At 30.9% G+C, this 82,903-nt stretch carries 82 protein-coding genes and 2 tRNA genes (1 of these 84 running past the window's edge); 25 read left to right on the plus strand and 59 right to left on the minus strand.

Annotation, left to right across the window (positions count from 1 at the left end; translation table 11 throughout):
* On the plus strand, positions 1-173 hold the end of the coding sequence (locus EAH69_RS06715; RefSeq protein ID WP_121934423.1) for a DUF6646 family protein. It extends 259 nt beyond the left edge of the window; 173 of the gene's 432 nt are visible here — the last part of the coding sequence; the start codon falls outside the window, past its left edge; the stop codon is at positions 171-173.
* Positions 174-237: 64 nt separating this feature from the next.
* On the opposite strand, the gene EAH69_RS06720 is transcribed toward EAH69_RS06715, so the two are convergent.
* A complete protein-coding gene (locus tag EAH69_RS06720; protein ID WP_121934424.1) occupies positions 238-1,068 on the minus strand; it encodes a universal stress protein in 831 nt (276 codons plus the stop codon).
* A gap of 249 nt (positions 1,069-1,317) precedes the next feature.
* On the opposite strand from EAH69_RS06720, the gene thiL reads away from it, so the two are divergent.
* A complete protein-coding gene (gene thiL / locus EAH69_RS06725; RefSeq protein ID WP_121934425.1) occupies positions 1,318-2,382 on the plus strand; it encodes a thiamine-phosphate kinase in 1,065 nt (354 codons plus the stop codon).
* A gap of 190 nt (positions 2,383-2,572) precedes the next feature.
* Here the strand turns inward: thiL and rpmA are convergent, their stop codons facing one another.
* Positions 2,573-2,830 (minus strand): 50S ribosomal protein L27, encoded by a 258-nt coding sequence (gene rpmA / locus EAH69_RS06730; protein WP_121934426.1) that lies wholly within the window; start codon positions 2,828-2,830, stop codon positions 2,573-2,575.
* A gap of 48 nt (positions 2,831-2,878) precedes the next feature.
* Positions 2,879-3,184, minus strand: a complete 306-nt coding sequence (gene rplU / locus EAH69_RS06735) for a 50S ribosomal protein L21 (RefSeq protein WP_121934427.1) — start codon at positions 3,182-3,184, stop codon at positions 2,879-2,881.
* A gap of 177 nt (positions 3,185-3,361) precedes the next feature.
* Here rplU and EAH69_RS06740 point away from each other — a divergent pair, with 177 nt between their 5' ends.
* From EAH69_RS06740 to meaB, 5 genes are all read left to right on the plus strand, one after another.
* Complete coding sequence (locus EAH69_RS06740) at positions 3,362-3,595, plus strand: FeoA family protein (RefSeq protein WP_121934428.1); 234 nt, start codon at positions 3,362-3,364, stop codon at positions 3,593-3,595.
* Positions 3,595-5,694, plus strand: a complete 2,100-nt coding sequence (gene feoB, locus EAH69_RS06745; protein WP_121934429.1) for a ferrous iron transport protein B — start codon at positions 3,595-3,597, stop codon at positions 5,692-5,694. Before EAH69_RS06740 ends, feoB begins: the two co-directional genes overlap by 1 nt.
* A 6-nt stretch (positions 5,695-5,700) precedes the next feature.
* Entirely contained in the window at positions 5,701-5,865 is a 165-nt protein-coding gene (locus EAH69_RS06750; RefSeq protein ID WP_121934430.1) for a FeoB-associated Cys-rich membrane protein, read from the plus strand.
* Positions 5,866-6,015: 150 nt separating this feature from the next.
* Entirely contained in the window at positions 6,016-6,744 is a 729-nt protein-coding gene (locus EAH69_RS06755) for a helix-turn-helix domain-containing protein (protein WP_147439104.1), read from the plus strand.
* Between the two features lie 67 nt (positions 6,745-6,811).
* Positions 6,812-7,762 (plus strand): methylmalonyl Co-A mutase-associated GTPase MeaB, encoded by a 951-nt coding sequence (gene meaB, locus EAH69_RS06760; protein WP_121934432.1) that lies wholly within the window; start codon positions 6,812-6,814, stop codon positions 7,760-7,762.
* A 51-nt stretch (positions 7,763-7,813) separates the two neighbouring features.
* On the opposite strand, the gene EAH69_RS06765 is transcribed toward meaB, so the two are convergent.
* The 6 genes from EAH69_RS06765 to mutY form a co-directional block, all read right to left on the minus strand.
* Positions 7,814-7,887 (minus strand) — tRNA-Asn (locus EAH69_RS06765).
* A 55-nt stretch (positions 7,888-7,942) separates the two neighbouring features.
* Positions 7,943-8,016 (minus strand) — tRNA-Asn (locus EAH69_RS06770).
* Positions 8,017-8,083: 67 nt separating this feature from the next.
* Complete coding sequence (gene rseP, locus EAH69_RS06775) at positions 8,084-9,394, minus strand: RIP metalloprotease RseP (protein ID WP_121934433.1); 1,311 nt, start codon at positions 9,392-9,394, stop codon at positions 8,084-8,086.
* A 71-nt stretch (positions 9,395-9,465) separates the two neighbouring features.
* A complete protein-coding gene (gene gldD / locus EAH69_RS06780) occupies positions 9,466-10,071 on the minus strand; it encodes a gliding motility lipoprotein GldD (protein WP_121934434.1) in 606 nt (201 codons plus the stop codon).
* Between the two features lie 25 nt (positions 10,072-10,096).
* On the minus strand, positions 10,097-10,534 hold the full coding sequence (locus EAH69_RS06785; RefSeq protein ID WP_121934435.1) for a single-stranded DNA-binding protein: 438 nt from the start codon (positions 10,532-10,534) through the stop codon (positions 10,097-10,099).
* A 41-nt stretch (positions 10,535-10,575) separates the two neighbouring features.
* Positions 10,576-11,616 carry an A/G-specific adenine glycosylase gene (mutY, locus tag EAH69_RS06790; RefSeq protein WP_121934436.1) on the minus strand — a complete coding sequence of 347 codons (1,041 nt, stop codon included), beginning with the start codon at positions 11,614-11,616 and terminating at the stop codon, positions 10,576-10,578.
* An 84-nt stretch (positions 11,617-11,700) separates the two neighbouring features.
* On the opposite strand from mutY, the gene EAH69_RS06795 reads away from it, so the two are divergent.
* Complete coding sequence (locus EAH69_RS06795) at positions 11,701-11,997, plus strand: HU family DNA-binding protein (protein WP_121934437.1); 297 nt, start codon at positions 11,701-11,703, stop codon at positions 11,995-11,997.
* A 221-nt stretch (positions 11,998-12,218) separates the two neighbouring features.
* Positions 12,219-13,790, plus strand: coding sequence for an Rne/Rng family ribonuclease (locus EAH69_RS06800; RefSeq protein ID WP_121934438.1), 1,572 nt, complete (start codon positions 12,219-12,221; stop codon positions 13,788-13,790).
* A 47-nt stretch (positions 13,791-13,837) separates the two neighbouring features.
* Here EAH69_RS06800 and EAH69_RS06805 read toward each other — a convergent pair whose 3' ends face one another.
* The gene (locus EAH69_RS06805; RefSeq protein WP_121934439.1) at positions 13,838-14,548 is read right to left on the minus strand and encodes a GLPGLI family protein; all 711 of its coding nucleotides are present in this window, start codon (positions 14,546-14,548) and stop codon (positions 13,838-13,840) included.
* 139 nt (positions 14,549-14,687) lie between these two features.
* Positions 14,688-15,530, minus strand: coding sequence for a siderophore-interacting protein (locus tag EAH69_RS06810; RefSeq protein WP_121934440.1), 843 nt, complete (start codon positions 15,528-15,530; stop codon positions 14,688-14,690).
* Positions 15,531-15,683: 153 nt separating this feature from the next.
* Here EAH69_RS06810 and EAH69_RS06815 point away from each other — a divergent pair, with 153 nt between their 5' ends.
* The gene (locus tag EAH69_RS06815; protein WP_147439105.1) at positions 15,684-16,421 is read left to right on the plus strand and encodes a tyrosine-protein phosphatase; all 738 of its coding nucleotides are present in this window, start codon (positions 15,684-15,686) and stop codon (positions 16,419-16,421) included.
* Positions 16,422-16,450: 29 nt separating this feature from the next.
* Here EAH69_RS06815 and EAH69_RS06820 read toward each other — a convergent pair whose 3' ends face one another.
* The 3 genes from EAH69_RS06820 to EAH69_RS06830 all read right to left on the minus strand — a co-directional run bounded on the left by EAH69_RS06820 (position 16,451) and on the right by EAH69_RS06830 (position 19,450).
* A complete protein-coding gene (locus EAH69_RS06820) occupies positions 16,451-18,412 on the minus strand; it encodes a heavy metal translocating P-type ATPase (RefSeq protein ID WP_121934442.1) in 1,962 nt (653 codons plus the stop codon).
* Positions 18,413-18,473: 61 nt separating this feature from the next.
* Positions 18,474-18,893 (minus strand): Fur family transcriptional regulator, encoded by a 420-nt coding sequence (locus tag EAH69_RS06825; RefSeq protein WP_121934443.1) that lies wholly within the window; start codon positions 18,891-18,893, stop codon positions 18,474-18,476.
* Positions 18,893-19,450 (minus strand): transposase, encoded by a 558-nt coding sequence (locus EAH69_RS06830; protein WP_121934444.1) that lies wholly within the window; start codon positions 19,448-19,450, stop codon positions 18,893-18,895. The genes EAH69_RS06825 and EAH69_RS06830 overlap by 1 nt, the downstream gene beginning before the upstream one ends.
* 101 nt (positions 19,451-19,551) lie before the next feature.
* On the opposite strand from EAH69_RS06830, the gene EAH69_RS06835 reads away from it, so the two are divergent.
* Positions 19,552-20,217: a copper homeostasis protein CutC gene (locus EAH69_RS06835; protein ID WP_317124733.1), complete on the plus strand. Its 666-nt coding sequence runs from the start codon at positions 19,552-19,554 to the stop codon at positions 20,215-20,217.
* A 27-nt stretch (positions 20,218-20,244) separates the two neighbouring features.
* Positions 20,245-21,372, plus strand: a complete 1,128-nt coding sequence (locus tag EAH69_RS06840; protein WP_121934446.1) for a DNA polymerase III subunit — start codon at positions 20,245-20,247, stop codon at positions 21,370-21,372.
* A 44-nt stretch (positions 21,373-21,416) separates the two neighbouring features.
* On the opposite strand, the gene EAH69_RS06845 is transcribed toward EAH69_RS06840, so the two are convergent.
* Entirely contained in the window at positions 21,417-21,629 is a 213-nt protein-coding gene (locus EAH69_RS06845) for a hypothetical protein (RefSeq protein ID WP_121934447.1), read from the minus strand.
* A gap of 365 nt (positions 21,630-21,994) precedes the next feature.
* On the opposite strand from EAH69_RS06845, the gene serS reads away from it, so the two are divergent.
* A complete protein-coding gene (serS, locus tag EAH69_RS06850) occupies positions 21,995-23,263 on the plus strand; it encodes a serine--tRNA ligase (protein WP_121934448.1) in 1,269 nt (422 codons plus the stop codon).
* A gap of 71 nt (positions 23,264-23,334) precedes the next feature.
* Here serS and rfbD read toward each other — a convergent pair whose 3' ends face one another.
* The 9 genes from rfbD to EAH69_RS06895 all read right to left on the minus strand — a co-directional run bounded on the left by rfbD (position 23,335) and on the right by EAH69_RS06895 (position 31,789).
* Positions 23,335-24,189 (minus strand): dTDP-4-dehydrorhamnose reductase, encoded by an 855-nt coding sequence (gene rfbD / locus EAH69_RS06855; RefSeq protein WP_121934449.1) that lies wholly within the window; start codon positions 24,187-24,189, stop codon positions 23,335-23,337.
* Positions 24,190-24,194: 5 nt separating this feature from the next.
* The gene (gene rfbC, locus EAH69_RS06860; RefSeq protein WP_121934450.1) at positions 24,195-24,752 is read right to left on the minus strand and encodes a dTDP-4-dehydrorhamnose 3,5-epimerase; all 558 of its coding nucleotides are present in this window, start codon (positions 24,750-24,752) and stop codon (positions 24,195-24,197) included.
* Positions 24,753-24,809: 57 nt separating this feature from the next.
* Positions 24,810-25,325, minus strand: coding sequence for an OmpH family outer membrane protein (locus EAH69_RS06865; protein WP_121934451.1), 516 nt, complete (start codon positions 25,323-25,325; stop codon positions 24,810-24,812).
* A gap of 31 nt (positions 25,326-25,356) precedes the next feature.
* The gene (locus EAH69_RS06870; protein WP_121934452.1) at positions 25,357-25,989 is read right to left on the minus strand and encodes an OmpH family outer membrane protein; all 633 of its coding nucleotides are present in this window, start codon (positions 25,987-25,989) and stop codon (positions 25,357-25,359) included.
* Positions 25,990-26,050: 61 nt separating this feature from the next.
* Complete coding sequence (gene bamA / locus EAH69_RS06875) at positions 26,051-28,570, minus strand: outer membrane protein assembly factor BamA (RefSeq protein ID WP_230466733.1); 2,520 nt, start codon at positions 28,568-28,570, stop codon at positions 26,051-26,053.
* A gap of 23 nt (positions 28,571-28,593) precedes the next feature.
* Positions 28,594-29,337 carry an isoprenyl transferase gene (locus EAH69_RS06880; protein WP_121934502.1) on the minus strand — a complete coding sequence of 248 codons (744 nt, stop codon included), beginning with the start codon at positions 29,335-29,337 and terminating at the stop codon, positions 28,594-28,596.
* 13 nt (positions 29,338-29,350) lie between these two features.
* The gene (gene porG, locus EAH69_RS06885; RefSeq protein ID WP_121934454.1) at positions 29,351-30,124 is read right to left on the minus strand and encodes a type IX secretion system protein PorG; all 774 of its coding nucleotides are present in this window, start codon (positions 30,122-30,124) and stop codon (positions 29,351-29,353) included.
* Positions 30,125-30,245: 121 nt separating this feature from the next.
* A complete protein-coding gene (locus EAH69_RS06890; RefSeq protein ID WP_121934455.1) occupies positions 30,246-31,130 on the minus strand; it encodes an NAD kinase in 885 nt (294 codons plus the stop codon).
* Positions 31,130-31,789 carry a CBS domain-containing protein gene (locus EAH69_RS06895; RefSeq protein ID WP_121934456.1) on the minus strand — a complete coding sequence of 220 codons (660 nt, stop codon included), beginning with the start codon at positions 31,787-31,789 and terminating at the stop codon, positions 31,130-31,132. Before EAH69_RS06895 ends, EAH69_RS06890 begins: the two co-directional genes overlap by 1 nt.
* A 249-nt stretch (positions 31,790-32,038) precedes the next feature.
* On the opposite strand from EAH69_RS06895, the gene EAH69_RS06900 reads away from it, so the two are divergent.
* Genes EAH69_RS06900 through EAH69_RS06910 form a run of 3 tightly spaced genes read left to right on the plus strand, consistent with a single transcriptional unit; the run spans position 32,039 to position 34,945 of the window.
* Positions 32,039-32,956 (plus strand): mevalonate kinase family protein, encoded by a 918-nt coding sequence (locus tag EAH69_RS06900; protein ID WP_121934457.1) that lies wholly within the window; start codon positions 32,039-32,041, stop codon positions 32,954-32,956.
* Positions 32,957-32,977: 21 nt separating this feature from the next.
* Positions 32,978-33,889, plus strand: a complete 912-nt coding sequence (locus EAH69_RS06905) for a geranylgeranylglycerol-phosphate geranylgeranyltransferase (RefSeq protein ID WP_121934458.1) — start codon at positions 32,978-32,980, stop codon at positions 33,887-33,889.
* Positions 33,890-33,907: 18 nt separating this feature from the next.
* Entirely contained in the window at positions 33,908-34,945 is a 1,038-nt protein-coding gene (locus EAH69_RS06910; protein WP_121934459.1) for a pseudouridine synthase, read from the plus strand.
* Positions 34,946-34,995: 50 nt separating this feature from the next.
* Here the strand turns inward: EAH69_RS06910 and EAH69_RS06915 are convergent, their stop codons facing one another.
* The 3 genes from EAH69_RS06915 to rluF all read right to left on the minus strand — a co-directional run bounded on the left by EAH69_RS06915 (position 34,996) and on the right by rluF (position 39,316).
* Complete coding sequence (locus EAH69_RS06915; protein WP_121934460.1) at positions 34,996-35,652, minus strand: GLPGLI family protein; 657 nt, start codon at positions 35,650-35,652, stop codon at positions 34,996-34,998.
* Positions 35,653-35,797: 145 nt separating this feature from the next.
* Entirely contained in the window at positions 35,798-38,266 is a 2,469-nt protein-coding gene (locus EAH69_RS06920; RefSeq protein WP_121934461.1) for an alpha/beta hydrolase family protein, read from the minus strand.
* A gap of 126 nt (positions 38,267-38,392) precedes the next feature.
* Positions 38,393-39,316 carry a 23S rRNA pseudouridine(2604) synthase RluF gene (rluF, locus tag EAH69_RS06925; RefSeq protein WP_121934462.1) on the minus strand — a complete coding sequence of 308 codons (924 nt, stop codon included), beginning with the start codon at positions 39,314-39,316 and terminating at the stop codon, positions 38,393-38,395.
* 99 nt (positions 39,317-39,415) lie between these two features.
* Between rluF and EAH69_RS06930 the strand changes: the two genes are divergently transcribed.
* Together EAH69_RS06930 and EAH69_RS06935 are read left to right on the plus strand one after the other, a co-directional pair.
* Positions 39,416-39,766, plus strand: coding sequence for an arsenate reductase family protein (locus EAH69_RS06930; RefSeq protein ID WP_121934463.1), 351 nt, complete (start codon positions 39,416-39,418; stop codon positions 39,764-39,766).
* Between the two features lies 1 nt (position 39,767).
* Complete coding sequence (locus EAH69_RS06935) at positions 39,768-41,900, plus strand: S9 family peptidase (protein WP_121934464.1); 2,133 nt, start codon at positions 39,768-39,770, stop codon at positions 41,898-41,900.
* A 135-nt stretch (positions 41,901-42,035) separates the two neighbouring features.
* Here EAH69_RS06935 and EAH69_RS06940 read toward each other — a convergent pair whose 3' ends face one another.
* The 9 genes from EAH69_RS06940 to EAH69_RS06980 form a co-directional block, all read right to left on the minus strand.
* Positions 42,036-44,243 carry a M1 family metallopeptidase gene (locus tag EAH69_RS06940; protein ID WP_121934465.1) on the minus strand — a complete coding sequence of 736 codons (2,208 nt, stop codon included), beginning with the start codon at positions 44,241-44,243 and terminating at the stop codon, positions 42,036-42,038.
* A gap of 87 nt (positions 44,244-44,330) precedes the next feature.
* Positions 44,331-45,563, minus strand: a complete 1,233-nt coding sequence (locus EAH69_RS06945) for a DUF6051 family protein (protein ID WP_121934466.1) — start codon at positions 45,561-45,563, stop codon at positions 44,331-44,333.
* Between the two features lie 149 nt (positions 45,564-45,712).
* The gene (locus EAH69_RS06950; protein ID WP_121934467.1) at positions 45,713-46,324 is read right to left on the minus strand and encodes a DUF4254 domain-containing protein; all 612 of its coding nucleotides are present in this window, start codon (positions 46,322-46,324) and stop codon (positions 45,713-45,715) included.
* A gap of 93 nt (positions 46,325-46,417) precedes the next feature.
* Positions 46,418-46,588, minus strand: a complete 171-nt coding sequence (locus EAH69_RS06955; protein WP_121934468.1) for a twin-arginine translocase TatA/TatE family subunit — start codon at positions 46,586-46,588, stop codon at positions 46,418-46,420.
* 37 nt (positions 46,589-46,625) lie between these two features.
* Positions 46,626-48,293 (minus strand): murein hydrolase activator EnvC family protein, encoded by a 1,668-nt coding sequence (locus tag EAH69_RS06960; protein ID WP_121934469.1) that lies wholly within the window; start codon positions 48,291-48,293, stop codon positions 46,626-46,628.
* The gene (locus EAH69_RS06965; RefSeq protein ID WP_121934470.1) at positions 48,293-49,084 is read right to left on the minus strand and encodes a DUF4292 domain-containing protein; all 792 of its coding nucleotides are present in this window, start codon (positions 49,082-49,084) and stop codon (positions 48,293-48,295) included. The genes EAH69_RS06960 and EAH69_RS06965 overlap by 1 nt, the downstream gene beginning before the upstream one ends.
* A gap of 11 nt (positions 49,085-49,095) precedes the next feature.
* Positions 49,096-50,118 carry a sugar phosphate nucleotidyltransferase gene (locus tag EAH69_RS06970; protein WP_121934471.1) on the minus strand — a complete coding sequence of 341 codons (1,023 nt, stop codon included), beginning with the start codon at positions 50,116-50,118 and terminating at the stop codon, positions 49,096-49,098.
* A gap of 30 nt (positions 50,119-50,148) precedes the next feature.
* Positions 50,149-50,580: a dUTP diphosphatase gene (dut, locus tag EAH69_RS06975; protein WP_121934472.1), complete on the minus strand. Its 432-nt coding sequence runs from the start codon at positions 50,578-50,580 to the stop codon at positions 50,149-50,151.
* A 5-nt stretch (positions 50,581-50,585) separates the two neighbouring features.
* On the minus strand, positions 50,586-52,007 hold the full coding sequence (locus EAH69_RS06980; protein ID WP_121934473.1) for a lipopolysaccharide biosynthesis protein: 1,422 nt from the start codon (positions 52,005-52,007) through the stop codon (positions 50,586-50,588).
* Positions 52,008-52,101: 94 nt separating this feature from the next.
* Here EAH69_RS06980 and EAH69_RS06985 point away from each other — a divergent pair, with 94 nt between their 5' ends.
* From EAH69_RS06985 to EAH69_RS07005, 5 genes are all read left to right on the plus strand, one after another.
* Positions 52,102-53,103: an NAD(P)H-dependent glycerol-3-phosphate dehydrogenase gene (locus EAH69_RS06985; RefSeq protein ID WP_121934474.1), complete on the plus strand. Its 1,002-nt coding sequence runs from the start codon at positions 52,102-52,104 to the stop codon at positions 53,101-53,103.
* A 1-nt stretch (position 53,104) separates the two neighbouring features.
* Positions 53,105-53,512 carry a hypothetical protein gene (locus EAH69_RS06990; protein WP_121934475.1) on the plus strand — a complete coding sequence of 136 codons (408 nt, stop codon included), beginning with the start codon at positions 53,105-53,107 and terminating at the stop codon, positions 53,510-53,512.
* A gap of 145 nt (positions 53,513-53,657) precedes the next feature.
* Positions 53,658-54,536 carry a bifunctional 5,10-methylenetetrahydrofolate dehydrogenase/5,10-methenyltetrahydrofolate cyclohydrolase gene (locus tag EAH69_RS06995; protein WP_121934476.1) on the plus strand — a complete coding sequence of 293 codons (879 nt, stop codon included), beginning with the start codon at positions 53,658-53,660 and terminating at the stop codon, positions 54,534-54,536.
* 2 nt (positions 54,537-54,538) lie between these two features.
* Positions 54,539-55,186: a 7-carboxy-7-deazaguanine synthase QueE gene (locus EAH69_RS07000; RefSeq protein ID WP_121934477.1), complete on the plus strand. Its 648-nt coding sequence runs from the start codon at positions 54,539-54,541 to the stop codon at positions 55,184-55,186.
* A gap of 126 nt (positions 55,187-55,312) precedes the next feature.
* On the plus strand, positions 55,313-55,834 hold the full coding sequence (locus tag EAH69_RS07005) for a plastocyanin/azurin family copper-binding protein (RefSeq protein WP_121934478.1): 522 nt from the start codon (positions 55,313-55,315) through the stop codon (positions 55,832-55,834).
* 356 nt (positions 55,835-56,190) lie between these two features.
* Here the strand turns inward: EAH69_RS07005 and aspA are convergent, their stop codons facing one another.
* The 6 genes from aspA to EAH69_RS07035 form a co-directional block, all read right to left on the minus strand.
* Positions 56,191-57,591, minus strand: coding sequence for an aspartate ammonia-lyase (gene aspA, locus EAH69_RS07010; RefSeq protein ID WP_121934479.1), 1,401 nt, complete (start codon positions 57,589-57,591; stop codon positions 56,191-56,193).
* Between the two features lie 213 nt (positions 57,592-57,804).
* Positions 57,805-59,457, minus strand: coding sequence for a glucose-6-phosphate isomerase (gene pgi / locus EAH69_RS07015; protein ID WP_121934480.1), 1,653 nt, complete (start codon positions 59,455-59,457; stop codon positions 57,805-57,807).
* A gap of 126 nt (positions 59,458-59,583) precedes the next feature.
* Positions 59,584-60,483, minus strand: coding sequence for a hypothetical protein (locus tag EAH69_RS07020; RefSeq protein WP_147439106.1), 900 nt, complete (start codon positions 60,481-60,483; stop codon positions 59,584-59,586).
* A gap of 35 nt (positions 60,484-60,518) precedes the next feature.
* The gene (locus tag EAH69_RS07025; RefSeq protein ID WP_121934482.1) at positions 60,519-60,989 is read right to left on the minus strand and encodes a ribonuclease H family protein; all 471 of its coding nucleotides are present in this window, start codon (positions 60,987-60,989) and stop codon (positions 60,519-60,521) included.
* Entirely contained in the window at positions 60,989-62,842 is a 1,854-nt protein-coding gene (locus tag EAH69_RS07030; RefSeq protein ID WP_121934483.1) for a M1 family metallopeptidase, read from the minus strand. The genes EAH69_RS07025 and EAH69_RS07030 overlap by 1 nt, the downstream gene beginning before the upstream one ends.
* Positions 62,842-63,579 (minus strand): lysophospholipid acyltransferase family protein, encoded by a 738-nt coding sequence (locus tag EAH69_RS07035; RefSeq protein ID WP_230466734.1) that lies wholly within the window; start codon positions 63,577-63,579, stop codon positions 62,842-62,844. Before EAH69_RS07035 ends, EAH69_RS07030 begins: the two co-directional genes overlap by 1 nt.
* 94 nt (positions 63,580-63,673) lie before the next feature.
* Between EAH69_RS07035 and EAH69_RS07040 the strand changes: the two genes are divergently transcribed.
* Positions 63,674-64,765, plus strand: coding sequence for an acyltransferase family protein (locus EAH69_RS07040; RefSeq protein WP_121934484.1), 1,092 nt, complete (start codon positions 63,674-63,676; stop codon positions 64,763-64,765).
* Between the two features lie 81 nt (positions 64,766-64,846).
* Positions 64,847-65,722: a DUF4886 domain-containing protein gene (locus tag EAH69_RS07045; RefSeq protein ID WP_121934485.1), complete on the plus strand. Its 876-nt coding sequence runs from the start codon at positions 64,847-64,849 to the stop codon at positions 65,720-65,722.
* A 67-nt stretch (positions 65,723-65,789) separates the two neighbouring features.
* Here EAH69_RS07045 and EAH69_RS07050 read toward each other — a convergent pair whose 3' ends face one another.
* The 17 genes from EAH69_RS07050 to EAH69_RS07130 form a co-directional block, all read right to left on the minus strand.
* Positions 65,790-66,926, minus strand: coding sequence for a DegT/DnrJ/EryC1/StrS family aminotransferase (locus EAH69_RS07050; RefSeq protein ID WP_121934486.1), 1,137 nt, complete (start codon positions 66,924-66,926; stop codon positions 65,790-65,792).
* Between the two features lie 62 nt (positions 66,927-66,988).
* On the minus strand, positions 66,989-67,681 hold the full coding sequence (locus EAH69_RS07055) for a NeuD/PglB/VioB family sugar acetyltransferase (RefSeq protein ID WP_121934487.1): 693 nt from the start codon (positions 67,679-67,681) through the stop codon (positions 66,989-66,991).
* On the minus strand, positions 67,668-68,273 hold the full coding sequence (locus EAH69_RS07060) for a sugar transferase (protein ID WP_121934488.1): 606 nt from the start codon (positions 68,271-68,273) through the stop codon (positions 67,668-67,670). Before EAH69_RS07060 ends, EAH69_RS07055 begins: the two co-directional genes overlap by 14 nt.
* Positions 68,274-68,283: 10 nt before the next feature.
* Positions 68,284-69,165, minus strand: coding sequence for a sugar-transfer associated ATP-grasp domain-containing protein (locus EAH69_RS07065; RefSeq protein ID WP_230466735.1), 882 nt, complete (start codon positions 69,163-69,165; stop codon positions 68,284-68,286).
* A gap of 133 nt (positions 69,166-69,298) precedes the next feature.
* Entirely contained in the window at positions 69,299-70,369 is a 1,071-nt protein-coding gene (locus EAH69_RS07070; RefSeq protein ID WP_121934490.1) for a glycosyltransferase, read from the minus strand.
* Positions 70,366-71,490: a glycosyltransferase family 4 protein gene (locus EAH69_RS07075; RefSeq protein ID WP_121934491.1), complete on the minus strand. Its 1,125-nt coding sequence runs from the start codon at positions 71,488-71,490 to the stop codon at positions 70,366-70,368. Before EAH69_RS07075 ends, EAH69_RS07070 begins: the two co-directional genes overlap by 4 nt.
* A gap of 24 nt (positions 71,491-71,514) precedes the next feature.
* A complete protein-coding gene (locus EAH69_RS07080) occupies positions 71,515-72,369 on the minus strand; it encodes a glycosyltransferase family 2 protein (RefSeq protein WP_121934492.1) in 855 nt (284 codons plus the stop codon).
* The gene (locus EAH69_RS07085) at positions 72,359-73,483 is read right to left on the minus strand and encodes a hypothetical protein (protein WP_121934493.1); all 1,125 of its coding nucleotides are present in this window, start codon (positions 73,481-73,483) and stop codon (positions 72,359-72,361) included. Before EAH69_RS07085 ends, EAH69_RS07080 begins: the two co-directional genes overlap by 11 nt.
* A 10-nt stretch (positions 73,484-73,493) precedes the next feature.
* On the minus strand, positions 73,494-74,579 hold the full coding sequence (locus EAH69_RS07090) for a hypothetical protein (protein ID WP_121934494.1): 1,086 nt from the start codon (positions 74,577-74,579) through the stop codon (positions 73,494-73,496).
* 3 nt (positions 74,580-74,582) lie between these two features.
* A complete protein-coding gene (locus EAH69_RS07095; protein ID WP_121934495.1) occupies positions 74,583-75,674 on the minus strand; it encodes a glycosyltransferase family protein in 1,092 nt (363 codons plus the stop codon).
* 1 nt (position 75,675) lies between these two features.
* On the minus strand, positions 75,676-76,875 hold the full coding sequence (locus EAH69_RS07100) for an EpsG family protein (protein ID WP_121934496.1): 1,200 nt from the start codon (positions 76,873-76,875) through the stop codon (positions 75,676-75,678).
* 9 nt (positions 76,876-76,884) lie between these two features.
* Positions 76,885-78,033: a glycosyltransferase gene (locus EAH69_RS07105; RefSeq protein WP_121934497.1), complete on the minus strand. Its 1,149-nt coding sequence runs from the start codon at positions 78,031-78,033 to the stop codon at positions 76,885-76,887.
* An 11-nt stretch (positions 78,034-78,044) separates the two neighbouring features.
* Positions 78,045-78,650: an acyltransferase gene (locus tag EAH69_RS14090; RefSeq protein WP_121934498.1), complete on the minus strand. Its 606-nt coding sequence runs from the start codon at positions 78,648-78,650 to the stop codon at positions 78,045-78,047.
* Positions 78,647-80,128, minus strand: a complete 1,482-nt coding sequence (locus EAH69_RS07115; protein ID WP_121934499.1) for an oligosaccharide flippase family protein — start codon at positions 80,126-80,128, stop codon at positions 78,647-78,649. The genes EAH69_RS14090 and EAH69_RS07115 overlap by 4 nt, the downstream gene beginning before the upstream one ends.
* 1 nt (position 80,129) lies before the next feature.
* Positions 80,130-81,338 carry a UDP-N-acetyl-D-mannosamine dehydrogenase gene (gene wecC, locus EAH69_RS07120; protein WP_121934500.1) on the minus strand — a complete coding sequence of 403 codons (1,209 nt, stop codon included), beginning with the start codon at positions 81,336-81,338 and terminating at the stop codon, positions 80,130-80,132.
* Positions 81,339-81,369: 31 nt separating this feature from the next.
* Entirely contained in the window at positions 81,370-82,491 is a 1,122-nt protein-coding gene (gene wecB / locus EAH69_RS07125; protein WP_121934501.1) for a non-hydrolyzing UDP-N-acetylglucosamine 2-epimerase, read from the minus strand.
* 9 nt (positions 82,492-82,500) lie between these two features.
* Positions 82,501-82,903 (minus strand): UDP binding domain-containing protein (locus tag EAH69_RS07130; protein WP_317124734.1); only part of this gene is annotated, 403 nt, incomplete at its 5' end.

Consider the following 82,903-nt stretch of genomic DNA (forward strand, 5'->3'; position numbering starts at 1 on the left):
AGATGTTAAACATGCCATCAAACATGGATTTATACCCAGGTTTAGATATCGGATTTAATAGTGGTATTGGATTAGGTGCTCACTTAGGTTTCAGATACTTATTCAGTGATAATATCGGTGCTTATATAGAAGCAGGATCAAGAGGATCTTTAGGTGTTTTCATTAATCTATAATAGAAACAATATTCAATAAAAAAGGAGACAAAAAATTTGTCTCCTTTTTTATTGAATATATTTTTTACTTCTCATGAAAAACAAACAATGGAACTTTATTCTTTGAAGCTATTTTCTTTGTAAATCCTGGTGAAAATAATTTATCAAAGAACCCTTTGTTTCTGCTTACCACTGTTAATACATCAATATCTTTTTCTTCGATAAATTTCAACACTTGTTCAGCTGGTTCAGAATTTGTTTCAACAACAAAACTAACTGGTTCATCTTTAAACTCTTCTTTCCAATCAGCTAATGCTTTTTCATTGTATTTACCATCTTTTGTAACATGTAAACATTGAATTTGAGCATTATGCCTCATCGCAACTTCACACAAATAATACAATGCATCTTTATCCTTTTCTTCAAAAATAGTGGTAAAACCTAAGGTTTTAATTCCTTTAAATTGGATATGATTTGGTATGCTTAAAATCGGAACCTTTAAAGAAGTAATTGCATTGATGGTATTAGATCCGAAAATCAACTTCTCTAAACCTGTATTACCTGTTGTCCCCATTACCACGAAATCTATATTTTCTTCCGTAATCGTTTCGCGCATTATATATAAGAAATTCCCTTCTTCTAAGATAAATTTCATGTTAATATGCCCTAAACCATTATCCTCTGCAATTTTACGTAATTGTGGAATGTTATCTTTAAAATTATCAAACTGACCTAATTTTACAGAATCATATACACTCTGAATTAATCCGGCACTTAATCCACCATTAATCACTGGTAATTCGTAAACGTGCAACACATATACGATTGCATCTTGACTTTCAGCCAAACTTAAAGCATATAATAAAGCATTGTTTGCTGTTTCTGAAAAATCTGTTGGAAATAATATCTTTCTCATAACATAGTCATTTTGTATTGTATTAAATTTACGTAAATATTGTAGAACTTCATCAAGGTTCAAAATTTATTTTCCTTTAATACATTATTTTTAATGACAAAAAACTATCAAAAATGATTCGTTTGAAAACCTTAACTTTGCACTAAATATTTATAATAAATTTTTTGAAGGAAAAAAGTTATTTTTTTAGACACATATTTCATAATACACTAAAATATAACCACTTCATTATTTAATACATAATAAAGAATGTTAGAAGATAAAAAAGTTTCAAAAACAAGTTTAAGCGAAATCGGAGAGTTTGGTTTAATTGAACAAATTAAAGAAGGATTCCCAATTCGTTTAGAAACTTCTATAAAAGGTATCGGTGACGATGCCGCTGTATTAGATTACGGTAACGAAAAAACTGTTGTTTCTACAGATATGCTAGTAGAAGGTGTAAATTTCAGCTGGTCTTACATGCCTTTACGCCACTTAGGTTACAAAGCTGTTGTAACTGCGATTAGCGATATTTTAGCAATGAATGCAATCCCGAAACAAATCTTAGTTTCTTTAGCTTTATCTAATCGTTTCACTTTAGAAGCTGTTGATGAGATTTACAATGGTATGAAATACGCGTGTGATAAATACGAAATTGATATCGTTGGTGGAGATACCACTTCTTCTGTAAATGGATTAGTAATAAACATGACCGCTTTAGGATCTGCTAAAGCAGAGAAAATTTCGTATCGTAAAGGTGATGTTAAAGAAAATGATTTATTAGTATTATCTGGAGATTTAGGAGCAGCTTTCTTAGGTTTACAAGTTTTAGAACGTGAAGCTCAAGTTACTAAAGTAAATCCTGATAATCAACCAGATTTAGAACAATATTCTTACTTAGTAGAACGTCAGTTAAAACCAGAAGCACGTTTAGATATCGTTAAGTTATTAGCTGAAATGGAAATTGTTCCAACTGCAATGATTGATGTTTCTGATGGATTATCTTCAGAAGTTATTCACTTATCTAAAGAAAATAATATCGGATTTAATATATATGAAGAAAAAATACCTTTAGATCCAGCTGTAATTCGTACTGCTGAAGAATTTCAGATCAATCCTATTACTTGTGCTTTAAGTGGTGGTGAAGATTTTGAATTATTATTCACTATCAAACAAGAAGATTTCGAAAAGATAAAAGCAAATCCTTACTTAACTGTAATTGGACACGCTACTGCAACTGGAGCTGAGAATTATTTAATTACAAAAGGAAGCGAACAAATGATTCCTTTAACAGCCCAAGGTTGGGGAACTGGAGAAGAAGAATCTGAAGATTAATTCGATAATGTGCAAATTAGTTAATTAGCCAATTTTCAAATTAACGAATTAAGATCACCTATATAAAGCATTTAATTTTAATTGGATGCTTTTTTATTTCAAGTAAAATAGAAGGTACAAAAAAAGCTCATCTACATGTAGATGAGCTTTTAATATTGTTAGTCTTACACCAATTGATATTAGCTAATAATTAAGCTAATGGTTCAACTGAAACGTAAGATCTGTTGTTACGTTTTTTAGTGAAAACAACTTTACCGTCTACTAAAGCGAATAATGTGTGATCTTTACCGATTCCTACATTATCACCTGGATGGTGTTGAGTACCTCTTTGACGAACAATAATGTTACCAGCGATAGCTGCTTGTCCACCAAAAATTTTAACTCCTAAACGTTTCGATTCTGATTCACGACCATTCTTCGAACTTCCGACCCCTTTCTTATGTGCCATTTCGTTTTACTTTTAAAGTTAATAATTAAATTAAAAAGTTACTCAATCTTATCCGATTGAAACAACTTCAATTTTAGTGAATTGTTGACGGTGCCCGTTTGATTTTTGGTATCCTTTTCTTCTTTTCTTTTTGAAAACGATTACTTTGTCACCTTTAACGTGCTCAACGATTTTAGCTACTACTGTAACTCCATCTATAACTGGGGCGCCGATTGTGATTGTTCCATTGTCAGTTAATAAAACACGGTCGAATTTTACTTCGTCACCTGCTTCACCAGCTAAACGGTTAACAAACAATTGTTGGTCTTGTTCAATTTTGTATTGAAGCCCTGCTATTTCTACAATTGCGTACATAAATTAAAATTTATTTGATATAAAATTGAGTGCAAAGATATAATCTTTTTTTCAATATCCAACCCGAACTTATTGATTTTTATGCTAAAAGATTGTGAATTATGATATTTATTGTATTTAGATTAAATAAAAATTAAATAACTTTGTCAAATCAGTGTTTTTAACGAAAAAGAAATAATGAGTAAAACATTAAAAGACTTAAAGGTAGGAGATTTAGCAACCATCAGCGGATTCACTTCTGAAGATGTTCCTGCTAAGTTATATGAAATGGGGTTTACCCCAGGAACTGAGTTACAAGTTAAGAATAAAGCTCCATTTGGAGGTCCAATTTGTATCAGTATAATGAGTAATAAGTCGCTTTTAGCTATTCGTAAAGCTGAAGCAAGTCAAATTTTGATTGAAAAGAAATAATGAGTTCAACTATCATTACACTTGTCGGGAATCCGAATGTAGGAAAAACATCTCTATTTAATAAATTAACCGGTCTTCGTCAAAAAGTTGGTAACTACGCTGGTGTTACTGTCGAGAAAAGAGAAGGTAACGTAGAAAAAAATGGTAAAAAATATCACATTATCGATTTACCAGGAACATATTCTATTTTCCCTAATTCGTTAGACGAAGAAATTGTTTTCCAAACACTTGGGAATAAACAAAATAAAGAATACCCAAACTTAGCAGTTGTTGTTGCTGAACCAAGTAACCTAAAACGTTCTATTTTACTTTACTTTCAAGTTAAAGATTTAGGCGTTCCTGCAATTTTTGTTATTAACATGAAAGACGAAATTGAAGCTAAAGGTCTTTCTATCGATATCAAAAAATTAGAACAATTATTAGAAACTAAGGTCATCTTAACTAACGCTCGTAATGGTGAAGGTTTAGATGAATTAATTTCAAACTTCGAATATCAACCAGTTCAAAATCATACAAAATTTAACGCTGGTTCTTTGTATGAAGGTGCCGTTGCTGATGTAAAAGCAGCATTTAACCTTTCTTCAGATTATTTAGCTTGGTTATATTTAGGTCAAAAGAATATTAATTTCTTAACAGCCGAACAAAGCGAAAATTTAAATACACTTAAAAAGAAACATAAAACTGTTGAAAGACGTGTTCAGGTTAAAGAAACTGTAGATCGTAATAAACATTTAGATCAAATATTAAGTGAAGTTGTTCAATACAATCATAAACAAGAAAGAACCTTTACTGAAAAATTAGATAGCATTTTAATGCATCCAATTTTAGGATACGTTATTTTCTTAGCGATTTTACTTTTAATGTTCCAAGCTGTTTACACTTGGTCAGGACCATTAATGGATTGGATTGACGGATTATTTGGAAGCTTACAAGAATTTACAACAAGTACTATTCCTGCCGGTCCACTTGCAGATATCATCACAGAAGCAATCATTCCTGGTATTGGAGGTATCGTAATTTTCGTACCACAAATTGCAATTTTATTCCTTTTCATTTCTTTAATGGAAGAAACGGGATACATGAGTCGTGTGGTTTATTTAATGGACAGATGGTTAAAACCATTCGGATTAAGTGGAAAATCAGTAGTTCCATTAATCTCAGGTGTAGCTTGTGCCGTACCAGCTGTTATGTCAGCTCGTAATATCGAAAATGCAAAAGAACGTATGTTAACTATTTTAGTTACTCCGTTTATGACATGTGCTGCGCGTTTACCAATTTACATCGTTATTATTGCTTTAGTTATACCAGACGAAGAATGGTACGGATTAAACTTACAAGGTTTAGCCTTATTCTTAATGTATGTATTAGGAGTTGCAGGAGCTTTATTAAGTGCAGTAATCCTTAACATCGTTATTAAAGCAAAGCACAAAAGTTTATTAATTTTAGAATTACCAACATATAAATTACCTGATTGGAAAAACGTTGCGATTAACGTTTGGGAAAAAACATTAGGATTCTTAGTTGGTGCCGGAAAAATCATCTTCTCAATTTCTATTATTTTATGGGTTTTAGGTTCTTTCGGACCTGGAGAACAATTTAATAATGCAGAAGAAATTGTAACTGCTCACAATCCAAGGATGTCTGACGAAGATTTACAAAACGAAATTGCTTCATATAAATTAGAACATTCATATTTAGGAACAATTGGTTCTGTTATCGAACCCGTATTTACACCATTAGGATATGATTGGAAGATGGGAATCGGATTAATTTCTTCTTTTGCAGCACGTGAAGTTTTTGTAGGAACAATGTCTACAGTTTACAGCTTAGGAGAAGTTGATATCGAAGAAGACGAACAAAAAGGAAAGTTATTAGATCGTATGCGTGCAGAAATTAACCGTAACACTGGTGTTGCTGCTTACACATTTGCATCTGGTATTTCATTATTATTGTTCTACGCATTTGCAATGCAATGTATGAGTACAATTGCCATCGTAAAACGTGAAACGGATTCTTGGAAATGGACTTTAATCCAAACAGGTTTTATGACTGGTTTAGCTTACGCAGTTGCATTTATAGCTTATCAAATATTAAAATAATACAAAATGGATAATATCTATATTCAATATGCTTTTATAGCTTTCTTAGTAGGATTTGCTGTTTGGTATATTTTCGGAATGATTAAAAATACATTCAAGAAAAAAGACGACGGAAGCTGCGGATCAAGCTGTGGATGCTCTTCCAACTCTATAAAGAATAAGATAAAATAATAGAAAGCTAAAGGTTTTAACATCTTTAGCTTTTATTTTTTATAAATAATCCCTATTTTTAATTTCTGATATTTCACAGTCTAATTCATTCATTATCATTGTTATGGATTTTACAAATACTTGAAAATTAAAATTTTATTACAATTACTTATGGAAAACTCTATACTTATTATTGCCATCATAATTCTTGTTCTTGTTTTAGCGATAAGCGTCTACTTTCTAACTATCAAAAAGAAAGACAATGAGATAAGTAATCACACACAACCTTTTATCGAGGACAAGCAAACAACTATTATTCCTGAGAAAGATACTGAAACTTCTACAAAAGAAGATTTAGAAATCATTATTGATAAAAAAGTTGAGAAAATTCAACTTGAAGAAATTAAGGAAATCATCAAACCAACTGAACTTCCTAAAAAAGAACCTAAGAAAGCAAAGAAAACCAACGAAGAAATTCCTACTGATACAGAAGAAGTTCAGCCTAAATTAACTATCAATATTTCATCTAAAACAGAAAAGGTTTTATTAAAAAAATTAGAAGCTTTTGAGAAATCAAAAGACTTTTTAAAGAAAGATGTTAATCTAAATAATTTAGCAAATAAATTTGATACAAATACCAAATATTTAAGCGAGATTATCAAGAGCTATAAAAATAAAAACTTCAATCAGTATTTAAACGAGTTAAGAATTCATCATTTAATCGAGCAATTAAATACGAACGATAAAGTATTAAACACCAAAGTAAGTTATTTAGCAAGCGATTTTGGTTTTAATTCGCACAGTTCATTCTCAACGCTTTTCACACAATATGTTGGCCAATCGCCTTCCGAATATATAAAAGCTTTGAAAAAATCAAAAAAAGAAAAAATAACAGAATAATTATAAAAGCTACTTTCGATTTCGGAAGTAGTTTTTTCTTTATATTTAGATATTCGAATACCACAAAATGGCAAAACAAATAAACACCAAACAACTTATTCAAGATATAAAAGACGGAAACCGATTCGCTTTAAGTCGTGCTATTACTTTAGCTGAAAGTACAAGATTAGAACATCTTGAAGCTGCACAAGAAATCATAAAAGCATTCCCGCCGTCTACAAACTCTAAACGTATTGCAATTACTGGAATCCCAGGAGTCGGTAAAAGTACATTTATCGAATCACTAGGTACCTACTTAACCAATCAAGGTTTGAAGGTTGCAATTCTTGCCATCGATCCAAGTAGCAGCTTATCTAAAGGAAGTATTTTGGGTGATAAAACAAGAATGGAAGAATTAGCCAAAAACGAATTAGCATATATCCGACCAAGTGCATCTAACGGAAGTTTAGGCGGAATAACTTCTCGTACTTATGAGGCTATGTTATTGTGCGAAGCTGCAGGTTATGATCACGTTTTAATTGAAACTGTAGGTGTTGGTCAATCTGAAACTTTGGTTAACCAAATTTCAGATTTATTTCTATTTCTACAGTTACCTGGATCTGGCGATGATTTACAAGGTATAAAACGTGGTATTATGGAAATGGCTGATATTATATTTGTTAATAAGGTAGATTCGTTTCAGGAAAAATTAGTGAAAGATGCTAAAGTTGATTTAGCTCGTTCTTTACAATTTTTACCTACAAAAGATTCTAATTGGAAACGTAAAACAATTCTTGGCTCTGGATTAAAAGAAAAAGGTATTACAGAGCTTTGGGAAAACGTTCTCGCTTATTTCGATCAAATACATACAAATGATTATTATCTTCAAAATAGACGTAAACAACAGCTTCTACAAGCCGAAACTTATGTTTTGGAAATGATAGAACGACAAACAAAAGAAGAATTAAAGCAAAAACCGTTTAATGATTCGATTCCAAATGCATTTCAGATGGCAAAAGAATGGTTAGAAAATAAATAAAAGACAAACAAAAAAGGCTATCATTACTGATAGCCTTTTGCTTTATGATTGCTCCTCCTCTTGGGCTCGAACCAAGGACCCTCTGATTAACAGTCAGATGCTCTAACCAACTGAGCTAAGGAGGAAAATCCAAAATTATTTTAAAGTCTTGGTTTGACTTGGTTTGTTTCACTAAAAAAGCTCCTCCTCTTGGGCTCGAACCAAGGACCCTCTGATTAACAGTCAGATGCTCTAACCAACTGAGCTAAGGAGGAATGTTGCTTAATTGTGGGTGCAAATATAAAAGGATTTTTTACACCCACAAAAAATATTTTAAAAAATTTATCCGAAAATTAAATTTATTATGTCGTTTCCGAAGATAAATACCATTAAACCAAGGATTATGAAGATTCCGACCATCTGTGCTTTTTCTAAAACTTTTTCACTCGGAGCCTTTCCAGTTACCATTTCATAGATAGCAAAAACAGCATGTCCACCATCTAAACCTGGAATTGGTAGTAAATTAATGAATGCTAACCAAGCAGAAATCATAGCTGTGAAAGACCAAAAGAATAACCAGTTCCATTCTGTTGGCATTTGTTTTACCATACCAATAGGTCCTGCAACTTGTTTACGACCATCTTTTACTTGGAATAAAGTTCCAATACCACGTACTTGTGTAACAATAGCGTCAAATGGTTTTACGATTCCTTGTGCGATACCTTCACCAATTGAATATTCTTTACGACCTTCTAATGAATCGATGTAAGCAGATTTATTTCCAATCCCGATTTTACCATCTTTACCTATAGCTACCATTAATTCAACTGGCTGACCATTTCTTTCAACACTAAAAGGAACAATTTTTCCTTTGTATTCCTCTACTTTCTTAGAAAAATCGTTGAAGTATGGGGTTGTAAATCCATCAATTGCGATAATTTTATCATCTTTTAATATTCCTGCTTTATGAGCTGGCGTATCTAATAAAACTGTATCAACTTCAAAAGTAAATTGAGGAGCAAAGAAACCTTGTTTATAGTTTAAGATTTGAGTTCTAAAATCTTCTGTAATAGGTAAAGAAACCTCTTTTCCTGCACGTGTTATTTGTAAAGTTTCTCCACCTAATAAAGCTTCTTTATTAATTTGCTCTAACGAATTATATTTAATCCCGTTAACACCTACAGGAATATCTCCATTATGTAAACCTAAAGCTAATTGAGTCGAATCTACAGCTAAACCGTATTTCATTCCATCTACTTTAGTATAACGTTCTCCATTAGCAATTAACAAAGCAGAGTAAATAATCATTGCTAAAACGATATTAACGATAATACCACCTAACATAATAATTAATCGTTGCCAAGCTGGTTTTGTTCTAAATTCCCATGGTTGTGGTTCACTCTTCATTTGTTCAGTATCCATGCTTTCGTCAATCATACCTGATAACTTTACATATCCACCTAAAGGTAACCAACCGATACCGTATACAGTATCACCAATTTTCTTTTTCCAGATTGCAAATTTTACATCAAAGAAAACGAAGAAACGTTCTACACGAACTCCAAAATATCTTGCTGTTACGAAATGTCCTAATTCGTGTAACATTACTAACAACATTAAACTGAGCATTAACTGCCCGATTTGTACTAACATATTATTTTAAAAATTAGTTGCTTTTTATTTTAATGATTACAAAAATAATCGTTTTTAGTAATCAAATACTTTTATTTTCGCCAAGCTAAAGTTTCAATCAAATGTTGAACATCTTTCTTGATGTACTCAACAGCTGGAGCTAAAGAATCTGCTTTTGGTTCAGTTGAAAAATAAACTGATCCAGAAATAAAATTACTTACACTATCTGTGGCATGAAATTGAAGGTTAATAGCTGACTCACCTCCCAATTCATATAATGTACCAAAAACGCGTTTTTCTGGAAATTCAAACATTTGAGGAGAGATAAAACTAGCTTTTACAGTTTGTTTCTGAACAAAAGCTTCACTTTCTTTAATCTTCACTATTAAATCTTGTTTAGAACTTACAGGAAAATAAGTCAAGAAAATATTCGCTTTCATTTTTGGATAATAAACTATAAACCAATTTGGTTGTTTTCCTTGTTTTACTTCTCCAAAATTAGAATAATCAAAAGTGTAAGGTGCATTTTGATTAAATTTCTCGTATTTTGCTGTTGGGTATTCTAATCTTACCTGTCCAAGCGGTTTTACTACTTCGGATTGATCCGAACAAGACATAAAAAAAATAGCACTAATATATAATGCTACTATACATAAGGTTTTGTTTACGAGCTTTCGCTTCAGTAAATTATAATTCATTCTACTTTATTTCTGCTTCATTCTTTTAGAATGGTAAATCATCTTCACCCTCATCCATTGGAGTCGGAGCTACATTTGTTTCTTTATTTACCTGTTCTGGCTGATTGGTTGTTGGTCTTTGATCAGAATCTGTTTTTGGTGTTAAAAATTCAATAGAATTCGCAACAATTTCAGTTGTATAACGTGTTTGTCCGTTATCGTCCCATTTACGTGTTTTAATACGTCCTTCAACAAAAACTTTATCTCCTTTTTTTAAGTAACGCTCACACAACTCCGCTAATTTATTACGTGTTGTAATATTGTGCCATTCTGTTTCTGTAATACGCTCTCCTGTACGAGAAATATAAGATTCTGTTGTTGCAATAGGGAAACGTCCTATACAATTTTGTTCATCAAAATGATGTAATTTAACGTCATCTCCTAAATTTCCAATTAAGATAACTTTGTTAGTAGTACCGTTCATAGCTTTTCGTGGTTTTGATTTCGTGGCTTTAATATACAAAATTAATCTAAAAAATGATAATTTATAAATTTTTCAATAGGTTTTGGAAGTGGACAATTTTCTATATCATTTAAATTTATCCATTCAAAATCAGATACATTACGCAATTGCTCTATTTTAGACACATCAGCTGTATAACGGTAATACTTTATGAATAAATTTTGGTGTGATAAAATGTGTTTTTCTTCCGAAATAAAACCTAAATCCAAATGAATATTTTCCTTAATCAATAGCTCATTATCCAATAAATCTGTAGTAGTTTCTATCATCGGCAGCGTAAAAAGGTTTCTCCACACATCATTTCCTTCACGTTTTACTAAACCAATTTTACCTTCATTTTCAACTAAAATAAAATGCAAAAAACGGTTTGTTACTTTTGTTTTCTTCGTTTTAATAGGTAAATCAAGCACTTTATTTAGTCGTAAAGCCTCGCAAGATTCGTTTATAGGACATATTTCACATTTTGGTGCCTTCGGCAAACAAATTGTAGCTCCTAAATCCATTACAGCTTGATTGAAGTCGCCAGGACGTTTTTCATCGATTACTTCTAAACCTAAATCCCAAAAAACTTTTTTTGTTTTTGCTAATGAAATATCATCTTCAACATTAAAATATCTTGAAAACACACGAAACATATTTCCATCCACTGCAGGCACAGGCTCCTTATACACAATTGAAGCGATTGCAGCCGCTGTGTAATCGCCAATACCCTTCAATTTTTTTAATTCTTTAAAAGAATCTGGAAACACTCCATTTAACTCATTTGAAACAAATTGAGCCGTAAAATGCAAATTTCTTGCACGAGAATAATAACCTAACCCTTGCCATAACTTCAAAACCTTTTGTTCATCAGCATTTGCAAGGTCTTTAACTGTATCAAATTCTGTTATGAAATTAAGATAAAAATTCTTACCTTGCTCAACCCTTGTTTGTTGTAAGATAATTTCTGATAACCAAATATGGAACGGATTTAGAGTATTGCGCCAAGGTAATTCTCTCTTATTTTTGTCAAACCATGACAAAATCAGGTAGTTGAATTTCATAAAATCTGCTAAAATGCTTTTTTTGTTAAGATGTAATAGTTATATTTGCACCCGCTTTCAAATTTAAGAATAAGAAAAGGAATTATGACAAAGGCAGAAATAGTAAATAACATTTCAGGTAAGTTAGGACTTGAAAAGAGCGACACTCAAAGAGTAGTAGAATCGTTTATGGATGAGGTGATCAAATCATTAGTTAATGGTGAAAATGTTTACTTAAGAGGTTTTGGATCTTTTACTATTAAAACGAGAGCTGAAAAAACAGGTAGAAATATCACTAAAGGAACTTCTATCATCATCCCTGCTCATAACGTACCTACTTTCAAACCAGCAAAAACTTTCATCGAAGATGTAAAGTCTAGCGAAGCAAACGTAGTAAAATAACAAGTAAAATAATTGTATCATGCCAAGCGGAAAAAAACGTAAAAGACATAAGGTAGCGACGCACAAAAGAAAGAAACGTCGTCGTCTTAACAGACACAAAAAGAAAAAATAATAGACAGGTAACTGTTTAATATTTTAATCTTTTTTAAGATAGCACTTTTCAACTCAGGTTTTGGAAAGTGCTTTTATCATTTTTTAAAGATAAATTTTGTTAATTTTTGATGAGCAAAGAACTAGTTATTTCAGCACAAGCCGAACAAGTACGCATAGCAGTACTTGACGAAGGTCGTTTAATGGAATTTCATCAAGATTCCACAAACGATGGATTTGCTGTTGGTGACATTTACTTGGGAAAAATCAAAAAATTAGCGCCTAGCCTAAATGCAACATTTGTAGATATTGGGTATTCAAAAGATGCCTTTTTACATTATCATGATTTAGGTCCACAAATACGTTCTTCAAACACATTTGCTAAAACTGTTGTAAACGGAACGTATAAAACAGATAAACTGAAAAACTTCCGTATGGAGGAACCAATTGAAAAAGACGGATTAATTTCTGAAATTTTTGCTTCTGGTGACTCTGTTTTGGTTCAGATTACGAAAGAACCAATCCATACGAAAGGACCAAGAATTACATCTGAAATATCTATCGCTGGTAGATATTTGGTACTTGTACCATTTTCTAACAGAGTATCAATCTCTCAAAAAATTAAATCTAAGCCAGAAAGAGAACGTCTTACTAATATTTTAGAAGGATTAGCTCCAGAAGGATTCGGAATCATTATCCGTACAGTTGCAGAAAGTAAAAATGTAGATGAGTTACAAGCTGATTTAAATTATTTAATCAACAAATGGACTCAGATCTTTAAGAATCTACAGAAAAAACAAGCTCCTAGTAAGATTTTAAGTGAGATGGATCGTGCTTCTTCTATCTTAAGAGATAATTTTAATGACGAGTTTATTAAAATCTCTGTAGATGATGAACAATTAGCTGAGGAAATGCGCGAGTATTTAGAGGTTATTGCTCCTGAAAAAATCAGTTTAGTAAAGGAATATGACGACCCTTATGTTCCAATTTTTGAGAAGTTTAATGTAGAACGTCAAATTAAACAAGCTTTCGGAAAAACGGTTACAATCCCGCAATCGAAAGGTGCTTATTTGGTGATTGAACACACAGAAGCATTACACGTAATTGATGTAAACTCTGGAAATATCTCAAGAAATTCTAAAAATCAAGAAGAATCTGCCTTCGCAGTAAATAAAATTGCTGCTTCTGAAATTGCACGTCAATTAAAATTGCGTGATATGGGTGGAATTGTTGTTGTGGATTTTATTGATATGACAGATGCTGAACACAAGAAAGAGTTGTTCGAACATTTGAGAGCTGAAATGGCTAAAGACAAAGCAAAACATAAGATTTTGCCTCCAAGTAAATTTGGATTAATTCAAATCACAAGACAAAGAGTAAGACCAGAAATTAACTTTGTTACAACAGAAGAAAATCCAAACCAGGAATCGAATGAAGTTGAGGCACCGATCGTTACAATTGACAAGATTGAACAAGTGCTCTTGAATATCCTTGAACGTAAGGACAAAGATTTAAGTAAGATGTCTTTACATGTACACCCATTTGTTGCGGCGTACTTAAAACATGGATTACCAAGCATTCAGATGAAATGGTTATTGAAACACAAAAAGTGGATTAAGATTGTACCAAGAGATGCGTATAAATATTTACAATTCAACTTCTTGGATAAGAATCATAACACACTTTACAACGAATCAAATTAATAAAAGCCACTCTAAGAGTGGCTTTTAATTTTTATATAGTTCTTGTTTTATTCTCTATCAATTCCTTGTTGAATAGACTCACTTAATCTTTTGTCAAATTCAGCTCTGTAATCTTTGTATTCTTGTTCTGTAAAGACTTTTCCTTTTGTTGGTTTATTATATTTCAACGAATTATCAAGTACTAAATTCGTTAATTTATACGTTGAATAATTATCTGGTTTTTCAATATGTGTTCGGGTATATTCTAATACTAAACCAGGTAATCCAATCGCTTCGTCTGGTCCACATTTTGATTTAATTTGTGTAGAATACCAAACTTCATGTTTAATTACATTTTTTTCTAAAATAGCTTTCTTTACATCAAAACCATTAATCTTTTTCGTTTCTCTTGTTAATTTCCAATCGTTTTTAGGAATTGTTGATGAGATTAAAAATAATTTCCCATCCAATTCTTTAGATACTAAACTTTCGTTTTTTGTAAAATCTAAGTAGGTTTCTAAATCCTTTTCCATTCCCATAACCTGCATTGTTACAGCTGGACCTTGAGAATTTTTAACCTTTTCATACTCTTTTAACGAACATTGATTTTCATCACCCAACAATTCAATATAAACCGGTTTAGAAAATTGCTCTTCCATCATTCGATGTTGTTCTGTATTTCCATCAATTTTTATGAAATATCTTCTTTCGTATTCAGCCTTAAATTTATCTTGAGCGAATACTGAAAATGGTACAAGAAATAATAATAACGTCTTCATATCAAGTATTTAATTTATTTAAAATTAATCAATTAAATATTTTATATTCTTAATTATTTCCTAAATAACCATATAGAAAATAAAAAAATGCCTCTCGTTACTGAAAGGCATTTTTTATAAAATGAATAAAATATTGAAATTAAAAAACTTTTGCTATTTCTTTCTGCTCAATTTTATCGTGACATTCTTCTAATCCGTTTCTTTCAGCCTTACCAGCTTTCCAGTGAGAAGTACAGTAGAATTCATCTTTCTTCCACTCTAAATCATCTTTAAAGAATGTTTTTATTTTTTTAATTGACTGTGATTCACCCGCAACATAAGTAAAACGACTTCCGTCTTTACGTTTTGGGAATTTTTGACTTGTAACTAATTTTGCTAAAGCTGTTCCTTTTCCTCTTTGTGGATTAATAATCCATTTGAACTCTAAATTTGCTTTCGTTTCAATTTTATGTACATCATCCTTTGATGGAACCTCAACGCAAACTATTCCTTTCGTATTCGCAGGTAAAGATTCTATAATAACCGAAATTACAGGTAAACCTGTTAAATCAGCAGCTAAACAAACAAAATCAGCTTTAGGAGCTAATTCTTTCTTTTTCGCTTTCATAGAAACTCCGATACGATCACCGATTTGAGCATTTCTTGCCCAACGAGATCCAGGACCATTATCTCCATGATCGGCAACATCTACTATTAATTCGTTTTCAGAAGCATTAATTCCTCTTAAAGTATAAGTACGAGTAACAGGTTTAAATTTATCTGAAGGCGTATACCATTTATTTTTATCAGTATCATATTCAGCAAAATGAATATCTCTGATTCCTAATGGTGGAAACGATAATTTACACGTTCCTCCTAAAGTTGTCTCTTCAAAAACCTCAACATCATCGCTACCAATAAATAGACGAATTAAATGTGGAGTTACATATTCCTTACGTTTTAAGAAAAATTTTTCTTTTACAATTTTAGTTTTTTCAGCCATCCTTTTATTTAGATTAAATCTAATTATTAGCAAATCTAATCTAAATTTAGAATTAATAAAAATAATTTTAGCTCTCAATTTACATTTAACACAATTTTTATATTTTGTAAGAATAAATAGCCGTAATTTAAAGTGTTAGAACAAATAGATACAATGGAATTGATACACGAAAGCAGAATTTTACCAATAGAAGGAGGTTACAATTTTAGAGATTTAGGAGGAATTGTTACAAAAGACGAAACCATTATAAAGCCAAATTATTTAATCAGAACTGATGAATTAAGTAGATTAAATTCTAACGATTTAGGATTATTAGCTGATTTAAATGTGAAATCTGTTGTTGATTTTAGAACTTCTGAAGAAAGGAAAACTTCTGTTGACAAAGTTCCTATTACTTGTGAAAACGAATTTCATCTGGATATTATGGCTGCAAACATGAATGCTTTTATGGAAAAAATGCAAAGTGATGATAAAGATTATAAAAAAATGATGCAGCAATTTTATACCGATTTAGTTACAGAAGAAAATGCTGTAAAAGAATTTCAAGAGTTTTTCTCTATTTTACAAAACGAGGAAAATTGCTCTGTAATTTACCATTGTACTGCCGGAAAAGATAGAACAGGAATTGCAACGGCATTAATCTTAGAATCGTTAAATGTGGATTGGAATACAATTGAATCTGATTATTTGTTATCGAATAAATTTTTAGCAAAAAAATATGCTGCTTACATTGAACAGAATCCAACTTTGGCAGAAATATTCTTAGTTCAAGCAGAATATTTACAAGATGCGTTTGAGCAAATTCGTAAAACGTATTATTCTGTTGAAGATTATTTATCGGACAAATTAAAAGTCGATATCGACTTGATGAAAAAGATTTATACAACATAAAAAAGCGAGGATTAATCCTCGCTTTACTTTTATACTTTAAAATTCATGCGTTGAATTCGTACCGCATTCAAAATTGCTAATAACGCAACACCAACATCGGCAAAAACAGCTTCCCACATGTTAGATAAACCTCCTGCTCCAAGAATCATTACGATTCCTTTTACAACTAAAGCTAAAACTATATTCTGAATAACTATTTTTCTGGTTTCACGACCAATCTTAATCGCTGTTGCTATTTTATGAGGTTGATCGGTTTGTATCACAACATCAGCAGTTTCTATCGCTGCATCACTACCTAAACCACCCATCGCAATACCGACATCACTTAACGCTAAAACCGGTGCGTCATTGATTCCATCACCAACAAAAGCTATCACTTGATTTGGATCTTTCTTCAATTCGTTCATCTTTTCAACTTTACCTTCTGGTAAAAGACCTCCATACGCATTTGATAATCCGATTTCTTTTGCTACTTTTTGAGTAATTGAAACTTTATCACCACTCAACATGACTGTGTGATTAACGCCTAATTTTCTTAAATCAGAAATTGCTTGTTTTGCATCTGGTTTTAATTCGTCGGCTACAGTAATGTATCCTGCGTAGTTGTTATCAATTGCAACCACAACTATACTTTCTACAATTTGATCTATCGTTGATGGATAAGTAACACCGAAATGCTGCAATAATTTTCCGTTCCCAATCAAAACTTCTTTTCCATACACATGTCCTTTTAAACCTTTACCAGCTATTTCTTCTACATTATCTGCTTTCAAAGAAGTTGGATATTCACTCACAATTGCTTTTGCAATTGGATGAGTCGATTGAGATTCTATAGCTGAAACAATAGCTAAAAATTCGTTCTGATCAATTATAACAGATTCTATTTCCTGAACTTTAAAAACTCCTTGCGTTAATGTTCCTGTTTTGTCCATAACGACAGTCGTAACTTTACTCATTTGTTCCAAGAAATTAGAACCTTTGAATAAAATTCCATTTCGTGAAGCAGCTCCAATTCCACCAAAATATCCCAATGGAACTGAAATTACTAAAGCACAAGGACAAGAAACAACTAAGAAAATTAAACCACGATATAACCAATCTTTGAAATTATAATCGTCAACAAAAAGAGCTGGAATAAAAACCAAGGCAACAGCTAAGAAGAAAACAATTGGTGTATAAATTTTAGCAAACTTTCTAATAAACAACTCTGTTTTAGCTTTGCGTGAACTCGCTTCTTGTACCATCTGAAGAATCTTAGCAATTGAACTATCTTCAAATTTCTTTGTAGTAGTCATTTCAATTACATTCTCCAAATTCAACATTCCGGCTAAAACTTGTTCATCTTTTCGATAAACAGATGGTTTACTTTCACCTGTTAATGCAGATGTATTGAAACTTCCTTTATCAGATTTCATCGTTCCATCTAACGGAACTTTTTCACCAACACGAACTTGAATAGTTTCACCAATTTTAACTTCTTCTGGATGAACTTCTTTAAAAACTCCATCTCTAAAAACATTAGCTGTATTAGGTCTTACATCCAACAATGCTTTAATATTTCCTCTTGCTTTATTAACGGCAGCTTCTTGAAACATCTCTCCTATCGTATAAAACAACATAACTGCTACACCTTCTGGATATTCCTGAATAAAAAATGCGCCTATTGTAGCAATTCCCATCAAAGAAAATTCATTAAAGAAATCTTTCTTCGCAAATAATTCAAAAGCTTGTACCCAAACCGGATATGCAACTGGAGTATACGCTACAAGAAACCAAATTAATCGTATCCAATCATTTGCTAAAAACCAATCGGCTTTGATAATATATTGAAGTATTAATCCTAAAAAGAAAACAACTAAACTGAAAATTAAAATCCATTTACTTGTCGAATGATCATGGTCGTGATCATCGTGATGATGTTCCTTACTTTCGTGAGAATGATTATGAAGATGTTGTTCATCCTCTCCACAACATGTTTTACAATTTGACATAGCTTAATCATTTAAGTTCATATCAAATTTACAATAAAGCTAATGCAATTCAATTGCAAAGTTATTTAACACTGCAATGATCGCAGGTTCCTTTCAGGATAAACGAAGATTGTTCTGCCTGAAAATTTTTAGGAAGTTTAATCTCTGGTAAGTGAATATTACGTAAACAAAACGTTTGCTCACAAGTTGTACAATGAAAATGCGCATGAGTAAAATCTGTCGTGCATTGACAATTTGATTCACAAATTGCATATTTAATCGATCCTGTTCCGTCTTCTATCGTATGAACAAGATTCTTTTCCTCAAATTTCTTTAATGTTCTATAGATTGTTACACGATCTGCTGAATCCAACACAATTTCTAAATCCATTAAACTCATAGCCACATCAGAATGTAATAATTGATCTAAAACTAAAATTCGCATAGCTGTTGGATTAATCTTTCGTTCTGTTAATCGTTGCGTTAAGTTCTGTATTTCCATTATTCCCAGATTACATTTAAATCACGAAATTCTTGTATAGATTTACTGAAATTCGCAGAATTTATTTCTGGTTCATTTCTAGTACTAAAATTAAATAACTTTAAAATTTGAATTTCATCAACAACATCTTTAAAAACGATTTTAACATTAATTGGAACTCCAACCGTTAGCTTTGGATTAGTATCTGATGATTTATATAAATCAGCTTTATATACATTTCCGTTTAAATCTACAACAGAAAAATCTTGAATTATAGATGTCTTGTTTTCATCCTTTGATATTATTAAAAAATTAATAGAAATCGTCTTTTCTTTTCTATTTCCAACAACTTTTGTTATTTGATAAGTTGTATTATTTTTTTCTAATTTTAAAATTGGATTATTAATGTCCAACGCTTTTTTCAAGTATAAATTTTGAGATTTAACTGAATTAATTTCATTTCTTAAAGTATTAATTTCTTTTTTTATTTGATCAATTTCTGATTTTAATTCAGTTGTTGATTGACCAAAACCAAATGTAGAAAACAATAAAAATATAGTAAGTATAGTTTTATTCATTTTAATAAATATTTGACATATATAAAATTAACATTTTTAAATCATTTAAATAAGCTTTTAGCATTTAATAATATATTTGTTAACAATATAAAATAACAATTTTGAAAATAGAAATTGCCTGTTTTAATTTAGAATCTGCTTTAGTAGCTGCAAAGTCAAACGCAGATCGAATTGAATTTTGTGCAGATGCGCATTTGGGTGGAACAACACCTAAAAAAGATGATATTGAGACTTTAATAGCAAATTCAGATAAAGAATTAATGCTAATGATTCGTCCTCGAGGTGGCGATTTTAATTATTCTGATGGTGAATTTGAACAAATGAAATCAGACATAGAAACTTTTAAATCAATGAAAATTGATGGATTTGTTTTCGGTATTTTGAAAGAAAATAATGAAATAGATATTGACCGAAATATAGAATTAGTTGAACTTGCTTCTCCTTTAAAATGTGCTTTTCATCGTGCTTTTGATCGAACTTCTAATTTAGAAAATTCATTAGAACAAGTAATTCATTTAGGTTTTAAAACTATTCTTACTTCTGGATTAACTTCAAATGTAAATGACGGAAAAGAAAACTTGAAAAAATTAGTGGATTTAGCTCAAAATCGAATTGAAATCATGCCTGGAGGTGGATTACGTTCTTCCAATATCAATGAAATTAATTCGTTTACTAATGCAACTTACTTCCATTCTTCTGCCTTAGTGGATGATAGTGGAATTTCTAATTTAGAAGAAATAAATCAACTGAAAACTCTCATCGTTTAGGTCGAATAAAAATAATATCTTTGGCTTATGCTTTGGGACAATATTGTAGGACAAACCGAAATTAAAACGAAACTAAAACAATCGATCAAAGATGGTCGTATTAGTCATGCGCAATTATTTGCTGGGCCAGAAGGTTCAGGAGCTTTAGCTTTGGCTATGGCTTATGCACAACAAGTTTTATGTGGTGAAACCGAAAATAATTGTCACATCAAAGTTAATAATCTTCAACATCCTGATTTACATTTTTCATTCCCTTTTTCAGCAACTGATTCGGTTAAAAAGCCAATCGCAAAATTGTTAATGAATCAATGGAGAAGTTTTGTTCAAGAAAATATTTATGGAAATGTAAATGATTGGATGAAACATCTTGGAATAGAAAAAAAACAAGGTGCAATAAACGTTGATGAAGCCGACGAAATTGTTAAAACGTTAGCTTTAAATTCGTACGAAGGTGGATATAAAATTATGATCATTTGGATGCCTGAGTTGATGAATACAGCTGCTGCAAACAAATTATTAAAGATCATAGAAGAACCACCACAAAAAACACTTTTCTTATTGGTTTGTGAACGTGAAGATTTATTATTACCAACGATAACTTCTCGTTGTCAGTTGGTTAAAATTCCGAAAATTGAAAATCAAGAGATTGAAAATTTCTTAATTCAGAAAGAAAATTTTGGTCAAGAAAAGGCGAAGCATTTAGCTTTTTTATCAAACGGAAATCTTCGTGATGCTTTTGCTTTAATGCAAAACTCAAATAAAGTTTTTGACAGTTATTTCGTTACTTGGGTTCGAAAAGCATTTATGGCTGCTAAAACACCTGTAGTTTTAAAAGATTTGATCGATTGGTCGAATGAGATTTCAACTTGGTCTCGTGACGAACAAAAGAATTTTTTGAATTATTGTAGTGAAATATTTCGTCAAGCTTTGCTTAAAACTTATCAAGCACACGAGTTAGTCAATGTACAAATTCAAGTTGAAGGTTTTAAATGGGAAGGATTTGCTCAATTTATACACGGAGCAAATATTGAAGAAATTTTGGAGGAAATTAATGAAGCATCGTACCACATTGAAAGAAATGGAAATGCTAAGTTTATTTTACTTGATCTTTCAATCAAATTAACACGATTATTACATCGCAAAGCGACAGCATAAAAAAAGCCACTCGAATAGAGTGGCTTTCTAATTTGTCTTAATTCTTATTGAGCTTCTACTGGAGCTGCAGGCGCTACAGAATCTTCTACGATTACTGAATCTACAACAGGTGCATCAACTACTGTAGAATCTACTACTGTATCAACTGTATCAACTACTACTGTATCTTCAACTACAACTTCTGTCTTTTTTTCATTCCCACAAGACGCTAATAATAATCCTGTTACTGCGAAAGAAGCGAATACTAATTTTTTCATATTGATTTGTTTTTATTTAATTGCTTTATGAATACATTTCAAAATTAGTTGATAATCAGTCTATTAATATGTAAAATCAATGAAATATAATTGTAACATCAGTTATCCTTAATTTTAAAAAATAACAAATTGATATTCAAAACTATACATGTATTTTACAATCTATAAATTACAATTTTGTAAAATCAAAACATTATTCTATTTATCTAAATAAGAAATATTTAATCAAAAATAATCAAGTCATAATTCAATAATAAGTCAAAATAATTGAATTTATTTCCAATCTAACTCAAACTTGTATTGAAAGTCTGTATTGAAACAATTAATTCTTATTACATTTGTGAGGTATAAAATAAATTATAGATATGCTTGTAGTTTCTTACATTCAAGAAAACAAAGAAAGAGTTATTGAAGGATTAAAAAAACGTAACTTCAAGAACTTAGAGATTGTTGACGAAGTGTTAAATGTTGACGAACTTCGTCGTAAAACACAATTTGAATTAGATAATGTATTAGCAGAATCCAACAAATTAGCGAAAGAAGTAGGTAATTTGTTTAAGCAAGGTAAAGCGGAGGAAGCAAATGTATTAAAAGAAAAATCGGTTGAATTAAAATCTTCATCCAAAGAACTACAGGATATTTTATCGAAATACGAAGAGTCTTTAAAAGAATTGTTATATCAAATTCCAAACATTCCTCACGAAAGCGTTAAAGCTGGAAAAGATGCAGATGATAATGAAACAATTTTCGAACATGGAGTTGCTACTCCAAAACCTGAAAATTTACCTCACTGGGAAGTTGCTAAAAAATATGATTTAATTGATTTTGAATTAGGTGTTAAAATTACTGGTGCTGGTTTCCCTGTATACAAAGGAAAAGGAGCTCGTTTACAACGTGCTTTAGCGCAATTCTTTTTAGATTGTAATGCTGATGCAGGTTATGATGAAATTGTACCTCCTTTTGTAGTAAATGAAGCTTCTGGTTACGGAACTGGACAATTACCTGATAAAGAAGGGCAAATGTACTACGTAAACGAAGACGATTTATACTTAATCCCAACAGCTGAAGTTCCTGTAACAAACATTTACCGTGATGTAATTATCAAAGCGGAAGATTTACCAATTTGTAATACAGCATACTCTCCATGTTTCCGTCGTGAAGCTGGATCTTACGGGAAAGATGTACGTGGATTAAACCGTTTACACCAATTTGAGAAAGTTGAAATTGTACGTATCGAAAAACCTGAAAATTCTTACGAAGCATTAGAAGGAATGGTAGATCACGTTAAAACAATTTTAGAAAAATTAGAATTACCATACCGTATCTTACGTTTATGTGGTGGTGATGCTGGATTTACATCTGCCTTAACTTACGATTTCGAAGTATTCTCTGAAGCGCAAGAAAAATGGTTAGAAGTTTCTTCTGTATCTAACTTTGAAACTTTCCAAGCGAATCGTTTAAAATTACGTTACAAAGACGAAAACGGAACTCAATTAGCGCATACTTTAAATGGTTCAGCATTAGCTTTACCTCGTATTTTAGCTTCTATTTTAGAGAATCACCAACAAGCGGACGGATCTATTCGTATCCCAGAAGCTTTACGTCCTTACACTCGTTTCGACGTTATCAACTAAGAATTAGCTAATTCATATATACAGAAAAGCCTCGCATTTGCGAGGCTTTCTTTTTTATTATTAAAATGGAATTAAACCATTGCTTTTAATTCTTTTGCTAAACTATCTTCCCAGTTCGGAATTTCGATAGCATACGTTTGCTTAATTTTAGTTTTATCTAATAAACTATACGCAGGTCGTTTTGCCGGCGTAGGATAAGATGTTGTCGGAATTGGATTAATTTTAATCGATGAATTGGTTAATTCTTTAATTTTCGATGCAAAATCAAACCAAGAACATTCACCTTCATTCGAGTAATTATAAATACCGTAAGTTAATTCATCTTTCGACAAAATTTGAGCAATCGCATCTGCTAAATCAACCGCATTGGTTGGCGAACCTATTTGATCATTAATTACTCCTATTTCTTCCTTCTCATTAAACAACCAAAGCATTGTTTTAACGAAGTTTTTTGCATATTTAGAATAAACCCAAGCCGTACGGATAATAATCGTTTTTGGATTAGTTTCTAACGCTAACTGCTCACCTTCTAACTTAGTTTGTCCGTAAACTCCGATAGGATTTACTTGATCAGATTCTAATCGAGGAGTTGAAACAGTTCCGTCAAAAACATAATCAGTAGAAAGATGAATAAAAGGAATATCAGCTTTAGCTGTTGCTTCTGCTAAATTTTTAGTTGCTGTCGCATTTACTAAACGTGCATTATCAATATCAGATTCTGCTAAATCTACAGCCGTATAAGCTGCACAATTTACTACTGCATCAAATTTGTTTTCGTTGAAATAAGAAACTACTAAATCATTATTTGTAATATCTAATTCAGTTCTTGAAACAAATACAAAATCTAATTGATTATAATTATTTGAAACTTCTTTGATTGATTGACCTAATTGCCCATTTGCGCCAGTAACTAATATTCTTTTCATGCTGATTATTTTAAATTTTTAGCTTTAAAATCAGCGAAAGCCTGTGCTACTTTATCCTTTTCAGATAATAACATTTTATCAGCTGAGATTTGCCAATCGATATTTAAATCGACATCAATAGGATTTACTCCATCTTCAGACTCTTTATTATATCCATTATCACACTTGTAAAAAAATGTTGCTGTGTCTGAAATGACAGAAAAACCGTGTAAAAATCCTCTTGGAATAAACAATTGTCTTTTGTTATCTGCTGATAATTCTACCGCTACAGACTCTCCGTAAGTTGGCGATTCAGGACGAACATCAACCGCAACGTCAATTACAGCACCTTCAACCACACGAACTAATTTCGCTTGAGAATGTTCGCCTGCTTGCATATGTAATCCTCTAACAACACCGTAAGAAGATTTTGATTGATTATCTTGAACAAATGTTGGTTTATATCCAAGGATTTGTTCCATTTTATTCTCATTATAAGATTCAAAAAAATATCCTCTTTCGTCTTCAAAAACAGTTGGTTCTAAGATGAAACAACCTTTTAATTTAGTCTCAATTGCGTTCATGTACTGATATAAAAAAAGCCACTAATAATAGTGGCTTAAAGATATTTAAAATATGGATTATAGTCCTAATTCTTTTTTAACATCGTTGAATAAATCGTATCCACCGTTTTTGTAGATTGTTACACCTGCTGGCAATACATATTTAATTCCTTTTTTAGTAGCAGCAGAAGCGATTGCATCATTTACTCTTTTTTCGATTGGATCAAATAAAGCTTTTTCTTTAGCTACCATTTCTTCTTGAGCTGCTTGACGGTAAGCTTGGAATTTTTGTTGTAACTCTTGATCTTTCTCTTGGTACTTGTTAGCAACCATGATTTTTTGAGCTTCTTCTTGAGACTTTCCAGCTAATTGCGCTTGTGCACCTTCCATGAAAGTTTTGTACTCTGCTTCTAAAGAAGCGATTTTATCTTGGTGTTTTTTACCTAAAGCTTCTAAATCAGCTTCTGCTTTTTTGTAAGCTGGTAAAGCTTCTAATACTGCTTGAGTATCGATGTGAGCGATATCTTGAGCGAAAGTAATTACACTTCCGAAAACCATCATTGCGAAAAACGCTATTGCTTTTAATTGTTTCATTTCTGTTATGTTTAGTTTATTTATTACTTAATTATTTTTTTGTTGTTCCTCTGTTTTGAGAAGTTCCTGTTTTATTAGTTGTGTTCGTTTTATTACCCGTACTTGTTTTATTATTTGATGACGTTCTATTGTTTGTGTTCTGTTTTGGTGTATTCTCTGGTTTTAAAACATTCAAAACATCACGACTAATATCAAATTTTGGATCAGTATAAATCATTATCAAATCAGATCCTTTATCAAATACAAAGCTATAACCTCTTTTATCGGCAACTTGTTTTGTTGCATTATAAATTTGATCTTGAATTGGCTTTACAAGTGCTCTACGCATAAATACCAAATCTCCTGTTGGTCCGTATCGCTTTTCTTGTAAATCTTTAATCGCTTTAAGTTCATCAGCAATTTTCTTTTCTTGCTCTTTCACTTGTTCTGCGGTTAAAAGAATTTTTTCAGCCTCAAAAGCAGCTTGTACTTTAATTAAATTCTCGCTTTTTGCTTCGATTTCTTTTTGCCAGTTTTCTGTCTGTGTTTTTAATCTATTCTGAGAATTTGTATACTCTGGTAAATTCTCTAAAATATATTGTGTGTCTACATAACAGAACTTTTGTGCCGATACCGACCCTACTAATCCTAAGAAAACAACAACAAAGCTAATCCATCTTTTCATATTTAAGTCGTGTTAATTCTAAAACTGTGCCAAATAATTTTGTTACGCTAATGTAATAAAATTAGAATTGCTGACCAATAATAAAGTGAGTTTGCCATCCAGAACGTTCTGTTTGTCCAAATCCTTTATCAAATCCGTATCCGAAATCAAATCCTAATAATCCGAATGCTGCCATGTAAATACGTACACCAGCACCAACTGAACGTTTTAATTCGAATGGTTTATATTCACTTGTAGATCCCCAAACGTTACCTCCTTCTGCGAATGTTAAACCGTAAATTTTAGCTTGTTGGCTCATTGTAATTGGATAACGTAATTCTAATGAAAACTTGTTATAGATTGTTCCTCCACCTGTAGGAGTTAAATCACCAACTTGTCCACCACCTGTAGATGAATCTTCGTAACCACGTAATGCAACGATTTCACGACCATCGAAACGAGATTGAGATAATCCTGTTCCTCCTAAGTAAAATCTTTCGAAAGGAATAGTTCCAATTTTACGGTTGTATGTACCTAATGCACCAAATTCACCACCAACACGAACTACTAATTTACCAGCGATTTGCTTGTACCAGTATGCTTTTGCTTTTACTTTGTAATACTCTAACCACTCGAATTTTTCTGTATCAGACATTGTCGAGTAATCCTTTTCTTTCCCCATTAATGAATAAGGTAAAGTTGCAGTTACAGAAACACTCATTTCTGATCCATCTTCTGGGAAAATTGGATCTGGACCTGCAGAGTTACGCGTTAAACCTAATGTATAGTTGATATTATTAGATGAACCGTTTTCGTAATTTAAATTACCAACCGCTAAGTTATAATTATCAAAGTTATAACGTTGGAAAGATAACGAGTTTGATAAACGGAAGTAATCATCTGGCCAAGTTAATAACTTGTTTAACCCGATAGTTGCTCCTAAGATATCTAAATTAGCTTTTTCTCCCCATTGATCTGTATAACCATATTGAGATAAGTAAAATGATGTTGATAAAGCTGTAGGACGTTTACCACCAATCCATGGTTCTGTAAACGATAAGCTATAGTTTTTGTATCCGTTACCAGCTTGTGCACGAACAGATAATGATTGTCCATCTCCCATAGGAACTGGTTTCCAGGCTTCACCACGGAACATGTTTCCGATAGAAAAGTTACCAAACGTTAATCCTAAAGTTCCGATGAATGTACCTGCACCATAACCACCTTGTAACTCGATCTGAGAAGATGATTTTGGAGCAACTTTCCAATCGATATCTACTGTATTATTTTCTGGATTTGGCTTAATATCTGGAGAAATCTGTGTAGGCTCTAAATAACCTAAAGACGCTAACTCCATTAATGTACGACGAATCTCAGTTTTAGAGAATAAATCTCCAGGTTTAGTTCTTAACTCACGGTATAAAATATGGTCGTGAGCTTCAGTATTTCCTAAAATTGTTACTTTATTTAAAGTAGCTTGAGTTCCTTCGTAAATTTTTATTTCTAAATCAATAGTATCGTTTTTCACGTTTTTCTCTACAGGGAAAACACGAGCAAATAAATATCCATTATTCATGTATAATGTTTGTATATCATCGTCTTTATCAGAACCAGAGATTTTTTTATTAATCCCTACTGCATCATAACGATCTCCTGTTTTATAAGAAAAAACACGTTTTAATTGTTCAGAAGTATAGATAGAATTTCCAGAGAAAGTAACATCTCCTAAGAAATATGGTTTACCTTCTTCAACTTGTACTTTTACTACTAAATTTTTAGGATCCACTTGCATTATTGTATCAGATACAATCTTTGCATCACGGAAACCTACAGATTTGTATTCGTTAACTACGTTTTCTAAATCAGCCTGATATTTTTCAGGAATCATTTTAGAAGACTTAAAGACATTGATAGATTTACGTTTAGTATCTTTCATTGCTTTACGTAAACGTTTACTAGGTAATTCATTATTCCCTTCGAAAACAATGTTTTTAATCTTTACACGTTCACCTCTATCAACGTTTAAAATCAGATTTTGTTTATCTTTAGAACCGTCAACTGGAGTTTGTTCAACTTTTATTGTTGAATTTGGGAAACCCTTTCCAGTATAATATTCTTTGATTTTGTTGTTTGTTGAGTTGATTAAGTTATTTGTAATCTTAACTCCAGGATTTAATTTGTTAGCTTTAATAATATCCTCGCGCTGCGATTTTTTGATACCATTAATCTTAATATCTGCTAATTCTGGTACAGATACTAATTCTAATGTTAAAGTAACTTTATTTCCTTTAATCTCTTTGATGTAAATATCAATATCTGAGAACATTTTTGAACGCCATAATTTCTTAACGGCATTGTTCACTTTACTTCCAGGTAGTTCAATCTCTTCACCAATAGAGAAACCAGCGTAACGAATAATCTGATTTTTAGAGAATTTCGTATCACCTTTTACATCAATATCTTCTAATGTAAAAACTTTTGGATTCATATAATCCACCTCATAATTCTCTAGCTGAGTTGAAACAACGTTTTGTGTAGAATCCACCTGTGCGTGAGCCATGTAGGTTCCTAACATACACATTGTCCAAATAATTTTCTTCATAATCCCTCTATTTCCAGTTTCGATCAGTTCGTTAATTGTTCACTTATTTTACCGTAACGGCGCTCTCTTCCTTGGTAACTTAAAATAGCTTCGTAGAAAGTTTCATGGTTAAAATCTGGCCATAAAACTGGTGTGAAATACAATTCTGCGTATGCTATTTGCCAAAGTAAAAAGTTGCTAATGCGTGTTTCACCGCTTGTGCGAATCATAAGATCCACCATTGGCATATTGTGAGTATATAAATTTTGATGTACAAGTTCTTCGTTGATATCAGCTTCAGTAATAGATCCTTCTTTGTACTGATTTGCAATATTTTTTATTGCACTTAATATCTCCTCTTTTGAGCCATAGCTAAGAGCTAAAGTCAAAACAGTTCCTGTATTATCTTTAGTAAATTCAATTGCTTTTTCTAAATCCTTGCGTGCTGATGAAGGTAACTTCGATAAGTCGCCAATGATGTTAAAACGAACATTGTTTTGGTGAAGTTCTTTAATTTCTGCTTTGATAGAACTACTTAATAGTTTCATCAAAAATGTAACTTCTAATTTTGGACGATTCCAATTTTCTGTAGAAAATGCATAAAGTGTTAAATACTTTATTTCTAACCTCCTACAACTTTCAATAGATGACCTTACAGCTTTTAAGGCATTTTTATGCCCAAAAGTTCTTTCTTTTCCATTTTGTTTTGCCCAACGTCCATTACCATCCATAATGATAGCAACATGATCTGGCAAATTATTTTTGTCTATTTGATCTATTAAATTGATCTCCATTTTATATTTAATTGCAATAACACGGTGGTCTTCCAAAACTATAAGTAAGTGTAAAACCAGTTTGTACATACCAATCTTTATTACTTAAATTTCCGTATATTCGTTGATCAATTTGATTTTGAATATAAGAATCTTGGACTCCTTTATCTATTAATTGTTGTGTAAACTCACCAGTATTATAATCTAAAAAATCTTGATTAGTATATCTAAAACCTGATTCAAATGAAAGTAACCAATTATAATTTAATCTAAATTTGTACCCGACTCCAAAAGGTAAAACAACATTTGATTTTCGTTTAGTTCCCTCAACTATATCATTATTCTCTTTATTTAAATCATATTTCTTTGCCTTGGCTGAAAATAGTCCCCCACCAAAGAAAATATAGGGCGAATGGGCAAATTCTTGTGCCTCATTAATATTTTTAAAATTGTATTCAAATAATAATGCTCCTTCTAAAATATCATTTTTAAATTTTGCATCTCTATCAATTTTATATTGTTCACCCGACTTATAATCTCCTGCACCAACATTGGAATATGTTAAATTTAATCTAAACCCCATATGTGGATTAAAATTAAAACGATAAATTCCTCCTATAGAAATAGGCAAAACTATATCACCACCTCTTGCAGTTCTTGTTGGAAACGGATTAATATAATTTCCTTTTCCTACATCACCTATGACATTTGCGCCACCAGCAAAAATCCCGATTTCATGTCTTTGTGCTAAAACGCTTTGTGAAAAGCATAAAACAAAGATGAATAATAAAAATCTACTCATATATTAATGTTAATTTTTCGGCTTTTGCTTACTTTTCAAATGTTAATTTATCGAACAAATATAAACAAAAGTCAATTCAAGATAACTGATTTAACAAAAATTAAGACGATTTATTGTAATATTAATTTCTTTTATCTGATCCCCACAACATTTTATCTCTCAAAGTAGTAAAATAACTCGCCTCGTTTGCCTCAACTATATTGATTTTAAAATCTGCTTTAGTAATTCGTAATTCAACATCTGTAGTTAATGCTAAATTTCTCGAATCTAAAGATAAAAAATACTCATTCGCACGACTTCTAATCTTAAGATCGATGATTGAATCTTCTGAAACTATCAATGGACGAACATTTAAATTATGTGGAGCGACTGGAGTAATAATAAAATTTTGATTTGATGGATGCACAATTGGCCCACCACAGCTTAAATTATAACCTGTTGAACCTGTTGGAGTAGAAATAATCAATCCATCAGACCAAAAAGAATTTAAGAATTCATTATTTAATGAAGTATCAATTGTAATCATCGAAGTGGTTTCACGACGAGTTACAGTAATCTCGTTAATTGCAAAGTTGTTTTCAATTTCAACTCCGTCATTTCTTTCAATTTTTAAAAGAGAACGAGGAATAATATTATAATTTCCTTCAAAGAAATTATCTAATTGTTCTAATAAGACACTTTTGTTTATTGTTGCTAAAAAGCCTAAACGACCAGTATTTACACCAACAATCGGGATTTGAGATTCTCTCACAATTGTAGCAGCAGAAAGAATTGTACCATCGCCACCAAAAGAGAAAAAGAATTTAACACTTTTATCTAAATCTTCGTGAGAATTAAATGTTTCAACCTTTGTAAGATTTACATCTGTAAGAACAGAAATAGTTCGTAAAAACTTTTCTTCGATACAATAATTAATTTTATGTGCTGCCAAATAATTTAAAAAAGGCGTGATAATATCTTCTAAAGAAGTGCTTGTCTTTTGACCAAAAAGAGCAACTTTTACCATTATGTATTCATGTATTTTAAGAGTTGTGCATATCTTGTTTGCAATAACTCTTGTTTTTCATCATTATAAAATTTCTGAACCACTTGATAGCCGTATCTCTCAAAAGTTTCTCCGATTGATAATAAATTTGAAGAACTAAATCTGACCAATACATTGGATTGATCTTCTGTATTATCCATCAACATCAATCCGAAAATTTTTCCATTATTCGATTCAATAATATTAGTAATTACAGACATAGATAAGTCTTTAGATGCAATAGAAACTACCATAGACACAGCTAATTCTGAGATAAATGGAAACTTCGCCATCTCTTCTAAAATAGTTTGCTGCGTTACACATCCAACATATCTATTTTCTTTTGTAATTACAGGCAATACATTTGTGTGGTTCATGTACATTAATTGTATAGCATCTAATAAGGTATGATCTTCTGTCAAGAAAAAAGACTCTGTATAATCCTTTAATAAATCCTGATCTTCATCTCCAAACGTCAATTCAGCTAAATCTTCTTCAGCAATGTTACCTACAAAATCTAAACCATCAAAAATTGGTAGGTGTGTCAACTTCATATCTTGAACCATCTGTAGTAGATGTTCAGGAGAATAATTGATTTTTCCTGGTTTAATTTCTTTCGATAAGTATGCTGTTACGTACATGCTGCAAATTTAAAATTTTTAATAAGAAATGGGCTACAAATATGCTCCCATTTCGATTTTAACAGAAATTTAATACACTTGTTAAAAAACTGAATCATAATCAAATAAACAAATCTCATTCCAAAAGATTATGAATTAAAATTATTAAAAATCAGTGCATTTATTGTATATTGAATCATGATTTAATATTCAGCGAGATAGAATGAAAGTAATTTCGTAATTTTGCTGCATAGAATTTTAATATTCAGTATGAAAAACCCATTGTTTTACGCTAAAATCTTGTTATTTGGTGAATACGGAATTATCGAAAACTCGAAAGGTTTAACGATTCCTTACAACTTTTACCAAGGAGCTTTAAAGTTTGAAGAGTCTGAAATGACTGCTTCATCAAACGCTCATTTACGTAAGTACGCACAATTTTTATCAGAAAATTTTTCAGATTTATTTGATACTGAAGCTTTCAATAAAGATGTTGAAAACGGAATGTATTTCGATTCTAATATTCCACAAGGATACGGGGTTGGAAGTTCTGGTGCTTTAGTTGCTGCGATTTACAATAAATATGCGAAAAACAAAATTGTTATCGAAAATGATTTAACGAAAGAAAAAATCGCTGAATTAAAGCTAACTTTTGGGCAAATGGAATCATATTTCCACGGAAAATCGTCGGGAATTGATCCATTAATTTGTTACATGAATATTCCTTTATTAATTCAGTCGAAAGACGATATTTCTACAATTGGCTTACCTGAAGCTACTGTAAATGGTAAAGGTGCTGTATTTTTAATTAATTCTGGCGAGCCAGGAGAAACTGCTCCGATGGTTCAAATTTTCTTCGAAAAATTAAAAAACGACGGATTCCGTAAAACACTTAAAGAAGAATTTATTAAATACAATAATGCGTGTATTGAATACTTTGTAAAAGGAGAATACAATCCGTTATTTAATAATTTACAAAAATTATCTGTTTGGGCTTTTGAACATTTCAGACCTATGATTCCTCAGAAATTAGTAAATGCTTGGAAAACTGGAATTGATACCGACACCTATTACCTTAAACTTTGTGGATCTGGTGGAGGTGGATATGTTTTAGGATTTACCCAAGATTACGACAAAGCCAAAACTTATTTAAAAGACTTTAATACAGAAGTTATTTACCGTTTTTAAATCCTAAAATTTGTATAGAAGATGAGTTTGCAGAAGATAATAATTAAGCTTTTTGCTTTATTTTCTGTTATTAGAGGCTACAATCTAATTATCTTGATGTTGGCACAATATCTTGCGTGCTTATTTATTTTTGCACCAGAAGAGCGACATGTTACCATTCTTACAAATCTAAAAATTAATGGTATTATTTTATCTTCTATTCTTTGTGTTGCCGCGGGATATATCATCAATAATTTTTACGATTTAGAAAAAGATCGCATCAAACGTCCGATGCAATCCTACATCAACAAACAAGTTTCTCAAGGTTTTAAATTAAGTGTTTATATTACTTTAAATGCTATTGCATTAATTATTGCATCTACAGTTTCGTGGCGAGTACTACTGTACTTCTTTATTTATCAAGTATTGGTATGGTTTTATAGCCATAAGATGAATCGCTTTGCACTGATAAAAAACCTATATATGGTTATTCTTAGAACAATGCCTTTTTTCGCATTGGTCATCTACTTTGATAAATTTGATTTGACTCTATTTTTTCATGCTGGCTTTTTAACTATATTATTCCTAATCACAGATATTGTAAAAAATTTAGCTTCACAACGAGTAGATTTAATTTATAACTACAATTCAATTCCAATTAAATACGGAACAAGAACTACGAAGCGTATTATACATATATTAATCTTATTGGATATTTTATTAGGATGTTATCTAATTAAAAGCCATGAAATTGGATTAATGAAATATTTTTTCATGTTTTCAATTATCTGTTTCATTATAAACGGATTCCTTTTATGGAGAGGAAAGACAGAACAAGAATATAAGATTTTACACTATTTTTTTAAAGGAATGATAGTTGCAGGCGTATTTAGTATCTCGTTAATCGAAATAAATCCCTTAACTTTGCAAACTATTGCGCAAAATTTTAGGTAGCGCATTAATTATATAATCATGAATAATAGACGACAATCCAACAACAGAAATTCCCAAGGCGGGAATAATCGTGGTAGAGGAGCGAACAATGGTTCATCTTCATCAAGACCTAACGGAGGGAAAGGAAAACCAAGTTTTGGAGCTAAAAAAACGGAAGGTAGCAAGCCTAGTTTCGGTGGAGGTAGCAGAACAGAAGGAGGGAAACCATCTTTTGGAGGTAACAAACCATCTTACGGTGGCGGAAGACCAACAGGAGAAGGGAAAAGTTTTGGACCTAAAAAATCGTTTTCTAAACCAGGAGAGAAACCTTTCGTAAAAAGGTTAAAAGCTGCTCCGGTTGATGACGGAACTATTCGTTTAAATAAATATGTAGCGAATGCAGGGATTGCATCCAGAAGAGAGGCCGACGAACTGATCAAAACTGGAATCGTTACAGTGAATGGTGAAGTTATCACAGAAATGGGATATAAGGTTCAGGAAGGTGATGAAGTACGTTTCGACGGAAAGAAAATCTCTTCACAGAAGAATGTTTACTTCTTATTAAACAAACCAAAAGGATTCATTTCTACAGCTAAAGACGAGAAAAATCGTCAAACTGTAATGGATTTAATGAGTACAGCGACAACAGCTCGTATTTTCCCAGTAGGACGTTTAGACCGTCAAACTACAGGTGTACTTTTATTTACAAATGATGGATACTTAACGAAGAAATTGACTCACCCAAGTCACGATATCAAAAAAATATACCACGTTACTTTAGATAAAAAATTAACGGCAAATGATATGGCTGATATTAAGAAAGGTGTACGTTTAATTCCTGAAGGAATTGCAGTTGTAGATACAATTTCTTACATCGAAAATCGTCCGAAAAACGAAATTGGTTTAGAAATCCACATCGGATGGAACCGCGTTGTTCGTCGTATCTTCGAAAAATTAGGTTACAAAGTTGAAGCTTTAGATCGTGTTTCTTTCGCAGGTTTAACGAAGAAAACTATTGGTCGTGGTGAATACCGTGCCTTGACAGAATTAGAAGTTAACTTCTTAAAAATGATGTAATCATTTTTTGATTCAAAATATAAAGCCTCGCAAAGCGAGGCTTTTTTTTATTAATCTTTATCAACTTTATTTTGATAAGTTTCCATCATTTTTTTATTAGCTTCTTTTATAAATTCCATCTTTTCTTTTTCTGTCATAACAGTACCTTTAGAAGGAACTACAATTTTTTCGTTTTGAGAAGCTTTATCAATTTTGATTAAAGTAAAAGTAGTTTCATACCTTTCTCCTTCAAGTTTAGTATAAGATTTTAGTTCTAAAATTAAGCCAGGTAATCCATTAAAATAAACTGGTCCACCTTTTGGTTGAATATCAGAAGCAAACCAAGCTTCTATATCTGTATTCTCATAATTTAGAGTTGCCTTAGTTACTTTTATACCTGAAATTTCTTTTTTTTCTCGTTGTATTATCCAATTATATTGAGGTAAATTATCTTTAACTAGAAATTTTTTATTAGCATAATTTCCTTCTATTTTAAATTCTTTTGATTGATAATCTATATAAATATTATTATCAATTGTACTCATACTCATTGATATAGAAGAATTATTTTGATTATTGTTTATTCTTTCTATTTCACTAAAAAAGGATTGATTTGTATCAAAAAGAAAAGCATAAAACTTAGGTCTAGCATTATTTTGTTTTAAATCATCTTGTATTTGTTTATCTGCATCATTAAAAAATATTTTATCATAAACTTCATATTCAATTTTCCATAAATCTTAAGCAAATAAATTTGATAAATTGAATAATAAAATAAATAGAAATAAAAATCTTAAATTCATAATGTGTTTAATTTAAAACTAATATAAAAAAAAACGACTACCGAAGTAGTCGCTTTAGTATGATTATAAATTATTTCTTTTTCGTATCCTTTTTCACTTCTGTCGAAGTTTCTTTTCCTTTGTTCTTCACGTATTTCTCTAACCACTGATCTTGTTCCCATAACATATGTAAAACATTTTCTCTGGCTGCGTAACCGTGCGATTCTTTTGGTAATAAAACTAAGCGAGTTGTAGCTCCTAAACCTTTTAACGCATTAAAGTAACGCTCTGATTGCATTGGGAAAGTTCCTGTATTATTATCCGCATCTCCGTGAATTAATAATAAAGGTGTTTTCATTTTCTCTGCATTCATAAAAGGCGACATTGTGTTGTACACTTCTGGCGCTTCCCAATAATTACGCTGCTCTGATTGGAATCCGAATGGCGTTAATGTACGGTTATATGCTCCTGAACGTGCAATACCAGCTGCAAATAAATTTGAGTGTGATAATAAATTCGCTGTCATAAACGCACCGTAAGAGTGTCCACCAACTGCAACTTTTTCACGGTCTATAAATCCTAAAGCATCTACTGCATCAATCGCTGCTTTTGCATTTGCAACTAATTGTGGAACAAATGTATCGTTTGGTTCTTCTTTACCTTCTCCAATAATTGGGAAAGCAGCATCATCTAAAACTGCGTATCCACGTAATGCCCAGAAAATTGGTCCTCCGTAAGATGGTGATGTAAATTTATTTTCTGAAGTTGTTACCTGACCTGCAGTTGCAGCATCTTTAAACTCGCGAGGATAAGCCCACATTAACATCGGTAACTTATCCTTTTTCGATTTATCGTAATTCGGTGGTAAATATAACGTACCTGATAACTCAACACCATCCGCACGTTTGTATGTAATTAATTCTTTCGAAACTTGATTCATTGCTTCAAAAGGATTCTTTGTAAACGTTACTTGTTTTGGCTTACCTCCTTTTTGGAAAATATTACGAACATATAAATTTGGGTAATCAGATTTTGATTGAATTTGCTCTAAAATAATTCCTTTTTTCGGATCAATTACACGAGCAATCGCTTCTAATTTATCCGATTTTTGTGCTCTCCATAATCGAGAAGTTTTTTGAGTTTTAACATCAAAATCATCCACGAAAGGTAAAATTCCGTCCGCAGAAACTCCTTCTCCAACTAACATTAATTTTCCTTTGTTAATCGATAAAACAGAATATCCAAAATCATTAACTTCTGTTACAAAGTTTCCTGGATTGTTGTATGCGTCTTGCGTATTACGGCTAAAGAAACGTTTTGGCTCTTGTTTGTTATTTGATGGATTAAAAATATACGAACTTTCGTTACGTGTATTATACCAAGAATCACGTACAATTGCAACCTCATCATTACCCCAAATAATTCCGCGGTAACGATCTTTTACTTTTACTAATTCCTGTTTCTCTCCTGTAAATGGCGCAGCTAATTGATAAACAGCATCGCGATATTCAGCTGGTTTATTTGCATCTCCTCCATCTAAAGCTTCTACCCAATATAAAGTATTTGCTTTATCTGCTCGCCAGTAAAGCCCTCTTTTACCTAAAGTTGTAGATGAAAATCCTTTCGGAACAACTTCTTGTAAATCTTGACGATTCACCTCTTTTACAACTTTTCCTTTGATGTCATATACTACATCAACACTCGGAAAACTTCTATAAGTAACTAAATAAGAGAATGGTTTCTGAATTTCGCTAACTAAAACATATTGTCCATCTGGAGAAACAGAAACATCATTGTACATTCCTGCATCTTTCCATTTTGATTGTGAACCAGTTTCAACATTAACTTTAACTAATTCAGAAATTGCTAATTGCTCAAAGTTGAACTCGTCATTTTTATCTTTTAATAAATCCTGATACGTTCTGTTTTGTGCCTCTTTCCCATCAGCATTCGAAACTGTTGGCCCAACAGGAACAGCTTCTTGTGTATTGATCAATGCTTTTTTAGAAGCTGGAATCACATTAACGATAACTTCAGAATCTGAAATCCAATTGAATGGACGACCTAAATTTGCGTTTAATTTATCTTCATAAACTTTATTTGCTGATTTGGTTTTAACATCAATCACCCATAATTCAACACCTTTTTCTGTCGTATTAGTTACAGCAAATTTTGTTTGAACTGAATTCCAAGATTGATTAGAAAAACGCCCTTTCGCTGGTAAACCTGCAATAGTTTGTTCTTTAGAAGTTTTTAAATCATAGTATGTGATTTTTTCACTGAAAGTTTCTCTTGAATTAATATTTGTAACTGGATTAATACGTAAACCTGCTAAACGTAATTCTGTTTCAGCTAATTCGTTTAACGTTTTATAACGACTTCTATACGATAAAAAAGCATTTTCTGCTTTACGATCCGTGATAATTGAAGGCGGCATATCTGCATCCGCTAATTGTAAAATTTCTTGAGGTGGTGTTTGAAATGTAATATTTTCTTGTGCATTTAACGACGTCCCTAAAGACATTGCTAAAAACATCAACGAATAAATAATCTTCTTCATGCTTGTTTGTTAATTTTTATCTAAGATATAAAAAATCAATTCTAAAACATTTCAAACTATGATAAATAGGCGATTTTTTAAAAATCTATAAAAAAACGATTCTCGTTGAAAGAATCGTTTTTAGAATTATCTTCTTTTACCAAATTTACCGCCTTTAGACGTAGTTGGCGCTTTACTTTTACCAATACGAGCTTGCGTTGTACTTTTTGGTTTATTTGTTTTTTTCTTTTGAATTGATTTTCCTTTATCATCCTTAAAGTCTGGAGAAAAATCTGGTGATTTCTTAGCTGGTGATTTCTTCGGTTTATTGGATGATTTCTTCTCTTCGTGTTTTTCAGAATCAGCGGTTAAACGATTCAATTCTGCTAATTCTTCTGAAGTTAAATCACGGAATTGACCAACGGGAACATTCAACGTTAAATTCATAATACGAACACGTTCTAGTTTCTTTACTGTATACCCGAAATATTCACACATACGACGAATCTGACGATTTAATCCTTGAATCAATGTAATCTTAAACACATTTGTGCTTACCTTTTCAATCTTACATTTCTTAGTCACTTGGTTTAAAATCGGAACACCTTTCGACATACGCTCACAGAATTCGTCTGTAATCGGCTTATTTACTGTAACCACATATTCTTTCTCATGGTTATTTCCTGCACGAAGAATCTTATTCACAATATCACCATCACTTGTTAATAAGATCAAACCTTGTGAATCTTTGTCTAAACGACCAATCGGGAAAATACGCTCACCGAACGATAAGAAATCGACAATATTATCTGGATCCGAAGAATCAGTTGTACACGTAACTCCTACAGGTTTATTCAGCATAATATAAGCCGCGTGCGCTTTGTCACGAGGTTCAATCTCTACACCTTTCACTGTAACAACATCACCTGGTTTTGCGTGTTGACCTGGCTTTGCAACACGTCCATTAATATGTACTAAACGATTTTCGATGTATTGATCTGCTTCTCTTCTTGAACAATAACCACTATCACTTATATACTTATTTAATCGTATCATATTCTTCTCGTCCATAGAGCAAAGATAAACCTTTCTTTAAACATTAATCAAACCACAAAATGCATTAACAATTCAAGATTAAGTATATTTACATATCAATAAAAAACAAAAGCGATGAAGAAAGTATTTTTTTTAAAAACGTGTGATACGTGCAAACGCATCTTAAAAGAGAATGACTTTACAGGATTTGATTTGCATGAAATAAAATCGACTGCTATTACTGAAGAAGAATTGAATGAAATGAAGGAATTGGCAGGAAGTTATGAAGCCTTATTTTCTCGTCGTGCACAGAATTACAAAAAGTTAGGTTTAAAAGATGTTGAATTATCTGAAGATGACATCAAAAACTACATCTTAACGGATTATACATTTTTAAAACGACCAGTTGTCGTTGATGGAGAAACTATTTTTATTGGAAACGAAAAGAAAAATCTTGAAGCATTATCTGCTTATCTATTAAAATAACATGAAAACAAAATTATTATACGCTACGCTTTTGTTGAGTACTTTATCGGTTGCTCAGCAAAAAGAGTTAACAATGAAAGATGCTGTTCTTGGTTTAGGAACTAATCTTAGAGTTGAAAATTTAAGTCAAGTTCAATGGCTTCCCAACGAAGATGCTTTTACACAAAATGTAAAAACGAAATATGGCGAAGCTTTAATCAAGAAATCAGTTGCTACAAATAAAGTCGATACGATTTTCCGTTCGAATCAATTTGAAGGAAACCGAATTCCATCTTTAAACTGGATTACTAATCAAAAAGCTTTTTTTAATCAAAAAGGAACTTATAAAACAGTTGCAACAAATGGACAAATTAACAATTGGGTTAATGTACCATCTAATGCGCAAGATGTAGAATTTGATGCTGCAAATAGCCAAGTTGGTTACACGATTGATAATAATTTATACTTTGTAGATACAACGGGAACAACGCACCAAATTACAAAAGATGGTTCGTATAATATTGTAAATGGAAAATCTGTTCACCAAAATGAGTTCGGAATCCATAAAGGAATTTTCATCTCTCCGAAAGGAAATGCTGTTGCATTTTACAGAATGGATCAGAATGTTGTAACAGAATATCCAATTATCGATTGGTCGGTTCAGCCTGCGGTAAACAAAAACATCAAATATCCATTTGCAGGAACAAAAATTCATACAGTTACTTTAGGCGTTTATAATCCTAAAACTAAACAAACTGTTTTCTTACAAACGGAATCTGACAAGGAACAATATTTAACTTCGGTAACATGGTCTCCAGATGAAAAACACATTTACATTGGTGTTTTAAGTCGTAATCAAAAACACTTGAAATTAAATCAATACGATGCCGTTTCTGGGAAATTTGTTAAAACATTATTTGAAGAAAAAGACGAAAAATACGTAGAACCTCAACACGAATTATATTTCGTTCCAGGTAAAAATAACGAATTCATTTGGTGGTCGCAACGCGATGGATTTATGCACTTGTACCGTTTTGACACAAATGGAAAATTAATCAACCAAATCACAAAAGGAAATTGGATTGTAACAGATATTGTTGGTCAGAACGCGAAAGCAAAAGAGCTATTAGTTGTTACAACAAAAGATTCGCCAAAAGAACGTCATTTATATGCAGTAAATTGGGAGAATGGAAAATTACGTAAATTAACAAAAGAAGCAGGAACACACACGCCTTCTGTTTCTACTTCTGGAATTTATGCAATTGACAACTGGAGCAATGATACAACACCACGTAAAGTAGATGTGATTGATACAAAATCAAGTAAAATCACGAATTTATTAACTGCTAAAAACCCGTTAGAAGGTTATAAAACTGCAAAAGTTGAAAATGTAACATTGAAAGCTGATGACGGAACAGATTTATACGGAAAGTTAATCTATCCAAATAACTTTGATCCATCTAAAAAATACCCTGTAATCGTTTATTTATACAATGGTCCACACGCCCAATTAATCAACGATAGATTCCCAGCATCTGGAAATTTATGGTATGATATTTTGGCTGAAAAAGGTTATGTTGTCTTTACAATGGACGGACGTGGCTCGGCTAATAGAGGTTTAAAATTCGAACAAGCAATTCACGCGAAAGCGGGAACAACAGAAATGAATGACCAAATGAAAGGTGTTGATTATTTAAAATCTTTATCTTTTGTTGATTCGGAAAGAATGGGAATTCACGGTTGGTCTTACGGAGGATTTATGACAACTTCTTTTATGCTTCGTAAACCTGATGTATTTAAAGTAGGTGTTGCTGGTGGTCCGGTAATCGATTGGAAACAATACGAAATTATGTACACAGAACGTTACATGGAATCGCCACAAGATAATCCAAAAGGTTACGAGGATAACAACTTGTTAACGAAAACTGGAAACTTACAAGGTAAATTATTAGTGATTCATGGTTCATTAGATCCGGTTGTTGTTTGGCAACATTCGATGGATTTATTAAGAGAATCTGTGAAAACTGAAAAGCAAATTGATTACTATGTTTACCCTAATCACGAGCATAATGTTCGTGGTGTAGAACGTGTGCATTTGATGCAAAAAATTACAGATTACTTTGATTTATATCTTAAACCAGAGCAAACAAAATAGAATTAAAAAAGCCTCGCGATGCGAGGCTTTTTTATTGTTTTAAATTTAGTTGAAGCTAAAATAAATTTAGCTTTATAATCTAATTGGATTCTACGATAAGCTCAGAATGACATCAACTTAGAACCTAGAACAAATCTACTTTTTCTTAAACTCTAATTCGTATTCACCTTGTTTTAGGATAAATGATTTTAAATCTTCAGCATATTCAAACTCGATACCTGCTTCTTCAAAACCAAAAGTTCTACCACCTGCATGCATAATTGGAAAAGCTGGTTGATTTGTAGCTTGAGCTACTAAATGATTGTTCTCGACTTTAACTTCGATATCCATACCAACTTGTGAATTTGTAAATGTTCCAACAAATTCATTCACATTAATCCTTGATTGAGCCAAATCTTCTGCTCCGCCAACTGTAAATGAATTATTAGATAAATCCGCATCTGGATATGCACCCGTAGGATCTAACTTTATTGTAGAAATTTCTTTATTGGTTGGAACATGAAAAGTCCATTCTGCATTCTTTTTCCAAACCTCAACAGGTAATTTAACTTCTTGTTTTGTTCCATCTATAAACGTTAACTGAACCGTAGTCGGCATTGGCAATTGACCAATATTTTCAACCGTTATGTTTACTCCTTTCGTAAAATCTCCTTCTTTGTATTTTGCACCTTTTACACCTTGATCAATTTTCCATTTATTCATAAACCAACCTCTCCAAAACCAAGATAATTCTTCGCCCGTTACATTTTCCATTGTACGGAAAAAATCTTCTGGTGTTGGATGCTTATATGCCCAATAATCAATATATGTTCTTAACGCTTTATCAAAACGTTCTTCGCCTATAATCTGTTCACGTAATAAAGTCATTCCAGCACCAGGTTTGTAATATAATAATAAACCTATATTTCGCTCTCGCATATTATCTGGTTGACTTGTTATCGGCTCTAATTTATCACTATTAAACACTGATGCCATTCGTTGTAACGATTGCTTCTCGTAGTATTCTCCATTGTTGAAATTCTTAGTCGAAATATCGTTGATAAATGTGTTGAAACCTTCGTCCATCCAACCATGTACACGTTCGTTAGAACCAACAATCATTGGAAACCAAATATGTCCAAATTCGTGATCCGTTACTCCCCAAAGTCCTTCTCCTTTCGAATCCATATGACAGAAAACGATTCCTGGATATTCCATTCCTCCTTCATTCCCGGCTACGTTAATTGCTGTCGGATATGGATATTCAGACCATTGTTTAGAATAATGTTCGATGGATGCTTTTGTATATTCTGTAGATCTTGACCAAGCATGTTGTCCATCACTTTCTACAGGATAAGCTGATATAGCTAACGATTTTTCACCAGAAGGTAAATTAATTTTTGCCGCATCTATGATAAATGATGATGATGATGCCCAAGCAAAATCTCTTGTATTTTTAATTTTAAATTTCCAGGTTTTAGTTTTCGAAGAAGTTCTCTCGTCTTGATTCACTTCTTCTGCCGAACGAATCATAACTGTTGCATCGCTTGCTTTCGCTTTTTCCCAACGTTTTAACTGTTCAGAAGAATAAACATCTTTCGGATTTAATAATTCACCCGAACCTACTACATAATGATTTGCGGGCGCAGTAATTGTCGCCGTAACATCTCCATATTCTAAATAAAACTCCCCTGGACCTAAATAAGGTAATGTATTCCATCCATGAATGTCATCATAAACTGCCATGCGCGGAAACCATTGAGCAATTGTAAAAATCTTTCCATTTTTCGTATCTACCACTCCTGTACGATCTGCACCTTCATTAGGAACTGTATAAGAATATTCTACCTTTATTTTCGTCTTTCCTCCTTTTGCTTTTAACGCTTTAGCTAAATCAATCTGCATACGCGTATCAATCACTGTATATTTTACAGGTTTCCCATCTACTGTAACCGACTTAATTTTATAACCTCCATCAAAAGCTGAACCTGCCTCTCCATAACGACTTCCTGAAGCTGAAATTAATGATGCACCTCTTGAATCTTTAGCGAATAAATTCTGATCTAACTGCAACCATAAAAATTCTAACGAATCGTAACTGTTATTGGTATAAGTAATCTCTGAACTACCAACCAATTCATTTGTTTGATCATTTAAAGCGATTGTTAAATTATAATCTGCTCTATTTTGCCAATAGTTATGACCTGGTTTTCCACTTGCTGAACGATAATCTGTACCATTATTTTGATAAAAAAAGGGCTTAAATGCCTCGTGATAATCGTATTTTGGAGCATCTTGAGCAGAAACATTCAGAGTTAATAACCCGAAACCTAAATAAAGTATTCTAGAAAGTATTTTATTCATTTGTGTATTTTATAAATAGGAATGAAAATAAAAATACCTATTATTTTTTAATAAGAGGTATTGAGATTCTATTTATTACACAATTTTTTAGGAATTGTAAAAATCGCTTGCTGATTTTGTGAACTGTTTAAAAGATTCAGTCACTTCGTCTTGTATTTTATTTGTTAATGGAAATGGAACCATGTGCGAATAATCAAATGGGAAATCTTGAATTTCGACATCAATTTTGATGTTTCTATAACCACCTTGTAACGTGTTTAATGCTTCCATTGGCGGAGCCACTTCGTCTTTCTCTAAAACATAAGCTTTGATTTGACCTTGTAACTCTTTGATACGAACTTCACGTTCTTTTTGAAAGTAATTGTAACGTAACATCATCTTAAACCAACTTTCCTGAGAATGTAACTGTTGATTTTGAAAATGCCCTAAACGATGATCTGATTTAAAATCTGAACTTAATAATTCAGCAAAAACCGTCTGCATTTTAATCGCTGCTCTTGCATCCATTATGTATTTTGAAATTGGAAACATACGATCAATCGTCATACCGCCGCAAAAACAGAATAATTTCGAATCCTTAAAAATTCCCTCTGGATCAGCCATTTTAAGAATCATGGATAAAAATGACCCAATAGAATAACCGAATAAATCAAAAGATGAATCTGGTGAGATACTTTGAATATTGTTTTGACGAATATTATTAACAACCGAAATCACATCAGAGTATGTTTGGAAACCTGACCAGAAGATACGTTGCGGATGCGCTTCTAAACGCGAACTAATTGCTGCATTTACAAACGAACAATCTGAATTATCTTTAAAATGTTTCTTTCTAAAATTAGACACTTCAACCATCGCACGACGATCAGACCAAATTTCTTCAGCACGATTCATGTGAAAAGCGATTGGAAATAAAACCACAGCTTTATTTGTTTGCTGAGCCAATTCGTAAGCCCAAGGAAGATATTTATCCCATCGTTTTTCATTTAAACCATGGAAGAAAATAATTGCACCTTCAGCTTTTTCAATATCTGCACGTTTTAAGATATAATAATCAAATTTTTTATTGCATTCGATATCAAAATCCTTTAAATCTACAGAAGGAATTCCATATACAACTTGTGACTTATCTTCAGCGTCTACAGAAAAATTTATATCATGTTTATCGCAAGTATATTTTGGTGATCCATGCAGCAAATCTGCCTTACGAGAATCAAAATAAATTGTTTCTATCGACAAATTTAAACCATCAATTATTTTAAAAGAACCTTCTTTTTCAAAATTCTCTTTCAAAACATCATATAATTCATTGTAATTCATAAGAATAAATTTTTAAAAAGTAGATTTATTTCGATAGACATCATATTATTTAGCATTGACAAAATTAATAATTATTATGCAAGCCTAATATTTTTACATAAAAAAAGCTTAACGTAGAGTTAAGCTTTTTTTATCAAGAAATTAATCTTTTATTTTTTGTTTGCGTATAACACAGGGTTTAAGGACTCGTCGTTGTACATTTTCATTTGTTTGTACACACGCATATATTTATTTCCTGCTACGTAATCTGCTAATAATTCTTCAATACCAGTAGATAAATCAATGTGTTGTTGTTTTAAAACATCTAATTTAGCTTGACATGCAGCAATGTGATCTGGAGTAGCATCTGTACGATCTACCTCTTGTTGCATGTGGTACACTTTTAAAGATAAGATAGAGAAACGGTCTACTGCCCAAGCAGGAGACTCTGTATTAATTTTCGCATCTTCTTTAACTTCTACGTTACCGTATTGTTGCAAGAACCAACTATCTACATATTCCACCATATCTGTACGCTCTTGGTTAGATTTATCAATCCAGCGTTTTAATGATAAAGCTTCAACAGGATCAATTTGCGGATCACGGATGATATCTTCTAAATGCCATTGAACTGTATCAATCCAGTTCTTTTTGTATAATAAATGTTCGATTAAATTAGATTCGTCGTATGGATTTTCTATTTGGCGATTTATGTCGTCGTATTTATGATAATCGTTGATTGATTCGTTAAAAATCTCCCAAGCTCTTTCTGTAAACTTCATTGTAATATGTTATTTGTCTTATAAAAATAAAAGCATTGTAATCAGAATTTAATTTCACAACTACAATGCTTTATATATAATTAAAATTATATTTTAATTTTCTTTTTTAGGCTCGTTGTCCTTTTCTTCATTTTTTGTAGCGTCCTTGAATTCTTTGATTCCAGAACCTAATCCTCTCATTAATTCAGGAATTTTTTTACCCCCAAATAACAATAAAATTGCGATAATGATAAGAATCCATTCTTTACCCCCTAACATTCCCATATTGAATTGATTTTAATGCAAATATACTTATTATTTGTTACATTCCTGCTATCCAAAGAGCAGGATTTTGTTTTGTTGTTCCGCTCCAAACTTGGAAATTCATAATCGTTTCTCCTGTTGGTGCAGTATCAATTAATCCGATTAATTGACCACGTCCTACACGATCTCCTTTACTTACATTAACTGTAGATAAATTTGTATAAACCGTGTAATATGTACCGTGACTTACTAAAACAGATTTATTACCACCTTGAATTGGCATTACGAAAGAAACTGTTCCTTCGAAAACGGCTCTAGCGCTAGATCCTTTACCTGTTGAAATATCTACACCACTGTTCTGGATATCGATATTCTTAAGGATTGGATGCGAATTCGTACCAAAATGACTTACAACTTTTCCTTTTGCAACCGGCCAAGGTAAACGACCTTTATTCGCTAAGAAATCTCCTGATAAACCACCAACTTCTGGTGTATCATTAAAGCTTTCTGCAGGTTTTGGTTCATCTTTTACTACAACTTTCTCCTTTTCCGGAACTTTCGTTACAACTTTTGCTGCTGCCTCTGCTTTTGCTTTCGCTTCAGCTTCGGCACGAGCTGCTGCAATCTTACGTTGATCTTCTTCTTTCTGTGCTCTAAGTCTTGCTTCTTCTTCAGCTTTACGCTGTGCAATTATACGCTGACGTTCAGCTTCTGCTTCACGCTCTAACTGCTCAAATTTTGCAACCTCAGTTTTCGCTGTTGAAGCAAAACTACCTTTCGGATAAGATTTTAAATACGATTGGTAAGAGGCTTTAGAGTGAGTACTACGAGCTACATTCCATGCTTTTGCATCTGCTTCAATCGCTGCAATATTTCTACGCGCTGATGTAGCGTAATCTCCTTTTGGATTTTCTTTTAAATACTCGTTATATGCAGGTATTGTATTCGCATTACGCGCTACATCCCATGCTTTTTTATCTTTTTCGGCTCTAATTTTTGCTTGACGAATTTCTTCCTCGATAATCGCTTTAATTTGACCATCAATCTGACGTTGTTGGTTTTGTTTTGCGTTGATATCGGCAGCAATTACACCTTCATTTTTCTTAAATTCGGCAACAGCTTTCTCTTTTTCAAGTCTTTCTTTTTCTAATGACTGACTGAATAATTGTTGTTGAGTTAAGACTTTTTCCTTGTCTTGTTTTGCTTTCTCTTTCGCTGCTTGTTTCGATTTAATATCAGTTGTTTTACCAATAATTTCTTCAGCTTGAGCTAATTGATAATCAGCATATTTTTCTAGATATTCAACACGACGATAAGCTTCACTAAAACTTTTAGAAGATAAAATAAAAAGTAATTTGTTGTCTACCGAACGATTTTGATAGGCACGTACAAGTACTTTTTTATAATCATCTTTTAAAACCTGAAGTTCACGAGAAAGTTTATTGATTTCTAACTGAGTCAAATAGATTTCATCTTCGATAAAGCGTTTTTCTTTACCTAAGTTGTTGACTAATTTGGTCTGAGTATCGATTTTTTTAGAAAGATTTTGCACGTATTCTACATTAAGTCGAGAATTTTCTTGATTTTTCTTCAAGGCCTGACCTAACTGTAAAATTTCTTTTTTTAACTGTGCATTTTGTTTTTGCAAATTCTCCTTATTATAGGGTACCTGAGCATTTGCCCATATACTCAAGGAGCATAATATTGCGGTTAAAACAATTCTCATTATTTTATTTCTTTTTTCTTATACCCACTTGGAATTGAGAAAGGTGTATTTGTTTCTTGATATGTAAAACTATTATATTCCAAATCCACTTGACGCGTTTTTTTATCTTTTATAATAATTTTAACATTTTTAGGAAACTCTTCCTCACCTACTTTAGTCCAATTTGCATATTCAATATCTACTTCCATTTTACGTTTAGGATCTTTTAAATGTGCTTCTTTTAAACGAAATCCACTATCAAAAACGTAGGTCTGAATGTATTCTCCAGCTTCTGGAGAGGATTGAATTTGAGCATTTTTATTATACGCTACAATATATTGATTTTGAGTTAATGTTGCAGTATAATCTGTTGAATTAAAATCAACAAAAACTTTACCTAACATTAAATCCTGAAGCTTTTGATAATCAATAAAATCAACTTTTAAAAGTTTATTCGCTAAAGAAAAATCACCCTCGTAATATGTACCTCCGATTTTTTCGTAAGCAGAAAAACCATCAGGTGTAATTAACGCTCTAGCACCTGTAAAACCAAATTTTGTAGCATTAACCCAAATTTTAGATCCATTATTTACGTAAATGGTAGCTTTAACATCGCCAGAAATTTCTTCCAAATCAGCTGCAACTTTAGCTTGAATCGTTAAGTGATTAAACTTTGATTGTTTGGCTAATGTTTGATTGATAATTTTTATTGATTCTGAAACTACAGGAGCCTCATTGTCATTTACAACTTTTGATGATGTACAACTTGTTACAGCAAATGCTAAACCTAAAATTAGGGCTATTTTTTTCATATCTTAAACTATTAAGCTTCGTGAGATTTAAAATCTAATTCAGAGTAATCTCCTAACGAAATACTACGAGAAACACCGTAATACTTCGCGTTATTACCGATCATAGAGTCTGTTAAATTCGCATTGGCAATAATTGAATTCTCTTGAATTAATGAATTGTCGATGTTTGAACATTCAACTTTTGTTCCATTTCCTAAAGAAACGTTTGGACCAATTTTAGAATTTTTAATCACAACTCCGTCACCGATGTAACATGGAGGAATAATTAATGAATTTTCTACAACTGCATTTGGATTAACTGTTGAGTAATCTTCTTTATCTAAATTTAAAACACGAGAATTTGTATCTACAGTAACCGCTTTGTTACCACAATCCATCCACTCATCAACTTTACCTAAAGTGAATTGATCACCTTTTGCACGCATAGTTTCTAACGCATCAGTTAATTGGTATTCACCTCCAACAGTTATGTTATTATCGATGATGTGTTCAATTTCTTTGTATAATTTTTGACCATCACGGAAAAAGTAAATTCCGATGATTGCTAAATCAGAAACGAATTCTTGTGGTTTCTCTACGAAATCCGTAATCACTTCGTTTTCATCTAACTTAACTACACCAAAAGCTGATGGATTTTCTACTTGTTTTACCCAAACTACTCCGTCAGATTCCATATCTAATTTAAAATCAGCACGGAATAAAGTATCAGCGTAAGCAACAACAACTGGACCATCTAAAGCTTCTTTTGCCATCCAAATTGAATGCGCAGTCCCAAGTGGCTCTAATTGGTGACAAATTGTTCCTTTTGCACCTAATTTTTCTGCAATTGCAATTAAATCAGCTTCAACTTCAGCACCAAAATCACCGATTACGAAAGCAATTTCTTCAATCTTTTCTGAACTTACTTTTGCAATATCCTCAACTAAACGGTGAACAATAGGTTTACCTGCAATTGGAATTAATGGTTTTGGAGTTGTTAATGTGTGTGGGCGTAAACGAGATCCTCGTCCAGCCATTGGGATAATAATTTTCATTTTTAATAAAATATTGTTGAGTTTAATCTCTTACTTTCCTGTACTTCCGAATCCACCAGCTCCACGCTCAGTTTCATCTAAAGTTTCTACTTGTTCCCAAGCAATTGTTTCGTGTTTTGCAATCACTAATTGTGCAATACGTTCTCCATCTTCAATTGTATAGGTATCATTCGAAACATTGGCGATAATTACACCAATTTCACCACGATAATCTGCATCAATTGTCCCTGGAGAATTTAAACAAGTTAAACCATGTTTTAAAGCCATACCACTACGAGGACGAACTTGCGCTTCGTATCCTGCTGGTAATTCGATGAATAATCCGGTTGGAATTAATCGTCTTTCTAAAGGTTTTAATTCAATAGGCGCATCAATATTCGCGGTTAAATCCATTCCAGCAGATAAAGCTGTTTTATATTCTGGTAAAGGGTGTTTCGATTGATTGATTACTTTTACTTTCATGGAATTTATTTCTGTATCAGTTTTTTAATTGTTTTTCGCTCTGCGATAAATAGGAATGCAATGTACGAGATTAATAAAAGATTACCAATAATCAAATTAGAATCTAAAACATAATAATTAATCGTGGCAATCCCTATGGCAAGGCACATGTAAAGGATAATTTTACGGGTTTGATATGGAATAGGATATGCTTTTTGTCCCCATATATACGAGATAATCATCATCGTTCCGTAAGCGATTAAAGTTGCCCAAGCTGAAATCATAAATCCATATTCTTTGATTAAAAAGATATTCATCAGAATAGTAATTAATCCTCCGATTGAAGATACAATAGTACCAACATATGTTTTGTCTGTAATTTTATACCATGTCGAAAGATTATAATAAATTCCATAAAACAGATTTGCTACTAATATAATTGGCACAATATCCATGGCTATGTGGTAAGATTCGTTCGGGACAAAAATCTTCGTAATCCAATTTAAATTAGCCAAGATTCCTAAAACTACCAAATTACAAATCACACTGAAGATGAATAAAATATCTGCATATGTTTTCTTAGAATCTTCGTTTTTAGCTACTTTAAATAAGAATGGTTCAACTCCCATTCGGTAAGCTGTCACAAACATCGTCATAATCATAGCCAATTTGTAGCATCCTGAATATGACCCTGCATCTTCTTCCGAAATGTAGAATCTATGAATTAATTTATCAAAATTTTCATTGATGATAAAAGCTAAACCAGCTAACATTATCGGATAGCCATAATGGAACATCTTCTTAAATAAGGATAAATCAAAATTAAATCGAACTTGTTTAATCACTTTAAAAAGCATCACAACACCCAGAATAGATGCAATTAAATTCGCTAAAAATGGAATCGATAATTTTTCTGTAATGTTAATTGATTCTAAAATTTGTGGCGAAACAAAAGCAAAAAAGGCTAATGTTAATATCGCTTGAACTACGGTTTGTAATACTCGAATTCCTGAATATAAAATTGGTCTTCCTTTAAATCTTAAAACTGCGAATGGAATTACACAAATTGTATCAAAAAAAGCAATCCATCCAAACCATATCAAATATTGTTTTGAATCTTCATACCCTGAAAACGTTGCAATCGGATCTATAAAAATATATAATAGGATTAAAAATATAATTGCATTAGAACACATAAACCAAAATGATGTGTTCAAAACTTTCTGATACATATTCTTTTCTGGTGCATACCTAAAAAAAGCAGTTTCAAAACCAAATGTCAAGAACACATTAAGGAAAGATATAGCTGCGTATAATTGACTAAATTTAGAATACTCAGTATTCAATAAATAGATATTATAGAACGGATTCAAAACGAAAATAATTATACGTGGAAGAATTGCTCCCATCCCATAAATTAGCGTTTCGTTTAAAAGTTTTTTATACAAGTTTTAAAATTTTATTAAAATTCAACTTCTTTTTTTGAAATACAAAAATAGGTATAATACAAATTCGTAACTTTGTAAGTTCAATAAAATTATTATGATTGAGTTATCAAATCGTAAAGTTGGATTAATCGGGAACGGAAGCTGGGCTACTGCAATTGCAAAAATGCTTAGTAAAAACCTTGAAACATTCAACTGGTGGGTGAAAGATGAATATGTAAAAGAGAGTATTGAAAAAAATCACCACAACCCAAATTATTTAACAGATGTAGAATTTAATCCTGAAAAATTAAATATTTCTACAAACATCAACGAAGTTGTATCAAATTCTGATATCATATTTTTGGTGGTTCCTTCTATTTATGTTGAAAACTGTTTAAGTAAATTGACGATTTCATTAAAAGATAAATTTGTTGTTACATCGATTAAAGGAATTATTCCAAATCATTACAAAGCTGTTGGACAATATTTAGTTGACGAATTCAATATAAAAGAAGAACAACTAGGTGTAGTTTCTGGACCATGTCATGCAGAAGAAGTTGCATTAGAGCGTTTATCTTACTTAACAATTGCTGCTTTAGATGAATTTAAGGCTAAAACAGTTGCAGATTGTTTAGCTTGTAATTTTATCAATACAAAGATTTCTAACGATATTTTTGGAACAGAATACGGTGCTATTCTTAAAAACATTTACGCTGTAGCCGCTGGTATTGCACATGGTTTAGGTTATGGTGATAACTTCCACGCAGTGTTGATGAGTAACGCGATTCGTGAAATGAACGATATCTTAAAACAAGTCAATAAAACAAAACGCCAAATTAACGATTCAGCCTATTTAGGTGATTTATTGGTTACGGGATATTCTAATTTTTCAAGAAATAGAACATTCGGTAATATGATTGGAAAAGGATATTCTGTACAATCAGTTATTATGGAAATGAACATGGTTGCCGAAGGATATTACGCAACAAAAGGTGTAGCAATTTTAAATGAAGGTTATAAAATTAAAGCGCCAATTATTCATGCCGTTTATAGCATTCTTTACGAAGGTAAAAATGCTGGAAAAACGATGAAAGAGTTGTCGATGAAATTAGATTAATATGATTAAACAAGATTTTATTTCGAAATACATTCAAGAGTTAAACAAAACTTTGGCTCGAATTATTGAAATTGGTGATGCTGACGAAGGTTTTCTTATCATTTTTAATCAAATGTTACAATCCTATTATAAAATTGATGATAATCAGTTATCGATTTTATTAGAAGAAAATCAGGAACGTGATCAATTCTTGTTGGCGGATGAATTAAAAAAGAAAAATATCTTGACGTTTATGAAGGCGATTCGTATTTATCTTAATCGAAACGATAACGATAGAGCAAAAGCTTCATACGAAGTATTAAAACGTATTGAAAATATAAATTCTGGAATCTTCCAATTTCCGACAGAAGAAGATCAGATTATTGCAGAACAACGAAAAATTGTTGAAGAAAAAATGAATGCGATTTAATCATTCATTCCAAAATATAAAAATAAAGCGAGCAATTAGCTCGCTTTTTTCGTATTTATAATTCAAATCCAACTTCTCAAATCTAACGTCTAACATTTCTATTAATACGTATTTTGTCCTTATCTTTGCGCAAACACAACAAACAATGCAAATTTTAGATGGTATTAAACTATCGAAGGAGATCAAAAATGAGATCAAATCGTTAGTTGAATCGTACAAAGAACAAGGAAAACGTGCGCCTCATTTGGGTGCAATTTTAGTTGGAAATGATGGTGCATCTCGCACTTACGTTGACAATAAAATCAAAGATTGTAAATTCGTAGGTTTCGAATCTTCAGAATTAATTTTAGAAGATACAATTTCTCAGGAAGAGTTAATTGCTAAGATTCAAGAATGGAATAATGATGCTAATTTAGACGGTTTTATCGTTCAATTACCATTACCAAAACACATCGATCAAGAAGCAGTAATTAATGCTATTGATCCTAACAAAGATGTAGACGGATTCCACCCAATGAATTTTGGTAAAATGGCGTTAGAAATGGAAACATTTTTACCTGCTACACCTTACGGAATTATGGAAATGTTAGAACGTTACGAAGTTCCTACAGCTGGTAAACACACTGTTGTTATTGGTAGATCTCGTATCGTTGGACGTCCAATGTCAATCTTAATGAGTAAAAATGGAAACCCTGGAAACAGTACCGTTACAATTACTCATTCAAAAACAGAAGATTTAGCAAAATATACAAAAGAAGCTGATATCGTAATCACTGCTTTAGGAGTTCCAGAATTCTTAAAAGCTGATATGGTAAAAGACGGAGTTGTTATTGTAGACGTTGGTATTACTCGCGTTGACGATCCTACTTCTCCAAAAGGATTTAAATTAGCTGGTGACGTAGATTTCGAAAACGTAAAAGAAAAAGCTTCTTGGATTACCCCAGTACCAGGTGGTGTTGGACCAATGACAAGAGCAATGTTATTGAAAAATACTTTATTGGCTTACAACAGAAATAATAAATAAGAATGATTAATATTACATCAACGACAGCAGAACAACAAGAACTACTTAAGGAAGGTAAGTTATTGCCTATTATGGAGCACTTTTACACAATTCAGGGTGAAGGAGCTTATACTGGTGTAGCTACCTATTTCATTAGATTAGGTGGATGTGATGTTGGATGTCATTGGTGTGATGTAAAAGATAGCTGGGATGCAGAAAAACATCCTTTAACTTTAGTTGAAGATATTGTTGAAATTGCAACTTCACAAGCAGATATTATCGTCATTACAGGTGGTGAACCTTTAATGTGGGATTTATCGTATTTAACGAAAAAATTACACGAAAAAGGTGCTCGTATCCACATGGAAACTTCGGGCGCTTATCCTATGTCTGGAGAGATTGATTGGGTTTGTTTATCACCAAAGAAAACGATGTTACCAAAAGATGATGTTTGTGAAGCAGCTCACGAATTAAAATGTATTATTTTTAATCAACACGATTTTAAGTTTGCAGAAGAACAAGCTGCTCGTGTAGGTAAAGATTGTGTGTTGTATTTACAGACTGAATGGAGTAAACGCGATAAAAATTTACCTGAGATTGTAGAATATGTAAAAGAAAATCCGAAATGGAGAATTTCTTTACAAACGCATAAATATTTAGACATTCCATAGGAATCAAAATACGAAGAAGGACATCAATTGATGTCCTTTTTTTTATATGCTATTTTCTATCATATTAATATTCTTTTATTTCACACTTAATAATCGTAACTTAATCCAATCAAAATTTGAAGAACTATGAAAAAGATTTTCTTAATGGCATTTGTTCTTCCACTTGTATTCTCATGTGGAAAAGAAGAAAAATCAAATGCAAATACTGATATAATCGAATATAACGAAACTTCAACTCCTGAAGCGTCAGCTCCTGCAGCTGCACAAACAACTAATCATATTGTAATTAAAGCAAATGATGATATGACTTTTGACAAAACAGCATTTACTGTAAAAGTTGGAGAAGAAATAACTTTGTTATTGATGAATAATGGAACAATGTCTAAAGAAGCGATGGGACATAATTTAGTTATTTTAAATCAAGGTGTTGATATAGGAGATTTCGCATATGCAGCTTCTTCAGAAAAAGATACTGATTACATCCCGAAAGAGAAACAAGCTGATATTTTAGCACATACAAAACTTTTAGGAGGTAAAGAAAATGATCAGATTAAATTCAAAATTGAAAAAGCTGGTGATTATCAATTCTTATGTTCATTCCCTGGACATACAGCTACAATGCAAGGAAAAATTACAGCAGTTAATTAATCAAAATATAAGTCTCCTAATTGGAGACTTTTTTTATATAAAGTCTTAAAATTAGCTGACAAAATTTCATCGAACACGCTCAAATCACGACAAAAGTACAAATATCAAACGATATTATTTCCGACTCAGTCAAAACAACAGTAAATTCTCCTATAATTCTATTAGATTAATAGAATTATATCTTTGTTTCAATATAATTTTAGTTTTTGGCACACTAATTGAAATATCTTAAGAGTATAAGATTTAGTAGAGTAAATTTTGTCCTCATGTGTTAATTTTAAGCCTGAACATTTTTCAGGCTTTTTTTGTGCCTTCTATTTTCTTCAAAAGAAAAGCCCAGAAAACTGGGCTAAACATCAAACAATTTGTGGCGCTAACATATTCTGAGGATTCAGAATTTGATCTAAACGACTTTTCGTTAGCAATTCATATTCAAGTACGAGCTGGTAAACCCCTTTACCAGTCATCAAAGCTTCTTTTGCAATCTTTGTACTCATCTTATAACCAATGTAAGGATTAAGAGCAGTTACAATACCAATACTGTTTTTAACTAAACTTTCAGCAGTTTCCTTGTTTGCAACAATACCTTCAATACATTTTTCTTTTAATGAAATTATTCCGTTCGTCATCAACTGAATTGATTCCATTAATGTTTGTACAATAATAGGCTCCATCACATTCAGCTGCAACTGACCTGCTTCTGAAGCCATCATTATGGTCGTATCGTTTCCGATCACTTTAAAACAAACTTGGTTCACAACTTCTGGAATCACCGGATTTATTTTTCCTGGCATGATAGACGATCCTGCTTGCATTGCTGGTAACGTAATTTCAGCTAAGCCTGCTCTTGGACCTGAAGAAAGTAAACGAAGATCGTTACATATTTTAGACAATTTTATTGCTAATCTTTTTAACGCTGAAGAATACTCAACAAAACAACTTGTATCAGAAGTTGATTCGATTAAATTTAGAGCAACATACACTGGAATTCCTGTAATTTCTTCTAAATTTTTAGCACATAGTTCAGGAAATTCTTGCGGTGCATTTAAACCTGTTCCAATTGCAGTTCCACCCATATTAATGGCTAGAAATTCTTCACGAGCTAAATTCAATCTTTTTAACTCCTTTTCCAATGTAAAAGCAAAAGCCTCAAACTCTTGTCCCATTGTCATAGGAATGGCATCTTGTAGTTGCGTACGCCCCATTTTAGTAATGGATTGAAATTCAATTCCTTTAATTCTAAAAACTGTTACTAAATCTTCAACTGCATGGTAAATATCTTCATGCATTTGAAACAATGCTATTTTTACAGCTGTTGGATAAGCATCATTTGTAGATTGTGCCAAATTGATATGGTCGTTTGGTGAACAAAATTCATATTCTCCTTTTTTATATCCCATCAATTCTAATGCACGATTTGCTATCACTTCGTTAATGTTCATATTAACCGAAGTTCCTGCACCACCCTGAATTAAATCTACAGGAAATTGATCATTAAATTGACCATCTATAACATCTAAACACGCCTGTCGAATTGATTGATATAAATCTTTGTCTAGTGAATGAATTTCTTGATTTGTTTTAGCTGCTGCTAACTTAACCTGAGCCAAAGCCTGAATAAAAGTTGGATAATCGCTTAGCTTTTCTTTCGAGATTTTAAAATTCTCTACGGCTCGTTTTGTTTGAACTCCGTAATAGGCATTTGTTGGTACTTCTAATTCCCCAATCAAATCACTTTCAATTCGATATAAATTCATATTTGCGTGTTTTTGTTAATAGATCCTACAAAAAAACAATATTATTTCTATAAAACATAAAAATTCAAACATAAACCCCTGATATTTTAGGGGTATTTATTTAGTTTGTATTTTTTAGTTAATTAAAATGATAATTTAATAGGGGTCAAAGCAAAAAAAAGAGGAATATTCAATCGAATACCCCTCTAAAATTTATATATTTTGATAAAAATTCTATTTTCTCCAGAATTTATACGCATTAATTAACCCATTTGTCGAAGAATCATGAGAAGTTACATTCTCATCGTTCTCTAATTCAGGTAAAATTACATTAGCTAATTGTTTACCTAATTCAACTCCCCATTGATCAAAAGAGAAAATATTCCAAATTACACCTTGTACATAAATCTTATGTTCGTACATCGCAATTAAATTACCTAACACACGAGGAGTTAATACTTCGTATAAAATTGAATTTGTTGGACGATTACCTTCAAAAATCTTAAACGGAGTTAAAAAATCTATTTCGTCTTGATATTTTCCTGCTTTAACTAATTCAGCAACTACAGTCTCTTCTTCTTTTCCAAAAGCTAAAGCCTCTGTTTGAGCGAAGAAATTAGATAATAATTTTGCGTGATGATCTCCTAAAACGTTTAAAGAATTAGCTCCTGCAATAAAATCAGCAGGAATTAATTTTGTTCCTTGATGAATTAATTGGTAAAAAGCGTGTTGACCATTTGTTCCTGGTTCACCCCAAATAATTGGTCCAGTTTCATAATCCACTTTTTTACCATCACGACCAACATACTTACCATTTGATTCCATATCTCCTTGTTGGAAATATGCAGCGAAACGAGATAAATACTGCTCGTAAGGTAATAAGGCAACAGAGTCTGCACCAAAAAAGTTGTTGTACCAAATTCCTAATAAAGCTAATACAACAGGAATATTTTGGTCTAAAGTTTCAGATTTAAAATGATTATCCATTTCGTGAGCACCTTCTAAAAGCTCTTCGAAATTATCATATCCAACGGCTAAACAAATACTTAAACCAATTGCACTCCATAACGAGTAACGACCACCTACCCAATCCCAAAATTGGAACATGTTAGCCGTATCAATTCCGAAGTCAGCAACTCCATTTGCATTTGTAGATAACGCCACAAAATGCTTTGCTACATCAGCTTCTGTAGCTCCATTTTCTAATAACCATTGCTTTGCTGTAAATGCATTAGTCATTGTTTCTTGTGTAGTAAACGTTTTAGAAGCAACAATAAATAAAGTCGTTTCTGGATTAACAACTTTAAACGTTTCTGCTAAATGCGTTCCGTCAATATTAGAAACGAAGTGAACATTTAAACGTGTTTTGTAATGTTTTAACGCTTCTGTAACCATTACCGGACCAAGATCAGAACCTCCAATCCCAATGTTTACAACATCTGTAATTTCTTTTCCTGTATAACCTTTCCATTCGCCAGAAATCACTTGTTTAGAGAAATTTTTCATTTGCTCTAACACTTGGTTTATCTGAGGCATTACATCTACTCCATCAACTAATACTTCTTCGTTTGATCTGTTACGTAAAGCAGTATGCAAAACAGCACGACCTTCTGTTACATTGATTTGATCTCCGTTAAACATTTGCTGAATCGCCTCATCAACACCAGTTTCTTTTGCTAAGTCAACTAATAATTGAATCGTTTCTGCATTGATTATATTTTTAGAATAATCAACTAATAATGAAGGATATTGAATAGAAAATTCTTCAAAACGCTTTGTATTTGCTTCAAATAATTCTTTGATTGATGTATGTTGGATAGCTTCGTAATGCGCTTGTAAGTTTTTCCAAGCTGAAGTTGTTGTTGGATTTATTGTATTTAATGCCATAATCTGTTTGTTACTAAACAAATTTAGACAAAAATAGAATCGCTTTCAAATTATAATAATACGATAACGATTGCGTGTTTAAAAAAACCTCTCGCTATTAAACAAAAAAAATAGCTGCTATTGCAACTATTTTTTTCTATTATCCATAATCGATTTTGCTTCTTTTAACCATGGTTGATATTCGCAAAATGATTGTATCGCTTGATAAGCCACCGGACTAAATTCATCTGTTGGATCCAAGTTATCAATCAATGTACGAATGAAAGAATATTTAATCGATTCGCTTTTTATATTTTTTAATATATCGATAGGAGATTCGCCATTGTTCAGTTTTTCATCTAAGAAATAAGTAACAATACTTCTGTAACTTCTGAATTGGTTAAAATCCTCCTCATTATCTAAATTAAATCTCTTAAAATCCAAGAAATCAATTGGTAATTGAATTTCAGTAGGATTAAAATAAGCGTAAGTATCTCTGTATGTATATAATAAATTAAACTCGTCAAAATAAAGGTTACGAGATTCAATCTTCTCGAAAGACTTATCAATATTAAACCCAACCATTGCTTTTCTTAGCGTTGCTGAAAAATCTTCCATATTCTGGATATATTGATCAGAATTTAATTTAAATAATGATTCATTAGCTAACCAAGCGTTGATCAATTTATCTTTTTCAAAAAGATAATTATTTCGTTCAGCTCCTTTTCCTTTAAAATAATATGTTTCCTCTAATTTTTTTAAATCAGTATTGAAAAACAAGCTATCTCCAGGCGCTAAATAAACCGGATATTCTTCCCTGTCTATAGAAAGTACTTTATATCCTTCGTTATTTAATTGAATCGTATCTGAAAAATTCCCATCAAAATCTAATGCAAATCCCTTCTCGCGTTCATTCAAAATAATAAATACGCTATCTAATCTCGTATTTTTGATATGTCCACTAAAAACAACCACATTATTTTCTTTCTTGCTACTGCAAGAAAATAAGCATAGTACTATTGGAAGAACTATTGTCCAAAACTTCATTTTCATTTCTGTATTCCTCTCTACAAAATTAAAGATTATTCGTCTTTATTCGCTTCGAAATATGAATCAATTTTAAAATTTTCTGGTTTATTTGCCGCTTCAACTGCTAATTGGTCAGCACGTTCATTCCAAACATTACCAGCATGACCTTTAACCCATTGAAATTTAACTTTCTGAAGTTTATAAACTTGTAAAAAACGACGCCATAAATCTTCGTTCTTTTTTCCTTTAAATCCTTTCTGAACCCAACCAAATACCCAACGTTTTTCAACCGCATCAACCACATATTTCGAATCCGTAAAAATCGTGATTTCTGTATTAGTAAATTTTAAAGATTCTAAGGCAACACAAACGGCCATTAACTCCATTCGGTTATTGGTTGTTAAACGGAAACCTTGCGAAATTTCTTTCTTAACCATTTTTTCCGTTTCCAATAGGATTAATCCATAGCCACCTGGGCCAGGATTACCTAAAGAAGAACCGTCTGTATACGCTACTATTGCCATTATTTTGCGTTATAATTAAGCATTGAATCAATTGTATTACGAGCAACAAAATGGTAATTAGGACGAGCTGATTTGTAAATATCATGTGCTAAAGCCATCTGATTTGACTCTTTTAATGCTAAATATAAAGGCTCTAAAAACTTACGACGACCAACGCGAGTTAAAAATTCTTTTGCATTAGCGTTTACTACATCATATTTCATTAAGAATGATTTCTCGAACCATGCTGTTTGAATTTCTGGATTTTTAGAATTCGTAAATCCGTAAACCTCATCTAAGTATTTTAAATCTTCGATTGTGTTCTTTTTAGGATCAATTAATCGAATAAAATGAACCCATTCATTTGTTGATTTTGTATTAATTTCAATTTTAGATGGTGCAATATTATTACGACCATTTTTAATATCTTGATTGAACTGAGCTTCTGCTAAATCAAATAATTTTGAAGTAGGTTTAACTAAATTCTTTGGCCATCCTGTCGTATAAATCCATTCTTGTACGAAATCATCTTCTCCGTTTGTTAAGTTCGCTTTCATGTAATTAACAAACTTCTCTGTTGTCATTGTTTGAAAAGCGTGAGATGAAAAATATTCAATCAAGAATTGATCAAACTTCTCGCGACCATAACGATCTTCTAACATTTTTAAGAATAAATATCCTTTGTCATAAGGCACGTCTGAAAAAGCATCATCAGGATTTGCTCCTGTCATATTAACCTTTAATGATGTATACTTTTCAGGAATGTTACGCATAGAAGTTTCTAAATCTTGGAATCCGATTACTGAAATCATATCCGCATAATCTTTTCCTTCCAATTCTTCCATAATACGACGTTCGAAGTAAACAGTGAATCCTTCGTTTACCCAGAAATCGTCCCAAGTAGAATTCGTTACTAAGTTCCCAGACCATGAATGAGCCAATTCGTGCGCAATTAAATTCGTCATCGAACGATCGCCTACAATTGCCGTAGGTGTAGCGAATGTTAAACGAGGATTTTCCATTCCTCCGAAAGGAAAAGAAGGTGGTAAAACCAATACATCAAATTGTTCCCAAGGATATTCTCCGTACAATTTTTCAGCAGCATCTACCATTTTACCCATTAATGCAAATTCCCAAGTTGCTGCTTCCAACATTCCTGGTTCTGCATAAACTCCTGTACGATGATCTACAGCTTTGTACTCTACATCACCAACCGCTAAAGCAACCAAATAAGGCGCGATAGGTTGAGGCATTTTGAAAGTATAAATTCCGTCAGCAGATTTCTCCTTTGGATTAATCGCACTCATTAAAGCCATTAAACCTTGAGGTACTTTTACTTTTGCATCGTATGTGATACGAATTGATGGTGTATCCTGAATTGGAATATACGAACGTGTTAAAATAGCTTGTCCTTGTGTTAATAAAAATGGCGCTTTTTTATCGTTCGTTTGTGATGCATCTAACCATTGTAAAGCATTTGCTTCTGGCGATGTTTTGTAGTAAATCTTTACAATTGTATCGTTAGGAGTTACCTCAATATGTAAGGGTTGACCTTTGATTTCGTCTTGTGTTCCTAACGTAAATTTTGTCTTTTTACCGTTTGCTAATACAACAGAATCAATTGTTAATTTCTCTGTATCGAAAATGATTTCTTTCGCATCATTATTCTCAAACGAATATTGAGCTGAACCTTTGATGATTTGCTTCTCAAAATCTGTTTCTATATCTAATGATAAGTGTTTAACCTTTGCTTTAGAAATATCCGCAAATGTTTGACTATCTCTTACCTCTTCGTTTGTTGTAACATCAACAGCTTGTTTGTTACATGCAACTGTTAAAGCTGCTCCTACTGCTAATAGTGCTATTTTTCGCATTATTCTATTTCTTTTCGTATGATTTGATACGTGTAATTCTTAATTTCTGCTTTATGCTCTTTTACATTTTTACCCTTCGTTTCTACAATATCCAACAGTTTAACTTTAACTTTTCCTGGATATCCTTGAAACCAATTGAAAGGAAACATTTCCTTTAATCCTTCGATTGATAAAACGGCAATCGGCGATTGCGTTTCGATGGCAATATTAAACGCTCCGTCCTTGAATTTATCTAAAACAATAGACGTGTCATCTGAAACACCACCTTCTGGGAAGATAAATATGCTTAAATCTTGATCTAATTTATGTTTTGCATCTGGATAAACCTTCGCACGACTCTTCATACTTGAACGATCAACCAAAATACAAATGTGTTTATAAATCCTTCCAAAGATAGGAATTTTGCCTAACTCGGCTTTTCCGACAAATACAATTGGATGATGTTTTAGTACAGTTAAAACCGTCATAATATCCATCATCGAAGTGTGATTGGCGATGAATACATAATTCTTATTCGGATCTAATTTTACTTTTTCTTCATATTCTAATCTAAAGCCTGTACCGTAAAATATAAACTTACCCCAATATCTGATAATTGGGTAAACGTATTTAAAGGCTTTTTCGGAAAATAGTAGTGGAATTAATACGAATAATCCGAATACAAGTACATAGCTTGCTCCGAGAATAATCATCCAAATTCGCCATAAGAAAACAAGTAAACCTTTGATGTATTTCATTCGTTTGTTTTAGTTGAAACGAAGATAGGTTATTTGAATTAAATATTATTTACAACCTATATTTGTAACGATTCAAACTTTTTTAAATAATAAAATGATGCAAACAAAATTCGAAAGATTAATAGGCTTAGATCTTTTAAGATGTATTCTTATGTTAATTGGTCCAATGTACCATATCGCCCACCTCTTTCATGAAAATAATAAAATAATACCAATTCAAAATAATACTATTTATGATGCCCTTTCATTGACTCATCCTTTTAGAATGGAAATGTTTTTTATATTATCAGGATTTTTCTCTAGTTTTTTATATGAAAAAAAAGGTTATCAATATTTTAAAAGAAGTAGAATTGAGAAAATTTTAATTCCTTTATTTTTTTCCTTAATCATAATTTGGCCACTAACTCAATATATTGAATATTCAATTACGTCTATTTTCAAGTATTCCCTAAATCATATTTGGTTTCTTTTAACTTTAGGAATAATATCTATTATTTATTATACAAAATATGATTTATTAAAAACAATAATTCTTTATATAAACAGAAGAAACCTTTATCAAATTATTATTATAGTATCAATATTGGGTATAGTATCAATATTTTTAAATTTTATCATTGAATCATTTTTAAATAAATTTGATTCAAAATTTTTAATTTTTATTTATAAAAATTTAATTATCTATCCATTAATTTATATTGTTCCAACTATACTAGGATCATGTTTATATTACAAAGATTATAATATTAATAAAAAATATTATCCAATAATAACTGTAGGATTCATTATATTTCATTCAATTTTTATATCTAATTATTATAATGAATTAAACAGTATTATTAAACTTATATTAAGATCCGGATATATAATCAATACATCTCTTTTAATCCTTATGATTTTTAATATATTTAGAAATTTATCACTAAATAATAATGGTCTAATTAAATTTTTTGTAAACTCATCTTTTACAATATATTTAATCCATCCTCCTATATTATACTTGAATGCTATTTTAGTAAATAATTACATTGAAAATACTTTTTCTCAATTTATAATAATTAATCTCCTTACTTACTCACAATCAATTATATTTTTTATAATAATAAGTAATTTAAAAATTGGAAGAATATTATTTGCTATAAAAAAATCAGAATTAAATGTTTTTAAAAAATTCTTAATTCATTAATATAACTTCCTATTTGTATAAATATACTTAATGAAAGTTATATATTACATAGAATTAAGTATATTTATATAAACCTATCCTATGCTTAAACTGAATTTTATTTTTATATTATTTTATTTTCTAAGTTGTACATCTCAAAACGAACTATATGAGGATAATTATCCTATTGAAATTCCAGCAAAGCCAATAGATTCTATAAAGATTTTATTGATTGGAAATAGTTTTTCAGAAGATGCCGTAGAAAAATATTTACACCAAATCACTAAATCCTCGAATAAATATATATACATAGGCAATCTATATATATCAGGAGGTACATTAGAGAATCATTGGAATAATTTAAGTACTAACAGAAGTATTTATAGATTTTTTACTTCTGATTTCAAAGGCATAAAAAAAGTTCAATTTAATTATAATTTAGAAACAGCTATTACTGAGCAACATTGGGATTATATATCTCTACAACAAGTCAGCTATAATTCTGGAATACAGTCTTCTTTTGATCCTTATTTAAATCTACTAATTGACGAAATTACATTAAAAACAAAACTTAATCAACGATTTGTTTTACATCAAACGTGGGCTTATTCAAATGATTCAGATCATTCGGGTTTTCAAAATTACCAAAACAATCAACTTCTTATGTATAGCTCTATCGTTAATACTTATAACTATTGGTTAAATAAGAATAATAAGATTTCTTTTATAATACCTGCAGGAACAGCTATACAGAATGCTAGAAATACAGTTATAGGAGATAACTTAACAAGAGATGGATATCATTTAAATGACAAAGGCAAACTTGTTGTATCATATACTTGGTTTCAAAAATTATTTAAAGTTTCAGCTTTAGAATCTAGCTTTTTAAGTGATGATATCTCTTCAAATGAAAATTATATTTTAAAGAAATGTGCTAACTCAGCCATTAATAATCCTGATTTTGTATCTGTACTATAATTGACATACTATTATCCAACAAAAAAGAGGATTAAACCTAATTAATCCTCTTGATATTTATATCGAATTATTTTCCGAATACTTCTTTTACTTTAGCTGTAATACGAGCTCTTTCTTCGTCTGTTAAATTAGAACCTGATGGAAGACATAATCCATTATCGAATAATTTTTCAGCTACAGTTCCTCCGTAATATGGTGCATCCACAAAAACAGGTTGCATGTGCATTGGTTTCCATAAAGGACGAGATTCAATATCATCTTCTAAAAAGGCTAGACGTAAATCTTCTCTTGTTTTTCCAGCAATTGCTGGATCAATTACGATTGCAGATAACCAATGGTTTGAGTAGAAATCGTCTGATGGTTCTGTGAAAACAGTTACTCCATCAATGTCTGCGAATAACTCTTGATAGAATTTGTTCATCGCACGACGAGCTGCAACACGATCAATTAAAACTTCCATTTGTCCACGACCAATTCCAGCAGTAATATTACTCATACGGTAGTTGTATCCAATATGAGAATGTTGATAATGAGGTGCATTATCACGCGCTTGAGTCGCTAAGAATACAGCTTTATCTTTATCTTCTTTTGACTGACAAACTAATGCTCCACCTCCTGAAGTTGTAATAATTTTATTTCCGTTAAAAGATAAGGCTCCAAAGCGTCCGAATGTACCAGCAGCCTGTCCTTTGTACGTAGATCCTAATGCTTCGGCAGCATCTTCAATTACGGGAATTTTGTATTTTTCTGCAACTGCATGTACTTCTTCAACCTTATATGGCATTCCGTATAAATGAACTGCTATAATTGCTTTTGGAGTTTTTCCTTTTGCGATACGATCTTGAATTGCTTCTTCTAAAGCAACAGGACAAATATTCCATGTATCTTTTTCAGAATCTACAAAAACTGGTGTTGCTCCTTGGTATGCAATTGGATTCGCTGATGCTGAGAATGTCATCGATTGACAGATAACCTCATCTCCGTGTGATACACCACATTCAATCAAAGCTAAATGTAAAGCTGCTGTACCAGCTGATAATGCAGCTACGTATACTTCTTGATTTAAAAATGTTGATAAATCTTCTTCAAATCCATTTACATTAGGTCCTAAAGGTGCTACCCAATTCGCATCAAATGCTTCGTGAATATACTTTAATTCGTTACCCCCCATATGTGGAGATGATAACCATATTTTTGAGTTCATTTGTTATGTTTTTAGTTAAATCAAATTTAGCATTTTACATTCTTCCGAATCAATAAAACACCCTATTTATTTTCACATTTTTCTATCTCAATCACAGGTTCATGATATTTAATAATTTTACCAGGATTCCCCACTACAACCGCATAATCTGGCACATCTCTAATAATTACAGATCCTGCACCAATGGTACAATATTTACCTATAGTATGTCCTTGTGTAGAACAGCAACCAATCCCTAAAAAAGATCCCCTATCTACTCTCGTAAATCCTGCTATATTAACACCTGGAGATAATGTTGAGAATTTATTTATACAACAATTATGTCCAATAGAAACATTCATATTAATTGTAGTAAAATCACCTACCTCTGTTTCATAGTTTATACTTACTCCAGGATATATTATATTTCCTTGACCTATTTTAACTTTTTTACTAATCCAGGTATTATTATGAATAAAATTTGGGAAAAATATATTTGAAGTATTTGATATAGAATTATAAATCTTTTGTTTAATTATCGGATTTGCTATAGAAATTACAATACCTAAGCGTTCATATCTAGATGTAAATTTAGGTAAGTCATTTACAGTTCCTACTACTTTTATTCCCCAAAACTCTTTCCCTATTTTAGAAATATCATCATCTAAAATACCAATCACTTCATTGGAGCTACTAAATTGATCTATATTATTAATTATAAATCCTCCTACATTACCCCCTCCTATTATTAGAATTTTTTCTTTAATTTTTTCCATTAAAAGCTTCAGTTGTTACATGACCTTCTTTACTAATACCTTCTCTTATAAATACTTTTTTAATGGTCATAAAAAAGATTTTAAAATCCAAAGCAAAAGAGATGTTATTTACATAATAAACATCCAATTCAAACTTTTTTGTCCAAGAAATAGCATTACGTCCATTGACTTGTGCCCAGCCTGTAATACCAGGGCGAACATGATGTCTTGTTTTTTGTACCTCGCTATATAGAGGTAAATAATATGTACGTAAAGGACGAGGACCTATTACTGACATATCTCCTTTCAAAACATTTATTAACTGTGGAATCTCATCTAATGATGTTTTACGTACAAACGAACCAATTGGTGTTAAACGATCGGCATCTGGTAAAAGTTTTCCATCAGCATCTTTTTTATCATTCATCGTTTTAAACTTTATGATATTAAAGATTTTATCTCTTAAACCTGGACGTTCTTGAAAAAAGAAAGGCTTTCCTTCATTAGCAAAATATAATCCTATTGTAACCACAATAAAAATAGGAGATAAACATATTAGACCAATTAATGCTATGGAAAAATCAAAAATTCTTTTTATAAATTTTCTATACATTTTTATACAATTAATTGTATTTATCTAATATATCTTTCATTCCCTTTTTTACAGGTAATTGCCATAATGTTTTACACCAATTATGATTTCCTTCTATAAAATCAATTCCATCATTTGTTATAGCTATATCCCATCCAACCCCTCTATTTTCTGGATGAGCTAAAGCTATCTTTTTAGTAAGTTCTATAACTTTATCCCACATCGGAATTTGAAAACCTATTAACTGAACATTAGTAACAGGATGATGTGTAACATCTTCTTTTGTAATATCACTATAAATTCCAGGTCCGTTAATTTTCCCTGTATTCAGATCAACAGGGCAAGCTATATTTCCAGAAGCAAGATTATCAACATGACTGTTAACACTTACTCTTAAACGAGCTCCAATTAAATCTACACCACCAGTATTATTTATCACAGTAAACATTCTCACTGTATTAAGACCTGTAGAAGATATTTTATTAATATGATCATGTTGTTGAATAAAAGATTCAGCCATATCATACCCTTTAGAAGACATATAAGAAGCTAAACTTTCTAAAGTATAATCTGAAGTTTTTACAATTTCAACATCATACCCACATTGACCTAGTGAATCTTTCAACACCATTTTACCTGTTTTATTAGTTAAAACAGCATCAGCCTCAGAGTTTTTATTTTTAATATCTTCTAGTTTACAGAAAGGATGAAAAATAAAATCTTTGTAAACTTCATAAAATTCTAATTTATTTTCAAGGATAGAACGAGTGTGCTTAGGATTTGTTTTTAAATCAAACTCATATTTATATCCAGTTCCTACCCATTTCTCTCTTTCTAAATCATTTTTTTCAAAAAAACGAAACTGAAAATAATCCATTATTCCTACATTATATTTATATGTAGAATTAATCATATCTAAAATGATATTAAATTTTGATTTCCCTGTTAATTTACAAGTGTAATTTAAGAACTTCGAAAATTTATTATAATCTAGTTCTTTTAAATAATAAAGAAAATATTTGGTTCTATTTATTGCCTGCATTGTATTAAATTTTAATTGCTTTAGAAAAAGCTTCTAAAGTTTTGTTTAAGTTTAATCTTTCTCTTATTTCTAATGATTTCTTACTGAAAAAGCTTCTCTCTTCATCATTATTAATTAACCTACTTAAAGCCATAGCCATTTCATCTACACCATCTACTGGAACTTTAATTCCGTTAGCGTTATTAATAATAAAATCTTCATCACCTCTCCATGGCATACAATCTGTAACAATACAAGGTAATCCAAGTGACATTACTTCTAGAAGAGCCATAGGGAAATTCTCTGTTTTAGAAGGCATAACATAAATTTTAGCCGTACTTAAGAAATCTGCTATGTTTTTTTGATTTCCAAGAAAAACCACTTTTTCTGTAATATTTAATTTTTCTGCCAATTCAATAAGTTCAGCTTTTAAAGGTCCATCTCCTAAAAAATGTAATTCCCAATCCTTATTATCCGATTTTGCAAAAGCTTTAATTAATATATCTTGACCTTTTTCTGATGATAAACGCCCCATTGAGATAATAATATTTTTAGATTCTATTTTTTCATTCTTATCTAAAAATAAAACTGGATTTTCTACAATTACAGTATTGCTAACATTTGGGAATTTTTTTAAAACTTTTAACCTAGCTGCTTCAGACAATACTAAAACACCTTCTACCTTTTGATATGCTATTTTATCTGCAAATAAAAATGGTGATTGCCCATCCCTTAATGGATTACTATGATCAAAGAAATATATATTTTTCTGTTGAGTAAAAATAGTTGCAAAATATGCAAAAGAATTTATCCATTCTCCACTCACAATTAATCTATCGTATACATTTCTTGAAAAATTTTTACGCAGAAATTTATATGTATCTAATGTATAAGAAAATTTATTAAGAGAAGCCCTATTTGATTCATTTTCAATAACTTTTATTTTAGGACTTAGTTTATATAAATGATCTTTTTTATGTAATAATATTAAGTGAACCTCATGTTCAGTATTATCAGCAATAAGATTTGCATAAGTAGATACAACTCTTCCTATACCACCTCCATTAATTCTATTTAATACGAATCCTATTTTCATGAAATTAAATATCTTTTATATATTTCCTTCATTGAATTTAATGAATTTTCAATTTCAAATTCTTGTGCCTTCTCATAAGCTTTTTCTCCCATTTTAAGACGTAATTCTTCATCTTGATATAATGTATTTACATATCCAATAAATTCTTCAGAATTTCCTTGCTGAAACATGTAACCATTTTCTCCTTGAACAACCATTTCTTTATGCCCTCTATCATAACTAGCGATAATAGGAACTTTACAAAACATTTCTTCAGTCAACCCTAGACCTAACCCCTCATGTTTACTTGATGAGATTCCAATATCAGCAATAGCACTTAATAAATGTACATCTTTTCTAAAACCAAGAAATTTGATTGAACTATCAACTTCAAGTTCTTTAGATAATTGTTTCATTTTATCCAACAACTCTCCTTTACCTGCAAATAATACTTGTAAATTAGGTATAGTTTTCTGAAGTGATTGAATTGAACGAATTACAAACTCATGATTTTTTCTAGAAATAAATTCTGCTACATAAAGTAATACAAATTTATCTGGATCTAATCCTAGCTCTATTCGCTTTTCACGCTTTTCTTCTTTATTTAAAGGTTTAAAACGTGATGAATCTACTCCAATTCCTTTTATATGGTATGAATCCTTATGCAACATTTTATTATTTACATAACCATAATCTTCTTTATTAATAGTTATTATTGCATCAGTAAACTTACTTAATATATATTCTGCTGAATAATATACTAACCAACGTGATGCTGGTGCTCCTTTATAAAAATGAAAACCATGAGCTGTATATAAAACTTTAGCTCCGTTAGCTCTTGCTTTACTAGCTGCTAAACGAGTTAACATACTAGGAATAGGAGTATGACAATGTATAATATTGTAATTACCGTTATCAATAATATTTTTAAGCTTTTTATAACTTACTAATAATTCTTTTTTAGTAAATGATCTTGGGAAATCTAAATGATAAGTATTATTTACTCCTTCAAACTCTAAATTTCCTCTATTTTCAACTACTATATCTACTTGCACTCCATTTTCTCCTAACCATTTTAAGTAAGGGGTATGAAATGTTGCTAGATGAACATCACTTGTCGCTATGTAGAGTATTTTATTCATTAATATTTTTTTAAATTAAATAGCTTAAATAAATTTATTTATTAATTGATTAAATTCTTTCACATCATTTGATTTTGGTTTTAAACCTCTCTTGTTTAAATAAAAATCAGCATCAACAAAAGGGTATAATATTGATTTACTAAAAATTCTTATCGAAACTTTAATGATGTTTTTAATAGCGTAAAAGGGCTGTTTAGTAACTAAACTTATATATTGTAATAAACTATAATAATCAGTTTTTAATATTTTAAACTTATCTACAGAATCAAATTCAGAATAATAATAAAGAATCTCATCCATTACCATAAATTTCCTATTAGGTAAATATTTTTCAAGAAAATCTGTATCCTGAGCATGTTTTAGATTTAAATTAAAAGCAATTTTCTTACATAAATTTAATCTTAATAATGAAGTTCTTAAAGCTAAATTTAATTTACTTTCTTTATGATAATCTTCAATTTCATTTCGGCCAACACCCCTATAAGACATAGCTTTGTAATTGTTTCCATAACAAAGATTACCACAACTAACTAAATCAATAACTGAATTTCCTTCTAAAATCTTAACTTGTTTTTCTAATTTTTCAGGATGAAAAAAATCATCTGCATCTAAAAAAGCTATATACTTTCCTTCTGCAGCATCCAAAATAGCTTGGCGTGCATAGGGTCTTCCTTTATTTTCATTAAAATGATGAATTACAAATCTCTCATCATTTAAATTATCTAAAATTTCTCTTGTCTTATCAGTAGATCCATCGTTTACAATATAACATTTCCAATTTTGATAAGTTTGAGATTTTATCGATTGTATTGCTAGTTTTAAGGTGTTTTCACCATTATAAACTGGCATCATTATAGCAACCTGAGGATTATTTTTCATTATTTATTAGTTTACCAAGTTCATTCGTAGACATAAAAATTACATCTGGATATTTTTTTTGCACTTTATTTATTAAATCTTTTAAAGCTAAAAGATTGTCCGTTCTATTTTTCTCATTCAATCCACCCATAAAATTTAAACGATGCATTGAAATTATAGCTGGTTTTCCCCATCTAAAGGAAATATCAATTCTATTTAAAGCATCTTTCATCCAAGGAAATCTTGGATTTTGAGTTGGTTCAAAAAATACATTTCGATTTAAATAAATTTGATCGTATTTATTTTTACTACCAAACAAATGAATTTTTGATTTCAAAGAATTTTCATTAGGAATAGATTGAACAATTTTACCTTGAATATATTTTACTCCAACATTTGCAAGCTCCTTTTCAATCACATCATTCCAAATATATCTGGGTGCTATAAAAGACTCTGATTTAAAACCAAAAAATTGTTCAAATAAATTTGCTGATTCTCTTATTGATTGAATTGCAAATTTTTCTTCCTCAGGATTCCTAATGTGTAATGCTGTTAATAAGTGCATTTTTGAATCTCTATATCGTTGGGTTGGATAACCAAACAACTCATTATCAAAAGCTAAAAGAGCTTCTTTATCTCCTTCTCTTAATATATTTAGCCACTCATTAACTTGAAGATGCTCTCTTCCATGAAGTTGTGGAATATAAACACCTTGATCCAATCCTTGCTTAATCAATTCATAAGTATCCGTATTTCCATTTACTCTTTGATAAGTAGAAACGAAATCTTCGTAATAATATTTCTCAAAATTATTTGCTTTGATTTTTTCAAAATCAGGGTTAGCTAAAATAGAATTCGCTGTAAGTTTTAATGAATTCCCTTCTGAATCTTTAATACTTGAAAAAGTTTCAAATAAAGCATTTAAATCATCTGTATTTTCTAAAGAATCATTAGAATTATAAGGACATTTATCTACTGCTATTCCATTGTTTAATAGATTTGAATATGCTTTTTTTGAAGGCATTCTAATACTTCCCCAATCATCAGATTCTATAACCAGAATTTTTTTATTGCTTTTCCAACCTAATATATTCTGACAATTAATTGATAAGTCTTTTATTGTCTTTTTAATCATTTTAGTATTATTAATTAAAGATATCTCTAATAGCTACAAACTCAACTTCAGGCCATTTAGAAACTATTCCTTCTAATAATCTTTTCAAATCATTTAATCCCTTTTCTCTGTTAGATTTATCTTTACCGCCTACAAAATTAACTCTATGTGAACTAATTATTGCAGGTTTATTATATTTAAAAGCAACTTCTATTTCTGTAAGTGCTTTTTTAACAGCATCTGAATTATCTTTATTAGGCTCAAACATTACATTTCGTGTGATGTATTTTTGACCTAAATTATTTGTTTGACCTAAATAATGGAATTTTTTTGATTTAGCTCCAGTATAATTTGGCATCATACGAGATCTTGCCATATCAATATATTTAATACCTACAGAATTTAAATCACTATGCATATCATCATGATGAATTAAAGCTGAAGGTGTAAATAATACAGAACGATAACCAAACAATTTTTCAAATAAATCTAATCCATCTTTTGTTATACTATTTAATTCGTCTATATGATCCTTTTCAATTAAATCATAAGCAGCCATATAATCATAATTTTGCTTAATCTTAGGATTAACCCCAATTGAATTATGATTAAAAGCTTTTAAAATATTTTCATCTTTATTTCTCAAATAGTTCATCCAAAAACGAACATTTAAATGTTCTCTTCCGTGAAACTCAGGAACAAAAATTCCTTGTTCAATTCCTTCTTTCCAAAGTTGTTTAATTTCATTCCCTTCAGCAAATTTGTCTAAAGTTTGATAAAAACTTTCATAGTGGTAATTAGAAAAATTACTTTCTGAAATTGATTTGAAATCCGGATTTGCCACTACAGTCATTGGAGTAAAAACCGCTGGTTTACCATTTTTATCTTTAACTGATTTTAATACTTTGAATAAATCTTCTAAATCTTGTTTAGAAGCAATATCATCAAACTTATTAAATCTATTTTCCGTTAATGACTTATCATTTTTCTCTAACTCTTTTAAGGCTTCAGTTGAAACTCTAATTGTTCCGTAATCATCAACCAAAAAGGCAACTAATTTTCTTTTAGTTTTATATCCTTGAAAATTAATTATAAAGTCTTTTATTGATTTAAGCATTTTTTATTTTTTAATTAAATTAATAAATTGTTTTGCTACATTTTTAATATCAAAACGATTCAAGTCATTTATGTTTAGTTGATTTTCGAAATTGTAATCGATAAATTCATTAACTAATTTTTCATTAATTTTTCCTTTTTTAATATTTAAAATTGGACGATCAGCAATTTTATAATCAATTAATTTACTCGGAGATTGAACACTTTCAGCATTATCAATATTAATTAAAAAATCGGCCTTAGATAATTCTAACATTAGTTCTTCTCTAGGAATATATTCTCTAATTTCAATTTTATCACCTAATTTTTGTAAAAATGGTTTTATTAGTACTGTTCCTTTTGTATAAATAATAAACTTAAATTCCTTATCTATTTTAGTTAAATATTCTAAAAATGGTTGTGGATCCCTATACCCAGGAATAAATCCACCTGCATAGATAAACGTTGGTATTGGATTTTTTTTATAAACAGATTTTTCAATATTAAAATCAAATCCTTGAGGAATAATACTGATTTTATCATGGAATTCTTTAAAATATCCTTTTTTTCCTCCTTCAATTGGAATAGCTATTTTATCCATTTTAGAAAATGCCCATTTTTCTACATATTTAAAATGCAATAACTTTTTAAAAGAATCCGAAGTATCTCCATAGTAAGGATCTCCACAATCTGCAATCCAAGTTTTTGCTATTTTTTTCCAATCAGAAGCAGCAACTCCCCAATGAATTGGATAAGGAACTGCAATACTTATAAGCGCATCATATTGTTTATTTTCCTTGTTAATATAATCCTTAACTAAACCAGTTAATTCAACCGCTGGGTATTCAGCAACTAACTGCATAGTTCTTCTTAATCCCCTTTTTATTTTAGATGAAATTCCACCCCCTTGAATAGAAATTTCTTTCCATTTTAAATCAGGTAAATATTTAAATTCTACATTAAATTCTTTGGAAAACTCTGCATGTTTAGAATTATGTAATGTAACTACTGTTACTTCATTTCCTTGACGAACTAATTCTTTTGCTAATTCTGTAGCTCGAAATGATCGAGGATTAATTAAAGGAAAAAAATGAGATGATATTAATAGTATTTTCATGTTAATAAATAAATAATGAAATAATTGGATTGTTTATAAAATGATGGATATTAAATGTATGGATGCCTATAACTCTAAAATTATAAAATCCATAAACTAATATTATTGGAATTGTATAATTAATATATTTTGATAGTCTTGCGTTTTTGTAATTCTGAATAAAATAAAAAGTAATCCCAAATAATATAAAATCAGTTATTACTAAGTATCTTCCTCCTGATGGCATTTGACTTAAAATATTTGCAAATGAACCGAATGTTAGAAAAAAAACAAATAATTGATAAAATTTATCTTTTTGAAATAGTTTTTTATTAATCAATAAAAAGCTTGAGAAAAAAACTACTAAACCAATTCGAATAAATTTTGATAATTGATAAAATACGCTGTATGATTCTAATTTCTCACTAACAACTTCTACATAAGCTTCAGAAGTATACGCATTTAGTTTATTTTTAACAAAATCTGGAGCAAAATTATTAATAGATGTACGCACAACTTCCATATCCAATTCTGCTAAAAAAAATGTCACTAAAAAAACTCCAAACACAATATGTACCGGAAGTTTAAATAGTTTAAAAAGCAACAGAATTAGGGATGGAATTAAAAGACCAAGGTGCATTAGACAAGCTAAAATTAAAAATAAATACCCTTTAATTTTTTTATAAATAATTAAATTAAAACATGCATAAATAAATATTTGTGCAGCGCACCAAAAACGAAAACCATTAATATTCCAAATACCGATAACAATTATTAATAATGTTAAAACAGCAAGTGATTTACTACTTAAATTTTCTTTTGTTGAGTCTATAAAATAATAAATATTTCTTGAAAAGAAATAACCATAGATTACTCCATATATTAATAATAAAAAATGATAATTATCTGTTATTCTACTTAATAAGTATGAAGTAAGTGGTTCTAATATATCTAAAGTTGTTGAACCTTCAGAATATTGTGAAATAATAAAATCTTGGATGGAAAAATCTATAAATGAATAATTAATAAACTTTTCGATGTAATGTTTTATATCTGCCCCCTCATTCGGTGGAGAAAAATGATACGCATAAAAAGCCATAAAAGCCCAAACAACATTTTTGCTCCAAGGCATTCTGTAATTTTTAATTGCCAAAATTAATGCTAACATTGGCAAGGCTAAAAAACTAAATAACCCAACTGATTTGTCTAAACTTTTTGACATAATATTATGTTATTGCTTTTCAATAAAATTTATTAATCTTTCAAAATCTCCATCGCTATCATAGACTTTATTCTCTTGAATGTTTAATGTAATTTTTTTAGTTATTAATTGATTCAATAATTCAGAAAAACTTTGCGCATTATTTTTAACTAAATACCCATTTTGATGATCAATGATAAATTCTTTAGCAGCATCAAAATTTGTTGATATTACGGGTGTTCCCAAAGATAAAGCTTCAGATATTACCATACCTTGCGCTTCATAATCTGAAGTTAAAACAACATAACTTGCTTTTTTCATATATGGATATGGATTAGACTTAAAACCTAAAAAACTAATTTTATCTTCTAATTTTCTCTCTTTACACAATTGTGTAAGATTTTTTAAATCAGGACCATCTCCTATAATATACCAATGGAATGATAAATTATCTTTTTTTAAATTATCTACAATATCTAAAATACGATCTATTCTCTTTTGTTCATTGTAAATCCTTGCTACAGTGACAAAATTAAAAATATCTTGATTAAAATTAATTTGTGTAGCAGAATTAGCTAACTCATTTAATTTTTCTGTATTTATTGCATTTCTTACAACAAATGATTTATGAATAAATTCAGGTACCAATTTATCAAATTGTTGTTTACATGCCTCCGAGACATTAACAATTGCATCAAAGTTTTTATATCTTTCTAAAGCATAACTTCTTGTAAAACCTAATTTATCAATATCATTGTGTATCCATGCTACTTTATATTTTGCATTAATAGAATTCATTACAAAATCATTACTCATTAGTACATTTTTAAATTTAGGTACATCGTTTGAAAATGAAATTGCTATATCATAACTATTTGGTAACTTGTGCTTTTTGGTTAATCTAACTTTAAGAAAGTTAATTATACCTATTAAAGTTAAAATTTTGTAAATTATATTTTTAATTCTATTATTAAAATTAACTTTAGAAAGTTTATTTGTCCCTTTTGGATGTATAACCTGATTAGTTTCAAAAAAATTTTGAAACTTTAAATCGTATTCTTTTCTAAAAATAACATAATCAACCTTTATATTTTTTATTTTAAAATATTCTGACCAATTATTTAATGAAGTTGCAATACCTCCAATTTTCATGTGCGGATTTACAATTATTATCTTCATTAGAATTATTACTATTTATCAAATTTAATACGACCTTCTTTATATAATTTGGTTTTTTCAAACTCTTCTTTCGGTATAAAACCATAGAATTCTTCTTCGTCTTTCCAAGGTTCAAATTTTGCAGGATCTAACTGTTTAATAATTTTTGCAGGCGAGCCTCCAACAACACAAAATCCTTCCGGAAAGCTTTTTGTAACTACACTTCCTGCTGCAACTATTGTTCGAGTACCTAAGGTTACACCTGCTAGTATTTGACTATTCATACCTATCCAACAATAATCTCCTATAATTACTTCGGCACTATTATAGTTTCTTTGATCATAAAGATCGTGATTAGTACTTAATATACCCACATTAGGAGCAAGCTGTACGTAATCACCTATAAAAATTTTACCTGCTCCTTGGATGTAATTACCTGGTCTTCCAACAAGTGAATTAATTCCAACATAAATATTATTGTAATTCGCAATTAAACAATTTTTGTGAGCTGGCCAATATCTTTTGTTAATACCTAATTTATATTTTAAAAAATCAATATAATTAGTTTGTAATTTAGCTTTACTAAATCTTATATATAATGAATAATATGGTAAAAAAATTTTCTTTAAAATACTCATCTTTTAATTTTATTTATTAATGGTTGAAAAATAACTGCATAATCTAATTTTGCTACTACACTCCAAATTCCAAATATTATTAAATATAATACTCCGGAGATACTTAGTAGTAATAGATTATTTAACCCAAAATTTTCTAATCCTATTCGTATTGGATATAAAAAAATGAATGCAGGTAATAATATTTTAAGGATTAAACCAAGAGGTAATAAATCAACTAACTTTATTTTAAAGTAATTAGATACATAAAACAGCATACAAAATGTACGTCCTATAAAACAGATTACTGAAACAATCAATATGGCCTTAGGTGAATTAAATATTACGATACTTAACCATTCTAAAAATATTAATAGTAACGCTCCATACATAAAGACATTATAATAATACTTTTGTCCTCCGACTGCCATTAATAATGGTCCGTACGCAGCAATACTAAAGAAATTTATAATTACTTTTATTTGGAAATATAGACCTGATGTAACATACTTATCTCCATATAAAAAAACCATAATTACATCTGCAAAACAAAAACAAAATACTACGATTGGATAAATCAACTTAATTGTTTTAGTTAAAACCGACCTCCATGTATCTATCATTATTTTCTTCGACTCTATAGTATTTTCTTTTGCTTGTTTAGAAAAAACCGGTAATAATATCGTTGCAGTAGAAGATATGATCATTCCAACGAATGGTATTTCTAAAGACCCATTTGCAAAATCTGCAAATACTTCATTTCCAAAATATCTACTTATAAAAAATTGGTCAGAAGAAGATATTATTATCCCCCATATACTGGCTCCCATTAATGGAAGTGTATATGTAAATACATTCTTAAAAGTTATTGATGATTTTGTTTTATTATATTCTTTAACCGGATTATATTTTAAATACAATGCTAAAATAAACTTGATGAACGAAGCTATTGTAAAACCTATAATAGCACTATTTACATCTCCTTTTAAAAGTAATACAGGCAGAACAACAAACAACAATACAAACATCTGAGTAACAACTTGATATATTGCTAATAAGAATGTTTTTTTATAAGTTGATAAGATTCCTTCTAATCCTAAAGTTGGTAATAAAAATAAAGGTACTAACGAAAAATACTTTATCGATATTCCTAAGTTAGAATTATTTAAAAAACCTGCTATTAAATCAGACCCAAAAAATAATGTGGATGACATTAACAATCCCATCCCCATTAAAATATAGTTAATCTTATCAATTACATCTTTAGCTTCTTCCTTTGAAACTCTTGGAAGAAAATAACCATAAGCTCTAGGTAACCCTAATGTAAAGACAACTAATAAAGTTGAATAAACGTACATTACCTGTTTGTATGTACCATAATCTTCTTTATTAAAATATCTACTTAATAGCATTGAACTAATCATTACAAAACTAAAAGCAGAAAAATTACCTAGAATAACCCAAAAAGTTTGAATGGTATTATTAGTCTCTTTTCCCATTTTAAATTTTCACTCCACAGAAATCTAAAACAACTTGATTTTCTGTAAATTTCAACGATTTAAATTCGTCATGAGCAACTAATAATGCTATAATATCAGCTTTTTCTACAGCAGAAGTATATTCCGTTAATTTAAAAACTTTATGTTCTTCTACGTTAGGTTCTACAATATATAAATCAGCATCGCCAGCATCTTGTAATACACGTTCAACAATATGAATAGCAGGAGATTCACGTAAATCGTCAATATTTGGTTTAAAAGCTAATCCCATTAATGCAATTGATGGCTGACGTCCGTGTTTTAATTCAAATTCAAGACGTGTATTTTTAATTTTTTCAGCACACCAAAATGATTTATAGTTGTTAGTTTCTCGAGCTTGTGCTATCATACGAGACTCCATTGGATAATCAGCAGTAATAAAATAAGGATCAACTGCAATACAATGTCCTCCAACACCACAACCAGGTTGTAAAATATTAACACGAGGATGTTTATTTGCTAAGTTTATTAATTCCCAAACATTAATTCCTGCTTTATCACAAATTAATGATAACTCGTTAGCAAAAGCAATTTGAGAATCACGAGAAGCGTTTTCAGTTAATTTACACATCTCTGCGGTACGCGCATTTGTAGGATGTAATTCACCTTTAACAAATTGACCATAAAAAGCTAAAGCCTTTTCTGTTGAAGAATCATTTACTCCACCTATAACACGATCATTATACACTAATTCGTGCATCACATTTCCAGGTAATACTCGTTCAGGACAATATGCTAAATAAATTTTATCTTTTAATTCTGGACGAACTGTAAAAATTAAATCCATCATTTTTTCAGTAGTTCCAATTGGAGAAGTAGATTCTATAATATATAAATCCCCTTCTTTTAGTAATGGAATAATACCTTCTGTTGCTGCTTGTACATAAGAAATATCTGGTTCGTGATTACCTTTAAATGGAGTTGGAACAACAATTAAATACGTATCCGCAACAATTGGTTTAACACCTGCTTTTAAATAACCATCTTCAACCGCCTTTGCTACTGCTTTGTCTAAATCAGGTTCAACAATATGAATCTTACCTGCGTTAATTGTATCAACTACATGCTGAGAAATATCTACACCATGTACTGGAATTTGATTATTTGCTATTAATGCTGATGTTGGTAATCCTATATACCCTAATCCTATTGTTACTACTTTTGGATTCATTTTTTTATTTAGTTATTATTATCTAGTTATTTTATAGTGCCTTTATAAACTCTGCAATTCTTTCACAAGCTTTTCCATCTCCATAAGGATTATGTAATTCACTCATAGAGTTATATTTTTCGTGATTATTTAATAAAAGGTTCGCTTCACTAATAATTTTATTCTTATCAGTACCTACCAAAATTACAGTACCCGCATCTACAGCCTCTGGTCTTTCAGTAGTATCTCTCATTACTAATACTGGTTTTCCTAAAGACGGAGCTTCTTCTTGCACTCCTCCTGAATCTGTAATAATCATGTACGATTGTGTCATTAACCATACAAATGCAGGATATGCTAATGGATCTATTAATTTAATATTATCAACTGCTGCTAAAATTTCGTTAACAGGTTTTTGAACATTTGGATTTAAATGAACAGGATAAATAATCTGAACATCATCAGTATGTGTTTCAGCAATTTCTTTTAATGCTTCACAAATATTTATAAATCCTTGTCCATGATTTTCACGACGATGTCCTGTTACTAAAATTAATTTTTTAGTTGAATCAACTATATTTTTTAATGCTTCTATTTCACTATTATCTATTTCTTTTACACGAGAAGAACTATCTAATAAAGCATCAATAACCGTATTACCAGTAATTACAATATCCTCTTCTTTAATATTTTCTTTAATTAAATTATCGAATGATTGTTGTGTTGGAGCAAAGTGATAATCAGCTAATCTACCTGTTAATTGTCTGTTCATTTCTTCAGGAAATGGAGACCATTTGTTATGTGTTCTCAATCCAGCTTCGATATGACAAACTTTTGCTCCTGAATAAAATGCAGCTAAAGCAGCTATAGAAGATGTTGATGTATCTCCATGTACATATACATAGTCAGGCTTAAAGTCATCTAATATTGGTTTTAAATCTGTAATTATATCAGCTGTTAGCGTATATAAATTTTGGTTTGGCTTCATCAGATTTAAATCATAATCTGGTATAATTTGAAAGAAATCTAAAACTTGATCTAACATTTCTCTATGTTGAGCTGTTACACAAACTTTAGTTTCAAATTCGTTATGTTTTTGGAATTCTTTTACCAATGGAGCCATTTTAATAGCTTCTGGCCTCGTTCCAAATATTATTAAGTGTTTCGTTTTCATTTTGTGTTTTTAATCGTTACCAAATAAATCGCGTGTATATACTTTCTCCTTCACATCTGCTAGTTCCTCTGCATTACGATTTGAAATTATTACATCACATTCTTGTTTAAACTTTTCTAAATCTTTCATAACAGTAGATCCGAAAAAGGTTTCTTCTTCTAAAACTGGTTCATAAACAACAACTTCAATTCCTTTTGCTTTGATACGCTTCATGATTCCTTGAATTGCTGATGCTCGGAAATTATCAGATCCAGATTTCATTATCAAACGATAAATCCCTACTATTTTAGGTTCTTTTTCAATTATTGAATTCGCTATAAAATCTTTTCGCGTTCGATTTGAATCAACTATTGCTTTGATTAAATTATTTGGTACTGTATCGTAATTCGCTAATAATTGTTTTGTATCTTTT

It is taken from the genome of Faecalibacter macacae, from assembly GCF_003687725.1.
Taxonomy (GTDB): domain Bacteria; phylum Bacteroidota; class Bacteroidia; order Flavobacteriales; family Weeksellaceae; genus Empedobacter; species Empedobacter macacae.

Coding starts and splice junctions, on each gene's coding strand:
- EAH69_RS06990 (WP_121934475.1), top strand. CDS start 53,105: ATGATTAAACAAGATTTTATTTCGAAATACATTCAAGAGTTAAACAAA.
- EAH69_RS07065 (WP_230466735.1), bottom strand. CDS start 69,165: ATGATTAATTCTACATATAAATATAATGTAGGAATAATGGATTATTTT.
- EAH69_RS07035 (WP_230466734.1), bottom strand. CDS start 63,579: ATGAAATACATCAAAGGTTTACTTGTTTTCTTATGGCGAATTTGGATG.
- EAH69_RS07050 (WP_121934486.1), bottom strand. CDS start 66,926: ATGAACTCAAAAATATGGTTATCATCTCCACATATGGGGGGTAACGAA.
- EAH69_RS06905 (WP_121934458.1), top strand. CDS start 32,978: ATGAGTTTGCAGAAGATAATAATTAAGCTTTTTGCTTTATTTTCTGTT.
- meaB (WP_121934432.1), top strand. CDS start 6,812: ATGGCAAAACAAATAAACACCAAACAACTTATTCAAGATATAAAAGAC.
- rfbD (WP_121934449.1), bottom strand. CDS start 24,189: ATGAAAAGAATATTAGTTACTGGCGCAAATGGGCAATTAGGTCAATCA.
- aspA (WP_121934479.1), bottom strand. CDS start 57,591: ATGAATTTATATCGAATTGAAAGTGATTTGATTGGGGAATTAGAAGTA.
- thiL (WP_121934425.1), top strand. CDS start 1,318: ATGTTAGAAGATAAAAAAGTTTCAAAAACAAGTTTAAGCGAAATCGGA.
- EAH69_RS06965 (WP_121934470.1), bottom strand. CDS start 49,084: ATGAAAAAAATAGCCCTAATTTTAGGTTTAGCATTTGCTGTAACAAGT.
- mutY (WP_121934436.1), bottom strand. CDS start 11,616: ATGAAATTCAACTACCTGATTTTGTCATGGTTTGACAAAAATAAGAGA.
- EAH69_RS06950 (WP_121934467.1), bottom strand. CDS start 46,324: ATGAAGTTTACAGAAAGAGCTTGGGAGATTTTTAACGAATCAATCAAC.
- wecC (WP_121934500.1), bottom strand. CDS start 81,338: ATGAATCCAAAAGTAGTAACAATAGGATTAGGGTATATAGGATTACCA.
- EAH69_RS06970 (WP_121934471.1), bottom strand. CDS start 50,118: ATGAAAATTATTATCCCAATGGCTGGACGAGGATCTCGTTTACGCCCA.
- EAH69_RS07070 (WP_121934490.1), bottom strand. CDS start 70,369: ATGAAAATAGGATTCGTATTAAATAGAATTAATGGAGGTGGTATAGGA.
- EAH69_RS07080 (WP_121934492.1), bottom strand. CDS start 72,369: ATGAAAAATAATCCTCAGGTTGCTATAATGATGCCAGTTTATAATGGT.
- EAH69_RS07055 (WP_121934487.1), bottom strand. CDS start 67,681: ATGGAAAAAATTAAAGAAAAAATTCTAATAATAGGAGGGGGTAATGTA.
- EAH69_RS06805 (WP_121934439.1), bottom strand. CDS start 14,548: ATGAAGACGTTATTATTATTTCTTGTACCATTTTCAGTATTCGCTCAA.
- EAH69_RS06755 (WP_147439104.1), top strand. CDS start 6,016: ATGGAAAACTCTATACTTATTATTGCCATCATAATTCTTGTTCTTGTT.
- EAH69_RS06870 (WP_121934452.1), bottom strand. CDS start 25,989: ATGAAAAGATGGATTAGCTTTGTTGTTGTTTTCTTAGGATTAGTAGGG.
- EAH69_RS06750 (WP_121934430.1), top strand. CDS start 5,701: ATGGATAATATCTATATTCAATATGCTTTTATAGCTTTCTTAGTAGGA.
- rseP (WP_121934433.1), bottom strand. CDS start 9,394: ATGTTAGTACAAATCGGGCAGTTAATGCTCAGTTTAATGTTGTTAGTA.
- EAH69_RS06890 (WP_121934455.1), bottom strand. CDS start 31,130: ATGGTAAAAGTTGCTCTTTTTGGTCAAAAGACAAGCACTTCTTTAGAA.
- EAH69_RS07075 (WP_121934491.1), bottom strand. CDS start 71,490: ATGAATAAAATACTCTACATAGCGACAAGTGATGTTCATCTAGCAACA.
- EAH69_RS06845 (WP_121934447.1), bottom strand. CDS start 21,629: ATGAAAAAATTAGTATTCGCTTCTTTCGCAGTAACAGGATTATTATTA.
- bamA (WP_230466733.1), bottom strand. CDS start 28,570: ATGAAGAAAATTATTTGGACAATGTGTATGTTAGGAACCTACATGGCT.
- EAH69_RS06825 (WP_121934443.1), bottom strand. CDS start 18,893: ATGGAAATACAGAACTTAACGCAACGATTAACAGAACGAAAGATTAAT.
- EAH69_RS07025 (WP_121934482.1), bottom strand. CDS start 60,989: ATGGCAATAGTAGCGTATACAGACGGTTCTTCTTTAGGTAATCCTGGC.
- EAH69_RS06800 (WP_121934438.1), top strand. CDS start 12,219: ATGAGCAAAGAACTAGTTATTTCAGCACAAGCCGAACAAGTACGCATA.
- dut (WP_121934472.1), bottom strand. CDS start 50,580: ATGAAAGTAAAAGTAATCAATCAATCGAAACACCCTTTACCAGAATAT.
- EAH69_RS07060 (WP_121934488.1), bottom strand. CDS start 68,273: ATGTATAGAAAATTTATAAAAAGAATTTTTGATTTTTCCATAGCATTA.
- EAH69_RS06910 (WP_121934459.1), top strand. CDS start 33,908: ATGAATAATAGACGACAATCCAACAACAGAAATTCCCAAGGCGGGAAT.
- EAH69_RS07090 (WP_121934494.1), bottom strand. CDS start 74,579: ATGCTTAAATCAATAAAAGACTTTATAATTAATTTTCAAGGATATAAA.
- EAH69_RS07085 (WP_121934493.1), bottom strand. CDS start 73,483: ATGATTAAAAAGACAATAAAAGACTTATCAATTAATTGTCAGAATATA.
- EAH69_RS06815 (WP_147439105.1), top strand. CDS start 15,684: ATGGAATTGATACACGAAAGCAGAATTTTACCAATAGAAGGAGGTTAC.
- EAH69_RS06810 (WP_121934440.1), bottom strand. CDS start 15,530: ATGGCTGAAAAAACTAAAATTGTAAAAGAAAAATTTTTCTTAAAACGT.
- EAH69_RS06940 (WP_121934465.1), bottom strand. CDS start 44,243: ATGAATAAAATACTTTCTAGAATACTTTATTTAGGTTTCGGGTTATTA.
- EAH69_RS07095 (WP_121934495.1), bottom strand. CDS start 75,674: ATGAAAATACTATTAATATCATCTCATTTTTTTCCTTTAATTAATCCT.
- EAH69_RS06785 (WP_121934435.1), bottom strand. CDS start 10,534: ATGAACGGTACTACTAACAAAGTTATCTTAATTGGAAATTTAGGAGAT.
- EAH69_RS06720 (WP_121934424.1), bottom strand. CDS start 1,068: ATGAGAAAGATATTATTTCCAACAGATTTTTCAGAAACAGCAAACAAT.
- EAH69_RS06840 (WP_121934446.1), top strand. CDS start 20,245: ATGCTTTGGGACAATATTGTAGGACAAACCGAAATTAAAACGAAACTA.
- EAH69_RS06820 (WP_121934442.1), bottom strand. CDS start 18,412: ATGTCAAATTGTAAAACATGTTGTGGAGAGGATGAACAACATCTTCAT.
- EAH69_RS07040 (WP_121934484.1), top strand. CDS start 63,674: ATGATGCAAACAAAATTCGAAAGATTAATAGGCTTAGATCTTTTAAGA.
- EAH69_RS06895 (WP_121934456.1), bottom strand. CDS start 31,789: ATGTACGTAACAGCATACTTATCGAAAGAAATTAAACCAGGAAAAATC.
- EAH69_RS06740 (WP_121934428.1), top strand. CDS start 3,362: ATGAGTAAAACATTAAAAGACTTAAAGGTAGGAGATTTAGCAACCATC.
- EAH69_RS07115 (WP_121934499.1), bottom strand. CDS start 80,128: ATGGGAAAAGAGACTAATAATACCATTCAAACTTTTTGGGTTATTCTA.
- EAH69_RS06930 (WP_121934463.1), top strand. CDS start 39,416: ATGAAGAAAGTATTTTTTTTAAAAACGTGTGATACGTGCAAACGCATC.
- EAH69_RS14090 (WP_121934498.1), bottom strand. CDS start 78,650: ATGAGTATTTTAAAGAAAATTTTTTTACCATATTATTCATTATATATA.
- serS (WP_121934448.1), top strand. CDS start 21,995: ATGCTTGTAGTTTCTTACATTCAAGAAAACAAAGAAAGAGTTATTGAA.
- EAH69_RS07020 (WP_147439106.1), bottom strand. CDS start 60,483: ATGAAGTTTTGGACAATAGTTCTTCCAATAGTACTATGCTTATTTTCT.
- EAH69_RS07045 (WP_121934485.1), top strand. CDS start 64,847: ATGCTTAAACTGAATTTTATTTTTATATTATTTTATTTTCTAAGTTGT.
- EAH69_RS06945 (WP_121934466.1), bottom strand. CDS start 45,563: ATGAATTACAATGAATTATATGATGTTTTGAAAGAGAATTTTGAAAAA.
- EAH69_RS06865 (WP_121934451.1), bottom strand. CDS start 25,325: ATGAAACAATTAAAAGCAATAGCGTTTTTCGCAATGATGGTTTTCGGA.
- EAH69_RS07100 (WP_121934496.1), bottom strand. CDS start 76,875: ATGTCAAAAAGTTTAGACAAATCAGTTGGGTTATTTAGTTTTTTAGCC.
- EAH69_RS07000 (WP_121934477.1), top strand. CDS start 54,539: ATGATTAATATTACATCAACGACAGCAGAACAACAAGAACTACTTAAG.
- rluF (WP_121934462.1), bottom strand. CDS start 39,316: ATGGACGAGAAGAATATGATACGATTAAATAAGTATATAAGTGATAGT.
- EAH69_RS06935 (WP_121934464.1), top strand. CDS start 39,768: ATGAAAACAAAATTATTATACGCTACGCTTTTGTTGAGTACTTTATCG.
- EAH69_RS07005 (WP_121934478.1), top strand. CDS start 55,313: ATGAAAAAGATTTTCTTAATGGCATTTGTTCTTCCACTTGTATTCTCA.
- EAH69_RS07030 (WP_121934483.1), bottom strand. CDS start 62,842: ATGCGAAAAATAGCACTATTAGCAGTAGGAGCAGCTTTAACAGTTGCA.
- EAH69_RS07105 (WP_121934497.1), bottom strand. CDS start 78,033: ATGAAGATAATAATTGTAAATCCGCACATGAAAATTGGAGGTATTGCA.
- feoB (WP_121934429.1), top strand. CDS start 3,595: ATGAGTTCAACTATCATTACACTTGTCGGGAATCCGAATGTAGGAAAA.
- gldD (WP_121934434.1), bottom strand. CDS start 10,071: ATGAATTATAATTTACTGAAGCGAAAGCTCGTAAACAAAACCTTATGT.
- wecB (WP_121934501.1), bottom strand. CDS start 82,491: ATGAAAACGAAACACTTAATAATATTTGGAACGAGGCCAGAAGCTATT.
- EAH69_RS06900 (WP_121934457.1), top strand. CDS start 32,039: ATGAAAAACCCATTGTTTTACGCTAAAATCTTGTTATTTGGTGAATAC.
- rpmA (WP_121934426.1), bottom strand. CDS start 2,830: ATGGCACATAAGAAAGGGGTCGGAAGTTCGAAGAATGGTCGTGAATCA.
- pgi (WP_121934480.1), bottom strand. CDS start 59,457: ATGGCATTAAATACAATAAATCCAACAACAACTTCAGCTTGGAAAAAC.
- rplU (WP_121934427.1), bottom strand. CDS start 3,184: ATGTACGCAATTGTAGAAATAGCAGGGCTTCAATACAAAATTGAACAA.
- EAH69_RS06995 (WP_121934476.1), top strand. CDS start 53,658: ATGCAAATTTTAGATGGTATTAAACTATCGAAGGAGATCAAAAATGAG.
- EAH69_RS06830 (WP_121934444.1), bottom strand. CDS start 19,450: ATGAATAAAACTATACTTACTATATTTTTATTGTTTTCTACATTTGGT.
- EAH69_RS06985 (WP_121934474.1), top strand. CDS start 52,102: ATGATTGAGTTATCAAATCGTAAAGTTGGATTAATCGGGAACGGAAGC.
- EAH69_RS06795 (WP_121934437.1), top strand. CDS start 11,701: ATGACAAAGGCAGAAATAGTAAATAACATTTCAGGTAAGTTAGGACTT.
- EAH69_RS06920 (WP_121934461.1), bottom strand. CDS start 38,266: ATGAAGAAGATTATTTATTCGTTGATGTTTTTAGCAATGTCTTTAGGG.
- EAH69_RS06955 (WP_121934468.1), bottom strand. CDS start 46,588: ATGGGAATGTTAGGGGGTAAAGAATGGATTCTTATCATTATCGCAATT.
- rfbC (WP_121934450.1), bottom strand. CDS start 24,752: ATGAACGCAATTGAGACTAAATTAAAAGGTTGTTTCATCTTAGAACCA.
- EAH69_RS06960 (WP_121934469.1), bottom strand. CDS start 48,293: ATGAGAATTGTTTTAACCGCAATATTATGCTCCTTGAGTATATGGGCA.
- porG (WP_121934454.1), bottom strand. CDS start 30,124: ATGAGTAGATTTTTATTATTCATCTTTGTTTTATGCTTTTCACAAAGC.